This is a genomic window from Streptomyces minutiscleroticus (assembly GCF_014650875.1).
GTDB classification, from domain to species: Bacteria; Actinomycetota; Actinomycetes; order Streptomycetales; family Streptomycetaceae; genus Streptomyces; species Streptomyces minutiscleroticus.
On sequence record NZ_BMVU01000034.1, the window covers coordinates 1 to 99419 of the forward strand.

The following is a 99419-nucleotide window of genomic DNA, read 5'->3' on the forward strand; positions in this document are numbered from 1 at the left end:
CGGGCGGCCGCCCGCACGGTGGGGCCCGGCCGCGTGGCCGCCCGCGTGCCGGGGGCCGGCCGCGTGGCCTTCGCCGCGGAGGGGGGCCGGCGCCGGCCGGCCGGCGCCGGGCGGGGCGGGGGCGGGGCGGGGCGCGGCACCCCCGGGGGGCGTGCCGACGGGGGCGCCGCGCCCGGTACCTTCGGCCGGTGCACCCACGGAGCCGCTTCCGGCGCCTTCAGCCGACTCGCTCGGAAGGCCGTCCCTGGTGCCCTCGGCCGACGCGTCGGCGGGGCCGGTCCCGGTGCTCTCGGCCGGGGCGCGCGAGGGACCGCTGACGGCGCCCTCGGCCGGCGTGCCCCGGAGGCCGCCCCCGGTGCTCCCGGCAGGCGTGTGCGGGAAGTCGTCCCCGGCCCCCTCGGCCGGCGTGTCCGGGAGGCTGTCACCGGGGACCTCGGCGGGAGTGTCCGATGGGCGGTGCGCGGCGTCGTCCCCCGCTCCCGTGCCGGAAGAACGGTTCGGCGCGTTCCCGGCCGGTGCGGCGGAGGGGGCGTCGGCGGGCGGGGCCGCGGGGGCGTCGGCGGCTTCCGTCGCCGGTGGGGTGTCCGGGGGGCCGTCCGCGTCGTCCCTTCCCTCGGCCGGGCGGGTGTCCGGCCCGTCGGGGGCTGCCGTGGGCGTGTCCGGGGTCGGGGCGGGCGCCGGCCGCCGCTCCGGGGGCGGTCGCGTGTCGGGCCCGTCCGGGCGTGCGGTGGCGGCGTCCGGCGCCGCGGGGCGCCCGGTGGTCTCGTCCGTGCCGGACCGCGGCTGCCCGCTCCCGCCGCTCTCGTCCACGATGTCCCCTCGCTCGACGCGTCTCCCGCTCGCGGCCGTGCCGGGCGAGCGGTCTTCGGGGTCGATGGTATGCGGCCGTGGCGGCGCGTTCCGCTCCGGCACCCCTTCTGTTTCCCGTGCCGTGGCGCTCGGTCCGGGGCGTTCGGTGCCGCCGTGTCAGTGACGGGCCGTAAGGTCTGTGGTCATGGAGAACAGCACCGACGGCGTCACCTCGGCCGGGTCGGGCGGCGCCGTGACGGCCTCGCCTCCGGCGTCGCTGTCCCCCTCGCGCGCCGGCGACTTCATGCAGTGCCCGCTGCTGTACCGGTTCCGGGTGATCGACAAGCTGCCCGAGAAGCCGAGCGAGGCGGCCACGCGCGGCACGCTGGTCCACGCGGTGCTGGAGAGACTCTTCGACGCCCCGGCCGCGGACCGCACGGTGCCGCGCGCGAAGTCCCTGATCCCCGGCCAGTGGGAGCAGCTGCGCGAGAAGAGACCGGAGGTCGCCGAGCTGTTCGCGGACGACCCGGACGGCGAGCGGCTCGCGCGCTGGCTGTCGGAGGCCGAGCGGCTGGTGGAGCGCTGGTTCGGCCTGGAGGACCCCACGCGTCTGGAGCCGGCCGAGCGGGAGCTGTTCGTCGAGGCGGAGCTGGACTCCGGGCTGCGGCTGCGCGGCATCATCGACCGCGTCGACGTGGCGCCCACCGGGGAGGTGCGCATCGTCGACTACAAGACGGGCAAGGCGCCGCGCCCCGAGTACGCGGAGGGCGCGCTGTTCCAGATGAAGTTCTACGCCCTGGTGGTGTGGCGGCTGAAGGGCGTGGTGCCGCGCCGCCTGCAGCTCGTCTATCTGGGCAGCGGCGACGTCCTGACCTACGACCCGGTGCCGGCGGATTTGGAGCGAGTGGAGCGCAAGCTGCTCGCGCTGTGGGACGCGATCCGGACGGCGACCGAGACCGGTGACTGGCGGCCGCGGCCGACGAAGCTGTGCGGCTGGTGCGACCACCAGGCGGTCTGCCCCGAGTTCGGGGGCACTCCCCCGCCCTATCCGCTCCCTGTGGTCCCGGCCGGGGCGGACGACGCCGCACAGGGCAGAATGGGGCGGGACTAGCGAAGGAGACTCACGTGGCCATCCGCGTCCTACTGGTCGACGACCAGCCGCTGCTCCGCACGGGGTTCCGGATGATTCTGGAGGCCGAGCAGGACATCGCGGTCGTCGGTGAGGCCGGGGACGGCCTCCAGGCCATCGACCAGGTGCGTGCCCTGCAGCCCGATGTGGTGCTGATGGACATCCGCATGCCGCGGATGGACGGGGTCGAGGCGACCCGGCAGATCACCGGCCCCGGCCGGGACGGTCCGGCGAAGGTGCTGGTGCTGACCACCTTCGACCTGGACGAGTACGTGGTGGAGGCGCTGCGCGCGGGCGCCAGCGGCTTCCTGCTGAAGGACGCCCCGGCGAACGAGCTGGTGCAGGCGATCCGGGTGGTCGCGGCCGGCGAGGCGATGCTGGCGCCCAGCATCACGCGCCGCCTCCTGGACAAGTACGCCGACCATCTTCCCTCGGGCGACGAGCCGGTGCCGGACACCCTGCACACGCTCACCGAGCGCGAGGTGGAGGTCCTGAAGCTGGTGGCGCGCGGGCTGTCGAACGCGGAGATCGCCGCCGACCTGTTCGTCAGCGAGACCACCGTGAAGACCCATGTGGGCCATGTCCTGACCAAGCTCGGCCTGCGCGACCGCGTGCAGGCGGCGGTGTACGCGTACGAGAGCGGGCTGGTGCGGCCGGGGGCGCAGTAGGCGCCTGCGCCCTCCTCCCCGCACGCTCACGACCGACGGCCGAGGGCCCGCCTCCCTTGCGGAGGCGGGCCCTCGGCCGTGTCGGTGGCGCGTGCCGTCCGTTCCCGTGAGGGCGGGTGCGGCGCGGGTGCGGCGGACGCGCCGGTGGCCGGCCCCGCCTCGAAGGGCGGGACCGGCCACCGGATGTGTCGCTTCCTTACGGGCCCGAGGGCCGGCTCAGTTCTCGCTGACGCCCCGGCCCAGCTCCCACAGCTGGAGCGTGGAGGAGGAGTTCAGCGCGTAGTCGGCGCCGGTGATGTCGTCCCGGGCGGCGAGGTACTGCTTGCCCTGCCAGATCGGCAGCAGCGGCACGTCGTCGGCGATGATGGTCTGGATCTTGTCGAAGTCCTCGGCGGCCGTCAGACGGTCGGCCTCGCGGCGGGAGTCGGGGATCAGCTTGCCGCGGATCTCGCTGTTGTTGTACGGCGAGGCGATGGTGTTGTCCTTGTCCAGGAACGGCGTGATGTAGGTCTCGGCGTCCGGGAAGTCGGGGAACCAGCCCATGCCGTAGACGTCGAACTTGTTCTCACGCTGGGCCGGGCGGTACGTGGACCACTCCTCGCCCTTGACGTCCACGTCGAACAGGCCGGTGTCGTTGAGCTGCTTGGCGAGCAGCTCGAACTCCTCCTTGGTGGCCGAGCCGTAGTGGTCGGTGGTGTAGTTCATGGTGAACTTCACCGGCGTGGAGACGTTCGCCTCGGTCAGCAGCGCCTTGGCCTTGGACGCGCTCGGCTCGCCGTACTTGTTGAAGAACGAGTTGGCGTGGCCGGTGATGGTGGCCGGGACCATCGAGTACAGCGGGTCGGCGGCCGAGCCGTAGACCTTGGAGGTCAGCTCGCCGCGGTTGATGACCTGGGCGACCGCCTGGCGGACGGCCTTGTCCTTGACCGTGTCGGCCTCGGTGTTGAAGCCGATGTAGCGGATCTCCAGGCCGGGGAGCTCGACGAGGTCGATGTTCGAGCTGTTGTTGTTCTGGTACTTCTTGACCTGGTCCGGCGAGATGGTGCGGGTCATCAGGTCGATGTCGCCCTTGTCGAGGGCGGCGCCCATCGCGGTGTCGCTCTTGAAGGAGCGCAGCTCGACCTTGTCGTTCTTGACCTTCAGCGTGCCCTTGTAGTTGGGGTTCTTGGTGAAGACGGCCTTGACCAGCTCGTTGTTCTTCACCTCGGCCTCCATCGTGTACGGGCCCGAGCCGTCGATCTGGAAGCCGTCGCGCAGCTTGTCCTTGGCGTAGTCCTCGGAGTTGACGATGGCGGCGACCGGCGTGGAGAGCTTGAAGGGGAAGGTCGCGTCCGCGGTGTTGAGGTGGAAGATCACCTCGCGGTCGCCCTGCGTCTCCACGGTGTCGACGGTGGACAGCAGCGCGAAGACGCCGGTGTCGGCCTCGATGTCGAGCACGCGGTCGATCGAGTACTTCACGTCGGCGGCGGTGATGGCCTTGCCGCTGGCGAACTTGAGGCCCTTGCGCAGCGTGCAGGCGTAGCGCTCGTTGCCGGTGTCGGTGAAGCCGCACTTCTCGGCGGCCTCGGGCTCGGGGTCGCCACCGCCGTTCGGCATGGTCATCAGCGTCTGCAGCGTCTGGCGCAGGACGTTCCAGCCGCCGATGTCGTAGGTGTACGCCGGGTCCAGCGGGGCCGTCATCTCCGCCGTGGCGGTGAACCGGTCCGTGGTACCGACGACGATGGCTTCGCCGCCCTTGCTCTCGCTATCGGACCCGCCACACGCAACGAGGACCGGCGCGAGCAGGCCGACCACGGCCGGCAGCACCAAAGTCTTACGGTTCATGCTCGAAGTTCTCCAGAGCTGTCGAACCCGCGAACCCGACATGCTGGGGTGTTGCGGGCGGGGTCACAGGGGTTGCGGCGATGATTCTGGCGATGAGATTAGTCCGCCTCGGCGCACCCCTTCCCCGGGGTCTCGACGAAGGTCCCGTCACACTGCGAAACCGGGTGCGGACGCACCGAAAACCAGACAGTGGAAGGATTGGCGCAGCCTTCTACCAAACAGGACACAAGGGCACGCGCTGCCGCGCGAAAAGGGGGCCGACAGCACAGGAAGACTGCGCTGTCGACCCCCTGTCACGTGGGGAACGTCACACCCTCAAGTCGGTTAGAGGCCGCTGCGATTCGGCCATTCGGCGAGGAATGGGGGTATCCGGACGGCCCCCGTGTCCGCGCGGACCCCGGTCGCTCTCACGCTGAGTGAGGAGCCGGCGTCTGACCTTCGCTCAGCAGACCGTGCAGGAAGGGCAGATCGACCTCTTCCAGCGAGGGCACGACCGTGCGGCGGGCTGCCGGGGCGATGGGTGCCACGGAGGGCACCGCGACGACGTGGCAGCCGGCCGCCTCCGCGGCGGCGACACCGGTGGCGGTGTCCTCGATGACGGCGCACCGGGCCGGGTCCGCGTCGAGGCCCGCGGCCGCGATCAGGTACGGGTCGGGGTGCGGCTTGGTGCGCTCCACCTCGTCGCCGGCGACGGTCAGGGTGAAGTGCTGCGGGCCGAGCGAGGTGAGGACGCGGTCGATGATGCGCCGGTGCGAGGCGGAGACCAGGGCCGTGGGGACCCGGTGGGCGGCGAGTTCGGCCAGCAGTCTCGCGGCGCCCGGCATCAGCGGCAGGTCCCGGCCGATGCGCTCCTCGAAGCCGGTGTTGAGCAGCGCCATCAGGTCGGCGAGGGGGATGTCGGAGCCGGTGGCCTGGATGAGGAATCCCGCGCTGCGGGTCATGGGGCCGCCGACCACCACGTGCCGCCAGGCGTCGTCGAGCGTGTGGCCCAGCGCGGCGAACACCTCGACCTCGACGTCCCACCAGAACCCCTCGGTGTCCACGAGGGTGCCGTCCATGTCGAGGAGCACGGCCTGCAGGGCGGAGCCCCGGGCCGGTGGGATCTCCCCTGCTCGAACGGTGTCGAGAGCATGGGGAAGGGCACCGAGTGCGGGAACCGTACTGGTCATCCGGGCACCTCCAGAAGGGACGAAGAGGCCGGCTCCGCGGGGGAACCGGCCTGAACGGGACCGACCAGTGTACGTCGCCTCTCCGGGAAATGCCTGACAAGTCCGTCACATCCGCGGGTCATGGCGCCTTCCGGGCGGGTGGACCCGGGCCCCGGCCGGGGTTCCGGCCGGGGCTGTCCGGGACCGTGCGGCCTCAGCGGGCGTTGAAGTACTTGGCTTCGGGGTGGTGGATGACGATGGCGTCGGTGGACTGCTCGGGGTGGAGCTGGAACTCCTCGGAGAGGTGGACGCCGATGCGCTCGGGCCGCAGCAGTTCGGCGATCTTGGCGCGGTCCTCCAGGTCGGGGCAGGCACCGTAGCCGAGGGAGAAGCGGGCGCCGCGGTACTTCAGCGCGAACATGTCCTCCATCGCGGCCGGGTCCTCGCCCGCGAAGCCCAGCTCGGCGCGGACCCGGGCGTGCCAGTACTCGGCGAGCGCCTCGGCCAGCTGCACGGACAGGCCGTGCAGCTCGAGGTAGTCGCGGTAGGCGTTGCCCTCGAACAGGCGGGCGGTCTCCTCGCCGATGCGGGAGCCGATGGTGACGACCTGCAGGCCGACGACGTCGGTCTCGCCGGACTCCTCCGGGCGGAAGAAGTCGGCCAGGCACAGCCGGCGGCCGCGGCGCTGGCGCGGGAAGGTGAAGCGGGTGCGCTCGTTGCCGGACTCGTCCAGCAGGATCAGGTCGTCGTCCTTGGAGACGCACGGGAAGTAGCCGTGGACGACGGCCGCTTCGAGCAGGTTGTCGGTCTGGAGGCGGTCGAGCAGGCCGCGCAGTCTGGGCCGGCCCTCGCTCTCCACCAGCTCCTCGTAGGTGGGGCCGTCGCCGGTGCGGGCCTGCTTCAGGCCCCACTGGCCCTTGAACAGCGCGCCCTCGTCCAGCCAGGAGGCGTACTCCTTGAGCTGGATGCCCTTGACGACGCGGGTGCCCCAGAACGGGGGCTCGGGGACGGGGTTGTCGGTGGCCACGTCGGAGCGCACCGAGCCCTCCTCCGGCCGCTCCTCGACGACCGCCTGGGCCGCCGGGCGCACGCGGCGCTGCCTGAGCTCGGGCAGGGCGGCGCCGGGCACGCCGCGCTTGACCGCGATGAGGGCGTCCATCAGGCGCAGGCCCTCGAAGGCGTCGCGGGCGTAGCGGACCTCGCCCTGGTAGATCTCGTGCAGGTCCTGCTCGACGTAGGCGCGGGTCAGCGCGGCGCCGCCGAGGATGACCGGGTAACGGGCGGCCAGTTCGCGCTGGTTGAGCTCCTCCAGGTTCTCCTTCATGATCACCGTGGACTTCACCAGCAGGCCGGACATGCCGATGACGTCGGCCCGGTGCTCCTCGGCGGCCTCCAGGATCGCGGAGACGGGCTGCTTGATGCCGAGGTTGACGACGTTGTAGCCGTTGTTGGACAGGATGATGTCGACCAGGTTCTTGCCGATGTCGTGCACGTCGCCGCGGACGGTGGCCAGCACGATGGTGCCCTTGCCCTCGGCGTCGGACTTCTCCATGTGCGGCTCCAGGTGGGCGACCGCGGCCTTCATCACCTCGGCGGACTGCAGCACGAACGGCAGCTGCATCTGCCCGGAGCCGAACAGGTCGCCGACGACCTTCATGCCGTCCAGCAGCGTGTCGTTGACGATGTCCAGCGCCGGGCGCTCGGTGAGGGCCTCGTCCAGGTCGGCCTCCAGGCCGTTGCGCTCGCCGTCGATGATGCGGCGCTTGAGCCGCTCCTCCAGAGGGAGCGCGGCCAGCTCCTCGGCCTTGCCCGCCTTCAGGGACTTGGCGGTGGCGCCCTCGAACAGCTGCATGAGCTTCTGCAGCGGGTCGTAGCCCTCGCGGCGCCGGTCGTAGATCAGGTCCAGGGCGGTGGTGACCTGCTCCTCGTCGAAGCGGGCGATGGGCAGAATCTTGGAGGCGTGCACGATCGCCGAGTCCAGGCCGGCCTTGACGCACTCGTCCAGGAAGACGGAGTTGAGCAGGATGCGCGCGGCCGGGTTCAGGCCGAAGGAGATGTTGGACAGGCCCAGCGTGGTCTGCACGTCCGGGTGGCGCTTCTTGAGCTCGCGGATGGCCTCGATGGTGGCGAGGCCGTCTCCGCGGGACTCCTCCTGGCCGGTGCAGATGGTGAAGGTCAGGGTGTCGACGAGGATGTCGGACTCGCGGATGCCCCAGTTCCCGGTCAGGTCGGCGATCAGCCGCTCGGCGATCTCGACCTTCTTCTCGGGCGTGCGGGCCTGGCCCTCCTCGTCGATGGTCAGCGCGATCAGCGCCGCGCCGTGCTCCCGCGCCAGCGCCGTGACCTTCGCGAACCGCGAGTCGGGGCCGTCGCCGTCCTCGTAGTTCACCGAGTTGATCACCGCGCGGCCGCCCAGCTTCTCCAGGCCCGCCCGGATGACGTCGACCTCGGTGGAGTCCAGCACGATCGGCAGCGTGGAGGCGGTGGCGAAGCGGCCGGCCAGCTCCTCCATGTCGGCCACCCCGTCGCGGCCCACGTAGTCCACGCACAGGTCCAGCATGTGCGCGCCCTCGCGGATCTGCTCGCGCGCCATCTCCACGCAGTCGTCCCAGCGGCCCTGGAGCATGGCCTCGCGGAACTTCTTCGACCCGTTGGCGTTCGTGCGCTCGCCGATCGCCAGGTACGAGGTGTCCTGCCGGAAGGGCACCGCCTGGTAGAGGGAGGCGGCACCGGGTTCCGGGCGGGGCTCGCGCTCGGTGGGGGTGAGGTCGCGGACCCGCTCCACGACCTGGCGCAGGTGCTCGGGCGTGGTGCCGCAGCAGCCGCCCACCAGGGACAGGCCGTACTCGCGCACGAACGTCTCCTGCGCGTCGGCCAGCTCGGGCGCGCTCAGCGGGTAGTGGGCGCCGTCCTTGCCGAGGACCGGCAGGCCCGCGTTGGGCATGCAGGACAGCGGGACGCGCGCGTGGCGGGCCAGGTGGCGCAGGTGCTCGCTCATCTCGGCCGGGCCGGTGGCGCAGTTCAGGCCGATCATGTCGATGCCCAGCGGCTCCAGCGCCGTCAGCGCCGCGCCGATCTCGGAGCCCAGCAGCATCGTGCCGGTGGTCTCGACGGTCACGGAGACGATCACCGGCAGGTCGAGGCCGGAGACCTCCAGGGCACGGCGGGCGCCCAGGACGGCGGCCTTGGTCTGCAGCAGGTCCTGGGTGGTCTCCACCAGCAGCGCGTCGGCGCCGCCCGCGATCATGCCCTCGGCGTTCTGCTGGTAGGCGTCGCGCAGCTTGACGTACGGGGCGTGTCCCAGCGTGGGCAGCTTGGTCCCCGGGCCCATGGAGCCCAGCACCCAGCGCTGCCGGCCGTCCCGGGCGCCGAACTCGTCGGCCACCTCGCGGGCGATGCGGGCGCCGGCCTCGGACAGCTCGTGCACACGGTCGGCGATGTCGTACTCGCCCAGGGCCGCGAAGTTCGCGCCGAAGGTGTTGGTCTCCACGCAGTCCACGCCGACGGCGAAGTACGCCTCGTGCACCGAGCGCACGATGTCGGGCCGGGTGAGGTTCAGGATCTCGTTGCAGCCCTCGAGGTTCTCGAAGTCTTCGAGCGTGGGGTCCTGCGCCTGGAGCATCGTGCCCATGGCCCCGTCGGCGACCACCACACGGGTGGCGAACGCCTCACGGAGCGCTGCGGCGCGGGTCCGGCTGTCGGTGGAGGGTGTAGGCAACGAGGCCATGAAGAAGCTCCCTGGAGTGCGACGGCTGTCGGCTATGCGGCTTCCCGGAGGAGGCGCACGCAGCCAGAGTAGCCGGGAGCGGCACGGGACCGCGGGGCAGTCCACGGGCCGGACGGGGCGTGGCGTGCGCCACGCCCTCGGAGGGTCGAATGCCGCCATCGGTTGCGACCGCGTATTAGCGGCAGGTCGGCAACGACCGATACTGTTCAGCATTGTCGAACGGCGGCACGGAGCCGCGCGTCGACGGTCGAAGAGGACGAAAGGCGGGACTGCGATGGCACGGAACATCCAGTCGCTCGAACGGGCGGCCGCGATGCTGCGCCTGCTCGCGGGCGGTGAGCGACGGCTCGGCCTGTCGGACATCGCCTCCTCGCTCGGCCTCGCCAAGGGCACCGCCCACGGCATACTGCGCACCCTCCAGCAGGAGGGCTTCGTCGAGCAGGACGCGGCGTCGGGCCGGTACCAGCTGGGCGCGGAGCTGCTGCGTCTCGGCACCACGTACCTGGACGTGCACGAGCTGCGGGCGCGGGCCCTGGTGTGGACCGACGACCTGGCCCGTGCCAGCGGCGAGAGCGTCTACCTGGGGGTCCTGCACCAGCAGGGCGTGCTGATCGTGCACCACGTCTTCCGGCCCGACGACAGCCGCCAGGTCCTGGAGGTCGGCGCCATGCAGCCGCTGCACTCCACGGCCCTCGGCAAGGTCCTGGCGGCGTACGACCCGGTGGCGCACAGCGAGGCGCTGGAGGCCGAGCGCAAGGTGTTCACGCCGCGCACCGTCAGCGGGCCGGATGCCTTCGAGGAGGTCCTGGACCTGACCCGGGCGCGCGGGTACGCCACCGACGTCGAGGAGACCTGGACGGGCGTCGCCTCGCTGGCCGCGCCCATCCACGACCGCCGGCGCATGCCGGTCGGCGCGGTGGGCATCACGGGGGCGGTCGAGCGGGTCTGCAAGGACGGCGAGGTGCGCCCCGAGCTGATCGCGTCGGTCCGCGACTGCGCCCGGGCGGTCTCCCGGGACCTGGGCGCGGGACGGTTCTGAGGCGCCCGCGGGGCACCCTCCCGCTCGGGCGCCGCGCGAACACCGTTCGCCCACCGTCCACCTCCCCGGCCCGGCGCCGCACGCCTCCCCGGCCCAGGCGCCGCGTGTCCGCCCGGCCCGCGCGCGGCACACCTTCCCGGCCCGGCGACCGTCCGCCTCCCAGGCCGGGCGCCGCACGCCCTCCCGGCCCGCCCGCCGCACACCCGCCCCGGCGGGTACGCGCCCGCCCGCAGCTCAGCCGCCGGGAGGCGCGTGCTCCGCACGTGCACGGGCGTGCCGGGACACCCGGCCCCACCTCCGGGAAGCACCTCCGAGGCACCCCGTCCCTCACCGTGGGCAGCGTGCGCGCGACGTCCCGTTCGCACCCCCTCGTAACGATCGTGCTTTCGACAACAGAACCCTTGACGCGCTGGTCACAGCGGAGCGAGACTCCCGTCCATCGGTCGGCATTGTCGAACACCTACCGGCAATAAGCGTTAGAGTGTGACAACGCCAGGGCCGGCAACGACCTCGCCCCCTGAGGTCGCGGGCACCGGAGGGATCCGGGGTCCGCCTTTCCCTGGACGAAGGACAAAGGAGTCGCGGGTGTCCAGCTCCGACATCTTCATCGGCGAGACCATCGGTACCGCCGTGCTCATCCTGCTGGGCGGTGGCGTGTGCGCCGCCGTCACTCTCAAGCGCTCGAAGGCGCAGAACGCCGGCTGGCTCGCGATCACGTTCGGCTGGGGCTTCGCGGTCCTGGCCGGCGCGTACCTCGCGGGCGGTGTCTCCGGCGCCCACCTGAACCCTGCGGTCACGATCGGCCTCGCCGTCGAGGGCGGCACCGAGTGGAGCGACGTCCCGCTCTACCTCGGCTCGCAGCTCCTCGGCGCGATGATCGGCGCCTTCCTGGTCTGGATCACCTACTACGGGCAGTTCCGGGCCCACCTGACGGATCCCGAGATCCTCGCCGCGCAGCCGCTGGAGGAGGGCCTGGTCGACCAGGAGACCGCGCCGAAGGCGGGCCCCGTGCTCGGCGTCTTCTCCACCGGCCCGGAGATCCGCAACGCCGTGCAGAACCTCGCCACGGAGATCATCGCCACCGTGGTGCTGGTCCTCGGCATCCTGACCCAGGGCCTGAACGACGACGGCAACGGCCTCGGGGTGCTGGGCGCCCTGGTGACCGCACTGCTGGTCGTGGGCATCGGCCTCTCGCTCGGCGGTCCGACCGGGTACGCCATCAACCCGGTCCGCGACCTCGGTCCGCGCATCGTGCACAGCCTGCTGCCGCTGCCGAACAAGGGCGGCTCGGACTGGGGCTACGCCTGGGTCCCGGTCGTGGGCCCGCTGATCGGCGGCGCCGTCGCCGGAGGCCTCTACAACATCGCCTTCAAGTGACGCGCCGACCGACCGCCGTCACCACGCCCGAGAACGACACCGAGAGCCACCGAGAGCCAGGGAGCACCACCGTGAGCGACGCCCACACCGCCGGCCCCTTCATCGCCGCCATCGACCAGGGCACCACGTCCAGCCGCTGCATCGTCTTCGACCGGGACGGCCGCATCGTCTCCGTCGACCAGAAGGAGCACGAGCAGATCTTCCCCAAGCCGGGCTGGGTCGAGCACGACGCCACCGAGATCTGGACCAACGTCCAAGAGGTCGTGGCCGGCGCGATCGAGAAGGCGGGCATCACCCGCGACGACATCAAGGCCATCGGCATCACCAACCAGCGCGAGACGACGCTGCTGTGGGACAAGAACACCGGTGAGCCCGTCCACAACGCCATCGTGTGGCAGGACACCCGTACCGACGCCCTCTGCCGTGAGCTGGGCCGCAACGTCGGCCAGGACCGCTTCCGCCGCGAGACCGGCCTCCCCCTGGCCTCCTACTTCGCGGGCCCGAAGGCGCGCTGGCTGCTGGACAACGTGGAGGGCCTCAGAGAGCGCGCCGAGGCCGGCGACATCCTCTTCGGCACCATGGACTCCTGGGTCATCTGGAACCTGACGGGCGGCGTGAACGGCGGCCGGCACGTCACGGACGTGACCAACGCCTCGCGCACCCTGCTGATGAACCTGCGCAAGATGGAGTGGGACGAGCGCATCTGCGACTCCATCGGCGTCCCCGTGCAGATGCTGCCGGAGATCCGCTCCTCCGCCGAGGTGTACGGCGAGATCAGCGGCGGCCCGCTGGGCGAGCTGCTGGGCGGCATCCCGGTCGCCTCCGCGCTCGGCGACCAGCAGGCGGCCCTGTTCGGCCAGACCTGCTTCTCCGAGGGCGAGGCCAAGTCCACGTACGGCACCGGCACCTTCATGCTGATGAACACCGGCGACCGGGTGATCAACAGCTACAGCGGCCTGCTGACCACCGTGGGCTACCGGATCGGCGACCAGAAGCCGGTCTACGCCCTGGAGGGCTCCATCGCCGTCACCGGTTCGCTGGTGCAGTGGATGCGCGACCAGATGGGCCTGATCAGCACCGCCGCCGAGATCGAGACGCTCGCCTCGTCGGTGGAGGACAATGGAGGGGCGTACTTCGTCCCGGCGTTCTCCGGTCTGTTCGCCCCGTACTGGCGCCCCGACGCGCGCGGCGTGATCGCCGGCCTGACCCGCTACGTGACGAAGGCGCACATCGCGCGGGCCGTCCTGGAGGCCACGGCCTGGCAGACCCGCGAGATCAGCGACGCCATGACCAAGGACTCGGGTGTCGAACTGACCGCCCTCAAGGTGGACGGCGGCATGACCTCGAACAACCTGCTGATGCAGACCATCTCGGACTTCCTGGACGCACCCGTGGTGCGCCCGATGGTCGCCGAGACGACCTGCCTCGGCGCCGCCTACGCCGCCGGCCTGGCCGTCGGCTTCTGGAACAGCACCGACGACCTGCGCGCCAACTGGCGCCGGGCCGCCGAGTGGACGCCCAACCTGGCCGCGGAGACCCGCGACCGCGAGTACAAGAACTGGCTCAAGGCCGTGGAGCGGACCATGGGCTGGCTCGAGGACGAGAACTGACGAGGAGCAACACCCCCATGACCAGTCGGTCCACCCTGCAGTCCGTACCTGCCCTCGGTACGCACCCGGCCTCCGGCTCCCTCCCGAGCCGGGCCGAGACCCGGGAGCAGCTCTCCAAGGCGACGTACGACCTCCTCGTGATCGGCGGCGGCATCCTGGGCATCTCCACCGCCTGGCACGCCGCGCAGTCCGGGCTGCGGGTGGCCCTGGTCGACGCCGGTGACTTCGCCGGCGCCACCTCGTCGGCCTCCTCCAAGCTGCTCCACGGCGGCCTGCGCTACCTGCAGACCGGCGCGGTGAAGCTGGTGGCGGAGAACCACTTCGAGCGCCGTGCCGTCTCCCGCCAGGTGGCGCCCCACCTGGCGAACCCGCTCACCTTCTACCTGCCCGTGTACAAGGGCGGCCCGCACGGCGCGGCGAAGCTCGGCGCCGGCGTGTTCGCCTACTCCGCGCTGTCCGCCTTCGGCGACGGCGTCGGCCACCTGCTGTCGCCCGCCAAGGCCCAGCAGGACGTGCCGGAGCTGCGCACGGAGAACCTCAAGGCCGTCGCGGTGTACGGCGACGACCAGATGAACGACGCCCGGATGGCGCTGATGACGGTCCGCGCGGCCGTCGACTCCGGCGCGGTCGTGCTCAACCACGCCGAGGTGACCGGGCTGCGCTTCACCCGCGGCCGGGTCACGGGCGCGGACCTCAGGGACGGCCTGTCCGGCGACGAGTTCGGCGTGAACGCCCGCCTTGTGCTGAACGCGACCGGCCCGTGGGTGGACCACCTGCGCCGGATGGAGAACCCGGACGCGGCGCCGTCCATCCGCCTGTCCAAGGGCGCGCACCTGGTCCTCAAGCGCACCTCCCCGTGGAAGGCCGCGCTGGCCACGCCGATCGACAAGTACCGCATCACGTTCGCCCTGCCCTGGGAGGACATGCTGCTGCTCGGCACGACCGACGAGGAGTACGAGGGCGACCCGGCGGACGTCGCGGTCAACGAGAAGGACATCGCCCAGATCCTGGACGAGGCCGCCTTCTCCGTCCGCGACCAGCAGCTCAACCGCGACCTGATCACGTACGCCTTCGCCGGTCTGCGGGTGCTGCCCGGCGGCCCGGGCGACACCTCCAAGGCCAAGCGCGAGACGGTCGTCACCGAGGGCACCGGCGGCATGCTGTCCGTGGCGGGCGGCAAGTGGACGACGTTCCGCCACATCGGCCGCACGGTCATGAAGAAGCTGGAGGCCCTGCCGGGCCGGCCGCTCGGCGAGGACTTCGAGCCCGTCTCCGCGCTGCCGAAGAAGCTGCCGCTGCCGGGTGTCGCCAACCCGCGCGCGGTCGCCCACCGGCTGCTGGTCGACGGCCCGGCCCCGGGCCCGCGCATGGCACCGGACACCGCGAGGCACCTGGCGACGCACTACGGCTCGCTGGCGTTCGACATCGCCCGCCTGGCCAACGAGGACCCGGAGCTGGGCGAGCGCGTCCACCCGGACGCCCCGGAGATCTGGGCGCAGGTCGTCTGGGCCCGCGACCACGAGTGGGCCGAGACGGCGGACGACGTGCTGCGCCGCCGGACCACGCTGACGATCCGCGGCCTGGCCACCGACGAGGTGCGCGGCAAGGTGCAGGACCTGCTCGACAGGAAGTAGGCCCACGCCCGGCGGGAAGCGGTCCCGCCGCACACCCGCACCGCCCGCGAGGGGCGGCTCCCACCGGTCTCCCCGCCGGCGGGGGCCGCCCCTCGCGGCCGTCCGGGACCGCGGGCGCCGGACCGCGCTCCCCCGCCCCCTCCCGCGATCACCGCTCCGCCGCCCGCCCCGGGCCGCATAATGGGCCGTCGGGTCTGTGCGGCGACCGGAGGGGGAGCCCGCGATGGCGGTCACCGACGAGGCGATCGAGAAGATCAAGGAAATGATCGTCTCCGGCGCGCTGCGGCCCGGCGACCGGCTGCCCAGGGAGAGCGAGCTCGCCGCGGCCCTGGGGCTGTCCCGCAGCTCGCTGCGCGAGGCGGTGCGCGCCCTGGCCCTGGTCCGCGTCCTGGACGTGCGGCACGGCGACGGCACCTACGTCACCAGCCTCGACCCCGGTCTGCTGCTGGAGCCGCTGGGCTTCGCGGTCGCCTTCCGCCGCGCCGACTCGGTCCCGGAGTTCCTGGCCGTGCGCCGCGTCCTGGAGCCGGCGGCCACGGCGATGGCCGCCGTCCGTATCGGCGAGGAGCGGCTGGCGGAGCTGGCGGCCCTGCTGGACGGGCTGGGCGACGAGCCGTCCGCCCGGCGGCTGGCCGCCTGCGACGCGGAGTTCCACCGCGGCATCGCCCGGTCCGCGGGCAACTCGGTGCTGTGCTCCCTGCTCGAAGGGGTGTCCGGCGCGACGGTCCGGGCCCGCGCGGAGGGCGGCCCCGCGCACCGGGACGAGGTCGCCCGCGCGCTGTACGAGCACCGGGCGATCCTCGCGGCCCTGCGCGACCGCGACGCCGAGGCGGCCCGCTCCTGGGCCGCGGCGCACCTCGCGGGCACGGAGCGGTGGCCGCGCACGGCCTTCTGAGAGCTGCGTGGAAAACCCTCCGGGAGACCGCCCGGCGACCGTGCGGGTGAGCCGTACGGCGTCCCGAGTGATCGGATGTCTGGGGCGGCTCCCCGAACCCCGTCCGGGGAGCCGGACGGGGCGGCCGCGGACGGTGCGCAGGACCGCGGGGCGGCACGGAGTGCCGCCGGTACGTGTTCGGGCGCTTCGCACGGGGCAGTGATCCGTTCACTCCCCCGTGCACGGGGGCTGCGGGCGCCCCCGCCGCACGCCGTAAGGTTGGGGCGTACGCGAGGGCACGTCGGAAGGAGGCGCTGGGTGATCGAGCTCGAGGGGGTTCCCGAGCTGATCGACCCGGTCATGGTGGCCGCGTTCGAGGGCTGGAACGATGCCGGCGACGCCGCCTCCACCGCGGTCGCGCATCTGGACAGGGAGTGGAAGGGCGAGGTGTTCGCGGCGCTCGACGCCGAGGACTACTACGACTTCCAGGTCAACCGCCCCACCGTGTGGCTGGACAACGGCGTACGCAAGATCACCTGGCCGACGACCCGGCTCTCGGTGGTCCGCGTGGGCGGGGAGAAGCCGCGCGACCTGGTGCTGGTCAGGGGCATCGAGCCGTCCATGCGCTGGCGGTCGTTCTGCAACGAGCTGCTGGGCTTCGCCCACGAGCTGGGCGTGGAGCTGGTGGTGATCCTGGGCGCGCTGCTCGGCGACACCCCGCACACGCGCCCGGTCCCGGTCAGCGGGATCACCTCCGATCCGGACCTGGCCCGCACGATGGACCTGGAGGAGACCAAGTACGAGGGCCCCACGGGCATCGTCGGCATCCTCCAGGAGGCCTGCACGCACGCGGGCGTACCGGCGGTGTCGCTGTGGGCGGCCGTGCCGCACTACGTGTCGCAGCCGCCGAACCCGAAGGCCACCCTGGCGCTGCTCAACCGCCTGGAGGACCTGATCGACCTGCGCATCCCGCTGGGCGAGCTGCCCGAGGACGCGCGGGCCTGGCAGCTGGGCGTGGACCAGCTGGCGGCCGAGGACAGCGAGGTCGCGGAGTACGTGCAGACGCTGGAGGAGGCGCGGGACACCGCCGAGCTGCCGGAGGCGTCCGGCGAGGCGATCGCCCGCGAGTTCGAGCGGTACCTGCGCAGGCGGGACGGCGGCACCGGGCCGTCGGCCCCGTCGCCCGGCGGTCACGCCGTCGAGGGCGGCGACGCCCCGTACCTGCGGGACGGCCCGGGCGGGCGGCCCCGTCCGCCGCGGCCGCAGCGGCCCGGGACGCCCGAGGGCCCCGAGGAGCCCTCCGAGAGCCCCGGGTCCCCCGAGAGCGGGGACGACACGGGTCCGGAGGACTCGTCGGAGGACTGACCGCCGAGGGGCGGCGCACACCTGGTGTGCGCCGCCCCTCGTCTCCGTGCCACCGTGCCGGAGCCGCGCCCGCGCTTCCGTGCCGGCCGCCGGGCGCCAGCCGCCGGACCCCGACCGCCACATGCCGAACGCCGGTGACAGGGCGCCCCGCTGCCGCCTCGCCCTGCCGCCTCGCCCCGGCCTGTGGCGGGCGCCCGCGGGGGCCGCGGCGACCCCCGCCGGCCTGCATGGGAAGCGCCCAGGGCGTGCGCAGGAGCGGTACGCGCGGCGTCTGCCTGCGCGCATGCGGCCGGGCCGTCCGCGGCGTCCCCCGGGCGCTCGCATCCCGTCCCATGACAGGGGCCTCACGCCCTTTGGCCCGATTGCGGCGTGACATCGTTTTCCGGACGGAATGAACGGCGTTCCCTCTTCAACTTGTTTTCAAACGCAGTTGGCGCACTCGGGGGTGGACGAGCGGGCCCGGGCGTAGCAGGGTGTGCCCCGAAGGCGCGGTCCGGCGAAACGGGACAGCAATAGAGCGACCCCTTCCAGTACCTGTTCCAATACCGGTGTTCAACGCCCGTACCAGCACCCGTATACGACCATGCCCCACCGTTTCGTTCCTGGTTCCGCCGTACGTTTTCGAGCCCGTCCTCAGCACACGCACTCGCACGGACCGAAGGGAGCGGTACGCGATGAGCGACCAGGTACAGCCGGCACAGGGTCCGGGAACGTCCGGACCGGGGCCCGAAGGAGCGGGGTTCACCTACCGAGGAGCCGAGGAGGAGCTCATCGTCGTGGCACGGGCCGAGGCCCGGCTGCGCGCGGGGGCCGAGGGGGTCCGTTCGGCGTCCGGCGCCGACGTGTCGGCCCTCGACATGTTCCTCAGCGACGAGCAGCTCCGTCTCGAACCTCTGTTCGGCAGCGAGGAGCGGCTCCAGTCCGGGCCGCAGGTGCCCGGCGCCGGGTCGGTGCCCGACCTGGCACTGTTCTACCGGGTCCGCGGCGTAGAGAGCCGCGCCCAGGAGCTGCGCTCGCGGATCGCGGCGCTGCCGGAGATCGACACCGCCTACGTGAAGCCCGGCGCGGTGCCCGCCTCGGTGGGCCCCTTCGGCCAGAGCGCGGTGGGTCCGTTCGGGCAGAGCAACGGCGACGGCGGGCGCGAGCGCAAGGAGGGCACTCCGGTCACGCCCGACTTCAGCGGCCGCCAGGGCTATCTGCGGGCCGCGCCCGAAGGGGTGGACGCCCACTGGGCCTGGCAGCGGCCCGGCGGGAGCGGCCAGGGCGTCACCGTGATCGACGTGGAGGGCGCCTGGCAGCTGGGCCACGAGGACCTGGCCGGCAAGCTCGCGGGCGTCGTCGCGGGCACCCCGGTCCAGGACATGGCCTGGCGCAACCACGGCACCGCCTCCCTCGGCGTGCTCGGCGGCGACCGCAGCGACTACGGGATCACGGGCATCGTCCCGGACGCGGTCACGGCGACCGCCTCCGTGCAGGGCATCGGCCCCGCGGCCGCGATCCACGCCGCGGCCGAGCGGCTGAGCCCCGGGGACGTCGTCCTGGTCCAGATGCACGCCCCCGGTCCGCGCTTCGACTACGAGCAGCGCGAGGACCAGCGCGGTTACATCCCGCTCGAGTGGTGGCCCGACGTCTTCGCGGCCGTGCGGTACGCGACCGCCAAGGGCGTCCTCGTGGTCGCGGCCGCGGGCAACGGCGCCGAGTCGCTCGACGACGCCGTGTACGAGCGCCGCCCCGACGAGTTCCCGGAGTGGTGGCGCAACCCCTTCAACCCCTCCAACCAGTCCTCCGGCGCGGTCCTGGTCGGAGCCGGCGCCCCGCCTCCGGGGACGCACGGCCGCGACCACGGCCCCGACCGCTCGCGCCTGGCGTTCTCCAACTACGGGTCGCGCGTGGACGCGCAGGGCTGGGGCCGGGAGGTCACGACCACCGGCGGCTCCTGGGACCGGCCCGGCGACCTGCAGGGCGGGGCCGAGGAGATCGCCTGGTACACGGACACGTTCTCGGGAACCTCCTCCGCCTCCCCGGTGGTGGTCGGCGCACTGGCCGCGCTGCAGGGCATGCTCAAGGCGGCCGGCCAGGAGCCGATGTCCCCGGAACGCGCTCGCGCGGTACTGCGGGCCACGGGCTCGCCGCAGCAGGACGCGCCTGACCGGCCCGCGTCGCAGCGGATCGGCAACCGGCCCGACATCAAGGCCGCGGTCACCCAGTTGCTGCCCCAGGCGGTCGGCTCCGGCCAGGCCGAGCGGTTCTGGGACGAACTGCTGCCTTATCCGCGTGAGCTTCCGCCCAGGATCCGGCTGTTCGTGGCCGGCGACTGGCGGAATCTGAACAACCCGTCCCCCGGCATCCGCCAGGCGGTGCACACCGCCTTCGCGGGAGGACGGCCCGACGTACGCGTCTGGTTCTCGGACGACGAGATCGTCGGCCTGGTGGTCACGGGCTGAGGGTCCGGCCGTCGCGGTCCGGCGCGTTCGCGCACCATCCGATGCACGCCAACCAGTCAGGGAAGGTGGCACACCGCATGAGCACCACCCCGCAGATGTACCAGCAGGGACAGCAGCAGCCTTACGGGCAGCAGCAGGGCATGGGCCAGCAGGGACCGAGCACGGCTCCTCCGCAGTTCGGGCAGCAGGGCTACGGCCAGCAACTGCAGCAGCCCTTCGGGCAGCAGGGGTTCATGGGTCAGCAGCAGCCCTTCGGCCAGCAGGGCATGGGCGAGCAGCCGTTCGGGCTCGGGCAGCAGGGCATCGGTCAGCAGTACGGCCAGCAGCCCTACGGCCAGCAGGGGTTCATGGGTCAGCAGCAGCCCTTCGGCCAGCAGGGTCTCGGTCAGCAGCCCTTCGGCCAGCAGGTCATGGGCCAGCAGGTCCCGCAGCACCTGCTCCAGCAGCTGCAGCAGCTCGGTCAGCAGCAGCCCTTCCAGGGGCTGCTGCAGCAGATGGGCCAGCAGCAACAGCAGCCGTTCGGACAGCAGCAGCAGGACCAGCAGGCGCAGCAGCAGGAGCAGCAGATCCAGCAGCAGATCCAGCAGGTCCTGGTCGCCGCTGTCCAGCAGGTCGTCCAGCACGTCCAGCAGCAGCGCCTCGCCTCGGGCGTGGCGGACGCCTTCATCAACGTCGTCCACCCGCTGCAGGGGCACTCGCGCCACATCATCCTGCGCATCAACGGCCAGCTCCGCGTCCTGCAGTCCCCGACCCCGGACGCCCTCGTGGAGGTCCAGCAGGCCTTCGCGTACCAGCAGCCGGTCATCGGCGTCTGGGACACCCAGTCGCCGCACGTCCTGCGCAGCGTGCGGATCCAGCGGGTCTGACGCGCCTGCCGCCCGTCCGTACGTGAGCGCGTGAGCGCCAAGGGGCGCCTCCCCGTCCGGGGAGGCGCCCCTCCTGCCGTCCGGCGCCGACGGCGGAACCGTTTACGTCACAGCGCCACGCCGAGGAGCGCGTCCACCGCCCGCGTGACGACGCCGGGGGCGCCCTCGTCCGTGCCGCCGCGCTCCTGCTGCTCCGCCGCCCAGCGGTCGACCGCGGCGAGCGCGGCCGGGGCGTCCAGGTCGTTCGCGAGGGCCGTGCGGATCTCCTCGACGAGCGCCTCGGCCGGCGGGCCGTCGGGCCGCGACACGGCCGCGCGCCAGCGCCCGAGCCGGTCGACGGCGTCCTGGAGCACCTGGTCGGTCCACTCCCAGTCGCTGCGGTAGTGGTGGGCGTGCAGCGCCAGGCGGATCGCCGCCGGGTCGACGCCGTCGCGGCGCAGCCGGGAGACGAAGACCAGGTTGCCCTTGGACTTGGACATCTTCTCGCCGTCCAGGGCGACCATGCCGGCGTGGACGTACGCCTTGGCCATGGGGAACTCGCCGGTCAGGACCTGGGCGTGCGAGGCGCCCATCTCGTGGTGCGGGAAGACCAGGTCGGAGCCGCCGCCCTGGACGTCGAAGCCCATGCCGAGGTGGTCCAGGGCGATGGCGACGCACTCGATGTGCCAGCCGGGGCGGCCGCGGCCGAGGGAGCCGCCGTCCCAGCTGGGCTCGCCGTCGCGGGCGGCCATCCACAGCATCGGGTCGAGCGGGTTCTTCTTGCCGGGGCGGTCCGGGTCGCCGCCGCGCTCTGCGGACAGCAGCCGCATGGCGGCCGCGTCCAGGTGGGAGACCTCGCCGAAGTGCGGGTCGGCCTCCACGGAGAAGTAGACGTCGCCCTCCAGCTCGTAGGCGGCCCCGGCCTCCTTGAGCCGCTCGACGAGCGGGACGATGGCGGGTATCGCCTCCACGGCGCCGACGTAGTGCTTCGGCGGGAGCATCCGCAGGGCCGTCATGTCCTCGCGGAAGAGGGCGGTCTCACGCTCGGCCAGACCGGCCCAGTCGACCCCGTCGCGCTCGGCGCGCTCCAGGAGCGGATCGTCGACGTCCGTCACGTTCTGGACGTAGTGAACCTGCCGCTTGGTGTCGAGCCACACACGCTGGACGAGGTCGAACGCGTTGTAGGTCGCCGCGTGACCCATGTGGGTCGCGTCGTACGGCGTGATGCCGCAGACGTAGATACGGGCGACGGGACCGGGGGCGAGGGTGATCGGGCCACCGGTCGCGGTGTCGTGGATCCTGAGGTCGCGGCCCTTGCCGGGAAGGGCGGGGACCTCGGAAGCGGGCCAGGCATGCATGTCTTGAGCCTAACCGGACGGATGTTCCGTATACGAACCGGACCAGGCCCGATGTCCGGGAAGGCGCTCTTGCGCGTCCGTCGGCGATGTGCCTCGCAGCGCTCCGCGCCGTCCAGGGCCCGGCCGGCGCGGCGGCCCCGGGGCGGGGTCTACACCGGCGGCCAGGGGATCGCCGGCCACTCGCCCGAGGGCTCCGGGTGGCGCCCGGAGCCGAGCAGGGCGGCGACCCGCGCGCGCGTGGCGTCCAGCTCGGCCGGGGTGATCAGCTCGGCCAGCCGGGTGGCGAGGGGCCCCTGCGGGGACAGCGTGTCCGCCATCCGGCCCAGCACGTCCAGCGCCTCCTGGGTGAGGGGCTCCCCCGCCCAGCCCCACAGCAGGGTGCGCAGCTTGTTCTCGGTGTGGAAGGTGACCCCGTGGTCGATGCCGTAGAGCCGGCCGTCCTCGGCGGGCAGCAGGTGCCCGCCCTTGCGGTCGGCGTTGTTGATCACTGCGTCGAGCACGGCGAGCCGCCGCAGCCGCTCGTCGTCGGCGTGCACCAGCAGGGCCGTGCGGCCCTCGTCGACCTCGGCGAGGCCGATCGCCTTCCAGCCCTCCCCGGGCTCCTCGCGGTCCACGAGGGCGAGGAGCTCCGCGCCGCCGGGCGCCGGCTCGACCCACAGCTGGCACATGCCCTCGCCGTAGGGGCCGTCGCGCTCCACGGTGACCGGCACCAGGCCCCAGCCGGTCGCCTCCGACACCTCGTACGCCGCGACCTCGCGCTTCGCCAGGGTGCCGTCGGGGAAGTCCCACAGCGGGCGCTCCCCGGCGACGGGCTTGTAGACGCAGGCCGCCGTCCTGCCCTCGTACGACACGTCGCAGAGCAGCACCGCGTTGGAGGCCTCACGGATCTGGCCGCGTACCGTCAGCTCGCCCTTCGCGAGCAGCTCGGCCGTGGTCACGCTCCGCGGCGGTATCCGTTCTGGCGCGGACATACGTGTCCTTCCGGGTCGAGCGGGAGACTGCACAGCGGGCACGGCGGGCGGCCGGCGTTGACGACGTCGAGGGCGCGCTTGGCGAAGGCCCGCGCCTGGGCGCCGGTGAGCCGGACGCGGAGCATCGGCGGGCCGTTCTCCTCGTCCTGGAGCAACCGTTCCTCCGCGGCGGCGAGGTCCTCCTCGGAGTCGGCGTCCAGCTCGACGAGCGCCTGCGCCTCGACGATCATGCGCTCCTCCTCACCGTCCCAGGCGAGGGCCATCGTGCCGACCCGGAACTCCTCCTCGACGGGCGTGTCGAGCGGAGCGGTGTCGGCGACCTCCGTCGGGGCCACGGCCGGGACGGGGGCGCTGCCGCCGGAGCGGCGCACGACCTCGTCGAGCAACTCGTCCATCCGTTCGGCCAGCGCCGCCACCTGCGTCTTCTCCAGGGCCACACTGGTCACCCGGGGCCCGGCCGTCGCCTGCAGGAAGAAGGTACGGCGCCCGGGCAGCCCGACCGTACCGGCCACGAAACGGTCCGGGGGGTCGTAGAGGAACACCTGACGGGACACGTCCTGTCTCCATGGGATCGACTGAATCTGCCGTCGAGCGCGTCCGCCGCCGACAACTGCTGCGCCGTCTCGACCGCTTCACCCTACTGCGCCCGACGATCACGGTGCGCCCGCATCGCCCCCTACCGTGGCGTCGCCACCTGCCGCGGCGTCGGCGCCGGCCTCCGGGCGCGGCGCGAGCGACGCGAGATCGCCGGTGTCCCCGAGGCGCACGAGGAACGGCCGCAGCCGTGTGTAACGGATCGCCGTGATGGAACACGGTTCTACGGAGATCCGCTGAAAGAGGTCCAGATGCAGCCCGAGCGCGTCCGCGACGAGGGACTTGATGATGTCGCCGTGCGAGCACATGAGGTAGACCGCGTCGGCGCCGTGGTCGCGCTCGACGCGCGCGTTCCACTCGCGCACCGCCTCGGCGGCCCGCGTCTGCATGGCCCGCATGGACTCCCCGCCGGGGAACGCGGCGGCGGACGGGTGCGCCTGGACGACCTCCATGAGCGGCTCGTCCGCCAGCTCGGCCAGCTTGCGCCCCGACCAGTCGCCGTAGTGGCACTCGCCGATGCGGTCGTCGGTGTGGGACCGCAGCCCGGGCCGCGCCTCCAGGAGCGGGCGCACGGTCTCCTGGCAGCGCTGGAGGGGGCTCGCGACCACCTCCGCGAGAGGCAGGCCGGCGAGTCGGCGGGGCAGCTCGGCGGCCTGCGCCGCGCCGCGCTCGTCGAGGGCGACGCCGGGCGTCCACCCGGCGAGCAGTCCCGCGGTGTTGGCGGTGGAACGTCCGTGCCGGACGAGGAGCAGTGTGGGCATGCCGTCCACCCTAAGGCCGCACCGCGCGCTTCCCGCGGGCACGCGGGCCCCGGCCCGTCCCCGCGGCACCGGCGGCCCGCCCGGCCCGGCGGACGGCCGTCCCGGGGCCGGGCGGGCCGTCCGCGGGCCCGGCGCGCGGCCCGGGCGCACGGACGGCGTGTGCATGACCGCCCGCTCCGCGGACAACCGGAGTACCACCGCGGGCCGGACGGGCGTCCGGCGTGCTGACACGGGTCCGGCGGACGACCGGGCCCTCATCGACCGCGGCGACGGGAGGCTGCGCTTCGTGATCGTTGACTGTGCCATCTACCGGGACGGACAGAGGGCCGAGGGGGCCGGGGACTTCTCCGCCGCCCTGGACACCGCCCGCGCCGACAGCGGCGCCTTCGTCTGGATCGGGCTGCACGAGCCGACGGAGGACGAGTTCGACCGGGTCTCGCAGGAGTTCAAGCTGCACCCCCTGGCCGTCGAGGACGCCCTCAAGGCCCACCAGCGGCCCAAGCTGGAGGTCTACGACGACTCGCTGTTCATGGTCCTCAAGCCCGTGACGTACGAGCCGAAGAGCGACGAGGTGTCCTCCGGCGAACTCATGATCTTCCTGGGCGACTCCTTCGTGGTGACCGTGCGGCACGGCGAGGGCGCGCCGCTCGACGAGGTGCGCGACCGCCTGGAGCGGAACCCGGACCTGCTGCGGCACGGCCCCACGACGGTGCTCCACTCGATCACCGACGCGACGGTCGACCACTACCTGGACGTGGCCACCGAGCTCCAGACCGACCTGGAGGAGCTGGAGACGGAGGTGTTCTCGCCCACCGACGGCGGCTCGCGGGACATCGCCTCCCGGATCTACACCTTCAAGCGGCAGATCCTGGAGTTCCGCCGGGCGACGGGCCCGCTGGCGCCGCCGCTGTCCAGGCTGTCGGGCAACGGCCAGTTCGCCCCGGCGGTGCCCTTCGTCGACGACTCCGCGCAGCCCTTCTTCCGGGACGTCAGCGACCACCTCACCCGGGTGAACGAGTCGGTCGAGGGCCTGGACCGGCTGGTGTCCGACATCCTCTCGGCGCACCTGGCGCAGATGAGCGTGCGGCAGAACGACGACATGCGGAAGATCTCCGCGTGGGCCGCCATGGCCGCGGTCCCCACCATGATCGCCGGTATCTACGGCATGAACTTCGAGCACATGCCGGAGCTGCGCTGGACGTGGTCGTACCCGGCGGCGGTGGCCGTGATGGTCGTCCTGGAGGTCCTGCTCCACCGGCTCTTCAAGCGGCGCGGCTGGCTCTGAGGCGGCGCCCGGCCCCGTGCCGGACGGCCGGTCGCGCGGTCCCGGGTCCGGCCGTCACGCGAACTCCGGGGCGGCCTTCGCGGGGCCGCCCAGCGCGTCGCGCCGCTCCGGCATCCGCAGCGACACCATCCGCCGCCAGCCGCCCAGCCGCTCGTACGCGTAGACGGCGTGGATGCCGGCGGCCAGCAGCGCGGACCTCGTCCTCGGCCAGCCGAGGAGGCGCCCCATGCGGTCCATCACGGCGAGGCTGACGTCGCGGTGGACCCGGATCTCGACGAGGGCGCACTCGCGCAGCGCCCGCCGGATGTCCCGGCCGTACCCGGCGGCGGCCAGGCGCAGCAGCTCCTCGTTGCTGTAGGCGAGGTGGTCGTCCTCGTCCTCGGAGATCATCCGTACCGCGCGGCCGATGTCGGGGCGGCCGGAGAAGTGCCTGCGCAGCAGCCGCATCTGCTCGGCGGCGCGCTGCTCGGTGACCCGGCTGTGCGCGAGGTAGGTGACGACGTCCCGCACGCCGAGCGCCTCGTCGCCGCGGAGCCTGTCGTGCGCGAGGCCGATGCCGTGCCGCTCCAGGAGCATCGTGTAGTCGGTCTCGGGCGGGACCTCGACGGGTTCGAGGCCGCGCTTGCGCAGCAGGGCCCTGAAGATCCGTCCGTGCTTGTCCTCGTCGGCGCCGTGCCGGGCGATCCTGGGCGCGAGCTCCCGCTGGCTCTCGGGCACGAGCGCGGCGATGCGCGCGTTCTCCCAGCCGCCCTGCGACTCCCCGCTGGCGGCGACGGAGCAGAAGAGCCGGAACGACTCGTCGCCGTCGAGGATCTCCTGGAACAGACTCCTGGCCGAAAGCATCACTGCCGCCTCCTTGCGGGACTGCGCCTTGCGGCGAGTCAAATGCGCAGGCGAGGGGGGTGGCAACAAGCGTGCCCGGCAATTGCGCCGAACGGCGGACCCAAGGGCCCCGAGGCGGGCGTAACCCGAGGGGCGCGGGCGCGTTGTTCTACGTAACGGCCGTGGCGGGGAAGACCCCCGAGCCCCCACCACGGCCGCAGGAATTCCCCGCCCCCGCGGGTGTGCCGTGCGTCAGGCGAGGCCGGCGCGCTCCAGAGCCTCGGCTCCTGCCCGCAGGGAGGCGACGCGCTCCTCCAGGGTGAGGCCCGCGGGGGCCAGCGTGAGGGTGGTGACCCCGGCCGCGGCGTACGCCTTCATCCGGTCCGCGATGCGGTCGACGGAGCCGAGCAGCGTCGTCTGGTCGATCAGCTTCTGCGGGATCGCGGCGGCGGCGCCGTCCTTGTCGCCGGCCAGGTACTTGTCCTGGATCTCGGCGGCCTCCTTCTCGTACCCCATGCGCTGGGCCAGCCGGTTGTAGAAGTTCTGCTTGCGGCTGCCCATGCCGCCCACGTAGAGGGCGGTGTAGGGGCGGAAGACGTCGGCCAGCTCCGCCACGTCCTTGTCGTCGCCGACCGCGAGCGGCAGCGTCGGGCAGACGTCGAAGCCCTCCATGGTCAGGCCCGCCCTCTCCCGTCCGGCGCGCAGGTGCTGCACGGCCGTCTCCTCCAGGTGGTCGGCCGAGGGGAAGATCAGCAGGGCGCCGTCGGCGATCTCGCCGGTCTGCTCCAGGTTCTTCGGGCCGATCGCGGCGATGTAGAGCGGGATGTGCTCGCGCTGCGGGTGCACGGTCAGCTTGAGCGGCTTGCCCGGGCCGCCCGGCAGCGGCAGCGTCCAGTGCTCGCCCTCGTGGGACAGGCGCTCGCGGGACATGGCCTTGCGGACGATCTCGACGTACTCGCGGGTGCGGGCCAGCGGCTTGTCGAACTTCACGCCGTACCAGCCCTCGGAGACCTGCGGCCCGGAGACGCCGAGGCCGAGGCGGAAGCGGCCGCCGGAGAGCGAGTCGAGGGTCGCGGCGGTCATCGCCGTCATCGCGGGCTGGCGGGCCGGGATCTGGAAGATGGCCGAGCCGACGTCGATCCGCTCGGTCTGGGCGGCCACCCAGGACAGCACGGTGGCCGCGTCCGAGCCGTACGCCTCGGCGGCCCAGCAGACGGCGTAGCCGAGCCGGTCGGCCTCCTGGGCGACGGCGAGGTTGTCCGCGTCCATTCCGGCACCCCAGTAGCCGAGGTTGATCCCGAGCTGCATGGCCGATCCCCTTACTCATCTACTCATCAGTAACGTCCCTTGTCCGGGCACCCTAGCGCGCCGTCGGCCGGGGCGGCAGACGCAGGGCGCACGGGGCCCGCGGACGGGTCGTCCACAGGCCGTGGGCCGGGGTGGCGCGAAGGTTGTCCACAGGCTCCCCACGTACTGACATCCGGCCAGTAATGTCAGCCGACATGGAGCAGAGGCATCTCGGCCGCACCGGCCTGCGCGTGTCCCGGATCGGACTCGGCACCCTGACGTGGGGCCGGGACACCGGCGAGCACGACGCCGCGGGCCTGTTGAAGGTCTTCTGGGAGGCGGGCGGCACCCTGGTCGACACGGCCGACGTGTACGGCGACGGGGAGGCCGAGTATCTGCTCGGGCAGCTGATGGAGCGGCTGGTGCCGCGCCGGGACCTGGTGATCTGCACGAAGGCGGGCAGCCTGCCGGACCCGGAGCGGCGCGTCGACGGTTCGCGCGGGCACCTGCTGGCCGCGCTCGACGCCTCGCTCGCCCGCCTCGGCACCGACTACGTGGACCTGTGGCAGGTCCACGCCTACGACCCCGGGACACCCCTGGAGGAGACGCTCCAGGCCCTCGACACAGCCGTGAACAGCGGCCGCGTCCGGTACGCCGGGGTCTCCAACTTCTGCGGCTGGCAGCTCGCCAAGGCGGCGACCTGGCAGCTGGCCGCGCCCGGCACGCGCACCCGGCTGGCCGGCGCGCAGATGGAGTACTCGCTGCTGCAGCGCGGCATAGAGCGCGAGGTGCTGCCCGCCGCGATCGACCTCGGGGTCGGGCTGCTGCCCTCCTCCCCCCTGGGCCGGGGCGTCCTGACCGGCAAGTACCGGCACACCACACCCACCGACTCGCGCGGCGGGTCGGAACACCTGGCGCCGTTCGTCGCGCCGTACCTGGACGACGCGGCGAGCCGCATCGTCGACGCGGTGGCGACCGCCGCGGACGGGCTCGCGACGACCCCGCTGCACGTGGCGCTGGCCTGGGTGCGCGACCGGCCCGGCGTGGTCGCGCCCGTGGTCGGCGCGCGCAACGCCACGCAGCTCACGGCCGCTCTGTCAGTGGAGAGCCTTAGTCTTCCTGACGAGATCTGCCGGGCTCTCGACGACGTGTCGGCGCCCGTGCACCGCTATCCCGACCAGGACTGGAGCACGCTGTGACCACGGACCCCGCTGCCACGGAGGGACCCGAGCCGGAGAGCCCGGGGGCGGGCCCGGACCCGGTGGCGCCCGCGAACGGCGCGCCGGACGCCGACGCCGGGGACACCGCTCCGGCCGGGGACGGCCCGGCCGCCGGGGACGGCGCCGGGGACGAGCCACCGGCGCAGGCGGACGGCGCGGGAGCCGGGACGGCGGACGGCGGTGACGACGGCGACGGCGGGGCCGCGACGGACGGGGCCGCCGGCGAGCAGGCATCGGAGGCCGCACAGGTCTCGGAGACGCCGGGGACCTCCGAGCTGACCGAGGCCGAGGCGGAGCTGGCGGCACAGCGGGAGTTCCGGGAGCGGATCGAGCGCCGCAAGGCCGAGAAGAAGGGGCCCGTGGAGAGCGGGACCAAGCTGAGCGGCACGGCCGCCGACCTGCTGGCGGCCGTCCGGGCCGTTGAGGGTGGCCAGAAGCCCCGGGCCAGCGTCTTCGACGACAGCGCGCCCGAGGCGCGCAGGCCCGTGCCCGAGCCGGTGCGCCGGCCGCAGACCGAGGCGGCGGCCGACGCGGCGGGCCGGCCGGCCGCGGCCCCGGAGACCGTCGACGCCGTACGGCGCGTGCTGGCCGCGGGCGGTGCGCCCGAGGCGCTCGCCCCCCAGGCCGCCGCGGTCCTGGGCGAGGGCGCGCAGGACGCGCTGCGGGAGGACCCCTGGCAGCTGCTGCGGGTCGCCGGGGTCCGCCCCGAGCAGGCGGACGGCTTCGCGCGGGCGCTGCTGGGCGCGGAGTGCGGGCCCGACGACGAGCGGCGCGGCCGGGCGGTCACCGTCTGGCTGCTGGAGCAGGCGGCCCTCGCCGGACACACGGCCCTGGAGGCGGCGGCGCTGCGGGCGGCGCTGGCCCAGCGCGCGGTGCCCGACCCGGACGAGGCCGTGCAGAGCGCCGTCGCCGAGGGCGAGGCGCTGGTCTTCCAGGACGCGCTGGACGAGCCCGGCGCGCCGCGGCCCTCCGAGGCGGAGCAGGAGGAGGGCGAGCAGGAGCGCCCGGTCCGCGTCCTGATCGGTCTGGAGCGGTACGCGCTCGCGGAGGAGAGCCTGGCCGACGGCCTGGCCCGGCTGGTGAACTCGCAGCACAAGGACGAGGACCGCGGCGCGGACTGGGAGGCGGCGGCCGACGCCGTCCGGGGTTCCGCCGCCGAGCTGATCCGGACCGCCGCCGGCCACGGCCTGGTGCTCCACACCGGCGGCGAGGCCGCGCGCGCGGAGCCGGCGGCGCTGGTCGCGGCGGCGCGCTCGCTGGGCCTGCGCGCCTGGGCCGCCACGCACACGGCGGACGGCCGGGACCGCTTCGCGCGGCTGCTGGCGGACGCCTCACCGGCCGCGGCGGAGTCCGCGGGCGGACCGGACGGGTCCGGCGCGGACGGTCCCGCCTCCGGTGACGCCGTGGCGACCGTCGCCGGACTGCTGTCCGGGCACGAGGGCCCGGGACGGGACGCCGACGGCGCCCTGGACCTGGACCTGCTGGTCGTCCTGGACGCCCCGCAGCTGGACGTGGAGGCCGCGGCCATGGTGGTCGAGTCGCTCCCGGACGGGGCCCGGCTGGTGCTGAGCGGGGACCCGGGGGTGCTGTGGTCCGCCGGGCCCGGACGGGTCTTCGCGGACCTGGCCGCGGCCCGCGTGTGCCCGCAGGTGGCCTCCCGCACCCCGGACCCCGGCCCGATCGGCGAGCTGGTCTCCGGCATCGGCGTCGGCGAGCTGAACCAGGTCGACGCCCCCGGCAAGGAGGTGGTGATCGTCCCGGTGCGCGACGCCGGCGAGGCGGTCCACCGCACGGTGCAGCTGGTCGCCGACTCGGTGCCCCGGGCGATCGGCGTCCCGGCCGAGCAGACGCAGGTGATCACCCCGGGCCACGGCGGCGCGGTGGGCACGCGCGCGCTCAACGCCGCCCTCAAGGAGCGGCTCAACCCCGGCCCGGGCCGCTTCGGCGGGTTCGACCTCGGGGACCGGGTGGCGTACACCCCGGCACCGGGCCGTACGGCGCCGGGCCGCGTGGTGGGGGCCGACGCCGACGGGCTGCACCTGGAGTGCGCGGGCGTCCGCGTCGCCGTGCCGAGGGAGCGGGTGGAGCAGACGGTGCGGCACGGCTGGGCGCTCACCGCGCACCAGGCCGTCGGCTCGCGCTGGCCGGCCGCGGTCGTGGTGCTGCCCGGCGACGCGGCGCAGGCGCTGAGCCGTCCCTGGGTCTACACGGCCTTCGGCCGCGCCGAGCGCCATCTGTCGGTGGTCCACGGCGTGGAGCAGGCGCTGCCCCGCGCGGTCGCGGAGGTCTCCGCCAAGCCCCGCACCACCCGCCTGCCCGTCCTGCTCAGGACGCAGATCCCGGCCGCCGGCTGAGCTGCTCGGCCACCGGGCCACGCGAAGGCGGCGCCCGCCCCGGCCGGCCTGACGGGTGCCGCCCGGCCCGCGGCGGGGCGGACGCCGCGGGCGGCTCCGCGCGGGCGACGCGCGAGGCCCTCAGGGCGGCACGAGGTGTCCGGGACACACGGGTGTGCGGGGACGCACGGCCGTCCGTACGCCGTGCGGCCGTCCGTACGACGCGGTCGTGCACACGTACGCCGAAGGGCCCCTGCCCGGGGCCGTCCCTCAGTGGGGCCGGCAGCCGGGCGGGGCCCTTCTCCTGTCCTGTCGAGGCCGCGCGTCGCGCGGTGCCGCCTCAGCGGCGGTCCGCGTCCAGCGGCTCCAGGTCCTCGTCCTCGTCCAGTTCCTCCTCCAGGTCCGGGACGAGGTCCTCCTCGATGTCGTCGTCCGCGTCGTCGTCGAAGACCGCGCTGACGTCGAAGCGGCACACGACCCGCTGCGGGTCCGCCTGCTCGAAGGGGGCCTCCAGCCACTCCCCCGGCTCGGCCGGCTCGTCGGCGGCGGTCACCCACAGCGTGGAGTCGCCCTCCTCCAGACCGAACTCCTTGTGCCGGGAGGCGATCTCGTCCGGTTCGAACTCCCCGAACAGCACGCCCAGCGCCCCGTGCACGGTGGCGGCGCCCGTGTCCGGGTCCGCGGCGTCCTCCCCCTCCACGGCCGCCACCCGCTGGGCCTGCGCCAGCAGCCGCTGCGGCTCCACCACGGCGTAGTCCCGGCGGATCAGCACGCTCAGCGCGTTCGGCTCCTCGGGTCCCGTGTACGGCGGCATGTCCTCGGCGCCGGGGATCTCGAAGGGCGTGACCTCGTCGTAGCGGTCGTACAGGAGCTCGTCGTACTCCTCGGCGGCCGCGGCCAGCTCGTTGAACGCCTCGTAGACGGCCGGGTCGTCCTCGCCCGACCTGCGCTCGACCGCCGCCAAGTGACGGTCGAGCGCAGCCTTGACCGCCTCGGCGGCGGCGCGTACCTCGGCAGCGGTGGGCTGCGCAGCATCAGACATAGTGCAGACGCTATCCGTACCGGCCCCGTGCCCGCACAATAGATGCGATGCCGGAATACGAATTTGTCGACGTGTACGTACCGCGCGGGGTCTCCCGCAAGGAGACGACACGTCTGCTGACAGACCACGCCGAATACGGACACTGGGAGCTGGACCGCCTCAGCCTGCGCCCCGACGGCAGCCGCAAGGTGCGGCTGCGCCGGCGGATCATCCGCCAGCTGCGCGCGACATGGTGAGGAAAGGCGGCCGAAACGGATCGGGTCCCGCGCGTGCGGGACCCGATCCGTTGCAGGTGGTACGGGGTGCTTGGCCCCGCTGTGTGACCGAATGTCCCCTCTATGCCGCCGAGCGTGCCTTGCGGTAGAGCAAAGCACCCGCCAGCAGGGCGCCCGCGCCGACGGGCAGGACCATGCCGACCGGCAGGTCGCTGCCGGTGGAGGCGAGCTGGGAGCTGCCCCTCGGCTGTGTGACGGCCTGGGCGTCCACCTCGTTCGGCTCGGAGGCGCCCGGGTGGGAGCCGCCCGGGGACGAGGGCTCCTCCGGCGTACCGGGCTGCTCGGGCGTACCGGGCTGCTCGGGCGTGCCCGGCTGCCCGGGGGTGTCGTGGTCGCCCGAAGGGGGCGTGTCGCCGTCGCCGGGAGGCGGTGTGTCGTCGCCGGACGGCGGGGTGTCGTCGTCACCCGGGGGCGGTGTGTCGTCGCCCGGAGGGGGCGTGTCGTCGCCGCCGGGGGGCGTCTCGTGGCCGCCGCCGCCGCTGTTCCCGCAGTCGTTGCCGGTGACCGCGTTGCCGAGGCCGCCGACGGTGACGGTGTTGCCGCAGACGTTGACCGGCACGTCGACGGGGACCTCGACGTGGTTGCCGGAGCCGACGCCGGGCGAGTCGCTCGTGTGGCCGGCGGCCTGCGAGCCGCCGCCGGAGGAGCCGTGGGAGCCGCCCCCCTCGTCGGCGCAGCTGTTGCCGGACGCCGGGTTGAGCAGACCGATCACGTTCACGGTGTTGCCGCAGACGTTGACCGGGACGTGCACCGGGACCTGCACCGTGTTGCCGGACAGCACACCCGGGGAGTTCGAACCGGACCCGCTCGCTCCTGCGTCGGCGTGCGCGTAGCCGCTGGCGGCCGCCAGCACACCCGTCGCGGCCGCCACCGTCATCAGGCCCTTGCGAGTGACCTGTCGCATAGTCTTCCCTGCCTCGGTACTTCAGAGATCCGCACGTGCCGTGTGCGCGTGCGCGGTATGCCCGACGACCCCGGAGCATGTGGGAGGTGCTCCGGGGCCGCGGACTCAGACCCTCACGTGAGTGGGGCGCGACGTCACACGTTGGTGCAGGTGTTGCCGAAGGCGGGGTTCAGCAGCCCGATCACGGAGACCGTGTTGCCGCAGACGTTCACCGGGACGTGGATCGGGGCCTGGATGACGTTGCCGGAAAGGACGCCGGGAGAGTGCACGGCGGCGCCCTGCGCTCCCGAGTCGGCGGCGGCCACACCCGCGCCCGCCAGAACCAGCCCACCGGTGGCAGCCGCAGCAGCGACGACCTTCTTGATCATTATTCCTCCTCATAGGGACCGCGACCCCCAACCGCGGATCGCACTACCTGTAACGAGGAAGGAGTAATGGAGCTACGAGCTTATCGTCGGATTCACTCTTCCCGGTGGACTTCGTACGCCTTGCCGATTACCTGAAGTTCCTTGTTCCGCGGCCGGGTGGGCCAGGAGGCCGGGTGCTCAGGAGGCGTCGATGAAGCGGTCGAGGACCCGGACGCCGAACTTCAGGCCGTCGACCGGGACGCGCTCGTCGACACCGTGGAACATGCCCGCGAAGTCCAGCTCCGGCGGCAGCTTCAGCGGCGCGAAGCCGAAGCAGCGGATGCCGAGGTCGTCGAAGGACTTGGCGTCGGTGCCGGCCGAGAGCATGTAGGGCACGGCGCGCGCGATCGGGTCCTCGGCGGACAGCGCGGTCTGCATCGCGTCGACCAGGGCGCCGTCGAAGGTGGTCTCCAGCGCCTTGTCGGCGTGCACGTCCTCGCGCTTCACCCGGGGGCCGAGGATGCGGTCCAGGTCGGCGAGGAACTCCTCCTCGTACCCCGGCAGGTAGCGGCCGTCGACGTGGGCGGTGGCCTGCCCGGGGATGACGTTGACCTTGTAGCCGGCGCCGAGCTGGGTGGGGTTGGCGGTGTTCTGCAGGGACGCCCCGATGAGCTTGGCGATGCCGCCGAGTTTGGCGAGCGTCCCGTCCATGTCCTCCGGGTCGAGCTCGGTGCCGAGGGCGTCGCCGAGCTCGTCGAGGAAGTGGCGCAGGGTCTTGGTCACGCGGACCGGGAACTTGTGCCGGCCCAGGCGGCCGACGGCCTCCGACAGCTCGGTGATGGCGTTGTCCCGGTGGATCATCGAACCGTGCCCGGCGGTGCCGTCCACGGTCAGCTTCATCCAGTGCATGCCCTTCTGCGCGGTCTCGACGAGGTACAGCCGCAGCTTCTCGTTGACCGTGAAGGAGAACCCGCCGACCTCGCCGATCGCCTCGGTGACGCCCTCGAACAGGTCCGGGTGGTTGTCGACGAGGTGGCGGGCGCCCCAGGTACCGCCGGCCTCCTCGTCGGCGAGGAAGGCGAGGACGATGTCGCGCGGCGGCTTGCGGCCGCTGCGCAGCCGGTCGCGCACGACCGCCAGGGTCATCGCGTCCATGTCCTTCATGTCGACGGCGCCGCGGCCCCAGACGCAGCCGTCCGCGACCTCCCCGGAGAAGGGGTGGTGGGTCCAGTCCTGGGCGTTGGCCGGGACGACGTCGGTGTGGCCGTGGATGAGGAGGCCGGGCCGCGAGCGGTCCTCGCCCTCGACCCGGGCGACCACGGAGGCGCGCCCCTTGTGCGATTCGAAGATCTGCGGTTCGAGCCCCACCTCGGCGAGCTTCTCGGCGACGTACTCGGCGGCCTTGCGCTCGCCCGGCCCGGAGTGGTCGCCGTAGTTGCTGGTGTCGATCCGGATCAGCTCGCGGCAGAGGTCGACGACCTCGTCCTCACCGGTGACGCCCCTGGTCGTGTCCGACTCGCTCACGCTGCTTCCTCCCGCGCTCACTGCTGGTGGTCCCCCTCATCCTCCCTCTCCGGCTCCGCGGGCCCAAGGCCGGGCCCGGCCCGTCACACGCGGTTCACACCCGGCGGCCCGTGATCGGGGGACTCCGAAAGCCTGGTAATGTTTCCTCTGTCGCCGCGGGGGAAACCCCGCACGGCGAACACCTTGTCCGGGTGGCGGAATGGCAGACGCGCTAGCTTGAGGTGCTAGTGCCCTTTATCGGGCGTGGGGGTTCAAGTCCCCCCTCGGACACAGAGCGGAGGAGGGCCGCGACCACGAGGTCGCGGCCCTCCTCCGTGTCGTACGGCGGCCGGACGCGCGGCTTGCCTCCGGGCGGGGCGGGACGCCCCTCCCCCGGGCCGACCGGCACAATGGCGGGCATGTCCCGACGCAGCTCCCGCCCGGCCCGACGGCCCGCGCGCACCGCCACTCCGCCGTCCTCCCGCGCCTGCCCCTGCGGCTCGGGCGGGACGTACGCGCAGTGCTGCGGCCGGTTCCACCGGGGCGAGGCCGCCGCGCCCACCGCCGAGGCGCTGATGCGGTCGCGGTACAGCGCCTTCGCCGAGCGGGACGAGGCGTACCTGCTGCGGACCTGGCACCCGCGGACGCGGCCGCCGCGGGTGGAGTTCGAGCCGGGCCTGCGGTGGACCGGCCTGGAGATCCTCGCCACGAGCGGCGGCACGGCCTTCCACACCACCGGCACCGTCACCTTCCGCGCCGGCCACGCCGGGGGCGAGCTGCGCGAGCACAGCCGCTTCGAGCGGGTCGGCGGGGCGTGGGTGTACGTGGACGGGGACGTCGGGTAGCTCCGGGCGGTCCCCGTACCGGCCGCCCGGCGGCCGGGTCGCTCAGGGCGCCAGGACGTCCAGTTCCCGGAGCGCGCCGACGGCGATCTCGCGGGTGAGGCTCTCGGCGCGGTCCGCGTCGCCCGCGCGGACCGCCTCCGCGACCTGGACGTGCAGCGTCACGGCCGCCGGGTCGGGGTCCTCGAACATGACCTGGTGATGGGTGCGGCCCGTCAGGACCTCGGCGACCACGTCGCCGAGGCGCGCGAACATCTCGTTGCCGGAGGCGTTGAGGACGATCCGGTGGAAGGCGACGTCGTGCACCAGATAGCCCTCGAGCTGCTGGCCGCGTGAGGTGGCCACCATGCCGAGCGCGCACTCGGTGAGCTCGGCGCACTGCTCGGCGGTGGCGTGGCGGGCGGCGAGGCCGGCGGCGACCGGTTCGACGGCGGAGCGCAGCACGGTCAGGGAGCGCAGCTGGCGCGGGCGGTCGGCGCCCGCGAGGCGCCACCGGATGACCTGCGGGTCGTAGACGTTCCACTCGGCCGTCGGGCGGACGGTGACGCCGACGCGGCGGCGGGACTCCACCAGGTGCATGGACTCCAGGACGCGGACGGCCTCGCGCATGACGGAGCGGGACACCTCGAAGCGCTGGGCCAGCTCGTCCGTGCGCAGCACGCTGCCCGGCGGATACTCGCCCGCTGTGATCGCCGGTCCGAGGGTGTCCAGTACATGGCCGTGCAGCCCTCGGCCCCGTGTGCTCATGGGGTCAGCGTACGAGGAGGGGCGCGGGAACAAAAAGTCAGACTTTTACATCACAGACTCTTGAATTAGTCAGACCTAATGCGTTTCAGTGGCGTGAACGGACGCAACGGTCCACGGCGTCCGATGTCGATGAAGACAGCGAGGCAGTGATGAGCACCCCCCACGTCGTCGTAGTCATGGGCGTGGCAGGCACCGGGAAGACCACGATCGGTCCCCTGCTTGCGGCGCGGCTCGGCGTTCCGTACGCCGAGGGCGACGACTTCCACCCCGAGGCCAACATCGCCAAGATGTCGGCCGGGACGCCTCTGACGGACGACGACCGGTGGCCGTGGCTGGACGCCATCGGCGCCTGGGCGCACGGACGTGCGGGGCAGGGCGGTGTGGTCAGCTGCTCGGCGCTGAAGCGGAGCTACCGCGACCGGCTGCGGGCCGCGGCTCCCGGCGTCGTCTTCGTCCACCTGGCCGGTGACCGGGCCCTCATCGAGGGCCGGATGGCCCAGCGGCGGGGGCACTTCATGCCGACGGCGCTGCTCGACTCCCAGTTCGCCACCCTCCAGCCGCTGGAGGAGGACGAGGCGGGCGTCGCCGTGGACGTCTCCGGCGGCCCCGAGGAGATCGCCGACCGGGCCGTGACCGCACTGCACGACCTGAGGACGCCGCGCTGAACCGGCGCGGTGGCGCGCGTACCGCACCCGGTACGGCGCCGCCGCGGTGCGGGGCCCGCCGGGACCGCGTTCGCTCACCCCGGTCCCGGGGACCCCGGTGAGCGATGGTCCCCGAGGCCGCCGCACGCCTTCGGCCCGCGCGGGCCGGCCGCGTACGGACGGGCCCGACCGCCCTCGTACGCAACGGTCCGCGAGGACCGCGCACCACCAGGTCCGTGAGGACCACCGCGCACCACCGCGGCCCGCACGGGCCGCCGCGCACCACCGCGGTTCGCGCGGACCCCGTACGGACGGGGCCCGCGCGGGCCACCGGAACACCGCGGTCCCGCGGGACCGCAGCCGCCCGCGTCCGGGTGTGCCGCGCACCGTCGCGGCACGGCACCGGCACGGGAGGCACCTCCCCCGCCCCCACCCGTAACCATGCAAGGAAAGACCGTGACCAGTCTCAGCGTCGAGATGCTGGCAGCGGATGCCGTCGAGCCGATCACCTCGGCGGGCCATGCCCAGCTGGGCATCGCCGTCCTGGCGGGCATCGCCGTCATCGTCCTGCTCATCACGAAGTTCAAGCTCCACGCGTTCCTGGCGCTGACCATCGGGTCGCTGGCGCTCGGCGCGTTCGCCGGGGCGCCGCTCGACAAGGCCATCTCCAGCTTCACCGCCGGTCTCGGCTCGACCGTCTCCGGCGTGGGCGTGCTGATCGCCCTGGGCGCCGTCCTCGGCAAGCTGCTCGCGGACTCCGGCGGTGCCGACCAGATCGTGGACACCATCCTCGCCAAGGCGGGCGGGCGCTCCATGCCGTGGGCGATGGTGCTGATCGCCTCGGTGATCGGCCTGCCGCTCTTCTTCGAGGTCGGCATCGTCCTGCTCATCCCGGTCGTGCTGATGGTGGCCAAGCGCGGCAGCTACTCGCTCATGCGGATCGGCGTCCCCGCGCTCGCGGGCCTGTCCGTGATGCACGCCCTCATCCCGCCGCACCCCGGCCCGCTGGCCGCGATCGACGCGGTGGACGCGAACCTCGGCCTGACGCTGGCGCTCGGCGTCCTCGTCGCGATTCCGACCGTGGTCATCGCCGGTCCGGTGTTCTCGAAGTACGCCGCCCGCTGGGTGGACGTCGCCGCGCCGGAGAAGATGATCCCGCAGCGCGCCTCCGAGGACCTTCAGAAGCGGCCCGGCTTCGGCGCGACCATCGTCACCGTGCTGCTGCCGGTCGTGCTGATGCTGTCCAAGGCGCTGGTCGACATCGTCGTCGACGACCCCGGGCACACCGTGCAGCGGGTCTTCGACGTGATCGGCTCGCCGCTGGTCGCGCTGCTGGCGGCCGTACTCGTCGGCATGTTCACGCTGGGCCGCGCGGCCGGGTTCACCAAGGAGCGCCTCTCCACGACCGTGGAGAGGTCGCTGGCGCCGATCGCGGGCATCCTGCTGATCGTCGGCGCGGGCGGCGGCTTCAAGCAGACGCTGATCGACTCCGGCGTGGGCCAGATGGTCCTGGAGATCTCCAAGGACTGGTCGATCCCCGGGCTGCTGCTCGCCTGGCTGATCGCCGTGGCGATCCGGCTCGCGACCGGCTCGGCGACCGTCGCCACCATCTCGGCGGCCGGTCTCGTCACCCCGCTCGCGGCCGACATGTCGAGCACGCACGTCGCGCTCCTGGTCCTCGCCATCGGCGCCGGCTCGGTGTTCTTCAGCCACGTCAACGACGCGGGGTTCTGGCTGGTCAAGGAGTACTTCGGACTGAACGTCGGACAGACGGTCAAGACCTGGTCCGTGATGGAGACGGTCATCTCCGTGGTCGGCGTCGCCGTGGTCCTGCTGCTGTCCCTGGTGATCTAGCCCCGCTCCCGGACCGGAGCCGCGCGGTGGTTCCGGTCCCTTGCGGAGCCGCGCGACGGTTCCGGTTCTCGGCCGGCGCCGTACGGCCGTAGGGAACGGCCGGAGGCCCCACTCGCTCCTCGCGGAGCGGCTGGGGCCTCCGGCGTCTCCGGCCCTCACGGCCCGCGGGACCAAGCGGGTACGGGTGCGGGCACGGGTGCGGGTGCCTCATCCCACCGCCCGGGCCGCCGCCCGGCCCGCCGCGCGGCCCGAGAACAGGCAGCCGCCGAGGAACGTGCCCTCCAGGGAGCGGTAGCCGTGGACGCCGCCCCCGCCGAAGCCGGCGGCCTCGCCGGCCGCGTACACGCCCGGCAGCGGCAGGCCGCCGTCCGTCAGGACCCGGGACGACAGGTCCGTCTCCAGGCCGCCGAGCGTCTTGCGGGTGAGGATGTTCAGGCGCACGGCGATCAGGGGGCCCGCCTCCGGGTCGAGGATGCGGTGCGGGGCGGCGGTGCGGATCAGCCGGTCGCCGAGGTACCTGCGGGCGCCGTGGACGGCGGTGACCTGGAGGTCCTTGGTGAACGGGTTGGCGACCTCCCGGTCGCGCGCGACGATCTCGCGGCGCAGCGCGGCCTCGTCGATGAGGGGTTCGCGGGTGAGCGCGTTCATGCCCCGGACGAGGTCGCCGAGGTCCTTCTCCACGACGAAGTCGGCGCCGTGCTCCATGAACGCCCGCACCGGACCGGGGACGTCGGTGCGCGCCCGTTCGAACACGCCGCGGACGGATCTGCCGGTCAGGTCGGGGTTCTGCTCGGAGCCCGAGAGCGCGAACTCCTTGCCGATGATCTTCCGGTCGAGCACGAACCACGTGTAGTCGTACCCGGTCCGCATGATGTGCTCCAGCGTGCCGAGCGTGTCGAAGCCCGGGAACAGCGGCACCGGCAGGCGCCGGCCGAGGGCGTCCAGCCAGAGGGAGGACGGGCCGGGCAGGACGCGGATGCCGTGGTTCTCCCAGACCGGGTTCCAGTTCTGCAGGCCCTCGGTGTAGTGCCACATGCGGTCGCGGTTGATCAGGCGCGCGCCCGCCGCCTCGGCGACGGCGAGCATCTTCCCGTCGACGTGCGCGGGGACGCCCGAGACCATGCGCCCGGGCGGGCGGCCGAGCCGCTCGGGCCAGTGGGCGCGGACGAGGTCGTGGTCGCCGCCGATGCCGCCGGAGGTGACGATCACCGCCTGGGCCCGGAGCTCGAAGGCGCCGGCGACGGCGCGGCTGCTGGCCTGCCCGCGCGCGACGTCCGAGGGTTCGAGGACCTCGCCGGTGACGGTGTCCACGGTGCCCGCGCTGCGGGCGAGGCCGGTCACCCGGTGCCGGAACCGCAGGTCGACGAGGCCGCGGGCCGCCCCCTCCCGCACCCGGCGCTCGAAGGGCGCGACGAGGCCGGGGCCGGTGCCCCAGGTGATGTGGAAGCGGGGGACGGAGTTGCCGTGCCCGCGCGCGTCGTAGCCGCCGCGCTCGGCCCAGCCGACCACCGGGAAGAACCGCACGCCCTGCCGGTGCAGCCAGGAGCGCTTCTCGCCCGCCGCGAAGTCGACGTACGCCTCGGCCCACCTGCGCGGCCACTCGTCCTCGGGACGGTCGAAGCCGGCGGTGCCCATCCAGTCCTGCAGGGCGAGGCCGTGGCTGTCGCGGATGCGCAGGCGGCGCTGCTCGGGCGAGTCCACGAGGAACAGGCCGCCGAAGGACCAGTGGGCCTGGCCGCCGAGGGACTGCTCGGGCTCCTGGTCCAGCAGGATCACCCTGCGTCCCGCGTCGGCGAGCTCCGCGGTCGCCGCGAGGCCGGCGAGGCCCGCCCCGATCACGATCACATCCGCGTCGTACGCCATGGTCCGCCCTTCGCACCGAGGCCGTGCACCAGGGAGGTGGACCGCCGGTTACCGATGAGTTCCGATCCTTGGACAACCCGGTGACCGGCGTCAACCGTCCGGCGGCGCGTACCCGGGGGCGGACCGGGCGGCGGAGCGCTATCGTCGATCGGACACCCGCCCTTGGACGGTTCCTCCCATCTCCCCAGAGGTGCGTCGCGTGTCGGTCCTCGTCCTCGTCCTCGCCGTGACCGCCGCCTGCTGCCTGGGCATCGGGTTCGTCCTCCAGCAGAGCGCCGCGCAGCGGGCGCCGCTCGGCGACTTCCTCTCCCCCCGGCTGCTGCTCGACCTGGTGCGGGTGCCGCGCTGGCTGGGCGGCATGGGCTTCATGGCGTGCGGCATGGTGCTCGGCGCGCTCGCCCTGTCCCGGGGCGAACTCTCCCTGGTGGAGCCGCTGCTCGCGACGAACCTGCTGTTCGCGCTGGCCCTGTCGCGCAGATGGACCGGGCAGCCGCTCGGCCGCCAGGGGTGGGCGGGGCTCACGCTGCTCGCGGGCGGGGTGACGGCGTTCCTCCTGGCGGGCGAACCGCGCGGCGGCAGCGCGGTCACCGATCCGCTCCGCCACTGGCTGGTCGTCGGCATCGTGCTGGGACTGGCCGCGCTGCTCACGGCGTACGCGCGCAGATCGCGGATGAGCCACGCGCCCGTGCTGCTGGCCGTGGCGGCGGGCCTGCTGTACGGCCTGCAGGACGCGCTCACCCGGGTGAGCGGCGAGCGGCTGGCCGAGGGCGGGTGGCCGGGGTTCTTCACCGGCTGGCAGCCGTACGCCGTGCTGGTGCTCGGGATCACCGGCCTGGTGCTCGTGCAGAGCGCCTTCGAGACGGCGCCGCTGCGGATGTCGCTGCCCGCGCTCACGGCGGCGCAGCCGCTGGCCGGGATCGCCTGCGGCGTGGGCTTCCTCGGCGACCGCCTGCGCACGGACGCGGGGTCGCTCGCCGGGGAGTCCGCGGGGCTCGCGGCCGTCGTGGCGGGCATCGTGCTCCTCGGTCTGCACCCGGCGATGCCGCGCGACATCTCGCCGGACGAACGGGCCCGGGACCTGCAGTCCCACTGACCCGGAGCCGACCGGCCACCGGCTGTCGGCTGTCGGCTGTCGGCTGTCGGCTGTCGGCTGTCGGCGGACCGCACGGCCCCGGGCCCGGGGGCGGCTGGTTGGATGGGGACATGAGCGCAGACGGCGGCACGGACGGTACGAGCGGCACGGGCGGTGCGGGCGGCACCGGTGGTGCGGGCGGCACGAGCGGTACGGACGGTACCGGTGGTGCGGACGGTGCGGACGTCCTGAGCGGCTCCGGGTCCGCCGACGAGATCCTGGACATCGTGGACGCGGAGGACCGGGTGATCGGTCGGGCGCCGCGCGGGGAGGCGTACGCCAAGGGGCTGCGGCACCGGTGTGTGTTCGTGCGCGTCGAGGACGCCGAGGGGAGGCTGTTCGTGCACCGCCGCACCGCGACCAAGCTCATCTTCCCCTCCCTGTACGACCTGTTCGTCGGCGGGGTCGTCGGGGCGGGCGAGACGTACGACGACGCGGCGCTGCGCGAGGCCGAGGAGGAACTGGGCGTCACGGGGCTGCCGCGCCCCGAGCCGCTGTTCAGGTTCCTCTACGACGGCGGGGCCGGCCGGACCTGGTGGTCGGCGGTGTACCAGGTGCGCTGCGACCTGCCCGTGCGCCCGCAGCCCGAGGAGGTCGCCTGGCACGCCTTCCTGCCGCCGGACGAGGTGGAGCGGCGCCTGGCGGAGTGGGAGTGGGTGCCGGACGGGCTGGCGGCCCACGAGCGGTTCCTGGCGCACCGGCGGGCGGGCTGAACCCCGGCGGCGGACCGGGAACCCGGCGGCGGACCGGCGGACGGGCTGGAACCTCGGCGCCGGGCCGGGGCCCCGGCCGCCGGGCCGCACGCCGTCCCGCACCGGCGCCGCGCGTCCCCGCCGACCTGCCTCGATAGGCTCTCGGTGTGATCGACTTCGTGCGGAACGTCCGGCTGTGGTTCGCGCCCGAGCGGGTACGGGAGGAGGGCGGCACGCCCGACTACCGGTTCTCACTGGCCAACGAGCGCACCTTCCTCGCCTGGCTGCGCACCGCCCTGGCGCTGATCGGCGGCGGCTTCGCCGTGGACCAGTTCCTGCCGGACCTGCGGTGGGGCTGGCGGGTCGGGCTCGCGCTCGCGCTGCTCGCCGCCGGGGTGCTCAGCTCCCTGCGCGCGGTGAACCACTGGGTGCGCTGCGAGCGGGCGATCCGGCGCGGCGAGGACCTGCCGGCGTCCCGGTTCCCCGCCGTGCTGAGCCTGGCGGTGGCCGTCGTGGCCCTGGTGATGGTCGTCGTCGTGCTCGCCGGCTGGGAGGGATGAGCGCCCCCGCCCGCGATCCGGGCCTGCAGCCGGAGCGCACCCGCCTCGCCTGGCGGCGCACCACCCTGTCCGGCGCGGTGGCGGCGGTCCTCGCCGTCAGGAGCGCGCTGCACGGCGGCCCCACGCCCGCCGGGATCGTGGCCGCCGCGCTGTGCTGCCTGCTGTGGCTGGGCTTCCTCGCCCTGGCGCACCGCCGCATCCGCGCGCTGGCGGCGGCCGCGGCGGACGGCGTGCCGGTCCTCACGCCCCGGCACGCCTCGGCGGCGGCCCTGTGCACGGTGGCCCTGGCGGTGTGCGCGGCGGCACTGCTGTTCTGACCACCACCACCGCGCCCGCGACCGCGACCGCGCCCGCTCGCTCCGTCCTCCGGTCCTGGCCCTGGCCGGTCCTGGTCCCGGCCCTGCCCCTAGTCCTGACCCTCGTCCTCGTCCTCGTCCTGGCCCACGGTGACCACGATCTTGCCGCGGGTGCGGCCCTCCTGGTTGCTGCGGTGCGCGTCCGCCGCCCGCTCCAGCGGGTACGTCTCGGAGACGTGCACCGTGAGGACGCCCTGCTCGCACAGGTCCGACAGGTGCTGGAGGTCCGCCGGGTCGGGGCGGACGAAGTGGTAGAGGCCGCCGAAGTCGGTCACGGCCGGGTCGACGATCGAGGCCAGCCGGCCCTCCGGGGTGAGCACCTCGGCGGAGGCCCGCAGGGCGTCGCCGCCGACCGTGTCGAAGGCGGCGTCGACCCCGCCGGGGGCGAGGGCGCGCACGCGGTCGGCCAGGCCCTCGCCGTACTCGACGGGTTCGCCGCCCAGTTCGCGCACGTAGTCGTGGTTGTGCCCGCTCGCCGTGCCGATGACGCGGGCGCCCAGATGGCGGGCCAGCTGCACCGCGACGGAGCCGACGCCGCCCGCCGCCGCGTGCACGAGGACGGTGTCGCCGCTCCGCACGTTCAGCAGCCTGCCGAGCGCCTGGTACGCGGTGAGACCCACCAGGGGCAGTCCCGCGGCCTCCTCGAAGCCGAGGTTGCGGGGCTTGCGGGCGAGGGTGCGCACCGGGGCCGCCACGTACTCGGCGAAGGTGCCGTGCGCGAGGAAGTCCTCCCGTACGTACCCGATGACCTCGTCGCCGGCGCAGAACTCCGGGACCGCGACGCCGGGACGGACCACCACTCCGGAGACGTCCCAGCCCGGGACCACCGGGAACACCGTGTCCAGCATGCCGTCCAGGTGGCCCTCCCGGCACTTCCAGTCGACCGGGTTGACGGACGCCGCGCGGACCTTCACCAGGACCTTGTCGGGGCCGACCTTGGGGTCGGGCACGTCGCCGAACTCCAGGACCTCGGGCCCGCCGTACCGGTCGTAAGTGATCGCCTTCATGTCCTCGACCCTCCCGTCCGGACCGCAGCCGTGCAAGCGGAGGCGCGGCGCGCGGTCCGGTCGGCCGCGCGCTCCGCCGGCCGCCACCGCGCGCGGCCGGCACCCCGTGTACCCCGGGCGTCACCGCGGACACCGGGGCGCGGAGACGCTGATCACGTTCCGTCTCCGCACTGGACGGCATACCGACCGGTCGGCATCATGAGTGGGTCCCACAACACAGGTGTGTGCCTACGGGTGTGGGCCTACAGGTGTGGGCCTACGGGCGGTGGCCCACGGCTGTCGGCCACGGGCGCGGGCCACCGCCGGTGGGTCCGCAGACGCGAAGGAGCGACGATGAGCCCAGACCACCCGCCGGGTCTCGACCTCGGCCGGCTGCGCGGCCTGCTCGACCGGGAGCGGCCGGGCCTGGTCGGGGGCCCGCTGACCGGCCGGCTGATCGAGGGCGGGCGGTCGAACCTCACGTACGCCGTCACGGACGGCACCGGGAAGTGGGTCGTCCGCCGCCCGCCGCTCGGCCACGTCCTGGCCACCGCACACGACATGCGGCGCGAGCACCGGGTGATCAGCGCGCTGCACCCGACGGCCGTGCCCGTGCCGCGCCCGGTGCTGCTGTGCGAGGACGAGGAGGTACTGGGCGCGCCCTTCTACGTCATGGACTTCGTGGAGGGCACCCCGTACCGCACGGCCGGGCAGCTGGCGCCGCTGGGTCCTGAGCGCACCCGCGAGGCGGTGCTCGGGCTCGTCGACACGCTGGTGGAGCTGCATGCGGTGGACCCGGCCGAGGTGGGTCTGGAGGACTTCGGGCGGCCCGCCGGGTTCCTGGACCGCCAGCTGCGGCGCTGGGGCAAGCAGCTGGACGCCTCGCGCAACCGCGACCTGCCCGGCATCGACGAGCTGCACGCCGCGCTCGGCCGGGACCTGCCCGACTCCCCCGCGCCCGCGGTCGTGCACGGCGACTACCGCCTCGACAACGTCCTGATCGGCGAGGACGACCGGATCAGGGCGATCCTCGACTGGGAGATGTCCACACTCGGCGACCCGCTGACCGACCTGGGGCTGCTGGTGATGTACAGCGCGCCGCTGGGGCTGCCGGACTCGCCCGTCTCCACGACCGCCTCGGCGCCCGGGCACCCGGACCCGTCCGAGCTGGTCGAGCGGTACGCCGCGCGCTCGGGGCGCGACGTGTCCGCCGTCTCCTGGTACACGGCCTTCGCCTGGTTCAAGCTCGCCGTGATCCTGGAGGGCATCCACTACCGCTACACGCTCGGGCAGACGGTGGGCGCGGGCTTCGACCGCATCGGCGACCTGGTGCCCGTCTTCATCGCGCACGGACTGACGACCCTTCAGGAAGGCTGACCCGCCCATGGACTTCGCGTTCGACGCGCGCACCGAGGAACTGCGCGCCAAGCTGCTCGCCTTCATGGACGAGTACGTGTATCCGGCGGAGCCCGTCGCCCACGAGCAGCGGGCGGCGCTGTCCTCGCCCTGGCGGACCCCGCCGGTGGTCGAGGAGCTGAAGGCCGAGGCCCGCCGCCAGGGCCTGTGGAACCTGTTCCTGCCCGACTCCGGGTACGGGGCGGGGCTGACCAACCTCCAGTACGCGCCGCTGGCCGAGATCACCGGCCGCAGCCCGCAGCTGGCGCCCACCGCGCTGAACTGCGCCGCGCCGGACACCGGCAACATGGAGGTGCTGGCCCAGTTCGGGGACGAGGCGCAGCGCAAGCAGTGGCTGGAGCCGCTGCTGGCCGGGGAGATCCGCTCGGCGTTCGCGATGACGGAGCCCGAGGTGGCCTCCTCCGACGCCACGAACATCACCACGCGCATCGAGCGGGACGGCGACGACTACGTCGTCACCGGGCGCAAGTGGTACATCTCCGGGGCGATGAACCCGGACTGCAGGATCTTCATCGTGATGGGCAAGACCGACCCGGACGGCGCGGACATCCGCCGCCAGCAGTCGATGGTGCTGGTGCCCCGCGACACCCCGGGCGTCGAGGTCCGGCGGGCGATGCAGGTCTACGGCTACGAGGACCACTGGCACGGCGGGCACGCGGAGGTGGTCTTCGACCACGCGCGCGTACCGGTGTCGAACCTGATCGGCGAGGAGGGCGGCGGCTTCGCCATCGCCCAGGCGCGGCTCGGCCCCGGCCGCATCCACCACTGCATGCGGCTGATCGGCATGGCCGAGCGGGCGATCGAGCTGATGTGCCGGCGGGCGGTCTCGCGTACGGCGTTCGGCAAGGCGCTGGCGCAGCAGGGCGTGGTGCACACCTGGATCGCGGACGCGCGCGTGGCCGTGGAGCAGCTGCGCCTGCTGGTGCTGAAGACGGCCTGGATGATGGACACGGTCGGCAACAAGGGCGCCCACACCGAGATCCAGGCCATCAAGATCGCCACGCCGCGCACGGTCGTCGACATCATCGACAAGGCGGTGCAGCTGCACGGCGCGGGCGGCGTGAGCCAGGACTTCCCGCTCGCCGAGCTGTGGGCGGGCGCCCGCACCCTGCGGCTCGCGGACGGCCCCGACGAGGTGCACCAGCGCTCCCTCGCCCGGCGGGAGATCAAGCGGTACCTGTGAGCCCGCGGGCGCAGACCGCCGAATCCGGCTCCCGCTCGTCCCCCGGACGGGCGGGAGCCGGTGCGCGTCAGGGGCGCAGCGCCCGCAGCAGCAGGTCCGCCAGGTGGTCGGCGACCTGCTGCGGGGTGAGCGGACCGTCGGGGCGGTACCACGTCGACAGGTGGTGGACGGAGCCGAAGTGGTAGTCCACCACCAGGTCCGCCGGGGTCTTCTCGGAGAAGACCCCGGCGGCCTGGCCCTCCTCGATCAGTGCCCGGAAGCGCTCGTGGTAGCGCCGGCGCTCGGCGCGCACCTGCTTGTTCTTCTCGGGGCTGAGGTGGTGCATCGAGCGGAAGAAGATCGCCGCGTCGTCGAGGTTGTCGATGGTGGTGACCACCACGTCGGCGGCGGCGCCGCGCAGCCGCTCCTCGACCGGCGCCTCGGCGTCCGCGAAGGCGTCAAGGCGCTCCTGCTGGACGCGCAGCACCCGCGCGTACACCTCGTGCAGCAGGTCGTCCTTGGAGCCGAAGTAGTGGTACAGCGCGCCCTTGGTGACACCGGCCGCCTCGACGATCTCCTGCACCGAGGTGCGGTCGTAGCCGCGCTCGGCGAAGAGCCGGGTGGCGGCGGCCAGCAGCCGCTGCGGGACGGGAGTACCGTCCCCGTCCGTCGTCCTGGGCACTGCCGCCACCTGCCTTTCCGAAGTCACCGGCCGTCGCCGGCTCCGTACCGTCGTGCCGGACCCGTCGCGCCGCCGTCGCCGCGCGTCCCCGGACGACAACGCACCCTACGCCGGAGGATCTTCCCACTGCCCGCTCCCGGTGCTCCGGGCAGCCCTCCTGCCGCGCCCGTTCCCGGGACCGTGCCGGGCCCGGGAACGGGCCCGGGTCACGCCCCGCCCGCCTCCCACTTCTGCTGGATGTGGTTCATGCTCGTCAGCCAGCGGTCGGGGTCGCCGGCCCTGGCCCGGTAGTAGTCGGCGACCTCGGGGTGCGGCAGGATCAGGAAGCGGTCGGCGGCCATGCCCTCGAAGAGCGCGTCCGCGACGTCCTCCGGGTCGATGGCGGTGGGCCGCAGCACCAGGTCGCCCGCGCTGCCGGTGGCCTCCAGCAGATCGGTGCGCACGCCCTGCGGGCAGATCGCGTGCACCTTCAGGCCGCGGTGGCGGTAGGTGAGCGAGAGCCACTCGGCGAAGGCGTACGCGCCGTGCTTGGTGACGCTGTAGGGGGCGGCGCCGACCATGGTGAGCAGGCCGGCGGCGGAGACCGTGGAGACGAAGCGGCCGCTGCCGCGCTCCAGCCAGGCGGGGAGCAGCGCGTGCGCGGCGCGGACGTGGGCCATCACGTTGACGTCCCAGGCCCGTTCCCACACCTGCTCGTCGGCGGCCTCGGTGCCGGCCGAGCCGATGCCCGCGTTGGCGCAGTAGACGTCCACGGTGCCGCCGAGCGCCTCGCGCGCCTCGGCCACGATCGCGGAGGCGTCGCCGGGCACGGCTCTCCCGCCGATCTCGTCGGCGACGGCCCTCGCCTTCGCACCGTCCAGGTCGTTGACGACGACGCGGGCGCCCTCCGCGGCGAAGCGGCGGGCCAGCGCCGCCCCGATGCCGCCTCCCGCCCCGGTGACGACCACTCCGGCACCCTGCACGGCTTCCACCATCGGTCTCCCTCGGTCTCGACGCGGAGCGCGGCGGCTCCGACTCCGCAGCGGCGACAGACTAACCAGTCGGTATGTGGTGGCGGAAGGGGAGGCCGGGACACGGCGGGACGCGGGCGCGGAGGGCGTGCGCCCGCCGGCGGCGGCACGTGCGGAGGGGGTGCGGCACGGCCGCCGCGTCCGTCCGCCTCGTTCCCCCGCGCGAAGCGGCGCGCTAGCGTGCGTGGCCATGACAGTCCCGTCGACTCCGGAGGTCACCGCATGAACCTGTCGAGACGGGGTCTGCTCGCCGCGACCACGGGCGCGGTGGGCGGCCTGGCGGCCGCGTCCGGCGCGAACCCGGCGGCGGCCGGCTCCGGCGGACCGGGCGGCCGCCGGCTGCGCACCGGCTTCGAGCGCCTGGCCGCGGACGGGTACGCCCTCCTGGACGGCGAGCGGGTCGGCGTCGTCACGAACCCGACCGGCGTCACCCGCGAGGTGCGGCACATCGTCGACGTCATGCACGCCGACGACCGCGTGGACCTGGTCGCCGTCTTCGGGCCCGAGCACGGCTTCCGCGGCACCGCGCAGGCGGGCGGCTCGGAGGGCCGCTCCGACGACCCGGCGACCGGACTGCCCGTCCACGACACGTACCTGAAGAGCGGGCGGGAGCTGGCGGACGTCTTCACCGCCTCCGGCGTCGACACCGTCGTCTTCGACATCCAGGACGCGGGCGCGCGCTTCTACACGTACATCTGGACGCTGTACGACTGCATGGAGGCCGCGCGGCTGGCCGGGAAGCGGTTCGTGGTCCTGGACCGGCCGAACCCGGTGACCGGGCGGGCCGCCCTGGGCCCGGTGCTGCACGAGGAGTTCGCCACCTTCGTCGGCCGCAAGCCGATCGCGCAGGCGCACGGCATGACGGTCGCGGAGCTGGCGCGGCTGTTCGACGCCGAGTTCCTGGACGGGGCCGTGGAGCTCGACACGGTCCTGATGACCGGCTGGCGGCGCGCGGACTTCTACGACGCCTCCGGGCTGCCGTGGGTGCCGCCCAGCCCGAACATGCCGACGCCCGACACGGCGCTCGTCTACTCCGGGACGTGCCTGTTCGAGGGCACGAACCTGTCGGAGGGGCGCGGCACGACCCGTCCGTTCGAACTGCTCGGCGCGGAGGGGATCGACCGCCGCTGGGCCGAGGCGGCGAACGCGCTCGACCTGCCCGGCGTGCACTTCCGGGAGACGTACTTCGCGCCCGCCTTCTCCAAGTTCCAGGGAAGGACGATCGGCGGGGTGCAGCTCCACGTGCACGACCGGGGGGCCTTCGACCCCGTGCGCACCGGCGTCGCGCTGCTGGTGACGGCCAAGGAGGTCTGGGACGGCTTCGCCTGGCGCTCCGACGGCTGGATCGACCGGCTGACCGGCTCGACGCGGGTGCGCACGATGATCGACGCGGGCGCGTCCGCCGACGAGGTCGCGGCGGCCTGGCGGGGCGAACTGGCCGCGTTCCGGCGCGTGCGGGAGCGGTACCTGGCCTACCGCTGAGCCCTCTCCCGGCACCCGGCACCCGGCACCCGGCACCCGGCACCCGGCACCCGGCACCCGGCACCCGGCACCCGGCCCATGGTCCCCGGCCCTGGCTCCGGCGGACGCGGACCGCGCGGCCCGGGACCGTCCGGCCCGGGTCCGGCGGGCCCGAAGCTCCCACCGGACCCGGTGGCGGCGGGTTCCCCCCTCGGTCCCGCCGCCGCGCGCCCGGGTCCGCGGCCGGACCCGGGCGTCCCCGCACCCCGTCACCGGTGCGCGGGGAACTCCACGACCTGCTGGTACGTCGGCCGGTTCTGCCACTGGATCAGCCGGTGCGTGATGCCGCCGAGGGCGCGCTGGTCGATGGCGTCCGCGCACCACTGGTCGCCCGCCCGGCACAGGCCGTCGCCCGGGTAGACCTCCGTGGCGGGTTTCGCCGCGGCCTCGCCCAGCGTGGACAGGAGCACGTCCCGGCAGGCGGAGAGGTCCCCGCCGCCGCAGTAGGCGCGGCCGAGACCGCCGCGCACCGGCTCGCCCAGGACCTCGCGCAGGTCCTTGTCGACGTTGCCCCACCAGCCGTACTGGAACGACGAGCCGGCGTGCGCGCCCGTGGGCCCGTGCCCGGCGGACGGGGACTCGTCGACGGTGAGCTGCCCGGTCAGCCCCTCCCACAGCTCCTCGCCGAGGCCGGGCGCGAACTCGGCCTCGACCAGCAGCGGCCACCACGCGTCCATGGTCCGGATCGCGTCGGCGTGCGCGTACGTCTTCGAGCCCGCCTTGGTCTGGTTGCGCCGCGCACCCGCCTCCAGCCAGGCCGCCAGCTGCCCGACGGCCTTCTCCTGCGCGGGGTCGGTGACCGGTGCGCTGCGCACCACCTTCAGCAGTTCGGGCAGCACCTGCTCGCCGCGCAGGTCGGTGACGGCCGCCTCGGCCATGGCCCCCGTGAGCGAGGCCCGGGTGACGCCCCCCTTCTCGACCAGCGCCTTCACCCGCCCGTCGAGCAGGTCGGCGCGGTGCACCGCCCCGAGGCTCGGGTTGGCCGCGGCGTACCCCTCGGCCTGCCGGTTGTTCCAGGAGACGAAGTAGTCCTGGTTCACCGACTGCGGGTGCTGTGCGGACGGTGTGTAGGCGGCGGTGTTGCCCGCGGGGTCGAAGTCCCGCCACTCGTACCGCTCCTCGGCCCGTACGGGGAAGGACGGATCCACGCCGTTCGCGCGCACGGGATTGCTGCCGCTGTTGTAGTAGGCGATGTCACGCGCGTCCGCGTAGAACCAGTTGAAGGCGTACGAGATGTGCTGCGCCGCCTGCTGGAACGTCCTCGCGTCGGTGACGTACGACGGGTCGTTGAACATCTGGAAGCCGATGATGGAATCGGCCTCGTGGCGGTAGGTGGAGCGCAGCGAGGTATAGGCCACGGGCACCCCGTCGACCGTTGCACGGTGGGTGACGACGCCGTAGCGGGTGCGATAGACCTGCATCCGGTAGGAGCCCGCGGCCGTCGTGTCGGCGACCGTCGGCTTCCACGTGTTCGTCCGCTCCAGCTTCTCCATGGGGGTGCAGGTGCCGTGGAAGAGGTACGCGGTGGACTGCTTGGTGGGTGCGCCGCCACCCGGTTCGCACAGCTCGACGGCGTAGGTGTCGGTGATGTCCTGGGCGGCGGAGGTCGCCGACCAGGCGTAGTCCTGGCCGCGGCCGAGTTGCACGTACATGCCGACGCCCGCGAAAGACACGCCGCGCGCGCTGATGCCGGGGCCCCGGAGCTCCTGCATCATCAGCAGCTGCGGCGCGAAGTAGCCGGTCTGCGGCCCGAACACGGCGACGGGGTGGCCGCTCGCGGTGTGCTCGCCCGACACCAGCAGCGCGTTGGACATGCCCTTCCTGCTCGCGCCGCCGTCGAAGAGGTTCTCGGGGAGCACGCCGTCGTCGAAGAGCCCGCGCACCGGGCCGAGGCGCCCCGGTGCCTGCACGGCGGCACGCGCGCCGGTGCGCGCCGAGCCCGTGCGGTCGTACACGAGCTGCTCCTTCTCCACCGATCCCGGGTCGGGCAGCGCCAGGCCCCGCGGGTCCTGCGGCCGCCGCGCGTACGGGAAGCGGATGCCGTCGTGGACGGTGAGCACCGTCTCGGGGTCCTCGCGCTGGCGGAAGGACTCCCAGATCCGCGTGCCCTCCTCGGTGCCGTAACGCTCCTGGGCTGCGAGCAGGGAGAGCGCGGACTCCACCTCCCCTCCTCCTCCGCCGCCGAAGAGGCCGCCGACCACCGAGGCGAGCGCGATCATGTCGGTGATCTCGAACGGCTCGATCTCCCCGGCGTTGGTGACCGCGTCGACCTTGCCGGTGAGGACGTACTCGCCGGGGAAGGTGCGGCCGTCCTTGGCGGCGACCCGGTAGGCGTTGAGGCCGTCGATGTAGGCCTGGGCGTCCTCCATGGCCTGCCGGCCGCGCTCGCCGGACCGGTTGAGCAGCCGGTCGACCTGGTCCCGCAGATCGTCCTCGGTGTACGGGGCCTGCGGCCAGAACTCCTGCTCCAGGCCCTGGTTGGCCGCGGCCCCGCCGGCGAACGAGGTCAGCTCGCCGCGGCCGATGTGCCGGAAGAGGTCGATGAGCCACAGCCGGTCCTGGCCCGCCGCGTAGCCCGCGCCGAACTCGGTGCCGTAGCGGGTGGTGCCCTCGATGTGCGGGACGCCGTACTTCCTGTCGCGGGTGATGGTCACGTCGGCCCGCGGCCGGGTGACCGAGGCCACCTGGCCGTCGGGAACGCCGAAGGACGAGTCGGCGTAGAACTTTTCGAGGGTGTCGTCGGTGAGGGTCGGGTACCCGGAGGCCAGCGCGTCGTAGGGCCCGAGCTGGTCGTCGGCGTGCGCCGGCCGCGAGCCGAAGACCTTGTTCCCCAGGATCTCGACGAGGGTGGCGTTTCCGTTGGTACCGGGCGGCAGTATCTCCGCGCACCGGCCTTCGCAGTGGTCGGTGACGGCCGCGGGGGCGGAGGCGGGTGCCGGACCGGCCGCCGCCGGGGACACGGGGGTCAGCAGGCCCGCGGTGAGCACGGTCACGGTCACGGTTCTCAGGAACCCGGCGGGGCCGCGGGGAGTTCTCGTTCTGTCGAGGGTGGTGCGTGGGATGCGCCGTCGCATTGCTGCTCCTCCCGACGATGGTGAGCCGGAGGTTACTGCCGGTAGCGCAGCAATTGAAGGTGAGCACACGTCACCTTTGCCGAATCGCCACGTGCGGGCGGGGCGTGCTCCCGGGGGTGGGCGGAAGAAGGTGGGGGACGGCTGGAAAACGGTTCCCCGCAGGACTGATGGCGGTCATCGGAAATCGGATGGAGCCGATTCGCGTGGCGACACGTCTATTCGGCGACGTCCGTACGACGACGCCGAAGTGACCGAAGTAGCAGGTGCAGGTGTGACGGAGGTGCAGGGCGATGGCCGGATTCCGGAGCTTGGCGAGACAGGTGCGCGACCCGCGATGCGATCTGGCACTGCGGCGCTATTCACTGCGCAAGTGCCTGGAGCGGTTCGCTCCTTACGGCCACCGGGCCACGTGGGACCATCTGAGTTCCCGGGCCGGCTTCGATCCCGAGGACCGGTCCCCTGATCCGGCGCGGCTGGTGGCTGCGCTCGACGAACTCGAGGAGGCGCGCTCGGTGTGGCTCGCCTACGAGGACGCGTTCGCCGAGCGCCGCAGGAGGGAGAAGCACGACGGTCTGCGCAGGCCGGGCAGCGTGGACGACTGGCACCGACTGACGTGGGGCGGATGCGGGGTCGCCTGGTGCGACGACCCGCGGGTCCACCCGCGCGAACCGCTGGCCGAGGTGCTCCGGCGGCTGATCGCCGCCCTGGAGCGCGAGCCCGGCAGCGGCTGCCCGGTGTGTGGGGGCGAGCGCCTGACATGGAAGTACGACCTGGCCCACGAGCCGTCCTCGGGTCCGGCCTGCACGAGCTGCGGCATCGTCGTGCCGCTGCCGGTGCTGACCGCCGAGGCCGTGGCGGAGGCCAGGCGGGGGCGGTTGCTCGTGACGGCATGAGCACGTCCACGGCGTGACGACGTCGCCCCGTGGAGAACGCGTACGGCACGAGAAGCACGAAGAACGCGAACGGTACGCAGCACGGAGCACGGGACGGGGGTGCGCCCGTACGGCCGCACCCCCGTGACACGGACGGCCACCGGTCCCCGTGGGGCCCGGCCGCGCCCCGCCGCCACGATCCGCGCGACTACGAGGTCTTCACGTCCGTGTGGACGGCCAGCTTGAACTCGGCGAACGTCAGCGGGACGGCGACCTTCGCGTCCCCTCTGCCGCGCGCCGAGACCTTCGGCCCCAGGGGCGTCCCCGGGTGCACGAACATCTGCCACGGACAGGTGCGGTACTGGCCGCCCCGGTGACCACCGTGTCGTCGGTGGCCGTGGAGTCGTATCCCGTGGAGGCGCCCAGGGGGTCCCGCACGAAGCGCGCCCGGTACTCGTGGGCCCGGGTGTCCGCCTGCCGGAAGACCATCGCGGACAGCACGCCCCACCCGTCGTGGCTGGGCCGGATGAGGCCCGAGCGCAAGTCGGGGAACTCCGACGCGGTGGAGCCGCCCTGCGCCGGGTCGTGCATCTTCCAGGGGTCGTACGACTCCTCGCTCTCCTCGTAGGGGAAGCGCACCAGGTGGTAGCCGTCCGGGTCGTACGTGATCCGCTGCGCTCCGGACCGCTCCGCGCTCCACAGCAGCGAGCAGACGACGACGCTCATCGGCGCTCCTCTCCCTCGGTTCCCTGTGCCTCTTCGTGTGCTCCTGCCCCGGGTCCCTCTGTGGACAGGACACCGCTGGACGGCGCGCGGTTGCGGGAGGGGCGTTCGACCAGGAGCCGGGAACCGGTCAGGCGCTCGCCGAAGACGTCGTCCGGGTTGGACAGCACGCAGGTGTCCAGGGACAGGCAGCCGCAGCCGATGCAGTCCGTGAGGTGGTCGCGCAACCGGTTGAGCTGGGCGATGCGCCGGTCGAGCTCGGAGCGCCAGACCCGGGACAGGCGCGCCCAGTCCTCGCGCGTGGGGGTGCGCTCCTCGGGGAGTTCGGCGAGGGCGTCCCGGATCGTGGCCAGCGGGATGCCGACGCGCTGGGCGGCGCGCACGAAGGCCACGCGGCGCAGCGTGTCGCGGTGGTAGCGGCGCTGGTTGCCGGCCGTGCGGCGGCTGCTGATCAGTCCCTTGGACTCGTAGAAGTGCAGGGCGGACACGGCGGCTCCGCTGCGGGCGGACAGCTGGCCGACCGTGAGTTCGTGGACTCTTTCCGGTATCTGGGGCACCTCGCGACCCTACCCACCCCCTCCGGCGCGCGGTCCGTTGACAGGGGGTGCGCGGAGCACCATGCTAAGCAGTCGCTTAGTCGTAGCACCCCGTAGGAGGCCAGGGACATGGCAGAGCCGAGGATCTTCGCGTCCGCCGACGAGCTGAAGGCGGCGGTGGGCGAGCCGCTGGGCCACAGCGACTGGCTGGAGGTCGACCAGAAGCGGATCGACCTGTTCGCCGACGCGACCGGCGACCACCAGTGGATCCACGTGGACCCGGAGAAGGCGGCCGCGGGGCCGTTCGGCACGACCATCGCGCACGGCTATCTGACGCTGTCCCTGCTGCCCGCGCTGGTCCCCCAGGTCATGCGGGTCGAGGGCCTGAAGATGGGCGTCAACTACGGCACCAACAAGGTGCGTTTCCCGGCCCCCGTGCCGGTGGGCTCGCGCGTGCGGGCCACGGCGACCCTGAAGGAGGTCGCCGAGGCGGGCGGCGGCGTCCAGGTCACGGCGGTGGTCACCGTCGAGCGCGAGGGCGGCGACAAGCCGGTGTGCGTGGCGGAGTCGGTGTCCCGGTACTACTTCTGAGGGGCCGGGCCCGGGAGCCCGGGTCCGGCGCCCACCGGAGCGGTGCGGGCCGGGCCGGGCCGGAGCCCGCCCCCGGCCCCGTCCGCCCATCCGCCGGGCCACTCCACCCGACCGACGACCCACCGAGCCGAAGGCCGCCGGGCCACCCACCGGCCCGACGGGGCAGGACCACCGCCGGACCGGACGGAGCGAACCACTGGGCGCCGGGCCGGTCGGCCGTCCGGCCCGGCGGGCGGACCGGACCAGCGGGTCACCGGGTGACAGCTCGCCGGATCACCGGGCCACCGGACCGCCGACCGTCCCGCCGGGTCGACCAGCCGTCCGGTTCGGCGGACGAGCCGACGGGTGGACCGGGCGACAGGCCGTCAGACCACCGGACCGCAGACCGCCCCACCCGGCCGACCAGCCGTCGGCCCGGCGGACGGGCCGGGTCGGCGGTGCCGGCCGGGTGTCCGGCCGCCCGGTCCCGGCCGGGCTACCGCTTCGCGCCCACCATCCGCAGGACCAGGTCCGCGTACAACGCGCCGACCTCGTCCGGGGTGCGGGGGCCGTCGACGTTGAACCAGCGGGCCACGTCGATGCAGAGCGAGAGCACCGCGAGGGTCGTGCCGGGGACGTCCGGCACGTCGAACTCGCCCGCCGCCACGCCGTCCTCGATGATGCCGCGCACCGCCGCGTCCGTCCGCCGCCGCAGCGCGACGATCTCCGCGCGCGCGTCGGGGCCGAGCGCGTCCAGTTCGTACTGGACCACGCGCGCGGTGGTGTGCTGCGCCGCGTGCCAGCGCACGAAGGAGCGCACCGCGTCGGCGAGCCGCTCGGCGGCCGTGCCCTCGGCGTCGGCCGCCGAGCGCAGGATGGCCAGGGCCCTGTCGTGGCCGATCCTGCTGATGCGGTGCAGCAGCTCTTCCTTGGTCTTGTAGTGGATGTAGAGCGCGGCCGGGCTCATGCCCGCGCGGCCTGCGATGTCGCGGGTCGTCGTCGCGTGGTAGCCGCGCTCGGCGAAGGCCTCCACGGCGGCCACCAGCAGCCGCCGGGCCGCGTCCGGGGTGACCTCGCCCCACGGCCGGCCCTCGCCGCCGGCCGTCTCCTCCGCCGTACTCATCGCTGGCTCGCCCCTTCCCGTGACAGGACGAACACCATACCTCCGAAGGTGAGCGACCGCTTAGCGCACCCGCTCAGAGTTTCTGGAAGGGATCGTGCTCGGCGAGCAGCCTCTCCACCCGGGCCTGGTCGACCCGGCTGACGATCTGCCCCGCCTCCTGCCGGTCCCGGACCACCTTGGCGAGGGTGAACGCCGAGGTGACCAGGTAGAGGACGGCGATGCCGAGGAAGCCGCGCACCCAGGCGTCGGCGTCCAGGTTGACGATGCCGAGGGCGGTCGCCGCCATGGCGACGCCGAAGGACGCGACGGCCTGTCCGTAGAACGCCGCCGTCGACTGCTGCTTGACCGGTGTCTCGCTCATGGGGACCAGATTCGGCCGGGGCGGCGCGAACCGCATCCGTCCGGATACTCAGTCCGCTACTCAGGGAGCTTCGCGGAACACCGGGGGAACGGGCGGCTCAGAACGCCGACACCCCCGTCAGCGCGCGGCCGATCACCAGCTTCTGGATCTGGCTGGTGCCCTCGTAGAGGGTCATCACGCGGGCGTCGCGCAGGAGTTTGCCCGCCGGGTACTCGTCGATGTAGCCGTAGCCGCCGAAGACCTGGAGGGCGTTGTTCGCGGCCCGTACCGCGGCCTCCGAGGCGAACAGTTTGGCCTTGGAGGACTCGGTGGCGAACGGCAGGCCGCGGTCGATCAGGTCCGCGACCCGCCAGGTCAGCAGCCGGGCCGCGTCGACGTCCACGGCGATGTCGCTGATCAGCTCCTGCACCAGCTGGTGGTGGGCGATCGTCTTCCCGAACTGCTCGCGCTCGCCCGCGTACCGCACGGCGGCGTCGAGCGCCGCCCGGGCGATGCCGACGCAGCCCGCCGCGACGGACATCCGCCCCTTGGCCAGCGCCGACATGGCCACCTTGAATCCCTTGCCCTCCTCGCCCAGCAGCGCCGAGGCGGGCACGCGCACGTCCTCGAGGACCAGCTCGGCGGTGGCCTGGCCGCGCAGGCCGAGCTTGCCGTGCACGGTGCGGCGGGTCAGCCCGGGGGTGTCGGCGGGCACCAGGAAGGCGGAGACGCCTCGGTGGCCGGGCGCGTCGGTGGAGCGGGCGAAGAGCAGGACGACGTCGGCCCAGGTGCCGTTGGTGATGAACATCTTGGTGCCGTTGATCACGTAGTCGTCGCCGTCGCGCACGGCCCGGGTGGAGAGGTTGCCCGCGTCGGAGCCCGTGCCCGGCTCGGTCAGGCCGAAGCAGCCGACGTACGCGCCGGAGGTCAGGCCCGGCAGCCACCGGCGCTTCTGCTCCTCGCTCCCCCAGGACGCGATCGTCTTGGCGACCAGGCCGAGGGAGACGGAGACGATGCCGCGCACGGAGGAGTCGCCGCGCCCCAGCTCCTCGGTGACCAGGCAGTACGCGAGGTGGTCGCCGCCGGAGCCGCCGTACTCCTCGTCGATCGTCAGCCCCAGGAAGCCGACCTCGCCGAGCTTCCTCACGACGGAGCGGTCGACCTCCTCGGCCCGGTCCCACGCGACGACGTGCGGCGCGATCTCGCGCGCCACGAAGTCCTCGGCGAGCCGGCGGACGGCGGCCTGTTCCTCACTGAGCTCCAGGTTCAACGCGAACACCCCATCTGGCGACCGCGGGCGGCGCGGTCCGCCGGACCCGTTCGTTCCGATCCGCCCGGCGACCGCGGCACACGGTTTAATTACCACTGCTAGTTTTAGTATGCAGCCCTACTATGTGCGCCATGGCCCGACCGCGCAAGCCCCTCCTCAGCACCGACCGCATCGTGCGCACGGCACGGGAACTCGTGGACGCGGAGGGCCTGGCGGCCGTCTCCACCCGCCGCCTCGCCGCCGAGCTCGGCGTGAGCGGGCCCTCCCTCTACAACCACTTCCGCACCAAGGACCAGATCCTGGAGGCGGTCGCGGACTCGGTGAGCGCGCTGGTCGACCTGTCGATGTTCGAGGACGGCCGCGACTGGCGGACTGCGCTGCACGACTGGGCCCTGTCCTACCGGGCCGCGCTGCGCGCCCACCCGAACATCGTGCCGGTCCTGGCCCGCGGCCCCGGCCGCCGCCCGGCCGCCCTGCGCCTCGCGGACGCCGTCTACGGCGCGATGGTCGACGCGGGCTGGCCGCCCGCCCAGGCCACCTCGATCGGCGCGCTGATGCGGTACTTCATCATGGGCTCCGCGCTCGGCTCGTTCGCCGCCGGCTTCGTCGACGACGCCACCGCGTACGACCCCGCCGACTACCCCCACCTCGGCCAGGCCCACCTCCTGGCCGAGCAGCAGGAGAAGATCGACGACCGGGCCTTCGAGACGGGTCTCGCCGCGCTGCTGGACGGACTGGAGCAGCAGTACGCGGCGGCGGCGCGGACGGGGACGGCGTCCTAGCGCCTGTCCCCGGACGCCGCCCGGGGCGGCCGGCTGCTCGGGGAGGGGCCGCCGCCGCGGCTGCTCGCCGGGACGGCGGTGTCCTCCGCGGGCGCGGTGGTCGTCGGCCTGTCGATGTCGGACGAGGGGCACGCGTCCGCGCTCGGCGTCCTGCTGTGCCTGCTGGCCGGGGCGGCCGTGTCGCGGCCGCGGCCGTGCGGCCGCGGGGCGGCGGCGCCCGTGCCGCCCGGCCGGGCACGGCCCCGAGCCGAGTACGAAGCCGTAGTCCGGCCGGACCGCACGGACAGGCGGTTCGGCGGACAGGCGGTGGGGCGGTTCGGCGGACGGGGGGGGCGGTCCGCCGGCAGGGCCTAGAACACCACCAGCGCCCGGCCGCCCTTGCCCGCGGTCATGTTGTCGAACGCGGCCGGGATGCCGTCGAGGGCGATCCGCTCGGTGACGAGGGCGCCGGGGTCGAGGCGGCCCGCCCGGATGTGCTCGGCCAGGACGGGCAGGTCGGCCGCCGGGTCGGAGTTGCCGTAGACGCAGCCGGACAGGGTGCGGCCCCAGTGGAAGAGCTCCAGGGCGTTGAAGGTGACCTGCTGGTCCTTGCCGCCGATGCCGACGACCGTGGTCCGGCCGCCGCGCCGGGTGGACTCCCAGGCCGCGCGGATGGTGACGGCGCGGCCCACGCACTCGACGGCCACGTCCACGCCCTGCTTCCCGGTCAGGGAGCGGATCTCGCGGGGCGTCCGCTCGCCCGCGACGACGTAGTCGGTGGCCCCGGCCCCACGCGCCAGCGCCTCCTTCCCGGGCGACACGTCCACCGCGATGATCTTCGAGGCCCCGGCGACGCGGGCCGCCTGGACGGCCGCCAGGCCGACGCCGCCGACGCCGAACACGGCCACGGTCTCGCCCTCCCGCACCCTCGCCGAGTGGTGCACGGCGCCGTAGCCGGTCAGGACGGCGCAGCCGAGGAGGGCCGCGTCGGCGAGCGGGACGCCGGACGGCGCGGGCAGCACGCAGCCGGCCGCGACCACGGTCTCCTCGGCGAACGCGGCGACGTTCAGGCCGGGGTACAGGTCGCCGCCGCCGTCGGCGCGGCGGGCGTGCACCTCGTTCGCGCCCGCGAGCGCGTCGGCGCACAGCCACACCTCGCCGAGCGAGCAGGGGTGGCACTTCCCGCAGGACGGGGCCCAGTTGAGGACGACCTCGTCGCCGGGCGCGACGTGGGTGACGCCCTCGCCGACGGAGACGACGGTGCCGGCGCCCTCGTGGCCGAGGACGGCGGGCAGCGGCACCCGCATGGTGCCGTCGGACAGGGACAGGTCGGAGTGGCAGACCCCGGCGGCGGCGAGGCGGACGCGGACCCGGCCGGGGCCGGGCTCCGGCAGCTCGATCTCGGTGATCTCCAGCGGGGAACCGACGGCGGGGACGACGGCGGCACGGACCATGGGACGCAGAGCTCCTAGAACTGGAGGGACTTGGTCTGGAGGTACTCGGACAGGCCGTGCGGGCCCAGCTCGCGGCCCACGCCGGACTGCTTGTAGCCGCCGAAGGGCGCGAGGGGGTTGAAGCGCCCGCCGTTGATGTCGACCTGTCCCGTGTCCAGGCGGCGGGCGAAGGCGACGGCCTCCTCCTCGGTCCCGGCCCAGACGGCGCCGGCGAGCCCGTAGACCGTCCCGTTGGCGATGCGCACGGCCTCGTCCTCGTCCTCGTACCGCAGGATCGACAGGACCGGGCCGAAGATCTCCTCCTGGGCGATGGCCATGCCGGGGGTGACGTCCGCGAAGACGGTGGGGCGGACGTAGTAGCCCCGCTCGCGCGGGGCGTCGGGGCCGCCCGCGACGAGCCGCGCGCCCTCCGCCACGCCCTTCTCGATGTAGCCGCGCACCCGCTCCCGCTGCCGGGCGTTGACCAGCGGGCCGATGCGTTCGCCGTACTTGGCGGCGGCCGCCGCGGCCAGCTCCACGGCCTCGTCGTACTGCGCGGAGTGGACGAGCATCCGGGTCCAGGCGCTGCACGTCTGGCCGGAGTTGGACATCACGTTGGCGACGCCGACGTTGACGGCCCGGGCCAGGTCGGCGCTCGGCAGGATCACGTTGGCGGACTTGCCGCCGAGTTCGAGGGCGACGCGCTTGACGGCGGCGCCCGCGATCGCGCCGATGCGCCGGCCGACGGCCGTGGAGCCGGTGAAGGAGACCATGTCCACGCCCTCGTGCTCGGCGAGCGCCTGGCCCGCGACCGGGCCGAGGCCGGTGACCAGGTTGAACACGCCGGCCGGTACGCCCGCCTCGTGCACGGCCTCCGCGAAGAGCTGCGCGGTCAGCGGGGTGTCCTCGGCGGGCTTGAGGACCACCGTGCAGCCGGCGGCGAGGGCCGGGGCCACCTTGGCGACGATCTGGTGCAGCGGGTAGTTCCAGGGCGTGATCGCGCCGACGACGCCGACCGGCTCCTGGTGGACGGCCGAATTGCCGATCCGCTCCTCGAAGGGGTACGAGGCGGCCAGCTCGGCGTAGGAGGCGGCGACCGCGATCGGCACGGCCGCGTGGACCGCCTGCGAGAGCGGCGGCGGGGAGCCCAGCTCGGCGGTGACCGTCTCCGCGATCTCGTCCTTGCGGGCGGTGAGCACGTCGCGCAGGGCCGCGAGCCGGGCGGCGCGCTCGGCGGGCGGGGTGGCCGCCCAGCCCGGCAGGGCGGCGCGGGCGGCCCGCACGGCGGCGTCGACGTCGTCGGCGGAGGCCGCCGGGACGTGCCCGATCACCTGCTCGTCGGCCGGGTTCACGACGGCGACGGTGTCCGTCCCGGCGGCGGGGCGCCACGCGCCGTCGATGTACAAGCCGTCGCGTGCCTTCATCGCGTTCCTCCCGGTGGGCGTCGTCGTCCGCCGCGCAGGCCGGTGGCACCCGGCCGCTCCACGGCATCCCCAAACTAGCGATGTTAGTTTTACGGCACCAGGGGTGGTCGCGCGAAAGTCCCGCGGAAGCGGGGGACCGGCCGGCGCTACCGCCGCGTGCGTTCCCGTCTGCGCGCCGGACGGCGGACGGCGTCGCCCCCGTCGGGTTCCAGGTCCTCGGCGGGCTCCAAGCCCCCGGCGGGCTCCGGGTCCCCGGCGGATTCCGGATCTCCGGTGCGGCCCTGGCGCAGACCGAGTCCCGAGGCGGCCAGCAGCAGGACGCCCAGCATGAGGAAGGGCGCCGCCACGCCCGCGACGCCGGCCACCAGGCCCGCGGCGGCCGGGGCGGCGACCTGGCCGAGCCGGTTGCCGGTCAGGCGCAGGGCGAGCGCGGTGGAGCGGGCCTCGTCCGGGGCCGCCCTGACCACGGTCGTCATCGACAGCGGCTGGCCCACGCCCAGGCAGAAGCCGAGCACGGCGAGCATCAGCGCGAGCGCCCAGACCGGGACGGGCAGCGCGATCCCGGCGCACAGCAGGGCCGCGAGCAGGCAGGTGAGGGCGAGCAGCGCGGCCCTCCCGAGCAGCCGCAGCATGGGCGTGAGGACCAGCCGGCAGGCGATCGTGGTGGCCGCGCGCAGGCTCAGCAGCAGGCCGATCACGGACGGGGCGATGTCCCGGTGCTCGCCGACCACCGGCAGGTACGCGGTGAGGATGTCGGTGGCGGACAGGACGGCGAGGCTGACGAAGATGCCCGCCGGGACGCCCCGGGTGCGCAGGATGCGGTGCACGGGCACCCGCTCGCCGCGCGGGGCGCCGGACGCGCCGGACGCACGGCGCTCGATGCGCCACAGGGAGGTGAAGGCCACGGCGGCGGTGGCACCCGCGACGAGCAGGGCGAGGGCGCTGGTGCCTGCCATGTCGGGGCCGCCGATGAGGGCGCCCGCGACGACCGGCCCCGCGAGCTGGCCGAGGGAGGCGCCGATGGTGAAGTGGCCGAAGTTGCGGTCCTGCTCCTGCGGCGCGGACTGCCGCGCCACGATCGACTGGGCGCCGATGACGAAGCAGAGGTGGCCGAGGCCCATCACGCCGCTCCACGCGGCCATCGCCACGAGCGAGTCCACGAGGCCGCTGAACGCGCAGCCGCCCGCGATGAGCACCACGCCGGCCGGCAGCAGCGGGGCGCAGCGGCCCCGGTCGGTGCGGCGGCCGAGCGGCACCGCCGCGAAGAGCGGCAGCAGCGCGTACACGCCCGCGACGACGCCGACCGCCGTCTCGCCGGCGCCCAGCGCGAGGGCCCGGTAGGACACGGCGGGCCGGGCCATCGACACCGCCCCCTGCGCGAAGGCGAAGGCGACGACGAGGCGGAGCAGCCAGCCGCGGTGTCCACCGGGCCTCACGATGCGACCTCCAGGGGGTGGGGGGAGCGCCTCCGCCGCGGAGGCGAGGAGTCCGGAAACCGGTTGTCCGGTTACCCGGACTTCCGGATGTCCGATCACCTCAGATTATGCCGAACAGGATCCCCGCGGCGAGCACCAGGAGGGAGACGAGGGCGGCCCACTTCACCACGAACCGGGTGTGGTCGCCGAACTCGACCTTCGCCATGCCGACCAGCACGTACACGGCCGGGACCAGCGGACTCGACATGTGCAGCGGCTGGCCGACGATGGCGGCGCGGGCGATCTCCAGGCTGGAGACGCCGTGCGCCTGGCCGGCCTCGGCGAGCACCGGCAGGATGCCGAAGTAGAAGCCGTCGTTCGACATGAAGTACGTGAGCGGCAGGCTGAGCACGCCGGTGACGACCGCCATGTGCGGGCCCATGGCGTCGGGGATGTTGCCGACGAGCCAGTCGGCCATGTGGTCGACCATGCCGGTGCCCTGCAGGACGCCGGTGAAGACGGCGGCGGCGAAGACCATGCCGGAGACGTTGAGGACGTTGTCCGCGTGGGCGGCGATGCGGGCCTTCTGGTCGGGCATGTGCGGGAAGTTGACCGTGAGGGCGAGCGCGGCGCCGAGCAGGAACAGCACCGGGATCGGCAGCAGTTCCACGATCATGGCCGTCAGCAGGACGACCGTGAGCAGCGCGTTGAACCAGTAGAGCTTCGGGCGCAGGGTCGGCCGGTCCGGGTCGAGCCCCTGGAAGCCCTCGGCGGCGCCGCCGGACCCGCCGGCGCCGGAGCCGTCGCCGGACGCGGCCCCGGAGCCCGTACCGCCGCCGGTCCCGCGGGCCGCGGGGGCCGTGCGCCCGCCGCCGGACGCCGGGCCGCCGCTGCCGACCAGGACCGCCTCGTTCTCCTGCGCCTGCTCCCGCACCTCGCGGGCGGCGCCCGCCTCCTGCGGTTCGAGGGCCTCGTCCAGCGTGAGCACGCCGAGCCGCTTGCGCTCGCGGCGGCCGAGGGCGTACGCGAGGAGCAGGACGCCGAGCAGGCCGACGGCCAGGGCGGGGATCATCGGTACGAAGATGTCGGCGGCGTCCACCTTCAGCGCGGTCGCGGCGCGGGCGGTGGGGCCGCCCCACGGCAGCGTGTTCATCACGCCGTTGGCCGTCGCGGCGACACCGGTCATCACGACCAGGCTCATCTTCAGGCGCTTGTACAGCGGGTACATCGCCGAGACGGTGATCATGAAGGTGGTGGAGCCGTCGCCGTCGAGGGAGACGACGGCCGCGAGCAGCGCGGTGCCGATCACGATGCGCAGCGGGTCCGCCCTGCAGAACCTCAGGATGCCGCGCACGATCGGGTCGAACAGGCCGACGTCGATCATCACCCCGAAGTAGACGATCGCGAACATCAGCATCGCCGCGGTGGGCGCGAGGTCACCCACGCCCTCCAGGACGTAGTCCCCGAGATGGGCGCCCTTCCCGACGAACACGCAGAACAGTGCCGGGATCAGTACGAGCGCCGCGATCGGCGACATCTTCTTCAGCATGATCAGGACCAGGAAGGTCGCGATCATGGCGAAGCCGAGGATGGTCAGCATGAGTGGACACCTAACGTTCGCCCTTGAACTCCCACCAGGGCCGGCGGTCCGAGGAACGTTAGGTCGCGCTCACGAGCGTTAACAAGATGTTGACGCGTGAGCAATAAGCGCAAAACTCCAGGTCACGACGGTGTGCCTGCCGGAGTCACGGTCACGGGCACGCCGTTGAGCACCGCCGTGCCCGACAGCGGGTCCAGCAGGCGCCCGTCCAGGAGCTGGTTGACGTTGGCGCCCGGGTCCGCCGCGGCGTGGCGCGTCCGGGTGCCCGGCCGGTCGTGCCCCCAGCCGTGCGGCAGGCTCACCACGCCCCGCCGCACGGTGTCGGTGACCTCGGCCGGAGCGGTCACCTCTCCCCCTGCGCCCTTGATCCGTACGGGCGCTCCGTCCGCCACGCCGAGCCGGGCGGCGTCGTCGGGGTGCAGGTGCAGGGTGCAGCGGTTGGAGCCGCCGGTGAGGGCGGGCACGTTGTGCATCCAGCTGTTGTTGGAGCGCAGGTGGCGGCGGCCGACGAGGACGAGCCCGGCCGGGCGCTCGCGCAGGGCCGCGCGCAGCCGCGGCAGGTCGGCGGCGATCGGCCCGGGCAGCAGCTCGATCCGCCCGCTGCGGGTGCGCAGCGGCTGCGGGAGGCGGGGCCGCAGCGGCCCGAGGTCGATGCCGTGCGGGGCGGCGAGCAGCCGTTCCAGGGTGAGCCCGTCCGGGCGGGCGCCGAATCCGTCGCCGTACGGGCCCAGGCGCAGCATCAGGTCGAGCCGCCGCTCCGGGCCGTCCGCGCCGGTGAGCGCGGCGGCGAGGTCCCGCGGATCGCGGCCGTGCACGGGTGAGTGCGGGTCCCCCACGGCCTTGCGCAGCGTCCGCTCGACGACCGCGGTGTCGACCGCGCCGGGGTCGGCGCCGTGCCGGCCGCCCGCGGCGAGGACGAGCCGCGCGAGGATCTCCGTCTCGGCCCTGCGGCCGGGCTCCAGCGGGACGGCGGCGCGGGTGTAGCGCACCTGGTTGCGCACGGCGAGGGTGTTGAACGCGAAGTCGAAGTGCGGGCTCTGCGCGGGCGGCGGCGGGGGCAGTACGACGTCCGCGTGGCGCGAGGTCTCGTTCAGGTACGGGTCGACGCAGACCATGAAGTCGAGCGAGCCGAGGGCCTTGTCGAGACGCAGGCCGTCGGGCGCGGACAGGACGGGGTTGGCGGCGACGCAGACCAGGGCGCGGACCGGTGCGCCCTCGCCGCCCGCGGTGTCGATCTCCTCCGCCAGGGCGGCCGTCGGCAGCTCGCCCTTGGCCTCCGGGTGGCGGGAGACCCTGCTGTGCCAGCGGCCGAGGTCGAAGCCGCGGCCGGGGCCGCCGGGCCGCGGCACGGCGGTGGCCGCGAGCGGGAAGAGCGCGCCGCCGGGCCGGTCGAGGTTGCCCGTGAGGACGTTGAGCACGTCCACGAGCCAGCTGGCGAGGGTGCCGTGCGGCACGGTGCAGCTGCCGATGCGGCCGTAGACGGCGGCGGTGGGCGCGGCGGCCAGCTCGCGGGCGAGCGCGCGGACGGTCCCGGCGTCCACGTCGCAGGCCCCGGCGACCGCCTCCGGGGTGAACTCGGCGAGCGCGGACGGGAGGTCGTCGAGCCCCTGGAGGTGCGGGACGAGGTGGGCGGGGTCGGCCAGGCCCTCCGCCAGCAGCGTCCGGGCCACGGCCGCGAGCAGCAGCGCGTCGGTGCCGGGCCGGACCGCGACGTGCCGGTCGGCGAGCCGGGCGGTGCGGGTGCGGCGCGGGTCGACCACCGTGAGCGTGCCGCCGCGCGCCCGGAGCGCCCTGAGCCGGCCGGGGAAGTCGGGCGCGGTGCACAGGCTGCCGTTGGACTCCAGCGGGTTGGCGCCGATCAGCAGCAGGTGGTCCGTGCGGTCCAGGTCGGGTACGGGGATGGCGTTCGCGTCGCCGAAGAGCAGGCCGCTGGAGACGTGCTTGGGCATCTGGTCGAGCGTGGAGGCGGTGAACACGCTGCGGGTGCCGAGGGCGCCGACGAGGAGCGGCGGGTAGAGGCCGCCGGCCACGGTGTGCACGTTCGGGTTGCCGAGGACGACGCCGACGGAGTGCGGTCCGTACCGCTCGGCCACCGGGCGCAGCCCCGCGGCCACCGCGTCGAAGGCCTCGTCCCAGCCGGCCTCGCGCAGCACGCCGTCCCGGCGCACCAGCGGGACGCGCAGCCGGTCGGGGTCGCCGTCCAGCTCCCCGAACGCGGCGCCCTTGGGACAGACGAAGCCTCTGCTGAACACGTCCTCCCGGTCGCCGCGCGCTCCCGTGACCCGCGTCCCCTCGATCGTGAGCGTGAGGCCGCAGGTGGCCTCGCACAGGGGGCAGACGCGCAGGGCGGTGCGCGAGTCGGTGCTGGTGCCGGTGGTGCGGGACACGGGTCCTCCCGGTGGGGCGACGGCGGTGGCGCACGGGACGCGCCGAGCATACCGACCGGTATGCACGACGGGGAGGGGTGCGCGGGACCGGACGCCGGGGCCCCGGGCCCACGAGGCCCGGCGGCACGGGACCGGACGGTACGGAGCCGGGCGGTACGGACCGCGCCGCCCGCACCGCGCCCCCCGGTGCGGTGGGGTCAGTCCAGGGCCCGTGCCAGGTACGCCCGCAGCAGCTCCCGCGTCTCCTCCACGATCCGGTCGTCGCCGGAGGGGTCGAGCCGGAAGGCCAGTTGGAGCAGGCTGTCGGCGGCCTCCACGGCGACCAGGAACGTGCGGCGCAGCGCCTCGTCCGGCTCGCGCCCGATGTAGGGGCACAGGAGGTCGGTGAGGCGGTCGGCCACCCGGTGGTTGGGCACGCCGTGGCGCGCGCCCACCGGTATCTGGTTGCCGAAGTCGACGAGCGAGAAGCCGGGCGCGGTCCGCTTCATGACGAGGTACTCGTCGAGCACGGTGTCGACCACGGCCCGCCAGCCACCCGTGCCGCCGGCCTCCCGGAGGCGCCGCGTGACGCGCTCGGCGTACCGCTCCAGGTTGCGCTGGGCGAGCGCGTCGGCCATCGCGCGCTTGTTGCCGAAGAAACGGTAGACGGAGCCGATGGGCACGCCCGCGCGCTGGGCCACGGCGCGGGTGCTCAGGTCGTCGTAACCGACCTCGTCGAGCAGGTCGGCGCAGGCGTCGAGGATCCTCGTCAGTCGTTCGGCGCTGCGGCGCTGCACGGGCGCGCGACGCAGCGATGTCGCTTCGGGCACGGAGTTCATGATGCCTTTCCGCCGGGGTGCGGTGAACCCCGCCCGTCCGTACGCGCACCGGAGGGCCCGCCGCTCACCGCGGCGGCGGGCGCGGGACCCGGCGCGGGGGCGGCGCGGCCCGCCGGCGTCCCGCTCGCGGGCGGGGCCTGCGGCACGGGTGCACCGGGAAGGCCGCGCGTCCACGCCATACGGCCGAGCGTAGTGCGCGGCTCCGACAGCCGGGCCCCCGGAGACCGGGCTTTCCGGTCCCGGCCCCCGGAGACCGGACTCTCCGGTCCCGGGCCGTCAGAGGGGGATTCCCCGGTCCCGGGCCACCGGAGGGGACTCCCCGGTCCCGGAGTCGATGCTTCCGGGCTTCCCGGAGCCGGGACTTCCGGGGCCGCGCGGCCGTGCCCCGATCGCGTCCCCACCCCTTGCGCACCCTCCCCTCCATTCCTACGGTGAAGCATAGGAATCCGAGCGAGGGAGCGGGCATGGACGGGGACGCGCGCAAGACCGCCGAGGGACTGGCCTACCTCTCCGGCTTCGGCAACGAACACAGCTCGGAGGCGGTGCCGGGCGCCCTGCCGCAGGGCCGCAACTCGCCTCAGCGGGCCCCGCTCGGGCTGTACGCGGAGCAGCTGAGCGGCACCGCGTTCACCGAGCCCAGGGCGCACAACCGCCGCTCCTGGCTGTACCGCATCCGTCCCTCGGCGGCACACCCGGCGTTCACGCGCACCGGCGACGGGGCGCTGCGCACGGCCCCGTTCGCGGAGACCGTGCCCGACCCCAACCGGCTGCGCTGGAACCCGCTGCCGGAGCCGCGGCCGGGCACGGACTTCCTGGCCGGCCTGTGGACCCTGGGCGGCAACGGCGACGCGACGCGGCGCACCGGCATGGCCGTGCACCTGTACGCCGCGAACGCCCCGATGGAGCGGGTCTTCGGGAACGCGGACGGCGAGCTGCTGGTCGTGCCGGAGCGCGGCGGGCTGCTGCTGCGCACCGAGTTCGGCCTGCTGCACGCCGGGCCGGGCGAGGTGGCGCTGATCCCGCGCGGGGTCCGCTTCCGGGTGGAGCCGCTGGACGCGGAGGGGGGCGCGGCCGCGCGCGGGTACGTCTGCGAGAACTACGGCGCGCCCTTCCGCCTGCCCGACCTCGGCCCGATCGGCGCCAACGGCCTCGCCAACGCGCGGGACTTCCGGGCGCCGGTCGCCGCGTACGAGGACGTCGAGGGCCCGGTCGAGGTGGTGAACAAGTTCTGCGGCCACCTGTGGACGGCGACGTACGACCACTCGCCGCTGGACGTGGTCGCCTGGCACGGCAACCACGTGCCGTACGTCTACGACCTGCGCCGCTTCAACGTCCTCGGCACCGTCACCTACGACCACCCGGACCCGTCGATCTTCACGGTGCTCACCTCGCCGAGCGACACGCCGGGGCTCGCGGGCGTCGACTTCGTGGTGTTCGCGCCGCGCTGGCTGGTGGGCGAGGACACCTTCCGCCCGCCGTACTTCCACCGCAACGTGATGAGCGAGTACATGGGCCTGGTCGAGGGCGCCTACGACGCGAAGGCCGAGGGCTTCGTGCCGGGCGGCGGCTCGCTGCACAACATGATGTCCGCGCACGGCCCCGACCGGGAGACCTTCGACCGGGCGAGCGCGGCGGAGCTGGCCCCGCAGAAGGTCGACGACGGGCTGGCCTTCATGTTCGAGACGCGCTGGCCCGTGACCCTCACGCGGCAGGCGGCCCGCGCGGAGCACCTGCAACCGTCGTACGACGACGTGTGGCGGGGCCTCCAGCGCCACTTCCGCCCGTTGCACTGAGCGCGTCCGGCCGGTACGGATACCGTCGTGACCTCCTTCGCGCCGGACTCGATCGTCCTGAACCGCAAGCTGCCGCTCTGGTACCAGGTGTCGCAGTCCCTGCGCGCCTCGATACTCGGGCGCTCGCCGCGGGACCCGCTGCGCCTGCCGACCGAGGAGCGGCTGGCGGAGCACTACGGGGTGAGCGTGCTGACGATGCGCCAGGCGCTCAAGGAGCTGGAGGACGAGGGGCTGATCACGCGCCACCGGCGGCGCGGCACGTTCATCGAGCCGGGCGCCCTGCGGGGCGCCCCCGTGCGGCTGCTCGGCTCGGTGGACGCGATCGTGGCCCAGCAGTCGGGCATGCGGACCGAACTGCTGGACCACGGCACGGCCCCGGTGCCGGGCGGGTTCGCCGAGCACTTCCCGGACCTGGACGAGGTCGCCACGTACCACCGGCTGCGCCGCGACGAGCGGACCGGCGAGCCGACGAACCACGCCCGCAACTGCGTCCGGCCCGAACTGGCCGCCCTCATCGACCCCAAGGACCTGGTCCGCGCGCCGATGACCAAGGTCCTGCGGGACGTGGTGGGCGTGGGCATCTCCCGGATCACCGACACCGTGGAGGCGCGGCTCGCCGACCCGGAGACCGCGCGGCTGCTCGAAGTCCCGCTGCTCAGCCCGATCCTGCACTACACGGGCGTCACCTACGGCGAGGACGGGCGGGCGCTGGACGTGGCGGTCATCCACTACCGCGGCGACCGCTTCTCCTTCACGGTGACGCTGGACGCCACCTGACCCGGTCGCCGGGTCACGGTGACGCCGGTCGCGGTCCGGCCCGCTCACGGCGGCGCCGGGCACCGCCCGCCCGCGGCCCGGCCCCCTCGTCCGCCGCCGGGCCGCGTCGTACGATTCCGGACGTGACGCACGACGACGCTCCGCTCCTGGCGGACCTCATGCCGTGGTCCGTCGCACCGCCACGGCTGGGCCGGGGGTGGCCGGCGGCCCCCGACGCGGCGGCCCTGAAAGCCCGTTGGGACGCCTTCGTGAGGGCCGAGGGGCCGGACCGCGAGAGCCTGTTCGGCGTCACCCGCGCGCGGACCCTGCACACGGCGGTGGCGCAGCTGCCGGGCCAGTCGGTCGGGACCGAGCGGCTGGTCAGGGCGTCGGGCCCGTGCCCCGAGCCGGTCCGCGTCCTGCCCGGCCCCTTCGACGAGCAGTGGCTCATCCCCGACCACCGGCTGATCGACGCGGCCCGCCCCGAGCTGTGGCGGGTCGCGGACGCGGACCAGACGTTCCTGGTCGAGCAGGCGGGCGCGGACGGATGGCCGGTGCTGCTCGCCGCCTCCGTCCTGCCGGTGAACCCGCCGCAGCCGAAGGGGGCGGACCGCCCGGCCGCGCCCCGGCCCGGCCGCGTCCGCCCGCTGTACCGCCGCCCCGGCGGCCTCGAACCGAACCTCGCGCCCGGCCTGCTCGACCACCTCGCCGCCCGCCTGGGCCGCGCCCCCTCGCCCGCCGACGTCCTCGCCTGGACGGTCGTGGCCGCCGTGCCCGGCCCGTCGGGCGTGGCCGTGCCGCTCACCGCCGACCCGGAGACCTGGGCGCGCGGCACCGGACTGGGCCACCGCGCGCTGTGGCTGATGCGCCGCCGGGGCGAGCGCCCGAAGCTCCCCGGCGGCCGCCGCCCCTACGTACGCGCTCCGCTGCCGCCCGGCCCGCACGAGCTGCGCTACGACCGCGACGAGGAGACCCTCCACGTCGACGAGGGCCGCATCTCCCCGGTGCCGCCCGAGGCCTGGGACTTCGAGGTGGCCGGGGTGCGGGTGCTGGAGCGGTGGTTCGCGGTCCGCACCGCCCCGGCCGGGCCGGGCTCCCTGGAGGCCGTGCGGCCCGCGGCCTGGCCCCAGGCCTGGACGTCGGAACTGCTGGAGCTCGTCACGGTGCTCGCCCTGCTCGCGGACGTGCGCGCGCGGCGGGCCGGCCTGGCGGAGGGCGGGGGCGCCCCGGTCACGGCGGCCGAGCTGCACGGGGCGGGCGTCCTGCCGGTGCCGGCCGCGGCCCGTCGGCCGGCCTCGGTCCTGGACCACCTGGAGGAGGGCCCGGAGGGCCAGTTCGCGCTGCTCTGACCTGCGGCCGGGACCGGCGGCCCCGCGGAACGGCGCCCCTCGGGGCACGTGGCGCTGCTCCTGCGGTCCGCCACGACCTGGGCCGGCATCCTGCTGGGGGCTGGCCTCGCGGAGCGAGGAGGCGGCCGGGCAGCTGGACTCGGCGGCCTTCGTGCTGCCGCTGCTGTCGAACGCCTGCGTCCCCACCGGCGGACTGCCGGACGGGCTGCGGGCGGTGGCGGAGTGGAACCCGATCAGCGCGGTGACCACCGCGGTGCGCTTCCTGTTCGGGAACGCGCCGGTGCCGTACGAGGGCTCCTGGCCGGTGACCCGTCCGATCGCGGGGTCACTGGCGTGGTGCGCCGTGCTCACGGCGGTGTTCCTGCCGCTCGCGGTGCGGGCGTACGCGGCCGGCGGGCGCTGATCCGGCCGCCGCCGTCGCGGACGGCGGGAGGTGCGGGAAGCGGGACGTGCGGGAAGGGGCTGAAGGCCCGTCACCGAGGGCCGGCCCGACGGCGGGTGGGGAGTCCGTGCCGGGTCGCCGGGCCGGTGGCCCGCCTCACTGCTGTCGTGGTGGAGCGGCTGCTGCCGGGTGGAGCGGGACGGACCCGCTCGGGTCCGTCCGGCCGGACGGACCGGGGCCGGGCCCGCGAACGGGGACACACCGGGACGCTGCCGCGTGCCGCGGGGATGACGGACGCTGTGAACGGCGGTCGTACGTCGGTGTGGGGTGTGTCACCCGGTCGCGGGCCGACGCGCCCGCCGGGCCGCCGTGCGGCGGCCGTGCCGGCGCGTCCGCCGCGTCAGTGGCCGCCGAACAGCGAGCGGCGCAGCCGGCGCAGCGGTGCGAACAGCGAGACGCGGCCCACGCGGGCCCGCCTGCCGCTGTGCTCGTGCGTGGCGCCGCGCGCGGTCAGCTCACGCATCAGCGACGTCGCCTCGACCGTCTCGCGCTGGGGGACGGCAGGTCCGCCCAGCACCGAGAGATGTCGGTCGAGGCGCGAACTGCTCGCGCTGCTGCCGCAGGTGATCGCAGGGACTCGCGCCCTGCCACGCACTGTTATCTGTTCCATCGTCACTCCCCACCCGTACGAGGGCACCCGGCCCGGGCAGGTTAACCCTATCGCTCCCCCATCACACACGTGTATCCCGGGCGCACTAATCACCTTCCCCGTAAGGCGGTTGACGATCACTCTCCGAATCCGACATTTTCCAGGGCGAGTTGGACAATGGGTGAGGTTGTGGGCTGTTCGGAGCCACCGCGCGGTTCCACCGTCACGGCGAGTGACGTCGCGTCCGTGCCCAGTCCGGTGGCGACCAAGGGCGTGTCGCCGTCGAGCAGGCCCAGGGAGTGCGGTTTCGCGCCGGGGCGCACGAGCCACAGCTGGTGCACCCTCCCGTTCCCGGGCGCGGCCAGGCCGGTGGCGGTCACCACGGCGCTGCGCCGCTCGGCCGAGGCGACGACCGCGAGACCCCCGCCCCGCGCGTCCCGGCCGGCGCTCGCGCGGGCGTCCGGGGCGGCCAGAACGTGGGCGATCTCACTCGCCCTGGCCCGCTCCCGGTCCAGGGCGTCCTGCGTCCGGGCGGCCTGGACGCCGAACAGCGCGGCGACGACGAGCGCGGCCGCCGCCGTGAGGGTGGTGAGCGGCACCAGCAGCGGGGACGGCCGCGCGGCCCGGGCGCGGCCGGGTCCGCGTCCGGGCCGCGACCGCGACGGCTGCGGCACCGGCTCCTGCGGGGTGGTGCGCACGGCGGCGAGGATCCGCTCGCGCAGGGCCGGCGGGGGCGCCACCGCCGTGGAGCAGGCCAGGCGGACGGCGTCCTCGCGCAGCGCCCGCACCTCGGCGGCGCAGCGGTCGCAGCCCCGCAGGTGCCTCTCGAAGCGCCGGTGCTCGGGGGGTGCGAGCGCGTCCAGCGCGTACGGCGCGGCGAGCGAGTGCAGCGCGCGGCGGCCGAAGGGCCCGCGCAGGAGGGCGCTCATACGGCGCCTCCCAGGCAGTGGCGCAGCCGGGCGAGCCCGTCGCGCATCCGCGTCTTCACCGTGCCCAGCGGCAGCGACAGCCGCTCGGCGACCTCGCGGTAGGTGTAGCCGTCGTAGTAGGCGAGGGTGACGGACTGGCGCTGGAGCGCGGTCAGCCGGTCCAGGCAGCGGCGCACCCACTCGCGTTCGAGGCCCGCCTCGACCTCCTCGGCGACCTGGTCGAAGGCCGGTCCGTGCGCGCGCCGCCCCTCGCGCCGCTCGCGCTCGCCGGCCGCGCGGGCGCTGCGCACCCGGTCCACGGCCCGGCGGTGGGCGACGGTGAGGACCCAGGACAGGGCGCTGCCGCGGCCGGGGTCGTAGCGCGCGGCGCAGCGCCACAGTTCGAGCAGCACCTCCTGGGCGACCTCCTCCGACTGGGCCGGGTCCCGCACCACGCGGCGCACCAGCCCGAAGACCGGCCCGGACACGACGGCGTACAGCTCCTCGAAGGCCCGCTGGTCGCCCCGCGCGACGCGCGCGAGGAGCTCCTCGGCCTCCCCGGTGTTCCCCCCGCCCCGCGGCGGGCGCCTCCCGCCCTCCACCGGTCCCCTCCCGCCCTCCAACTCCGGCTCCCCTCTCCCCGGCCGTACCAGGCCGTCCCTCACCGCGGTGTTCGGCGCACCCGCCCGTACGGATGGGGGTACGGATCGGCGCGGTGAAAACGCGGGCCGGCGGAGGACCAATCCGCCCCCTGCCCCACTCCGAATGGCGGGCGTCGGACAGCGACGGACCGACGCGGCACGCACGCGAGGCCCCCGGAGGCGTTCCGGCGGGTGGCCCCGCCGGACAGGCCGCCGGAACGACGGGACAGAGGACGGACGGCATGACATCCACCAGTACGAGGACCGCGGTGCACGGGCCCGCGTGGCGCAGGGGCCTGGCGGCCTGCGTCTGCGGCGCGCTGGCCGCGGGAGGGCTCGCGGCCGCGGGCGTGACCGCGCTCGAGCCCCGGGCGGCGACCGCCTCCAGTCACCGGGAGGCCCCGCTGATCTCGGGGCAGCCGCAGTACGACAACACGGACGTGTACGCGTTCGTCAGCCCCGACAAGCCGGACACGACGACGATCGTCGCGAACTGGCTGCCGTTCCAGGAGCCCGCGGGCGGCCCGAACTTCTACACCTTCGCGGACGACGCCCGGTACGACCTGCACATCGACAACGACGGCGACGCGCAGGGCGAGCTGCTGTACCGCTTCACCTTCGACACGCACCGGAGGAACGGGGACACGTTCCTCTACAACACCGGCCCCGTGACCAGCCTCGACGACCCCGACCTCAACATCACGCAGACCTACGACGTCGAACTGCTGAAGCTGCACGACCAGAAGCTGGTGTCGCGGACGAAGGTCGCGGACGACCTGCCGGTCGCGCCGTCGGACGTGGGCAGGGCGTCCATGCCCGACTACGGCACGCTGCGCGACCAGGCCGTGCGAAAGCTGAAGGGCGGCGGGCAGGCGTTCGCGGGCCAGGCCGACGACCCGTTCTTCCTGGACCTGCGCGTCTTCGACCTGCTGTACGGCGGGAACCTCACCGAGGTCGGCCGGGACACCCTCAAGGGCTACAACGTCAACTCCATCGCCCTGCAGGTGCCCACGAACGCGCTCCTGAAGTCGGCGGACCAGCCGGTCGTGGGCATCTGGTCGACGACCCAGCGCAAGGACGCCCACGGCGACTGGACCCAGGTCTCGCGGCTCGGCAACCCGCTGGTCAACGAGGTCGTCAATCCGCAGAAGGACAAGGACAGGTTCAACGCGTCCTCGCCCTGGAACGACGGCGACTTCCTGAAGAACGTCACCGCCCCGGAGCTGCCGAAGCTCATCGAGCAGATCTACAGGATCAAGGCCCCGGCGGAGCCCCGCAACGACCTGGTCGACGTGTTCCTCAAGGGCGTGAAGGGGCTCAACCGGCCGCCGCACGTGCGGCCCGCCGAGGAGCTGCGGCTCAACACCTCGGTGCGGCCCTCGGACGACCCGAAGCGGCTCGGCGTGCTGGACGGCGACGACGCGGGCTTCCCCAACGGGCGCCGGCTCACCGACGACGTGATCGACGCCTCCCTCCAGGTCGTCGAGGGCGAACTGGTGGGGGCCGAGAACGACCTGGGCGACGCGGTCGACGCGAACGACAAGGAGTTCGGGAAGGCCTTCCCGTACGTCGCCGAGCCCACGTCGGGCTCGCGCGGCCCGCTGGCCAAGGGCACGAAGGGCGGCAACGACGTCCGCAACCAGCTCGGCGACGCGCTCGCGCCCGCGGGCTCCGACGGCGGCGGCACGGACGACACGACGCTGATCGCCCTCTCCGCGGCGTCGGGAGCGGTCGGGTTCCTGCTCGTCGCCGCGGGCCTGCTGTGGTGGCGCGGCCACCGACGGGGCCGGGACGCGTACTGACGCCTTTCGCCGGCGTCGTGACGGCACCGGACGCGCACCACCCGACGCCCCGCCCGTCACCAGCACGACCGTTCACCACCAGACGATCGAGGAGAGGCCATGTCTCCGTCTCCGGGCCCGTACGAGGACGGGCCGCGCGCCGCGCACGACGACGAGCCGCCGGGGAGTCCGGGGCGGCGCCGGACGCTGCGGCTCGCGGCCTGGGCCGCCGTGCTCGCCGTCTGGCTCAGCGCCTGGGCCGTCGCCCTGGGCGCCCGGCGCGACGCGGCGCCGGTCACGGCGTCCGTGCCCGCCGCCGCGCCCGTCCTGCCGGCAGGGGGTGACCTGGAGGCGCAGGTCGGGGCGTTGCAGGTACAGCTGCGGGCCCAGCCCAAGGACCACGCGGCGTGGGCGACGCTGGGCGTCGCGTACGTCGAGCAGGCCCGCACGGACGGCGATCCGTCCCGCTATCCGCAGGCGCAGCGCGCCCTGGCCCGTTCGCTGGAGCTCGCGCCCGGCAACGACCCGGCGCTCGCCGGACGCGCCGCGCTCGCCGCCGCCCGCCACGACTTCTCCGGGGCCCTGCGCCTCGCGGACGCGGCCCTGGCCCGCAACCCGTACAACGAGCGCGCGCTCTGCTCCCGCGTCGACGCCCTGGTCGAACTCGGCCGCTACGACGAGGCGGAGCGGGCGGCGGGCACGGCCGACTCCCGCCGCCCCGGCGTCCCGGTCTTCACGCGGTACGCGTACGTCCACGAGCTGCGCGGCGACGTGCGGACCGCCCGGCGGGTGCTGGAGCGGGCGCTCGGCACGGCCGCGGCGCCCGGCGACGTGGCGTACGTGGCGACGGCCCTCGGCCGGCTGGCCGCGCGCGAGGGCGACGGGAGGACGGCCCTGCGGTACTACGCGCGGGCGCTGGCCGCCGACGACGCCTACCTCCCGGCGCTGGAGGGCCGCGCCCGCGCGCAGGCCGCGAACGGCGACCGGGCGGCCGCGATCCGCGGGATGGAGCGGGTCGTGGAGCGCGCACCGCTGCCGGCCGCGCTCGTCGCGCTCGGCGAGCTGTACGAGGCGCGCGGCGGCGGGGGCGACCGGGCGCGCGCCCGCGAGCAGTACGCCCTGGTGGACGCCTGGGCCGCGCTGGCCCGGGCGAACGGCGTCGACGCCGATCTGGACACCGCCCTCGCGGAGGCGGACCACGGCGACCGGAAGGCCGCCCTGCGCGCCGCCCGCGCCGAGTGGTCCCGCCGGCACACCGTGCACACCGCGGACGCCCTCGCCTGGGCGCTGCACGTCAACGGGCGGGACGCCGAGGCCCTGCCGTACGCCCGCCGCGCCACCGCCACCGGCTATCGCGACGCCGCGTTCCACTACCACCGCGGTGTGATCGAGCGGGCCACCGGCCACGAGGCGGAGGCCCGCCGCCTCCTGTCCTCGGCGCTCCGTCTCGACCCGGGCTTCTCACCGGCCGGTGCGAGCGCCGCGGAGAAGGCGCTCAGGGCACTGGGCGGTGCCGCGTGAGGGCGACGACACACTCCGCACCCGCCACCCCGGTGGTCCCCGCGTCCAACGGCCCGGTGGTCCCCGCGCACAGGGGCCCGGCCTCCGTATCCGCCGACGCGGCCGCCCCCGTGTGCGGCGGCCCGGCTTCCGTACCCGCGCAGGGCGGACCGGCCGCGCTCGCACGCGGCGGTGCGGTCCTCGTGCCGGCCGACACGGCCGCCCCCGCGTACGGCGGCCCGGCCGTCCCCGTCGGCACGGTTTCCGCGTGCGGCGGCGGGACGGGGCCCCGGTGGCGGCGCCGGGGCGCGGCCTGCGCGGCCGTGCTCCTCGCCGTCTGCGCGTTCCTGCTGCTGCCCGCGGGCGCCGCCGCCGCGCACCCGCTCGGCAACTTCACCGTCAACCGGTACGACGGCCTGGTCGTCTCGCCCGGCCGGCTGAGCGTCCACCACGTCGAGGACCTCGCCGAGATACCGGCCGCGCAGGCCGGGCCCCGCATCGCCCGGCTGGGGCGGGCCGCCTGGGCCCGCGGGCGGTGCGCGGACGCGGCCCGCCGGAGCCGGCTGACCGTGGCGGACCGCCGGGTCCCGCTCCGTACGGGAACCAGCGCGGTGCGGACGCGGCCCGGGCAGGCGGGACTCGGCACCCTGCGCGTGGAGTGCCGCTGGACCGCCGCCCTGCCCGCCGGGAGCGTCGCCCTGTCCTGGCGCGCCGCCGTCGACGACGGCCCCGGCTGGCGCGAGACGACCGCGCGCGGCGACCGCACGACGCTCACCTCGTCGGACGTGCCCGAGCGTTCGGTCTCCCGCGAACTGACGCGCTACCCGGAGGAGTTGCTGTCGTCGCCCGCGGACACCGCGTCCGCCGCGCTGCGCGCCCGACCCGGCGGGCCCGCCCTGGCGGAGTCCCGTCCGGACGCGCCCGCGTCGGCCGTCCTGCCGCGCGGTGCCGACCGCTTCACCCGGGCGCTGGACGGCCTGGTGGCCAGGAAGGACCTCAGCGCCGGGTTCGCGGCGCTCGCGCTGGTCGTCGCCGTGGTGCTGGGCGCGCTGCACGCCGTCGCGCCGGGGCACGGCAAGACGGTCATGGCCGCCACGGCCGCCGCCCGCGGCCGGGCCTCGCTCCGGGACGTCCTGCCGCTCGCCGCGTCGGTGACCGTCACCCACACCCTGGGCGTGATCGCCCTCGGCGTGCTCGTCACCGCCGGGTCCGCCGCCGCCCCGTCGGTGATCGCCTGGCTCGGCGTGGCGAGCGGCCTGCTGGTCACCCTGGCCGGGACCGCCCTCCTCCGCGGGGCCTGGCGCCGCCGGACCGCCGCCCCCCACGAGCACGGTCACCCCCACGACTCGCGCCACGGGCACGAACACGGCCCCGCGCACGAGCACAGTCACGAACACGGCCACAGCCACCCCCACCCGCACGACCGCGACCCGCGCCACGGCCGTCCCCGTCCGCACGACCACGACCCGCGCCACGGGCACTCCCCCACCCCCCGCCCCACTCTCAAAGGCACCCTCCTCCTCGGTTTCGCCGGCGGGCTCGTGCCCAGTCCCTCGGCCGTCGTCGTCCTCGTGGGCGCGGCGGCACTCGGCAGGGCGTGGTTCGGCCTGCTGCTGGTCCTCGCGTACGGGGCCGGACTCGCGCTCACGCTCACCGCCGCCGGGTTCGCCGTCGTCCGGGCGGGCGGCCGGCTGGCGCGGGCGCTGGAGGGCGGGGCCCGCTGGTCCGGCGGCCGCACCGCCGCGGTGGTGCGGCGCACGGTCCCGCTCGGCTCGGCGCTGGCGGTCGTGGCGCTCGGCGCCGGACTGGTGTTCAGGGGGGCGGCATCCGCACTGGGGTGAGCTACTTTGTGGAGAATCACCCGGAGACCGAGGGGGCGCCCGTGTCCGAGGAGCCGCGCAGGGAACGGGTGATCGCGGGGCGCTACCGCCTGCTGTCGCCGCTGGGCGAGGGCGGGATGGGCACGGTGTGGCGCGCCCGCGACGAGCTGCTGCACCGCGAGGTCGCGGTCAAGGAGGTGCGGGCGCCGTCCGGGCTGTCCGCCGCCGACGTCGAGCGGATGTACGCGCGCCTGGAGCGGGAGGCGTGGGCCGCCGCCCGCGTCGCGCACCGCAACGTCGTGACGGTGTACGACGTGGCGACCGAGGACGGCCGCCCGTGGATCGTGATGGAGCTGGTGCGCGGCGTCTCGCTCGCCGACGTGCTGGAGGCCGAGGGCCCGCTGCCGCCGCGCCGCGCGGCGCACGTCGGGGCCGAGGTGCTGGCCGCGCTGCGCGCCGCGCACGCCGCCGGCGTCCTGCACCGCGACGTCAAGCCCGGCAACGTGCTGATGGCGAACGACGGCCGGGTCGTCCTCACCGACTTCGGCATCGCGACGGTGGAGGGCGACTCCGCGCTCACCCTGACCGGCGAGGTCGTCGGCTCGCCCGAGTACGTCGCCCCGGAGCGGGCCCTCGGCCGCACGCCGGGGCCCGGGTCCGACCTGTGGTCGCTGGGCGTGCTGCTGTACGCGGCGGTGGAGGGCGTCTCGCCGTTCCGCCAGGACACCCCGCTGAGCACGCTGCGCGCGGTGGTCGACGAGGAGCTGCCGCCGCCGCGCCGGGCGGGCCCGCTGGCCCCCGTCCTCGAGGGGCTGCTGCGCAAGGACCCCGCGCTCCGGCTGTCGGCCGAGGACGCGGAGCGGGACCTGAGCGTCATCGGCGCGGGCGTCACGCCCCGGCCGTCGGCGTCCGCGGCCGGCGGCGCGGGCGCGGTCCCGCCGGAGCGGCAGCCGGACCGGTCGGGTCCGGCCGGTCCGGTCCCCGCGTCCGGCGCCGCGGCGCCGGACGGAGCGGAGGCCGCGGACGGCGCGGACCGTCCCGGCCACCCCCGCCGCGCCGTGGTCGTCCTGATCGCGGGTCTGGCCGCCCTGGCCCTCGCCCTGGCGGGACTGACGTACGCGCTGGTCGACCGCGGCGACGGCGGTGGCGGCAGGGGCGGCGGCGCGAGCACGGACGGCGGTGGCGGCGCCGTGGGCGGCGCGGACGGCGGCGCCACGGGCGGAGGCGACGGCTCCGGCGGGGGCTCGGACGGCGGCGGTGGCGCGGGCGGCACGGACGGCGGCGGTTCGCCCGGCGGCGGCGGTGGCGGTGGCGGCGGTACCGGCGGCCCGGGGACGGCGGACGGCTCCCCCACGCACGGCGGCGGGACCGGCACGGCCGCGCCCCGGTCCGTGGAGGTCACGGTCGAGGGCGCGCACACGGAGTACACGGGGAGCTGTCCGGTGCCCCCCGCGCAGGCGTCGGCCTTCACGGCGACCCTCACCGTGGACCGGACCCCGGTGGACGTCGACTACCGCTGGGTGACGCGCGGCGGCGGGCCCTCCGACGCGGACTGGCGGACGCTGTCGTTCGCCTCGGAGCGTACGCGGCAGGTGCGGCACGTCGAGACGGCGTACGAGGAGGGCGGGACCCTGGCGGACGAGATCGGCGTGGAGGTGCGCGGCCCGGTGCGCACGGCCTCGGACCGCGTGCCGTTCTCGGTGACGTGCGAGGAGGAGACCCCGACGGACGGGACCTCCTCCTCGGCGTCCCCGGGGCCCGGGGAGTGAGCGGTCAGACCTTGCCGGCGAAGGCGGGCAGGTAGCCGCCGGACTGGCCGGCCGCGGTGGGGTGGTACGACTCCCCGATGTTCGTCCAGTTGACGCTGTGCAGCCAGGAGCTGCCGGAGCAGATCTCATGGCCGGTAAAGGCGCTCCGGACGTCGGCGAAGGTGAAGCCGTGGTCGGCGGCGCGCTTGGCGATGGCGGTGTTCAGGTGGTCGGAGGCTCCGTTGATGGCGGCGCGCTCGGTCTCCGACAGGCCGGCGATGCAGGCGCCGTTGAGCTGGTAGAAGCGCGGGTAGCCCAGGACGACCACGTGGGCGGACGGGGCCTTGGACCGGATGGCGTCGTAGACGGAGTCGAGCTGTCCGGGGAGCGTGGAGTCGACGTAGGCCTTCGCGGTGTTGACCCGGGAGACACAGGTGCTCTCGGACTGGAGCACACACGTCGTCATGACGTCGGCGAAGCCCGCGTCGTTGCCGCCGATGCTGATCGAGACGAGGCCGGTGCCGGTGCCGAGGGTGCTCATCTGACTCGCCAGAACATCACCCGTTCGGGCGCCCGAGCAGGCCGTGAAGGAGAAGCTGGAGGGGGAGTGGGCCGCCGCCCAGAGGTAGGGGTACGCCTTGGTGCTGCGCTTGCAGTCGCCGCTCGCGGTCATGTAGCTGCCGGCGCCGACGCCGGAGGAGTACGAGTCCCCGAGGGCCACGTAGCCGGTGGCCGCCGCGTTCGGGGACGCCTGCGCCGCCGCGGCCCCGGTGAGGGCCAGCGCGGCGGCGCAGAGGATCGAGGTCACGTATGCCGTAATGCGGGAACGTCTCATGGAACCTCCCTTTAGCAGGATCTCTGCCATGACTTTCGTAGCAGTTACGCGCGTTGACAGGAAGTGTCCATGCCAAAAATTTCGTGGACCCACCCGGCGTCACACCGGACGTTCACGAGACGTTCGACCAGGAGCGGGCGGTACGAACAGAGAGAACCTCTGACAGTCGGGGGACTCGTCCCGCCGTAGCGGAGGCCCCTTTTCCGGATGGCGGCATACCGCTTCCGCGTCTTGACGCTCCCCCGCCCGCTGCGCCACATTGAAGCCCGGCATCCGGCGCTTCGGGGGGCAAAGTCGCCTATGCAGACCTTAGGTGTGAAACCAGCTTCGTCCGGTCTCGGCGAGCCGCCGCGACGGGGTCCGGGGAGGGACCTGTCGCCTCTGCTCGCCGGCGCCGCGGTGACGGTCGCGGGGACCGGCGCGGCGCTCGCGCTGACCGGCGCCTCCTCGCCGCTGCGCGGCCCGTTCACCCTCTTCTTCCTGCTCGCCGCGCCCGCGTCCGCGTGTGCGGCGGCGCTGCGCGGCCTGGCACCGCTCGGCCGGGCGGTGACGTCCCTGGCGGCGGCCGCCGCACTGAACATGCTGGTCGCGCAGGGCATGCTCATGCTGCACCTGTGGTCGGTCCGCGGCGGGGTCGTGGCGGTGGCCGCGCTCAGCTCCGCCGCCCTCCTACTGGTCCTGGTGCGGCGGTGGCACGGCCGCACGGCGAAGAGACGGGTTTCCTGACGTGGACATCACCGTGTACCGCCCCGGCGAGCTGACCTCGGCCGACCGCGCGGCCTGGACGGCCCTCCAGGCCAAGGCCCACCTCAACGGCTCGCCCGAGCTGGCGAACCCGTTCCTGTCCCCCGAGTTCACCCTGGCGCTGGGCCGCTGCCGGCGCGGGGTGCGGATCGCGGTGGTGCGGGAGGACGGCGAGCCGGCCGCGTTCTTCCCGTTCCAGAGAACCGCCGCCGGCGTCGGCCGGGCCGTCGGCCTCGGGCTCTCCGACTGCCAGGGCCTGGTGCACCGGCCCGGCTTCGAGTGGGACGCCCGGGAGCTGCTGCGCGCCTGCGGGCTCGCGGTGTGGGAGTTCGACCACCTGGTGGAGGGGCAGGCGCCGTTCGCCGCGGGGGCCGCCGGCACCTTCCCCTCCCCGGTCATGGACGTCGACCAGGGGTACGAGGAGTACCTGCGCCGGCTGCGGGAGCGCTCGCCGAAGTTCACCCGGACCACACTCGCCAAGGAGCGCAAGCTCGGCCGGGAGCACGACGGCGTGCGCTACGTCCACGACGAACGCGACCCCGAGGTCCTGCGCGCGCTGATGGCGTGGAAGTCCGCCCAGTACCGCAGGACCGGCCGCAGCGACCGCTTCGCGCATCCCTGGATCAGCCGGCTGGTGGAGCAGCTGTTCCACACCCGCTCCGACCGGTTCGCCGGACTGCTGTCCGTGCTGTACGCGGACGGGCAGCCGGTGGCCGCGCACTTCGGACTGCGCACGGAACGGGTCCTGGCCTGCTGGTTCCCCGCCTACGACCCGGCGTACGCGAAGTACTCCCCCGGTCTGATCCTGCATCTGCGCATGGCCGAGGCGGCCGCCGCCGACGGCATCGCCCACCTGGACCTGGGGCGGGGACGCAAGGACTACAAGGACTCCCTGAAGACGCGGGACCTGACCGTGTCCGAGGGGTGGGTCACGCGCCGCCATCCCGTGGCGCTCGGCCATCGCGCGCGCCGGGCTCCCGTCCGGGCGCTGCGCAACACGGTGCTGGCGCGGCCGGAGTTGTTCGAACCGGCCGACCGCCTGCTCAAACGGATGGGAAAAATCCGCTCGGGAATGTAGGTAACGGACACAACAACAAAAACGGTGAGACCTCGGTTCAGGTCTTGCCATAGCGTCTCAATCATCAATACCGTCGTACATCCACCCGCATCGGTCCATCACCGAGTGGTTCTGGGGGAGGGCTCGAGAACCCCGGTGATCCCGGCGCGGGGCGCGGTAGGGGGGTGCCGTGCTCGGTGACCAGACCAGTGCCGAGCCGTGCCGCGCGACCGACTTCGCCGGTCGGCCAGCTTTGCCAGCTCACGCGGCATGCGGGGAGAGTCATGTCGGCATGCCGTCAGTGAGAACCCCCCTTTCGAACCGGACACACAGCCGGACCGCCCAGGGGCGGGCGGTCCACCGGACGAGAGGGACCAGACTCATGAACTCAGTCCTGCGCCCGGCCGTTTCACGGCCGGATCCGCCGACGGAGGCCGGGAAGTACCGGCCCGTCACCTCGCATCTGGCGATCGCGCCGCCCGTGAGCGTCGTGATCCCGGCCATGAACGAGGCGGAGAACCTTCCGTACGTCTTCAAGACCCTGCCCGGGTGGATCCACGAGGTGGTGCTCGTGGACGGCAACTCCACGGACGGCACCGTGGAGGTGGCCCGGGAGCTGCGGCCGGACGTGAAGGTCGTGGAGCAGCGCGGCAAGGGCAAGGGGGACGCCCTGATCAGCGGCTTCGAGGCGTGCACCGGCGACATCATCGTGATGGTCGACGCGGACGGCTCCGCCGACGGCCACGAGATCGTCAGCTACGTGTCCGCGCTGGTCTCCGGCGCGGACTTCGCCAAGGGCTCGCGCTTCGCCAACGGCGGCGGCACCGACGACATGACGCTGGTGCGCAGGCTCGGCAACCGGGCCCTGTGCGCCGTCGTGAACCGCAAGTTCGGCGCCCGCTACACCGACCTGTGCTACGGCTACAACGCCTTCTGGCGGCACTGCCTGGACCGCATCGACCTCGACTGCACCGGCTTCGAGGTGGAGACCCTGATGAACATCCGGGTGGTCAAGGCCGGGCTGCGGGTGCAGGAGATCCCCAGCCACGAGTACTTGCGCATCCACGGGACGAGCAACCTGCGGGCCGTGCGGGACGGCCTGCGGGTGCTGAAGGTGATCCTCAAGGAGCGGTCCAACCGGCGCGTCCTGCGCCGCGCCCGGCCGCGCACCGTCGCGCTCGGCGTCGGGCGGGGAGAGGTGTCTTGAGCGCACGCGCGGACGCCGCGGACGTCTCGGTCGTCGTCTGCGTCTACACCGAGGAGCGCTGGGAGGACATCCTCGCGGCGGTCGCCTCGGTGCGGGCGCAGTCCCGGCCGGCCCTGGAGACCCTGCTGGTCGTCGACCACAACGAGGCCCTCCTCGACCGGCTCGCCCGGGAGTACGCGGGGGCGGAGGGGGTGCGGGTGCTCGCCAACGCGGGCCCCCGCGGCCTGTCCGCGGGCCGCAACACCGGGATCGCGGCCGCGCGCGGGGAGGTCGTCGCGTTCCTCGACGACGACGCGGTGGCCGAGCGGGACTGGCTGCTGCGCTTCCGCGAGGCGTACGAGGACCCGCGGGTGATGGCGGTGGGCGGCCGGACCGAGCCCGTGTGGGCCTCGGGCCGCCGCCCGGCCTGGTTCCCCGAGGAGTTCGACTGGGTGGTGGGCTGCACCTACCGGGGGCTGCCGCCCGGCCGGGTCCGGGTGCGCAACGTGCTGGGCGGCAACGCCTCCTTCCGCCGGTCCGCCTTCGACGCCGCCGGCGGGTTCGCCACCGGCATCGGGCGCGACGGCGGCAGGCGGCCGCTGGGCGGCGAGGAGACCGAGCTGTGCATCCGGCTGACCCGGGCCAGACCGGACGCGGTGCTGCTGATCGACGACCGCGCGGTGATCCACCACCGGGTGCCGGGGGCGCGCGAGCGCTTCGGGTACTTCCGCACCCGCGCGTACGCCGAGGGGCTGTCGAAGGCGCTGGTGGCCCGCAGTGTCGGCGCCGCGGCGGGGCTCTCCTCGGAGCGGCGGTACGCGACCCGGGTGCTGCCCGCCGGGGTGGCCCGCGGACTGCGGGACGCGCTGCTGGCGCGGCCCGGCGGCGCGGGCCGCGCGGGCGCGATCGTCGCCGGGGTGCTCGCGGCGGCCGGCGGCTACGCGGTCGGCGCCGTCCGGGCCCGCCGGAGCGGCGCCGCGTTCCGCGTGCCGGTGATCGGGGCGGTCCGCGAGGACGCCGGGGACGACGACGACAAGGAGGCGGCGGCATGAGCGACGCGGCCGTGCCGGTCCTCATGTACCACTCGGTCGCGCCCGCGCCCAACGACGCGACCCGCGCGCTGTCCGTGGCCCCGGAGGCGTTCGCCGAGCAGATGGCCCTGCTCGGCGACCGCGGCTTCACGCCGGTGACCACGGCCCGGCTCGCCGGGCACTGGCGCGACGGGCTCCCGCTGCCGCCGCGCCCGGTCCTGATCACCTTCGACGACGGCTACGAGGGCGTGCACCGGTACGCGCTGCCCGTGCTCGCCGAGCACGGCTTCGCGGCCACCCTGTTCGTCTCCACCGGCTGGCTGCGCGGCCCGCACGACACCGGGGGCGGCCTGGACACCATGCTGGACTGGGACCAGGTGCGCGAGCTGGCCGCCGCGGGCGTCGAGATCGGCGGCCACAGCCACACGCACCCGGAGCTGGACCGGCTCACCGACGACGCGCTCCGGCACGAGCTGGCGCTCTGCACGGAGATCGTCGCCGGCGAACTGGGGTCACGGCCCGTGTCGTTCGCGTACCCCTACGGCTACTCCAGCCGCCGGGTGCGCCGGGCGGTGCGGGCGGCGGGCTACGGCCAGGCGCTCGCCGTCGGCAACGGCCTGGCCCGCCGCCGCCAGGGGCCGTACGCGCTGCGCCGGGTCACCGTGCGCCGCACGACCGGTGCCGAGGAGTTCGCGCGGCTGGCCGAGGGCCGCGCGCTCGCCCGCACCTTCGCCGGGGACCGCGCCCTGACCAAGGGGTACGCCGTGGTCCGCAGAGCACGCCAGCTTCGCCGGAAGGCCGTCCGTACCCGTGTCTGACACGACCACAGCCCAGGCCGACACGTCCCCGACCGAGGCGCCCGGGAGGCCGCCCGGCCGCCGGCTGCGCCTGCCCGGAAGGGGCGGCGGCAGCCAGCTGTTCCGCAACGCCTACGCGCTGATGCTCAACACCGGGATATCGGCCGTGCTGGGGCTCGGGTTCTGGCTGGCCGCGGCCCGCTACTACAGCGAGTCGGCGGTCGGCCAGGGCTCCGCCGCGATCGCCGCGATGAAGCTCCTGGCGGGCCTCACCGCGGTGACGCTCACCGGCGCCCTGGCCCGCTTCATCCCGGTCGCGGGCCGCTCCACCGGGCGCCTCGTCCTCCGTACGTACCTGGGCAGTTCGGTGGTCGTCGCGTCCGCCGCGGTGGTCTTCCTGCTGACCCTGAACGTGTGGGGGCCGTCGTACCGGTTCCTGCACGGGCCGGTCAACGGCCTCGGCTTCATCCTCGCCGTGGTCGCCTGGTCGCTGCTGACGCTGCAGGACGGGGTGCTGACCGGGCTGCGCAGCGCGCTGTGGGTGCCGGTCGGCAACACGGTGTTCTCGGCGGTGAAGCTGGCGCTGCTGGTGGCGTTCGCCGCGGCGATCCCGACGAGCGGCGTCTTCGTGTCGTGGGTCGCGGCCATAGGGGTCTCCGTGCTGCCGCTGGGCTGGCTGGTGTTCCGGCGCCTGGTCCCCCGGCACGTCGCGGCCACCGCGGACCACGCCGACCCGCCGAGCACGCGGGAGATGGGGCGCTTCCTCGCGGGCGACTACACGGGCTCGCTGTTCTCGCTCGCCGTGGTCTACCTGGTGCCGGTGATCGTCGCCTCGCAGGTCGGCTCCGCCGACAACGCGTACTTCTACATCACCACCACGATCGGCGGCACGGTCAACCTGCTGGCCGTCAACATGGGCGCCTCGCTCACCGTCGAGGGCTCGCACGACCCGGCGCGGCTGGCCGCCAACACCCGGGCCGCGCTGCGCCGGATGGCACGCATCATGCTGCCGGTGTCCGCGGTGCTCTTCGCGGGGGCGCCGCTGATCCTGCGCGTCTTCGGCGAGGGGTACGCGGAGGCGGCCACGCCGCTGCTGCGCTGGCTCGCGGTCGGCGCGGTGCTGCGGGTCGTCATGGAGACGTACTTCGCGGTGCTGCGCGCGCAGAGCCGCACCGCCGGACTCGCCTGGCTGCAGGGCCTGCTGTGCGCGCTGGTGCTCGGGCTGACCCTGCTCCTGCTGCCGAGGACGGGCCTGACGGGGGCGGGCATCGCGGAGGTCGCCAGCCTCGCGGTGATCGTGGCGGTCGCCGCGCCCCGGCTCCGCCGGGTCCTGCGCGCCGCGCCGTCCGGGCCGGTGCCCGAGGACGCGGCGCCCGACGGCGACCTGGCGGACCTCCCCCGCACGGCGCCGGCGTCCGCGTCCGCGCCGGAGCCCGGGCCGGCCGGGACCCGCGGCGGACGGCAGGGGCCCGCCCGGGCGCCGGACACCGACACCGTGGCCCTGGGCGTGCGCGTCGACTTCGAGCACCCGGAGTTCCGGCCGGACGTGCGGCCGGGGCCGGGCACCCCGCCCACGGGCACCCCGGCGGCGCACCGCCCGGAGCACCGGCCGACCTGGGCGCGGGGCGCGCCGCCCGACCGGGGCGAGGCGCGCTCCGGCCCGCTGGAGCCGCTGGGCCTGCCGGTCGAGGAGCGCGAGCCGGGCTCGGAGGCCTCGCTCGGACCGGCGGAGGCGGCACGGCTGTGGGAGGTCGACGCCCCGTTCGACGCCGACGAGGCGCTGTCCGCAGGGGCCGGGGGCACCCGGCCGGCTCCCGGGACCGGGACCGGGCCGGGCACCGCCGCGCGGCCCGCGGGCGGGGCGGACGGGACGACGGGCACGGACGCGGAGGGTTCGCCGGGACGCGCGCGCCGGGTCCCCGCGGGGTCCCAGCCGCCGCCGTCCCCGCGCGGGCGGCCGCGGCCGACGCGGGCCGGGCTCGTCCTCGGCTGCCTGCTGACGGCCGCGCTGGTGCTGTACTGGGTGCCCGTCCTCGGGCTCGGCGAGGCCGACCTCGACCGGATGAGCGGCCTCGGCCTCGTCTCCGTGCTGCCGCCGCCGACGCTCGCCGGGGCCGCGCTGCTGGTCACGGTGTTCGCCTCGCTGCTGTGGCTGCGCCGCGAGCACCGGGCCCTGCTCCTGGCGGCGCTGCTCGCCACCGTCGTCTCGCTGCACGCGCTGCCCGCGGTGGTCGAGACGGAGCCGCGGTTCGCGACGGCCTGGCAGCACCTGGGGTTCCTCGACCACATCGGCCGGACCGGCACGGCCGTGCCCGACCTGGACGCCCGCTGGAGCTGGCCGGGCTTCTTCGCCGCCGCCGCGTTCGCCGCCCGGGCCTGCGGGCTGAGCGACCTCACCGAGGTCGTCCGCTGGTGGCCGACGGCCCTGCAACTGCTGTTCCTGCCGCCGATGTTCCTGCTCGCGCGCTCGATGCGGGCGGGCTGGCGGGCCCGCTGGACCGGTGTGTGGATCTTCGTGCTCGGCGGCTGGGTCGGCCAGGACTACTTCTCCCCGCAGGGCTTCACGTACCTGCTCTACCTCGTCTTCGTGGCGATCCTGCTGGTGTGGTTCCGGGCGCCGCGCGTGCTGTGGGCCGGGCGGCGGCCGGGCGAGGCGGAGGTGGAGCCCACCGACCGGTGGCAGCGCGCGGTCCTGCTGCTGGTGCTGGTCGGCCTGTTCCTGGCGGTCGTCCCGGCGCACCAGCTCACGCCGTTCGTGATGCTGGGCGTGGTCACCGCGCTGGTGGTGACCGGCCGCTGCGAGCTGCGCGGCCTGCCCGTGCTGTGCGCGGTGGTCGTCGCCGTGTGGCTGGGCTTCATGGCCGAGCCCTACTGGTCGGGCCACTTCGACGAACTGTTCGGCGGGATCGGGGGCGTCGGCGGCAACGTGTCGTCGTCGGTGTCGGGCCGCATCCAGGACGGCAGCTCCGCGCACAAGCTGGTGCTGTACACACGGGTGGCGCTGGCCGGCACGGTGCTGGCGCTCGCCTGCCTCGGCTGGTGGCGGCGGTGGGACCACAAGTACCGCGAGCGCTCGCTGCTCGTCCTCGCCTTCGTGCCGTTCATGGGCTTCGGCATGCAGTCGTACGGCGGCGAGATGGCGTTGCGCGTGTTCATGTTCGCGCTGCCGGGCGCCGCGCTGCTGGCCGGGCTCGCGCTCTTCCCGCGCACCGGCGCCACCGCCGAGGAGCGCGAGCGGGACCGGGTGAGCCTCGCGCCGCTCGCCGCGCTGCTGGCGGGCCTGGTGCTGGTCGGCGGCTTCCTGGTGGCCCGCTGGGGCAACGAGCCGTTCGAGCGGGTCAGGCCCGGCGAGGTCGCGGCCATGGAGTACGTCTACGCGCACGACGACCCGACCGTGCGGCTGCTGTGGCTGAGCGACGACCCGGTCGACGACGTCACGCCGTCGCTGCCGTGGGGCGCGCGGGACATGGAGCGGGTGCAGTACGTGCCGACGCTCGCGCCGAGCGACCCGGTGCTGGTGTCGGGTCTGGTCAAGGCGTTGCGGCAGGCGGGTCCGAACTCCTACCTCATGGTCAACCGCAGCCAGGTGGTCTACCTCCGGCTGGACGCGGGCTACTCGGCGACCTGGGAGACGCGGCTCGTGCGCCACCTCGACGACCGTCCCGAGCTGCGGAAGACCTTCGTCAACGACGACGTGACCCTCTACACGCTGAGCGAGCGGCCGGCGGGGAAGGTGCCGCAGGCGGACCCGGGGCCGCCCGGACCGCAGGTGACCTGGACGCCGTGGTCGGTGGCGGGCGCCCTCGCGGCGGCCGCCCTGATCGTGCTGCTCACCGTCCGGGAGGTGCTGCGGGTGGCGGCGCGGCCGAGCGCGGCCCTGCTGCGGCGGCTGCAGAGCGGCTTCTGGTTCTCGCTGCCGCTGCTGGCCGTGCTGCTGGCGTCGCTGGTGCAGCGGTTCCTGACGATGGCGTGAGGGGGGACCCGCCGGGGGCGTACGGGGCGGGGCGGCTCAGCGGTCGAGCCACTTCACCCCGTACGCGTCCAGGTCGAAGCGGCGGCCGTCGACCTCGGCGCTGATCCGCCGGTCCAGGGTGTTCACCACCAGGACCGCCCCGTCGTCGGCGAGGACCCGCACGTTCGGCACGTCGTCGGCGGCGACCTTCACCTTCTCGTACCGGGTGCCGGGCGGGAACTCCGCGGCGAAGCGGGACAGCAGGCCGTACATCGGCAGCGCCCGGCCGCCGTCCGCGGTGTCGGTCGTCGTCCACAGGCAGCCCGCGCAGGCGCCGCCCGTCTCCTTGCCCGGGTTCCAGTAGAAGGCGGACGTGGTGCCGCCGCGGGCCATCGCGATCAGCCCGGCGGCCTGCACGGCGACCCGGCGGGTCTCCGACCAGCCGGTGCGTTCGTCGTCGGCGCCGGCCGGCTCCACGTAGTACTCCGCCCACCACAGCGGCAGGCCGCCGGACCGCTCGCGCACCCAGCGGCTGACGGCGGTGAACTTGTCGGTGGCCGCGAACTCGTCCGGCAGCAGGTCGTCGTCCTTGGTGTAGCTGGACCCGTCGACCACCACGAAGTCGGCACCGGCCTTGTGCTCGTTCCAGTACCGGAACGCGTCGAGGACGCGCTCGTCCACCGCGCCCCAGCGGCCCCTGAGGGTGGTCGAGGCGTCGGCCTTCTGCCGCGGGTCGACGCTGTCCATGACGAGGTACGGCCCGCCGACCATGATGTCCTCGTCCACCTTCTTCAGCGCCCTGTAGACCCGGTTGTACAGCTCGGTGTAGCCCTCGTGGTCCCAGCGGCCCTCGTCGTCGTTCCAGAAGCCCTTGAACTCGTTCCAGACGATGAAGTGCCGTACGTCGGGATAGCGCCTGGCGACCGTCGCGGCGAGGTCGGCGAAGTCCTGGTAGTGGGCGCGGTCCGGGGCGGTCTCCAGCGCCCCCTGGCTCCAGTCGGTGCGGTCCACGCCCGACGCGCCGCCCTTCATCCAGTCCGGCGCGCAGCACAGCGTGACGACCGGGGTGCCGCCGCTCGCGCGGACGAAGTCGATCCGGCGGTCCATGTCGTCGAAGTCGTACCGCCCCTTCACCGGCTCGGGATTGCCCGCGCCCCAGCCCATGATGTGCTGGATCTGCGGCAGGGGCCGCTCCGCCAGCTCGCGCTCCACGCGCCGCACGGCCGCGCCGCTGCCCTCGTCCACGCTGAACTGGGTGTGCGTGAAGCCCCAGCCGACCTCGGGCCGCGCGTCCCCCGGGTCGGAGGGCGTGCCGTGCACCTTGTCCCCGTCGGGCGTCGTGCCGGACGTGTCGCCGCCGTCGCCGGGCAGCGTGTACACCAGCGTCAGCACCAGGGCCAGTACCGCCAGAACGACCCCCGCCAGCGCGGTGAGCTGCCAACGCCGCGCCCCCGAATACCACCCGTGACGTCCCATCAAGGGCCACAGTAACGGCGGCCGTCGCCGCCGGGACAGGCCCCGTGCGCCCACGTTGCGGGCACCGGGCCGGCGTACGGCCGCGCCCCGGGAGGCGGGGGGCGCGCCGCCGGCGGGCACCGGGGCGCGGGGGCGGTGCCCGGGGCGTACGGCGCGGAAACCGGGTGCACGCCGGGGCCGAGTGGCGGATCATGGCGGCATGTCTGCGAACCCACACGACGCTCTGCCGATCCGGCTCAACGTCGACGACAGCGACTCGCCGTCCGACGTCGTCGACGCGCTGTTCCTCGGCCGCTTCGCGACGGGCGAGCAGCCGCACGCGCACGCGGCCAACATCGACCGGGTGCGGTCGGGGGCCACGCTGCTGCCGCCGGGCGCCCGCGTGCTGCGCTCCGCCCGCGACGACGACCGCAGCGCGACGCTCGCCGAGGGCGACGGCTGGACCCTGCTGGTCTCGCGGTGGAACCGCGGGGCGGACGTCACGGTCACGGCGACCACCGCCGAACTGGCCGAGCGGGTGCTGAAGCAGGCCACGGACGGCGCGGCGGACGAGCCCGAACCCCAGCCGGAGAACGTGACGATGGGCTTCTGGTACGTGTCGCCGCGGCGCGGACCGCACCGGACGACCCGGCAGATCTCGGCGGGCACGTGGGAGGAGGTGCGGCCCAACTACACGGCGCCGGTGGCCGACGCGATGGACCGGCTGATGAAGACCACGCCGGAGGACATCGCGGGACGGCTGCTGCTCCTGCACGGCCCGCCCGGGACGGGCAAGACGTCCGCGCTGCGCACGCTGGCCCGCTCCTGGCGCGACTGGTGCCAGGTGGACTGCGTCCTCGACCCCGAGCGGCTCTTCTCCGACGTCGGCTATCTGATGGACATCGCGATCGGCGAGGACGACGGCGCGGGCAAGGGCCGCTGGCGGCTGCTCCTGCTGGAGGACTGCGACGAGCTGATCCGCGGCGAGGCCAAGCACACGGCGGGCCAGGCCCTGTCCCGGCTGCTGAACCTCACGGACGGCCTGCTCGGCCAGGGCCGGAACGTGCTCGTGGGCGTCACCACGAACGAGGACCTGGAGCGCCTGCACCCGGCCGTCGTCCGCCCCGGCCGCTGCCTGGCCCGCATCGAGGTCGGCCCCCTCACCCGCGCCGAGGCCGTGTCGTGGCTGGGCACGGAGGAGGGAGTGGGCCGCGAGGGCGCGACCCTGGCGGAGCTGTACGCGCTGCGCCGCGGGACGTCACCGGCGTCGGTACCGGGCCAGCGGGGGGACGCGGAGGCGGGGTTGTACCTGTAGCGGAGGCGGGGCCGTACCGGTAGGGAGTGAGCGCGGGACCGTACCGGCGGGAGCGGGCGCGGGGCCGTACCGGCGAACGCGGACGCGGGGCCGTCGCCCGCCGCCGCGTCAGTCCGCCGCCCCGTACGCGGCGCGCAGCGCGTCCCGCACCGCCGCGAGGGCGGCGTCCTCGGTGAGACCGAGGCGCCGCACCCGCTCCGCGAACGCCTGCGCCGCGGCCGCGGCCTCCCGGTCGGCGGCCGCGCCGGCGGCGGCGACGAACGTGCCGTTGCGGCCCCGCGTCTCGATCACACCGTCCGACTCCAGCGCCCGGTACGCCTTGGCGACCGTGTTGGCCGCGAGACCGAGCGACACGGCCAGTCCCCGCACGGTCGGCATCCGGTACCCCACCGGCAGCACCCCGGCCCTGGCCTGCTCGGAGATCTGCGCGCGCAGCTGTTCGTAGGGCGCGACCCCGGAGCCCACATCGAATTCGATCTTCAACGTCACGGCATGATTGTCCCGCACATGCGAAAAATTGAGAGGCAAACGGGGGCACCGCCCGCGTAGCGTGCGGCCCCATGACCGTGATCGTGCGCGACTTCCGGCCCGGGGACGCCGAGGCGTTCGCCCGGGTCCGCCGGCTGGCCCTGCCGTACATGTTGCACACCGCCGGCTCCGTCGCGTACGACGTGGCGCACGCCCACCCCGGCGCCCACCACCGGCCGCTGGTCGCGGAGGAGGACGGCGAGCTGATCGGCACGGCCCAGGTGGGCCTGGTGCACGACAGCCCGCTGCCGGGCCAGGGCTACGTCAACGTGTACGTGCACCCCGGGCGCACGGGCCGCGGCGCCGGTTCGCTGCTGGCGCGCACCGCCGAGGAGCGCCTGGCCGGCCTGGGCGCGACCCGGCTGTACGCCTGGGTGCTCGACGCCCCGGAGAACCGCGCCTTCGCCCGGGCCCGCGGCTACCGCCCGGGCCGCTCGGCCCACTTCCTCGGCCTCGACCTCGCGACCGCCGGCCTGCCCCCGCGCCCGGAGCTGCCGCCGGACGTCGAACTGCGCACGGCCGCGGACTTCGCCGACGACCCGCGGCCCCTGTTCGCGCTGGACGCGGAGACGATGGCGGACGAGCCGGGCGACATCGACCACGAGTTCACCGACTACGAGGCGTGGCTGACGGGGACCTGGCGCCATCCGCTGCTCGACCTCGGGCTGACGACGGTGGCGGTCGTCGACGGGCGGCCCGCCGCGTTCAGCGCGGCCCGCACCGACGGCGAGCGGTACGGCACGGTGATGACCGGCACGGGCCGCGCGTACCGCGGGCGCGGCCTGGCGAAGCTCGCCAAGACCGACTCGCTGCACCGGGCCCGCGCCGCCGGATACCGGGAGGCGGTCACCGGCAACGACGCGGGCAACGGCCCGATGCTCGCGATCAACAAGTGGCTCGGCTACGAGATCCGCGCGACGGAGGTGCAGTATGTCCGCGACCTCGGCTGACCCGGCCCGGCGGCCGGCGGGAACGGTCGAGGTGGTGCTGGTGAAGGCGGGCCGTACGAAGATCCGCTATCCGGCGGAGCGGCTGCGCGACGACGGCGTACGGGTGACCGTGCGGGCGCCGTGGGCCGGGGCGGGCGTGCGCGACTTCGGCTTCGTGCGCTTCGAGCCGGGCGACGTGTTCACCGAGCACTACTGGCGCGACCGCTGGTACGCGGTCAAGGAGGTCCGGGACGGCCGGGGCACGCCGAAGGGCTGGTACTGCGACGTCACCCGCCCCGCGGCCGTCTCCGCGGACGGGCTGGTCGTCGAGGACCTGGACCTCGACCTGTGGTGCTCGGCGGACGGCACGGCGGTCGTGCGCCTGGACGAGGACGAGTTCGCGGCGAGCGGCCTGGCCGCCGCGGACCCGGAGGCGGCGTCCGCCGCCCGCGCGGCCCTGGACGAGCTGGAGCGCCTGGCCCGGGGGCCCGGACTCGCGTCCCTGGTCGCGTGAGCGGGGCGCCCGGCGCCATGCGCCCCGGTGCGGCACGGTGCCCTGCGAGGGGCCGTGCGAGGGGCCGTGCGATGCGGTACGGGCGGTACGGCGCCGTGCGGGACGGTGCGTGAGGGAGCCGCTACGGCCGGGCCACCACCGCGTACCGCTCGTCGCCGACCTCGCGTCCCCACAGCGACGGGTCGTCCGACAGCCGCTCCAGGCGGACGTCCCGGGCCAGGGGCGCGAGCAGGCCGGTCAGCCGGTCGGCGGAGATGCCGACCCCTTCCCCCTCGGTCCCCCACACGCCCTCGACCAGCACCAGCCGCCCGCCGGGGCGCAGCAGCCCGCACCAGTGCCGCAGGACCCGCGCGGGCTCCGGCAACGTCCACAGCACATGGCGTACGAGCACCACGTCGAAGCGCCGGTCGCCCACCGGCGGTGCCGCCGCGTCACCCGGCAGGAACACGGTGTCACGGCCGGCCGTCTTGGCCTGGGCCAGGTCGAGCATGCACCGCGAGCGGTCGACGCCGGTGACGCCGTGTCCCTGCTCGGACGCGAGGAGTGCGAGGCTGCCCGTGCCGCACCCGAGGTCGAGCACCTCGCAGCGGGTGGCGGGCAGCCAGCGCCGCAGCCGGTCCGCCCAGGCCGCGCGCACGGCGGGGTCGCGCAGACCGTGGTCGGGCTCGTCGTCGAAGGAGGCGGACTCGGCGTCCCAGTCGACGTCCGCGCCGGGTGCAGGGGCGCCGTCGCCGTGATGACTCGTCATGCGTCCACCCTGGCATCCGGCACCGACAACAGGCCCTTCGCGGGCGCTGCCCCGGGCCCGGCGCGCGTGACCCCTACCACTCGCGGCCAGGACGTAAGCGTGACGATCGCCACTGACAGGAGCCCGGCTATGGGTCAGGCTCCCGGGAAAGGCCTACCTCCACGAGAACGCGGAACCCGGTGGGCACTAGGAGGCAGTCATGCGCCGTACGACCGTGCAGAAGCCCCTCAAGAGGTCGGACCCGCGCCGTGTGCGGGAGGAGACCGACCGGCACGTCACCGAACGCCAGGAAGTCCGCAAGGACATCGCACGCACGTGGTGGCCGGACGGTTGACCGGGCCGGGCCCGGCCCGGCCACCGGACACGCCCTCCGTAGCCCCTGCCCGTCCCCGCAGTCCCCGTCCGTCCCCTACGGACTCCGTCCTCACGCGGACTCCGTTCCTGTGCGGACTTCGCCCCTACCGCGGACTCCGTCCGCCCCGGCATCGGCCCGCTCCGTCCCGTTCCCGGCGCCGGTCCGCCCCGGCCCGGCCACGGGCCCGCACGCCGTCCGGCCACCGGCCCCGGTCGCCGCACCGCCCCCGCGTGCCGTTCCGGCCACCGGCTCCGTACGCCGGTGGCCGGCACCGCTTCGGTGCCTTCGTTCCGCCCCGGCGTACGGCACGCCCGGCCGTACGGCGCACCTCGCCGCACGGCGGAACGCCGCCTTCCTCAGCGCAGCCTCAGCACTCCCTTAAACGAACCATAAGGATCACCTCCACCGGTCCTCAGCAGGCCTTTCCACGGTTCCGGGCGGCTAGCTTGCTGCTCGCCCCCACGCACCGAGGACCGTTTCGAGGAGTGCCCCCATGACCTTCGCCCAGCGCCCGGCCGCGTCCGCGTCCGGCGGGTTCCGCGGCCGGAGGGCCGCCGTGATCGCCGCCGTCGGTGCCGCCCCGCTCGCCCTGACCGGGCTCGCCGCCTCGCCCGCCGCGGCGCACGGCACGATGGGCGACCCGGTCAGCCGCGTCTCGCAGTGCTACGCCGAGGGCCCCGAGAGCCCCGACTCGGCCGCGTGCAGGGCGGCCGTCGCGGCGGGCGGCACCCAGGCCCTCTACGACTGGAACGGCATCCGGATCGGCGACGCGAACGGCATGCACGAGAAGCTGGTCCCGGACGGGCGGCTGTGCAGCGCGAACAACGACGCGTTCAAGGGCCTGGACCTGGCCCGCACGGACTGGCCCGCGACCTCCGTCGGCAGCGGGAAGCACACCTTCAAGTACCGGGTGACCGCCCCGCACAAGGGCACCTTCAAGGTCTACCTCACCAAGGCCGGGTACGACCCGTCGCAGCCGCTCGGCTGGGACGACCTGGACCTGGACTCCCCGGTCGCCACGGCCACCGACCCGGCCGCGACGGACGGCTTCTACACGTTCTCCGGCACGCTGCCGCAGCGCTCGGGCCGGCACGTGCTGTACGCGGTGTGGCAGCGCTCGGACAGCCCGGAGGCGTTCTACTCCTGCTCGGACGTGACGTTCGGCGGGGCGAGCGGCGGCGGCGCGGGCGTCGGCAGCAGCGGGAGCGGCGGCGGTGAGAGCGGCAGCGGCGCGGGGAGCGGGACGACGCCCGCACCGGTCGCCTCCGCGCCCACCGAGGAGCAGATCGGGGAGGGCGCCGAGCACTCGACCGTCGAGAACCACGGCCACGGCGACGACGACCCGAGCACGTCGGCGGAGCCGGTCTCGGACACAGCCGACGGCACCGGCGCCGAGGACAAGGACGGGGCCGGGGACGACACGGCGACCGCCGCCGGCAACCGGCCCGGGCCCGCCGGCGGCGCGGAGAACCTCGCCGAGACCGGCGGCTCCTCCTCCACCTCGTACATCGCGGTCGGCGGCGCGGCCGCCCTGGCGCTGGGCGCCGCGGCCCTGTTCGCCTCGGTCCGCCGCCGCGCGGTGGGCGGCGGCCGCCACGGCAGGTAGCCGCCCCCGGCGCGGTCACCGGCACCGGACCCGCATGGGACCGGTGCCGGTG

At 74.4% G+C, this 99419-nt stretch carries 82 protein-coding genes, 1 tRNA gene and 3 pseudogenes; 48 read left to right on the forward strand and 38 right to left on the reverse strand.

Translation table 11 applies throughout. The features are described 5' to 3' along the window. The first annotated feature begins 994 nt into the window (after nucleotides 1-994). Complete coding sequence (locus tag IE271_RS27170; protein WP_190193080.1) at nucleotides 995-1900, forward strand: RecB family exonuclease; 906 nt, start codon at nucleotides 995-997, stop codon at nucleotides 1898-1900. A gap of 14 nt (nucleotides 1901-1914) precedes the next feature. Next, nucleotides 1915-2586 (forward strand): response regulator, encoded by a 672-nt coding sequence (locus IE271_RS27175; RefSeq protein ID WP_190193081.1) that lies wholly within the window; start codon nucleotides 1915-1917, stop codon nucleotides 2584-2586. A 216-nt stretch (nucleotides 2587-2802) separates the two neighbouring features. On the opposite strand, the gene IE271_RS27180 is transcribed toward IE271_RS27175, so the two are convergent. The 3 genes from IE271_RS27180 to metH form a co-directional block, all read right to left on the reverse strand. Next, entirely contained in the window at nucleotides 2803-4410 is a 1608-nt protein-coding gene (locus IE271_RS27180; RefSeq protein WP_190193082.1) for an ABC transporter substrate-binding protein, read from the reverse strand. 407 nt (nucleotides 4411-4817) lie between these two features. Further along, nucleotides 4818-5579 carry an HAD family hydrolase gene (locus tag IE271_RS27185; RefSeq protein WP_190193083.1) on the reverse strand — a complete coding sequence of 254 codons (762 nt, stop codon included), beginning with the start codon at nucleotides 5577-5579 and terminating at the stop codon, nucleotides 4818-4820. Between the two features lie 193 nt (nucleotides 5580-5772). Continuing rightward, nucleotides 5773-9285, reverse strand: a complete 3513-nt coding sequence (metH, locus tag IE271_RS27190; protein WP_190193084.1) for a methionine synthase — start codon at nucleotides 9283-9285, stop codon at nucleotides 5773-5775. 274 nt (nucleotides 9286-9559) lie between these two features. Between metH and IE271_RS27195 the strand changes: the two genes are divergently transcribed. The 7 genes from IE271_RS27195 to IE271_RS27225 all read left to right on the forward strand — a co-directional run bounded on the left by IE271_RS27195 (nucleotide 9560) and on the right by IE271_RS27225 (nucleotide 19628). Next, nucleotides 9560-10324, forward strand: coding sequence for an IclR family transcriptional regulator (locus tag IE271_RS27195; RefSeq protein WP_190193085.1), 765 nt, complete (start codon nucleotides 9560-9562; stop codon nucleotides 10322-10324). Nucleotides 10325-10909: 585 nt separating this feature from the next. After that, complete coding sequence (locus tag IE271_RS27200; protein WP_190193086.1) at nucleotides 10910-11701, forward strand: MIP/aquaporin family protein; 792 nt, start codon at nucleotides 10910-10912, stop codon at nucleotides 11699-11701. Nucleotides 11702-11772: 71 nt separating this feature from the next. Next, a complete protein-coding gene (glpK, locus tag IE271_RS27205; RefSeq protein ID WP_190193087.1) occupies nucleotides 11773-13311 on the forward strand; it encodes a glycerol kinase GlpK in 1539 nt (512 codons plus the stop codon). Nucleotides 13312-13328: 17 nt separating this feature from the next. After that, entirely contained in the window at nucleotides 13329-14945 is a 1617-nt protein-coding gene (locus IE271_RS27210; protein ID WP_190193088.1) for a glycerol-3-phosphate dehydrogenase/oxidase, read from the forward strand. 223 nt (nucleotides 14946-15168) lie between these two features. Then, nucleotides 15169-15840, forward strand: coding sequence for a FadR/GntR family transcriptional regulator (locus tag IE271_RS27215; RefSeq protein WP_190193089.1), 672 nt, complete (start codon nucleotides 15169-15171; stop codon nucleotides 15838-15840). Between the two features lie 297 nt (nucleotides 15841-16137). After that, nucleotides 16138-17184 carry a PAC2 family protein gene (locus tag IE271_RS27220; RefSeq protein WP_190193090.1) on the forward strand — a complete coding sequence of 349 codons (1047 nt, stop codon included), beginning with the start codon at nucleotides 16138-16140 and terminating at the stop codon, nucleotides 17182-17184. 674 nt (nucleotides 17185-17858) lie between these two features. After that, the gene (locus IE271_RS27225) at nucleotides 17859-19628 is read left to right on the forward strand and encodes a S8 family peptidase (RefSeq protein ID WP_190193091.1); all 1770 of its coding nucleotides are present in this window, start codon (nucleotides 17859-17861) and stop codon (nucleotides 19626-19628) included. Nucleotides 19629-19684: 56 nt separating this feature from the next. Here the strand turns inward: IE271_RS27225 and IE271_RS42340 are convergent, their stop codons facing one another. Further along, nucleotides 19685-20308 (reverse strand): hypothetical protein, encoded by a 624-nt coding sequence (locus IE271_RS42340; protein WP_229919588.1) that lies wholly within the window; start codon nucleotides 20306-20308, stop codon nucleotides 19685-19687. Here IE271_RS42340 and IE271_RS42345 point away from each other — a divergent pair. Beyond that, on the forward strand, nucleotides 20279-20494 hold the full coding sequence (locus IE271_RS42345) for a hypothetical protein (RefSeq protein WP_229919589.1): 216 nt from the start codon (nucleotides 20279-20281) through the stop codon (nucleotides 20492-20494). The two genes, IE271_RS42340 and IE271_RS42345, sit on opposite strands and share 30 nt — an antisense overlap. A gap of 107 nt (nucleotides 20495-20601) precedes the next feature. On the opposite strand, the gene mshC is transcribed toward IE271_RS42345, so the two are convergent. From mshC to IE271_RS27250, 4 genes are all read right to left on the reverse strand, one after another. Next, the gene (mshC, locus tag IE271_RS27235; RefSeq protein WP_190193092.1) at nucleotides 20602-21831 is read right to left on the reverse strand and encodes a cysteine--1-D-myo-inosityl 2-amino-2-deoxy-alpha-D-glucopyranoside ligase; all 1230 of its coding nucleotides are present in this window, start codon (nucleotides 21829-21831) and stop codon (nucleotides 20602-20604) included. Nucleotides 21832-21980: 149 nt separating this feature from the next. Then, nucleotides 21981-22802, reverse strand: a complete 822-nt coding sequence (locus tag IE271_RS27240) for an SCO1664 family protein (protein ID WP_190193093.1) — start codon at nucleotides 22800-22802, stop codon at nucleotides 21981-21983. Next, nucleotides 22766-23356, reverse strand: a complete 591-nt coding sequence (locus IE271_RS27245) for a DUF3090 domain-containing protein (RefSeq protein ID WP_190193094.1) — start codon at nucleotides 23354-23356, stop codon at nucleotides 22766-22768. Before IE271_RS27245 ends, IE271_RS27240 begins: the two co-directional genes overlap by 37 nt. A gap of 99 nt (nucleotides 23357-23455) precedes the next feature. Beyond that, nucleotides 23456-24157 carry a histidine phosphatase family protein gene (locus IE271_RS27250; protein ID WP_190193095.1) on the reverse strand — a complete coding sequence of 234 codons (702 nt, stop codon included), beginning with the start codon at nucleotides 24155-24157 and terminating at the stop codon, nucleotides 23456-23458. A gap of 286 nt (nucleotides 24158-24443) precedes the next feature. On the opposite strand from IE271_RS27250, the gene corA reads away from it, so the two are divergent. Further along, nucleotides 24444-25442, forward strand: coding sequence for a magnesium/cobalt transporter CorA (gene corA / locus IE271_RS27255; protein ID WP_190193096.1), 999 nt, complete (start codon nucleotides 24444-24446; stop codon nucleotides 25440-25442). A 54-nt stretch (nucleotides 25443-25496) separates the two neighbouring features. On the opposite strand, the gene IE271_RS27260 is transcribed toward corA, so the two are convergent. After that, nucleotides 25497-26285, reverse strand: a complete 789-nt coding sequence (locus IE271_RS27260) for a ferritin-like domain-containing protein (RefSeq protein WP_190193097.1) — start codon at nucleotides 26283-26285, stop codon at nucleotides 25497-25499. Between the two features lie 231 nt (nucleotides 26286-26516). Further along, nucleotides 26517-27572 carry an LLM class F420-dependent oxidoreductase gene (locus IE271_RS27265; RefSeq protein WP_190193098.1) on the reverse strand — a complete coding sequence of 352 codons (1056 nt, stop codon included), beginning with the start codon at nucleotides 27570-27572 and terminating at the stop codon, nucleotides 26517-26519. A 194-nt stretch (nucleotides 27573-27766) separates the two neighbouring features. On the opposite strand from IE271_RS27265, the gene IE271_RS27270 reads away from it, so the two are divergent. After that, a complete protein-coding gene (locus IE271_RS27270; protein ID WP_190193099.1) occupies nucleotides 27767-28750 on the forward strand; it encodes an aldo/keto reductase in 984 nt (327 codons plus the stop codon). Beyond that, nucleotides 28747-31125: a helix-hairpin-helix domain-containing protein gene (locus IE271_RS27275; RefSeq protein WP_190193100.1), complete on the forward strand. Its 2379-nt coding sequence runs from the start codon at nucleotides 28747-28749 to the stop codon at nucleotides 31123-31125. Before IE271_RS27270 ends, IE271_RS27275 begins: the two co-directional genes overlap by 4 nt. Before the next feature lie 319 nt (nucleotides 31126-31444). Here the strand turns inward: IE271_RS27275 and IE271_RS27280 are convergent, their stop codons facing one another. Further along, complete coding sequence (locus IE271_RS27280) at nucleotides 31445-32146, reverse strand: hypothetical protein (RefSeq protein WP_190193101.1); 702 nt, start codon at nucleotides 32144-32146, stop codon at nucleotides 31445-31447. A 47-nt stretch (nucleotides 32147-32193) separates the two neighbouring features. Between IE271_RS27280 and IE271_RS27285 the strand changes: the two genes are divergently transcribed. After that, the gene (locus IE271_RS27285) at nucleotides 32194-32382 is read left to right on the forward strand and encodes a DUF5703 family protein (RefSeq protein WP_190193102.1); all 189 of its coding nucleotides are present in this window, start codon (nucleotides 32194-32196) and stop codon (nucleotides 32380-32382) included. 100 nt (nucleotides 32383-32482) lie between these two features. Here IE271_RS27285 and IE271_RS43630 read toward each other — a convergent pair whose 3' ends face one another. The 3 genes from IE271_RS43630 to IE271_RS27300 all read right to left on the reverse strand — a co-directional run bounded on the left by IE271_RS43630 (nucleotide 32483) and on the right by IE271_RS27300 (nucleotide 35196). Then, entirely contained in the window at nucleotides 32483-33325 is an 843-nt protein-coding gene (locus IE271_RS43630; RefSeq protein ID WP_190193103.1) for a chaplin, read from the reverse strand. Between the two features lie 134 nt (nucleotides 33326-33459). Beyond that, nucleotides 33460-33693: a chaplin ChpH gene (gene chpH, locus IE271_RS27295; RefSeq protein ID WP_190193104.1), complete on the reverse strand. Its 234-nt coding sequence runs from the start codon at nucleotides 33691-33693 to the stop codon at nucleotides 33460-33462. A 177-nt stretch (nucleotides 33694-33870) separates the two neighbouring features. Then, nucleotides 33871-35196: a M20/M25/M40 family metallo-hydrolase gene (locus tag IE271_RS27300; protein WP_190193105.1), complete on the reverse strand. Its 1326-nt coding sequence runs from the start codon at nucleotides 35194-35196 to the stop codon at nucleotides 33871-33873. Nucleotides 35197-35381: 185 nt separating this feature from the next. Between IE271_RS27300 and IE271_RS27305 the strand changes: the two genes are divergently transcribed. After that, nucleotides 35382-35466, forward strand: a tRNA-Leu gene (locus IE271_RS27305). A 119-nt stretch (nucleotides 35467-35585) separates the two neighbouring features. Further along, nucleotides 35586-36020, forward strand: a complete 435-nt coding sequence (locus tag IE271_RS27310) for a YchJ family protein (RefSeq protein WP_190193106.1) — start codon at nucleotides 35586-35588, stop codon at nucleotides 36018-36020. Between the two features lie 42 nt (nucleotides 36021-36062). Here the strand turns inward: IE271_RS27310 and IE271_RS27315 are convergent, their stop codons facing one another. After that, nucleotides 36063-36764 carry a FadR/GntR family transcriptional regulator gene (locus IE271_RS27315; RefSeq protein WP_190193107.1) on the reverse strand — a complete coding sequence of 234 codons (702 nt, stop codon included), beginning with the start codon at nucleotides 36762-36764 and terminating at the stop codon, nucleotides 36063-36065. A gap of 149 nt (nucleotides 36765-36913) precedes the next feature. Between IE271_RS27315 and IE271_RS27320 the strand changes: the two genes are divergently transcribed. Together IE271_RS27320 and IE271_RS27325 are read left to right on the forward strand one after the other, a co-directional pair. After that, nucleotides 36914-37429 (forward strand): gluconokinase, encoded by a 516-nt coding sequence (locus tag IE271_RS27320; RefSeq protein ID WP_190193108.1) that lies wholly within the window; start codon nucleotides 36914-36916, stop codon nucleotides 37427-37429. Nucleotides 37430-37864: 435 nt separating this feature from the next. Then, nucleotides 37865-39262 (forward strand): GntT/GntP/DsdX family permease, encoded by a 1398-nt coding sequence (locus tag IE271_RS27325; protein WP_190193109.1) that lies wholly within the window; start codon nucleotides 37865-37867, stop codon nucleotides 39260-39262. 207 nt (nucleotides 39263-39469) lie between these two features. Here the strand turns inward: IE271_RS27325 and IE271_RS27330 are convergent, their stop codons facing one another. Beyond that, nucleotides 39470-41125, reverse strand: a complete 1656-nt coding sequence (locus IE271_RS27330; protein WP_190193110.1) for an FAD-binding dehydrogenase — start codon at nucleotides 41123-41125, stop codon at nucleotides 39470-39472. A 199-nt stretch (nucleotides 41126-41324) separates the two neighbouring features. Here IE271_RS27330 and IE271_RS27335 point away from each other — a divergent pair, with 199 nt between their 5' ends. From IE271_RS27335 to IE271_RS27350, 4 genes are all read left to right on the forward strand, one after another. Then, nucleotides 41325-42218, forward strand: a complete 894-nt coding sequence (locus IE271_RS27335) for a DMT family transporter (RefSeq protein ID WP_190193111.1) — start codon at nucleotides 41325-41327, stop codon at nucleotides 42216-42218. A 110-nt stretch (nucleotides 42219-42328) separates the two neighbouring features. Next, a complete protein-coding gene (locus IE271_RS27340) occupies nucleotides 42329-42970 on the forward strand; it encodes an NUDIX hydrolase (protein ID WP_190193112.1) in 642 nt (213 codons plus the stop codon). A gap of 146 nt (nucleotides 42971-43116) precedes the next feature. Beyond that, entirely contained in the window at nucleotides 43117-43509 is a 393-nt protein-coding gene (locus IE271_RS27345) for a YidH family protein (RefSeq protein ID WP_190193113.1), read from the forward strand. Then, on the forward strand, nucleotides 43506-43826 hold the full coding sequence (locus IE271_RS27350; RefSeq protein WP_190193114.1) for a DUF202 domain-containing protein: 321 nt from the start codon (nucleotides 43506-43508) through the stop codon (nucleotides 43824-43826). Before IE271_RS27345 ends, IE271_RS27350 begins: the two co-directional genes overlap by 4 nt. Nucleotides 43827-43915: 89 nt before the next feature. On the opposite strand, the gene IE271_RS27355 is transcribed toward IE271_RS27350, so the two are convergent. Then, entirely contained in the window at nucleotides 43916-44872 is a 957-nt protein-coding gene (locus IE271_RS27355; protein ID WP_190193115.1) for an NADP-dependent oxidoreductase, read from the reverse strand. A gap of 333 nt (nucleotides 44873-45205) precedes the next feature. Here IE271_RS27355 and IE271_RS27360 point away from each other — a divergent pair, with 333 nt between their 5' ends. Together IE271_RS27360 and IE271_RS27365 are read left to right on the forward strand one after the other, a co-directional pair. Beyond that, entirely contained in the window at nucleotides 45206-46228 is a 1023-nt protein-coding gene (locus IE271_RS27360) for a phosphotransferase family protein (protein ID WP_190193116.1), read from the forward strand. Between the two features lie 7 nt (nucleotides 46229-46235). Next, nucleotides 46236-47450 (forward strand): acyl-CoA dehydrogenase family protein, encoded by a 1215-nt coding sequence (locus IE271_RS27365; RefSeq protein ID WP_190193117.1) that lies wholly within the window; start codon nucleotides 46236-46238, stop codon nucleotides 47448-47450. A gap of 67 nt (nucleotides 47451-47517) precedes the next feature. On the opposite strand, the gene IE271_RS27370 is transcribed toward IE271_RS27365, so the two are convergent. Both IE271_RS27370 and IE271_RS27375 read right to left on the reverse strand, forming a co-directional pair. Then, complete coding sequence (locus IE271_RS27370; protein ID WP_190193118.1) at nucleotides 47518-48111, reverse strand: TetR/AcrR family transcriptional regulator; 594 nt, start codon at nucleotides 48109-48111, stop codon at nucleotides 47518-47520. A 206-nt stretch (nucleotides 48112-48317) separates the two neighbouring features. Further along, nucleotides 48318-49085, reverse strand: coding sequence for an SDR family oxidoreductase (locus IE271_RS27375; RefSeq protein WP_190193119.1), 768 nt, complete (start codon nucleotides 49083-49085; stop codon nucleotides 48318-48320). 258 nt (nucleotides 49086-49343) lie between these two features. Between IE271_RS27375 and IE271_RS27380 the strand changes: the two genes are divergently transcribed. Then, the gene (locus tag IE271_RS27380; protein WP_190193120.1) at nucleotides 49344-50603 is read left to right on the forward strand and encodes an exo-beta-N-acetylmuramidase NamZ family protein; all 1260 of its coding nucleotides are present in this window, start codon (nucleotides 49344-49346) and stop codon (nucleotides 50601-50603) included. 248 nt (nucleotides 50604-50851) lie between these two features. Here the strand turns inward: IE271_RS27380 and IE271_RS27385 are convergent, their stop codons facing one another. After that, entirely contained in the window at nucleotides 50852-53716 is a 2865-nt protein-coding gene (locus IE271_RS27385) for a penicillin acylase family protein (RefSeq protein ID WP_190193121.1), read from the reverse strand. A gap of 290 nt (nucleotides 53717-54006) precedes the next feature. Here IE271_RS27385 and IE271_RS27390 point away from each other — a divergent pair, with 290 nt between their 5' ends. After that, nucleotides 54007-54609, forward strand: a complete 603-nt coding sequence (locus IE271_RS27390) for a hypothetical protein (protein WP_190193122.1) — start codon at nucleotides 54007-54009, stop codon at nucleotides 54607-54609. Nucleotides 54610-54796: 187 nt separating this feature from the next. Here IE271_RS27390 and IE271_RS27395 read toward each other — a convergent pair. Both IE271_RS27395 and soxR read right to left on the reverse strand, forming a co-directional pair. Beyond that, nucleotides 54797-55314 (reverse strand): annotated as a pseudogene (locus tag IE271_RS27395) (hypothetical protein). Beyond that, nucleotides 55311-55868, reverse strand: a complete 558-nt coding sequence (soxR, locus tag IE271_RS27400; protein WP_229919591.1) for a redox-sensitive transcriptional activator SoxR — start codon at nucleotides 55866-55868, stop codon at nucleotides 55311-55313. Before soxR ends, IE271_RS27395 begins: the two are co-directional and overlap by 4 nt. Nucleotides 55869-55976: 108 nt before the next feature. Here soxR and IE271_RS27405 point away from each other — a divergent pair, with 108 nt between their 5' ends. Further along, nucleotides 55977-56438 (forward strand): MaoC family dehydratase, encoded by a 462-nt coding sequence (locus tag IE271_RS27405; RefSeq protein ID WP_190193123.1) that lies wholly within the window; start codon nucleotides 55977-55979, stop codon nucleotides 56436-56438. Between the two features lie 475 nt (nucleotides 56439-56913). On the opposite strand, the gene IE271_RS27410 is transcribed toward IE271_RS27405, so the two are convergent. The 3 genes from IE271_RS27410 to IE271_RS27420 all read right to left on the reverse strand — a co-directional run bounded on the left by IE271_RS27410 (nucleotide 56914) and on the right by IE271_RS27420 (nucleotide 59150). After that, nucleotides 56914-57540: a TetR/AcrR family transcriptional regulator gene (locus tag IE271_RS27410; protein ID WP_190193124.1), complete on the reverse strand. Its 627-nt coding sequence runs from the start codon at nucleotides 57538-57540 to the stop codon at nucleotides 56914-56916. 73 nt (nucleotides 57541-57613) lie between these two features. Continuing rightward, a complete protein-coding gene (locus IE271_RS27415; RefSeq protein ID WP_190193125.1) occupies nucleotides 57614-57901 on the reverse strand; it encodes a YiaA/YiaB family inner membrane protein in 288 nt (95 codons plus the stop codon). Nucleotides 57902-57998: 97 nt separating this feature from the next. Next, nucleotides 57999-59150 carry an acyl-CoA dehydrogenase family protein gene (locus tag IE271_RS27420; RefSeq protein WP_190193126.1) on the reverse strand — a complete coding sequence of 384 codons (1152 nt, stop codon included), beginning with the start codon at nucleotides 59148-59150 and terminating at the stop codon, nucleotides 57999-58001. A 131-nt stretch (nucleotides 59151-59281) separates the two neighbouring features. Here IE271_RS27420 and IE271_RS27425 point away from each other — a divergent pair, with 131 nt between their 5' ends. Together IE271_RS27425 and IE271_RS42350 are read left to right on the forward strand one after the other, a co-directional pair. Next, nucleotides 59282-59932, forward strand: a complete 651-nt coding sequence (locus IE271_RS27425) for a TetR/AcrR family transcriptional regulator (RefSeq protein ID WP_190193127.1) — start codon at nucleotides 59282-59284, stop codon at nucleotides 59930-59932. A 15-nt stretch (nucleotides 59933-59947) separates the two neighbouring features. Then, nucleotides 59948-60148: pseudogene (locus IE271_RS42350) on the forward strand (EamA family transporter); the annotation flags it as partial. 134 nt (nucleotides 60149-60282) lie between these two features. On the opposite strand, the gene IE271_RS27430 reads toward IE271_RS42350, so the two are convergent. From IE271_RS27430 to IE271_RS27455, 6 genes are all read right to left on the reverse strand, one after another. Further along, nucleotides 60283-61365, reverse strand: coding sequence for a zinc-binding dehydrogenase (locus tag IE271_RS27430; protein ID WP_190193128.1), 1083 nt, complete (start codon nucleotides 61363-61365; stop codon nucleotides 60283-60285). Between the two features lie 14 nt (nucleotides 61366-61379). Further along, nucleotides 61380-62768, reverse strand: coding sequence for an aldehyde dehydrogenase family protein (locus tag IE271_RS27435; RefSeq protein WP_190193129.1), 1389 nt, complete (start codon nucleotides 62766-62768; stop codon nucleotides 61380-61382). Between the two features lie 146 nt (nucleotides 62769-62914). After that, a complete protein-coding gene (locus IE271_RS27440) occupies nucleotides 62915-64204 on the reverse strand; it encodes an MFS transporter (RefSeq protein ID WP_190193130.1) in 1290 nt (429 codons plus the stop codon). Between the two features lie 100 nt (nucleotides 64205-64304). Continuing rightward, on the reverse strand, nucleotides 64305-65783 hold the full coding sequence (locus IE271_RS27445; protein ID WP_190193131.1) for a CitMHS family transporter: 1479 nt from the start codon (nucleotides 65781-65783) through the stop codon (nucleotides 64305-64307). 122 nt (nucleotides 65784-65905) lie between these two features. Then, nucleotides 65906-68170, reverse strand: a complete 2265-nt coding sequence (locus tag IE271_RS27450; protein ID WP_190193132.1) for a molybdopterin oxidoreductase family protein — start codon at nucleotides 68168-68170, stop codon at nucleotides 65906-65908. 197 nt (nucleotides 68171-68367) lie between these two features. After that, the gene (locus IE271_RS27455) at nucleotides 68368-68988 is read right to left on the reverse strand and encodes a TetR/AcrR family transcriptional regulator (RefSeq protein WP_190193133.1); all 621 of its coding nucleotides are present in this window, start codon (nucleotides 68986-68988) and stop codon (nucleotides 68368-68370) included. 464 nt (nucleotides 68989-69452) lie between these two features. Between IE271_RS27455 and hmgA the strand changes: the two genes are divergently transcribed. The 4 genes and pseudogenes from hmgA to IE271_RS27475 form a co-directional block, all read left to right on the forward strand. Next, nucleotides 69453-70781: a homogentisate 1,2-dioxygenase gene (gene hmgA / locus IE271_RS27460; protein WP_190193134.1), complete on the forward strand. Its 1329-nt coding sequence runs from the start codon at nucleotides 69453-69455 to the stop codon at nucleotides 70779-70781. A gap of 27 nt (nucleotides 70782-70808) precedes the next feature. Next, entirely contained in the window at nucleotides 70809-71558 is a 750-nt protein-coding gene (locus tag IE271_RS27465) for a GntR family transcriptional regulator (RefSeq protein WP_190193135.1), read from the forward strand. Nucleotides 71559-71671: 113 nt separating this feature from the next. After that, on the forward strand, nucleotides 71672-72886 hold the full coding sequence (locus IE271_RS27470; RefSeq protein ID WP_190193156.1) for a type ISP restriction/modification enzyme: 1215 nt from the start codon (nucleotides 71672-71674) through the stop codon (nucleotides 72884-72886). A 54-nt stretch (nucleotides 72887-72940) separates the two neighbouring features. Further along, nucleotides 72941-73289 (forward strand): annotated as a pseudogene (locus IE271_RS27475) (ABC transporter permease); the annotation flags it as partial. 379 nt (nucleotides 73290-73668) lie between these two features. On the opposite strand, the gene IE271_RS27480 reads toward IE271_RS27475, so the two are convergent. The 3 genes from IE271_RS27480 to IE271_RS27490 all read right to left on the reverse strand — a co-directional run bounded on the left by IE271_RS27480 (nucleotide 73669) and on the right by IE271_RS27490 (nucleotide 75427). Then, complete coding sequence (locus IE271_RS27480; protein WP_190193136.1) at nucleotides 73669-73938, reverse strand: hypothetical protein; 270 nt, start codon at nucleotides 73936-73938, stop codon at nucleotides 73669-73671. A gap of 116 nt (nucleotides 73939-74054) precedes the next feature. After that, the gene (locus IE271_RS27485) at nucleotides 74055-74846 is read right to left on the reverse strand and encodes an anti-sigma factor (protein ID WP_190193137.1); all 792 of its coding nucleotides are present in this window, start codon (nucleotides 74844-74846) and stop codon (nucleotides 74055-74057) included. Next, the gene (locus IE271_RS27490) at nucleotides 74843-75427 is read right to left on the reverse strand and encodes a sigma-70 family RNA polymerase sigma factor (protein ID WP_190193138.1); all 585 of its coding nucleotides are present in this window, start codon (nucleotides 75425-75427) and stop codon (nucleotides 74843-74845) included. The genes IE271_RS27485 and IE271_RS27490 overlap by 4 nt, the downstream gene beginning before the upstream one ends. 281 nt (nucleotides 75428-75708) lie before the next feature. On the opposite strand from IE271_RS27490, the gene IE271_RS27495 reads away from it, so the two are divergent. From IE271_RS27495 to IE271_RS27510, 4 genes are all read left to right on the forward strand, one after another. After that, nucleotides 75709-77268, forward strand: coding sequence for a DUF4331 domain-containing protein (locus tag IE271_RS27495; protein ID WP_190193139.1), 1560 nt, complete (start codon nucleotides 75709-75711; stop codon nucleotides 77266-77268). Between the two features lie 99 nt (nucleotides 77269-77367). Further along, the gene (locus tag IE271_RS27500; protein WP_229919592.1) at nucleotides 77368-78768 is read left to right on the forward strand and encodes a tetratricopeptide repeat protein; all 1401 of its coding nucleotides are present in this window, start codon (nucleotides 77368-77370) and stop codon (nucleotides 78766-78768) included. A gap of 302 nt (nucleotides 78769-79070) precedes the next feature. Beyond that, nucleotides 79071-80588 carry a HoxN/HupN/NixA family nickel/cobalt transporter gene (locus IE271_RS27505; protein WP_229919594.1) on the forward strand — a complete coding sequence of 506 codons (1518 nt, stop codon included), beginning with the start codon at nucleotides 79071-79073 and terminating at the stop codon, nucleotides 80586-80588. Nucleotides 80589-80629: 41 nt separating this feature from the next. Then, nucleotides 80630-82336, forward strand: coding sequence for a serine/threonine-protein kinase (locus tag IE271_RS27510; RefSeq protein ID WP_190193140.1), 1707 nt, complete (start codon nucleotides 80630-80632; stop codon nucleotides 82334-82336). 4 nt (nucleotides 82337-82340) lie between these two features. Here the strand turns inward: IE271_RS27510 and IE271_RS27515 are convergent, their stop codons facing one another. Then, nucleotides 82341-83150, reverse strand: a complete 810-nt coding sequence (locus IE271_RS27515) for an SGNH/GDSL hydrolase family protein (RefSeq protein ID WP_190193141.1) — start codon at nucleotides 83148-83150, stop codon at nucleotides 82341-82343. Nucleotides 83151-83465: 315 nt separating this feature from the next. Between IE271_RS27515 and IE271_RS27520 the strand changes: the two genes are divergently transcribed. The 6 genes from IE271_RS27520 (at nucleotide 83466) to IE271_RS27545 (ending at nucleotide 91938) form a co-directional block, all read left to right on the forward strand. Further along, entirely contained in the window at nucleotides 83466-83876 is a 411-nt protein-coding gene (locus IE271_RS27520; RefSeq protein ID WP_373308847.1) for a hypothetical protein, read from the forward strand. A gap of 1 nt (nucleotide 83877) precedes the next feature. Continuing rightward, nucleotides 83878-84972: a GNAT family N-acetyltransferase gene (locus IE271_RS27525; RefSeq protein ID WP_190193143.1), complete on the forward strand. Its 1095-nt coding sequence runs from the start codon at nucleotides 83878-83880 to the stop codon at nucleotides 84970-84972. Nucleotides 84973-85333: 361 nt separating this feature from the next. Then, nucleotides 85334-86158 (forward strand): glycosyltransferase family 2 protein, encoded by an 825-nt coding sequence (locus tag IE271_RS27530; RefSeq protein WP_190193144.1) that lies wholly within the window; start codon nucleotides 85334-85336, stop codon nucleotides 86156-86158. Further along, a complete protein-coding gene (locus tag IE271_RS27535) occupies nucleotides 86155-87189 on the forward strand; it encodes a glycosyltransferase family 2 protein (RefSeq protein WP_190193145.1) in 1035 nt (344 codons plus the stop codon). The genes IE271_RS27530 and IE271_RS27535 overlap by 4 nt, the downstream gene beginning before the upstream one ends. Then, on the forward strand, nucleotides 87186-87986 hold the full coding sequence (locus IE271_RS27540; RefSeq protein ID WP_190193146.1) for a polysaccharide deacetylase family protein: 801 nt from the start codon (nucleotides 87186-87188) through the stop codon (nucleotides 87984-87986). The genes IE271_RS27535 and IE271_RS27540 overlap by 4 nt, the downstream gene beginning before the upstream one ends. Then, a complete protein-coding gene (locus IE271_RS27545; RefSeq protein WP_190193147.1) occupies nucleotides 87979-91938 on the forward strand; it encodes a lipopolysaccharide biosynthesis protein in 3960 nt (1319 codons plus the stop codon). Before IE271_RS27540 ends, IE271_RS27545 begins: the two co-directional genes overlap by 8 nt. A gap of 36 nt (nucleotides 91939-91974) precedes the next feature. Here the strand turns inward: IE271_RS27545 and IE271_RS27550 are convergent, their stop codons facing one another. Next, nucleotides 91975-93393: a GH39 family glycosyl hydrolase gene (locus IE271_RS27550; protein WP_190193148.1), complete on the reverse strand. Its 1419-nt coding sequence runs from the start codon at nucleotides 93391-93393 to the stop codon at nucleotides 91975-91977. Between the two features lie 199 nt (nucleotides 93394-93592). On the opposite strand from IE271_RS27550, the gene IE271_RS27555 reads away from it, so the two are divergent. Beyond that, on the forward strand, nucleotides 93593-94687 hold the full coding sequence (locus IE271_RS27555) for a DUF5925 domain-containing protein (RefSeq protein WP_190193149.1): 1095 nt from the start codon (nucleotides 93593-93595) through the stop codon (nucleotides 94685-94687). Nucleotides 94688-94795: 108 nt separating this feature from the next. On the opposite strand, the gene IE271_RS27560 is transcribed toward IE271_RS27555, so the two are convergent. Beyond that, a complete protein-coding gene (locus tag IE271_RS27560; protein ID WP_190193150.1) occupies nucleotides 94796-95176 on the reverse strand; it encodes a GntR family transcriptional regulator in 381 nt (126 codons plus the stop codon). 71 nt (nucleotides 95177-95247) lie between these two features. Here IE271_RS27560 and IE271_RS27565 point away from each other — a divergent pair, with 71 nt between their 5' ends. Both IE271_RS27565 and IE271_RS27570 read left to right on the forward strand, forming a co-directional pair. Continuing rightward, a complete protein-coding gene (locus IE271_RS27565; RefSeq protein ID WP_190193151.1) occupies nucleotides 95248-96165 on the forward strand; it encodes a GNAT family N-acetyltransferase in 918 nt (305 codons plus the stop codon). Then, complete coding sequence (locus tag IE271_RS27570; RefSeq protein WP_190193152.1) at nucleotides 96146-96658, forward strand: ribonuclease FAU-1 family protein; 513 nt, start codon at nucleotides 96146-96148, stop codon at nucleotides 96656-96658. The genes IE271_RS27565 and IE271_RS27570 overlap by 20 nt, the downstream gene beginning before the upstream one ends. 121 nt (nucleotides 96659-96779) lie before the next feature. Here IE271_RS27570 and IE271_RS27575 read toward each other — a convergent pair whose 3' ends face one another. Next, nucleotides 96780-97406: a class I SAM-dependent methyltransferase gene (locus tag IE271_RS27575; RefSeq protein WP_190193153.1), complete on the reverse strand. Its 627-nt coding sequence runs from the start codon at nucleotides 97404-97406 to the stop codon at nucleotides 96780-96782. Nucleotides 97407-97605: 199 nt separating this feature from the next. Between IE271_RS27575 and IE271_RS43405 the strand changes: the two genes are divergently transcribed. Together IE271_RS43405 and IE271_RS27580 are read left to right on the forward strand one after the other, a co-directional pair. After that, the gene (locus tag IE271_RS43405; RefSeq protein ID WP_268256223.1) at nucleotides 97606-97740 is read left to right on the forward strand and encodes a hypothetical protein; all 135 of its coding nucleotides are present in this window, start codon (nucleotides 97606-97608) and stop codon (nucleotides 97738-97740) included. 514 nt (nucleotides 97741-98254) lie between these two features. Then, nucleotides 98255-99367 (forward strand): lytic polysaccharide monooxygenase auxiliary activity family 9 protein, encoded by a 1113-nt coding sequence (locus tag IE271_RS27580; protein WP_190193154.1) that lies wholly within the window; start codon nucleotides 98255-98257, stop codon nucleotides 99365-99367. Nucleotides 99368-99419: the final 52 nt, after the last annotated feature.

What these genes read in the sequence shown, in the direction of transcription:
- IE271_RS27170 (WP_190193080.1), top strand. Translation starts at nt 995, where the DNA reads ATGGAGAACAGCACCGACGGCGTCACCTCGGCCGGGTCGGGCGGCGCC.
- IE271_RS27180 (WP_190193082.1), bottom strand. Translation starts at nt 4,410, where the DNA reads ATGAACCGTAAGACTTTGGTGCTGCCGGCCGTGGTCGGCCTGCTCGCG.
- IE271_RS27185 (WP_190193083.1), bottom strand. Translation starts at nt 5,579, where the DNA reads ATGACCAGTACGGTTCCCGCACTCGGTGCCCTTCCCCATGCTCTCGAC.
- metH (WP_190193084.1), bottom strand. Translation starts at nt 9,285, where the DNA reads ATGGCCTCGTTGCCTACACCCTCCACCGACAGCCGGACCCGCGCCGCA.
- IE271_RS27195 (WP_190193085.1), top strand. Translation starts at nt 9,560, where the DNA reads ATGGCACGGAACATCCAGTCGCTCGAACGGGCGGCCGCGATGCTGCGC.
- IE271_RS27210 (WP_190193088.1), top strand. Translation starts at nt 13,329, where the DNA reads ATGACCAGTCGGTCCACCCTGCAGTCCGTACCTGCCCTCGGTACGCAC.
- IE271_RS27215 (WP_190193089.1), top strand. Translation starts at nt 15,169, where the DNA reads ATGGCGGTCACCGACGAGGCGATCGAGAAGATCAAGGAAATGATCGTC.
- IE271_RS27225 (WP_190193091.1), top strand. Translation starts at nt 17,859, where the DNA reads ATGAGCGACCAGGTACAGCCGGCACAGGGTCCGGGAACGTCCGGACCG.
- mshC (WP_190193092.1), bottom strand. Translation starts at nt 21,831, where the DNA reads ATGCATGCCTGGCCCGCTTCCGAGGTCCCCGCCCTTCCCGGCAAGGGC.
- IE271_RS27240 (WP_190193093.1), bottom strand. Translation starts at nt 22,802, where the DNA reads ATGTCCGCGCCAGAACGGATACCGCCGCGGAGCGTGACCACGGCCGAG.
- IE271_RS27250 (WP_190193095.1), bottom strand. Translation starts at nt 24,157, where the DNA reads ATGCCCACACTGCTCCTCGTCCGGCACGGACGTTCCACCGCCAACACC.
- IE271_RS27260 (WP_190193097.1), bottom strand. Translation starts at nt 26,285, where the DNA reads ATGCTTTCGGCCAGGAGTCTGTTCCAGGAGATCCTCGACGGCGACGAG.
- IE271_RS27265 (WP_190193098.1), bottom strand. Translation starts at nt 27,572, where the DNA reads ATGCAGCTCGGGATCAACCTCGGCTACTGGGGTGCCGGAATGGACGCG.
- IE271_RS27270 (WP_190193099.1), top strand. Translation starts at nt 27,767, where the DNA reads ATGGAGCAGAGGCATCTCGGCCGCACCGGCCTGCGCGTGTCCCGGATC.
- IE271_RS27280 (WP_190193101.1), bottom strand. Translation starts at nt 32,146, where the DNA reads ATGTCTGATGCTGCGCAGCCCACCGCTGCCGAGGTACGCGCCGCCGCC.
- IE271_RS27285 (WP_190193102.1), top strand. Translation starts at nt 32,194, where the DNA reads ATGCCGGAATACGAATTTGTCGACGTGTACGTACCGCGCGGGGTCTCC.
- IE271_RS43630 (WP_190193103.1), bottom strand. Translation starts at nt 33,325, where the DNA reads ATGCGACAGGTCACTCGCAAGGGCCTGATGACGGTGGCGGCCGCGACG.
- chpH (WP_190193104.1), bottom strand. Translation starts at nt 33,693, where the DNA reads ATGATCAAGAAGGTCGTCGCTGCTGCGGCTGCCACCGGTGGGCTGGTT.
- IE271_RS27310 (WP_190193106.1), top strand. Translation starts at nt 35,586, where the DNA reads ATGGCGGGCATGTCCCGACGCAGCTCCCGCCCGGCCCGACGGCCCGCG.
- IE271_RS27315 (WP_190193107.1), bottom strand. Translation starts at nt 36,764, where the DNA reads ATGAGCACACGGGGCCGAGGGCTGCACGGCCATGTACTGGACACCCTC.
- IE271_RS27320 (WP_190193108.1), top strand. Translation starts at nt 36,914, where the DNA reads ATGAGCACCCCCCACGTCGTCGTAGTCATGGGCGTGGCAGGCACCGGG.
- IE271_RS27330 (WP_190193110.1), bottom strand. Translation starts at nt 41,125, where the DNA reads ATGGCGTACGACGCGGATGTGATCGTGATCGGGGCGGGCCTCGCCGGC.
- IE271_RS27340 (WP_190193112.1), top strand. Translation starts at nt 42,329, where the DNA reads ATGAGCGCAGACGGCGGCACGGACGGTACGAGCGGCACGGGCGGTGCG.
- IE271_RS27350 (WP_190193114.1), top strand. Translation starts at nt 43,506, where the DNA reads ATGAGCGCCCCCGCCCGCGATCCGGGCCTGCAGCCGGAGCGCACCCGC.
- IE271_RS27355 (WP_190193115.1), bottom strand. Translation starts at nt 44,872, where the DNA reads ATGAAGGCGATCACTTACGACCGGTACGGCGGGCCCGAGGTCCTGGAG.
- IE271_RS27360 (WP_190193116.1), top strand. Translation starts at nt 45,206, where the DNA reads ATGAGCCCAGACCACCCGCCGGGTCTCGACCTCGGCCGGCTGCGCGGC.
- IE271_RS27365 (WP_190193117.1), top strand. Translation starts at nt 46,236, where the DNA reads ATGGACTTCGCGTTCGACGCGCGCACCGAGGAACTGCGCGCCAAGCTG.
- IE271_RS27375 (WP_190193119.1), bottom strand. Translation starts at nt 49,085, where the DNA reads ATGGTGGAAGCCGTGCAGGGTGCCGGAGTGGTCGTCACCGGGGCGGGA.
- IE271_RS27380 (WP_190193120.1), top strand. Translation starts at nt 49,344, where the DNA reads ATGAACCTGTCGAGACGGGGTCTGCTCGCCGCGACCACGGGCGCGGTG.
- IE271_RS27385 (WP_190193121.1), bottom strand. Translation starts at nt 53,716, where the DNA reads ATGCGACGGCGCATCCCACGCACCACCCTCGACAGAACGAGAACTCCC.
- IE271_RS27390 (WP_190193122.1), top strand. Translation starts at nt 54,007, where the DNA reads ATGGCCGGATTCCGGAGCTTGGCGAGACAGGTGCGCGACCCGCGATGC.
- IE271_RS27405 (WP_190193123.1), top strand. Translation starts at nt 55,977, where the DNA reads ATGGCAGAGCCGAGGATCTTCGCGTCCGCCGACGAGCTGAAGGCGGCG.
- IE271_RS27410 (WP_190193124.1), bottom strand. Translation starts at nt 57,540, where the DNA reads ATGAGTACGGCGGAGGAGACGGCCGGCGGCGAGGGCCGGCCGTGGGGC.
- IE271_RS27415 (WP_190193125.1), bottom strand. Translation starts at nt 57,901, where the DNA reads ATGAGCGAGACACCGGTCAAGCAGCAGTCGACGGCGGCGTTCTACGGA.
- IE271_RS27425 (WP_190193127.1), top strand. Translation starts at nt 59,282, where the DNA reads ATGGCCCGACCGCGCAAGCCCCTCCTCAGCACCGACCGCATCGTGCGC.
- IE271_RS27430 (WP_190193128.1), bottom strand. Translation starts at nt 61,365, where the DNA reads ATGGTCCGTGCCGCCGTCGTCCCCGCCGTCGGTTCCCCGCTGGAGATC.
- IE271_RS27435 (WP_190193129.1), bottom strand. Translation starts at nt 62,768, where the DNA reads ATGAAGGCACGCGACGGCTTGTACATCGACGGCGCGTGGCGCCCCGCC.
- IE271_RS27445 (WP_190193131.1), bottom strand. Translation starts at nt 65,783, where the DNA reads ATGCTGACCATCCTCGGCTTCGCCATGATCGCGACCTTCCTGGTCCTG.
- IE271_RS27455 (WP_190193133.1), bottom strand. Translation starts at nt 68,988, where the DNA reads ATGAACTCCGTGCCCGAAGCGACATCGCTGCGTCGCGCGCCCGTGCAG.
- hmgA (WP_190193134.1), top strand. Translation starts at nt 69,453, where the DNA reads ATGGACGGGGACGCGCGCAAGACCGCCGAGGGACTGGCCTACCTCTCC.
- IE271_RS27480 (WP_190193136.1), bottom strand. Translation starts at nt 73,938, where the DNA reads ATGGAACAGATAACAGTGCGTGGCAGGGCGCGAGTCCCTGCGATCACC.
- IE271_RS27485 (WP_190193137.1), bottom strand. Translation starts at nt 74,846, where the DNA reads ATGAGCGCCCTCCTGCGCGGGCCCTTCGGCCGCCGCGCGCTGCACTCG.
- IE271_RS27495 (WP_190193139.1), top strand. Translation starts at nt 75,709, where the DNA reads ATGACATCCACCAGTACGAGGACCGCGGTGCACGGGCCCGCGTGGCGC.
- IE271_RS27500 (WP_229919592.1), top strand. Translation starts at nt 77,368, where the DNA reads ATGTCTCCGTCTCCGGGCCCGTACGAGGACGGGCCGCGCGCCGCGCAC.
- IE271_RS27515 (WP_190193141.1), bottom strand. Translation starts at nt 83,150, where the DNA reads ATGAGACGTTCCCGCATTACGGCATACGTGACCTCGATCCTCTGCGCC.
- IE271_RS27530 (WP_190193144.1), top strand. Translation starts at nt 85,334, where the DNA reads ATGAACTCAGTCCTGCGCCCGGCCGTTTCACGGCCGGATCCGCCGACG.
- IE271_RS27540 (WP_190193146.1), top strand. Translation starts at nt 87,186, where the DNA reads ATGAGCGACGCGGCCGTGCCGGTCCTCATGTACCACTCGGTCGCGCCC.
- IE271_RS27550 (WP_190193148.1), bottom strand. Translation starts at nt 93,393, where the DNA reads ATGGGACGTCACGGGTGGTATTCGGGGGCGCGGCGTTGGCAGCTCACC.
- IE271_RS27555 (WP_190193149.1), top strand. Translation starts at nt 93,593, where the DNA reads ATGTCTGCGAACCCACACGACGCTCTGCCGATCCGGCTCAACGTCGAC.
- IE271_RS27565 (WP_190193151.1), top strand. Translation starts at nt 95,248, where the DNA reads ATGACCGTGATCGTGCGCGACTTCCGGCCCGGGGACGCCGAGGCGTTC.
- IE271_RS27570 (WP_190193152.1), top strand. Translation starts at nt 96,146, where the DNA reads ATGTCCGCGACCTCGGCTGACCCGGCCCGGCGGCCGGCGGGAACGGTC.
- IE271_RS27575 (WP_190193153.1), bottom strand. Translation starts at nt 97,406, where the DNA reads ATGACGAGTCATCACGGCGACGGCGCCCCTGCACCCGGCGCGGACGTC.
- IE271_RS43405 (WP_268256223.1), top strand. Translation starts at nt 97,606, where the DNA reads ATGCGCCGTACGACCGTGCAGAAGCCCCTCAAGAGGTCGGACCCGCGC.
- IE271_RS27580 (WP_190193154.1), top strand. Translation starts at nt 98,255, where the DNA reads ATGACCTTCGCCCAGCGCCCGGCCGCGTCCGCGTCCGGCGGGTTCCGC.